General features: G+C 46.0%; 96 protein-coding genes, 1 tRNA gene and 1 CRISPR repeat array (1 of these 98 running past the window's edge). Of the genes, 37 read left to right on the forward strand and 60 right to left on the reverse strand.

The annotated features are described in order from the left end of the window. Positions 1-11: 11 nt before the first annotated feature. The 5 genes from GOL65_RS05790 to yieE all read right to left on the reverse strand — a co-directional run bounded on the left by GOL65_RS05790 (position 12) and on the right by yieE (position 5,567). A complete protein-coding gene (locus GOL65_RS05790) occupies positions 12-1,160 on the reverse strand; it encodes an ABC transporter substrate-binding protein (RefSeq protein ID WP_140919265.1) in 1,149 nt (382 codons plus the stop codon). 237 nt (positions 1,161-1,397) lie between these two features. Next, entirely contained in the window at positions 1,398-2,273 is an 876-nt protein-coding gene (locus tag GOL65_RS05795) for a tetratricopeptide repeat protein (RefSeq protein ID WP_140919266.1), read from the reverse strand. Between the two features lie 5 nt (positions 2,274-2,278). Continuing rightward, positions 2,279-2,647: a hypothetical protein gene (locus tag GOL65_RS05800; protein ID WP_130590870.1), complete on the reverse strand. Its 369-nt coding sequence runs from the start codon at positions 2,645-2,647 to the stop codon at positions 2,279-2,281. Between the two features lie 363 nt (positions 2,648-3,010). Next, a complete protein-coding gene (locus GOL65_RS05805; protein ID WP_140919267.1) occupies positions 3,011-4,510 on the reverse strand; it encodes an amino acid permease in 1,500 nt (499 codons plus the stop codon). A 154-nt stretch (positions 4,511-4,664) separates the two neighbouring features. After that, the gene (gene yieE / locus GOL65_RS05810; protein WP_140919268.1) at positions 4,665-5,567 is read right to left on the reverse strand and encodes a DNA-binding transcriptional regulator YeiE; all 903 of its coding nucleotides are present in this window, start codon (positions 5,565-5,567) and stop codon (positions 4,665-4,667) included. A 112-nt stretch (positions 5,568-5,679) separates the two neighbouring features. Here yieE and GOL65_RS05815 point away from each other — a divergent pair, with 112 nt between their 5' ends. Together GOL65_RS05815 and nfo are read left to right on the forward strand one after the other, a co-directional pair. Then, a complete protein-coding gene (locus GOL65_RS05815) occupies positions 5,680-6,762 on the forward strand; it encodes a YeiH family protein (protein WP_140919269.1) in 1,083 nt (360 codons plus the stop codon). 96 nt (positions 6,763-6,858) lie between these two features. Further along, positions 6,859-7,716, forward strand: a complete 858-nt coding sequence (gene nfo, locus GOL65_RS05820) for a deoxyribonuclease IV (protein WP_140919270.1) — start codon at positions 6,859-6,861, stop codon at positions 7,714-7,716. Between the two features lie 280 nt (positions 7,717-7,996). On the opposite strand, the gene fruK is transcribed toward nfo, so the two are convergent. Beyond that, complete coding sequence (fruK, locus tag GOL65_RS05825) at positions 7,997-8,935, reverse strand: 1-phosphofructokinase (RefSeq protein ID WP_140919271.1); 939 nt, start codon at positions 8,933-8,935, stop codon at positions 7,997-7,999. A gap of 184 nt (positions 8,936-9,119) precedes the next feature. Then, on the reverse strand, positions 9,120-9,374 hold the full coding sequence (locus GOL65_RS05830) for a YkgJ family cysteine cluster protein (protein ID WP_140919272.1): 255 nt from the start codon (positions 9,372-9,374) through the stop codon (positions 9,120-9,122). Between the two features lie 218 nt (positions 9,375-9,592). Here GOL65_RS05830 and mtr point away from each other — a divergent pair, with 218 nt between their 5' ends. Together mtr and yeiP are read left to right on the forward strand one after the other, a co-directional pair. Then, a complete protein-coding gene (gene mtr, locus GOL65_RS05835; RefSeq protein WP_140919273.1) occupies positions 9,593-10,831 on the forward strand; it encodes a tryptophan permease in 1,239 nt (412 codons plus the stop codon). Between the two features lie 152 nt (positions 10,832-10,983). Further along, the gene (gene yeiP, locus GOL65_RS05840) at positions 10,984-11,556 is read left to right on the forward strand and encodes an elongation factor P-like protein YeiP (RefSeq protein ID WP_140919274.1); all 573 of its coding nucleotides are present in this window, start codon (positions 10,984-10,986) and stop codon (positions 11,554-11,556) included. Positions 11,557-11,644: 88 nt separating this feature from the next. Here the strand turns inward: yeiP and GOL65_RS05845 are convergent, their stop codons facing one another. Beyond that, entirely contained in the window at positions 11,645-11,968 is a 324-nt protein-coding gene (locus tag GOL65_RS05845) for a type 1 fimbrial protein (protein ID WP_140919275.1), read from the reverse strand. A 301-nt stretch (positions 11,969-12,269) separates the two neighbouring features. Here GOL65_RS05845 and GOL65_RS05850 point away from each other — a divergent pair, with 301 nt between their 5' ends. The 7 genes from GOL65_RS05850 to yejF all read left to right on the forward strand — a co-directional run bounded on the left by GOL65_RS05850 (position 12,270) and on the right by yejF (position 20,721). Further along, positions 12,270-13,241: a CobW family GTP-binding protein gene (locus GOL65_RS05850; protein ID WP_140919276.1), complete on the forward strand. Its 972-nt coding sequence runs from the start codon at positions 12,270-12,272 to the stop codon at positions 13,239-13,241. A gap of 91 nt (positions 13,242-13,332) precedes the next feature. Further along, positions 13,333-14,040 (forward strand): phosphatase PAP2 family protein, encoded by a 708-nt coding sequence (locus GOL65_RS05855; protein WP_140919277.1) that lies wholly within the window; start codon positions 13,333-13,335, stop codon positions 14,038-14,040. Between the two features lie 291 nt (positions 14,041-14,331). Next, complete coding sequence (gene mepS, locus GOL65_RS05860; RefSeq protein ID WP_130590882.1) at positions 14,332-14,907, forward strand: bifunctional murein DD-endopeptidase/murein LD-carboxypeptidase; 576 nt, start codon at positions 14,332-14,334, stop codon at positions 14,905-14,907. 279 nt (positions 14,908-15,186) lie between these two features. Further along, a complete protein-coding gene (locus tag GOL65_RS05865; RefSeq protein ID WP_407657494.1) occupies positions 15,187-17,004 on the forward strand; it encodes an extracellular solute-binding protein in 1,818 nt (605 codons plus the stop codon). 9 nt (positions 17,005-17,013) lie between these two features. Next, positions 17,014-18,108 (forward strand): microcin C ABC transporter permease YejB, encoded by a 1,095-nt coding sequence (locus GOL65_RS05870; RefSeq protein WP_179038188.1) that lies wholly within the window; start codon positions 17,014-17,016, stop codon positions 18,106-18,108. After that, positions 18,105-19,130 (forward strand): ABC transporter permease, encoded by a 1,026-nt coding sequence (locus tag GOL65_RS05875; RefSeq protein WP_140919279.1) that lies wholly within the window; start codon positions 18,105-18,107, stop codon positions 19,128-19,130. Before GOL65_RS05870 ends, GOL65_RS05875 begins: the two co-directional genes overlap by 4 nt. A 1-nt stretch (position 19,131) precedes the next feature. Continuing rightward, positions 19,132-20,721 carry a microcin C ABC transporter ATP-binding protein YejF gene (gene yejF / locus GOL65_RS05880; RefSeq protein ID WP_140919280.1) on the forward strand — a complete coding sequence of 530 codons (1,590 nt, stop codon included), beginning with the start codon at positions 19,132-19,134 and terminating at the stop codon, positions 20,719-20,721. 62 nt (positions 20,722-20,783) lie between these two features. Here the strand turns inward: yejF and GOL65_RS05885 are convergent, their stop codons facing one another. The 3 genes from GOL65_RS05885 to rsuA form a co-directional block, all read right to left on the reverse strand. Beyond that, positions 20,784-21,140 carry a YejG family protein gene (locus tag GOL65_RS05885; RefSeq protein WP_140919281.1) on the reverse strand — a complete coding sequence of 119 codons (357 nt, stop codon included), beginning with the start codon at positions 21,138-21,140 and terminating at the stop codon, positions 20,784-20,786. 360 nt (positions 21,141-21,500) lie between these two features. Beyond that, positions 21,501-22,688, reverse strand: a complete 1,188-nt coding sequence (locus tag GOL65_RS05890; protein WP_140919440.1) for a Bcr/CflA family multidrug efflux MFS transporter — start codon at positions 22,686-22,688, stop codon at positions 21,501-21,503. A 134-nt stretch (positions 22,689-22,822) separates the two neighbouring features. Then, complete coding sequence (gene rsuA / locus GOL65_RS05895; protein ID WP_140919282.1) at positions 22,823-23,527, reverse strand: 16S rRNA pseudouridine(516) synthase RsuA; 705 nt, start codon at positions 23,525-23,527, stop codon at positions 22,823-22,825. Positions 23,528-23,651: 124 nt separating this feature from the next. Here rsuA and GOL65_RS05900 point away from each other — a divergent pair, with 124 nt between their 5' ends. The 3 genes from GOL65_RS05900 to rplY all read left to right on the forward strand — a co-directional run bounded on the left by GOL65_RS05900 (position 23,652) and on the right by rplY (position 26,055). Further along, positions 23,652-23,891 carry a YecH family metal-binding protein gene (locus GOL65_RS05900; RefSeq protein ID WP_140919283.1) on the forward strand — a complete coding sequence of 80 codons (240 nt, stop codon included), beginning with the start codon at positions 23,652-23,654 and terminating at the stop codon, positions 23,889-23,891. Then, on the forward strand, positions 23,891-25,645 hold the full coding sequence (locus GOL65_RS05905) for a DEAD/DEAH box helicase (RefSeq protein ID WP_140919284.1): 1,755 nt from the start codon (positions 23,891-23,893) through the stop codon (positions 25,643-25,645). The genes GOL65_RS05900 and GOL65_RS05905 overlap by 1 nt, the downstream gene beginning before the upstream one ends. Before the next feature lie 125 nt (positions 25,646-25,770). Continuing rightward, a complete protein-coding gene (gene rplY, locus GOL65_RS05910) occupies positions 25,771-26,055 on the forward strand; it encodes a 50S ribosomal protein L25 (RefSeq protein WP_140919285.1) in 285 nt (94 codons plus the stop codon). Positions 26,056-26,144: 89 nt separating this feature from the next. Here the strand turns inward: rplY and yejK are convergent, their stop codons facing one another. After that, a complete protein-coding gene (yejK, locus tag GOL65_RS05915) occupies positions 26,145-27,155 on the reverse strand; it encodes a nucleoid-associated protein YejK (protein WP_140919286.1) in 1,011 nt (336 codons plus the stop codon). A 299-nt stretch (positions 27,156-27,454) separates the two neighbouring features. Here yejK and GOL65_RS05920 point away from each other — a divergent pair, with 299 nt between their 5' ends. The 3 genes from GOL65_RS05920 to GOL65_RS05930 all read left to right on the forward strand — a co-directional run bounded on the left by GOL65_RS05920 (position 27,455) and on the right by GOL65_RS05930 (position 29,633). Beyond that, on the forward strand, positions 27,455-27,682 hold the full coding sequence (locus GOL65_RS05920; RefSeq protein ID WP_130590892.1) for a YejL family protein: 228 nt from the start codon (positions 27,455-27,457) through the stop codon (positions 27,680-27,682). A gap of 21 nt (positions 27,683-27,703) precedes the next feature. Next, on the forward strand, positions 27,704-29,485 hold the full coding sequence (gene yejM, locus GOL65_RS05925) for an LPS biosynthesis-modulating metalloenzyme YejM (protein WP_140919287.1): 1,782 nt from the start codon (positions 27,704-27,706) through the stop codon (positions 29,483-29,485). Positions 29,486-29,556: 71 nt separating this feature from the next. Then, positions 29,557-29,633: transfer RNA gene (locus GOL65_RS05930), tRNA-Pro, on the forward strand. A 99-nt stretch (positions 29,634-29,732) separates the two neighbouring features. Here the strand turns inward: GOL65_RS05930 and GOL65_RS05935 are convergent. Next, positions 29,733-30,122 (reverse strand): hypothetical protein, encoded by a 390-nt coding sequence (locus GOL65_RS05935; RefSeq protein ID WP_140919288.1) that lies wholly within the window; start codon positions 30,120-30,122, stop codon positions 29,733-29,735. Between the two features lie 308 nt (positions 30,123-30,430). On the opposite strand from GOL65_RS05935, the gene GOL65_RS05940 reads away from it, so the two are divergent. Beyond that, positions 30,431-30,652: a hypothetical protein gene (locus GOL65_RS05940; protein ID WP_140919289.1), complete on the forward strand. Its 222-nt coding sequence runs from the start codon at positions 30,431-30,433 to the stop codon at positions 30,650-30,652. Between the two features lie 103 nt (positions 30,653-30,755). Here GOL65_RS05940 and GOL65_RS05945 read toward each other — a convergent pair whose 3' ends face one another. Further along, positions 30,756-31,007 (reverse strand): DUF2513 domain-containing protein, encoded by a 252-nt coding sequence (locus GOL65_RS05945; RefSeq protein WP_179038189.1) that lies wholly within the window; start codon positions 31,005-31,007, stop codon positions 30,756-30,758. 195 nt (positions 31,008-31,202) lie between these two features. Between GOL65_RS05945 and GOL65_RS05950 the strand changes: the two genes are divergently transcribed. Continuing rightward, positions 31,203-31,427: a DUF465 domain-containing protein gene (locus GOL65_RS05950; RefSeq protein WP_140919291.1), complete on the forward strand. Its 225-nt coding sequence runs from the start codon at positions 31,203-31,205 to the stop codon at positions 31,425-31,427. 58 nt (positions 31,428-31,485) lie between these two features. Here GOL65_RS05950 and GOL65_RS05955 read toward each other — a convergent pair whose 3' ends face one another. Next, positions 31,486-31,923, reverse strand: coding sequence for a hypothetical protein (locus GOL65_RS05955; RefSeq protein WP_140919292.1), 438 nt, complete (start codon positions 31,921-31,923; stop codon positions 31,486-31,488). Between the two features lie 209 nt (positions 31,924-32,132). Here GOL65_RS05955 and GOL65_RS05960 point away from each other — a divergent pair, with 209 nt between their 5' ends. Further along, positions 32,133-32,375 (forward strand): DinI-like family protein, encoded by a 243-nt coding sequence (locus tag GOL65_RS05960; protein ID WP_140919293.1) that lies wholly within the window; start codon positions 32,133-32,135, stop codon positions 32,373-32,375. A 69-nt stretch (positions 32,376-32,444) separates the two neighbouring features. Here the strand turns inward: GOL65_RS05960 and gyrA are convergent, their stop codons facing one another. Next, positions 32,445-35,108: a DNA topoisomerase (ATP-hydrolyzing) subunit A gene (gyrA, locus tag GOL65_RS05965; protein ID WP_140919294.1), complete on the reverse strand. Its 2,664-nt coding sequence runs from the start codon at positions 35,106-35,108 to the stop codon at positions 32,445-32,447. Positions 35,109-35,413: 305 nt separating this feature from the next. Here gyrA and ubiG point away from each other — a divergent pair, with 305 nt between their 5' ends. From ubiG to nrdB, 3 genes are all read left to right on the forward strand, one after another. Beyond that, the gene (gene ubiG, locus GOL65_RS05970) at positions 35,414-36,130 is read left to right on the forward strand and encodes a bifunctional 2-polyprenyl-6-hydroxyphenol methylase/3-demethylubiquinol 3-O-methyltransferase UbiG (protein ID WP_140919295.1); all 717 of its coding nucleotides are present in this window, start codon (positions 35,414-35,416) and stop codon (positions 36,128-36,130) included. Positions 36,131-36,486: 356 nt separating this feature from the next. Next, a complete protein-coding gene (nrdA, locus tag GOL65_RS05975; RefSeq protein WP_140919296.1) occupies positions 36,487-38,775 on the forward strand; it encodes a class 1a ribonucleoside-diphosphate reductase subunit alpha in 2,289 nt (762 codons plus the stop codon). A 42-nt stretch (positions 38,776-38,817) separates the two neighbouring features. Next, complete coding sequence (nrdB, locus tag GOL65_RS05980; protein WP_140919297.1) at positions 38,818-39,954, forward strand: class Ia ribonucleoside-diphosphate reductase subunit beta; 1,137 nt, start codon at positions 38,818-38,820, stop codon at positions 39,952-39,954. A 284-nt stretch (positions 39,955-40,238) separates the two neighbouring features. Beyond that, a CRISPR array of direct repeats spans positions 40,239-40,754; the repeat unit is 28 nt; unit sequence GAAACACCCCCACTGGCGTGGGGAAGAC. Between the two features lie 46 nt (positions 40,755-40,800). Here the strand turns inward: nrdB and cas2e are convergent. The 10 genes from cas2e to cuyB form a co-directional block, all read right to left on the reverse strand. Continuing rightward, positions 40,801-41,040 carry a type I-E CRISPR-associated endoribonuclease Cas2e gene (cas2e, locus tag GOL65_RS05985; protein WP_235893736.1) on the reverse strand — a complete coding sequence of 80 codons (240 nt, stop codon included), beginning with the start codon at positions 41,038-41,040 and terminating at the stop codon, positions 40,801-40,803. 25 nt (positions 41,041-41,065) lie between these two features. Beyond that, positions 41,066-41,941: a type I-E CRISPR-associated endonuclease Cas1e gene (gene cas1e / locus GOL65_RS05990; RefSeq protein WP_140919299.1), complete on the reverse strand. Its 876-nt coding sequence runs from the start codon at positions 41,939-41,941 to the stop codon at positions 41,066-41,068. Positions 41,942-41,945: 4 nt separating this feature from the next. Next, the gene (gene cas5e, locus GOL65_RS05995) at positions 41,946-42,659 is read right to left on the reverse strand and encodes a type I-E CRISPR-associated protein Cas5/CasD (protein ID WP_140919300.1); all 714 of its coding nucleotides are present in this window, start codon (positions 42,657-42,659) and stop codon (positions 41,946-41,948) included. 8 nt (positions 42,660-42,667) lie between these two features. Then, positions 42,668-43,744, reverse strand: coding sequence for a type I-E CRISPR-associated protein Cas7/Cse4/CasC (gene cas7e / locus GOL65_RS06000; RefSeq protein WP_140919301.1), 1,077 nt, complete (start codon positions 43,742-43,744; stop codon positions 42,668-42,670). A gap of 13 nt (positions 43,745-43,757) precedes the next feature. Continuing rightward, the gene (cas6e, locus tag GOL65_RS06005) at positions 43,758-44,408 is read right to left on the reverse strand and encodes a type I-E CRISPR-associated protein Cas6/Cse3/CasE (protein WP_140919302.1); all 651 of its coding nucleotides are present in this window, start codon (positions 44,406-44,408) and stop codon (positions 43,758-43,760) included. After that, on the reverse strand, positions 44,405-44,950 hold the full coding sequence (gene casB, locus GOL65_RS06010) for a type I-E CRISPR-associated protein Cse2/CasB (RefSeq protein WP_140919303.1): 546 nt from the start codon (positions 44,948-44,950) through the stop codon (positions 44,405-44,407). The genes cas6e and casB overlap by 4 nt, the downstream gene beginning before the upstream one ends. After that, positions 44,947-46,437, reverse strand: a complete 1,491-nt coding sequence (casA, locus tag GOL65_RS06015; protein ID WP_140919304.1) for a type I-E CRISPR-associated protein Cse1/CasA — start codon at positions 46,435-46,437, stop codon at positions 44,947-44,949. Before casA ends, casB begins: the two co-directional genes overlap by 4 nt. 7 nt (positions 46,438-46,444) lie before the next feature. Beyond that, a complete protein-coding gene (gene cas3, locus GOL65_RS06020; protein ID WP_140919305.1) occupies positions 46,445-49,033 on the reverse strand; it encodes a CRISPR-associated helicase Cas3' in 2,589 nt (862 codons plus the stop codon). Positions 49,034-49,211: 178 nt separating this feature from the next. Further along, entirely contained in the window at positions 49,212-50,513 is a 1,302-nt protein-coding gene (locus GOL65_RS06025; protein ID WP_140919306.1) for an anaerobic C4-dicarboxylate transporter, read from the reverse strand. 114 nt (positions 50,514-50,627) lie between these two features. Beyond that, entirely contained in the window at positions 50,628-51,344 is a 717-nt protein-coding gene (gene cuyB / locus GOL65_RS06030; protein WP_140919307.1) for a cysteate racemase, read from the reverse strand. An 834-nt stretch (positions 51,345-52,178) separates the two neighbouring features. Here cuyB and hypT point away from each other — a divergent pair. Continuing rightward, positions 52,179-53,087 carry a hypochlorite stress DNA-binding transcriptional regulator HypT gene (gene hypT / locus GOL65_RS06035; protein WP_140919308.1) on the forward strand — a complete coding sequence of 303 codons (909 nt, stop codon included), beginning with the start codon at positions 52,179-52,181 and terminating at the stop codon, positions 53,085-53,087. Between the two features lie 40 nt (positions 53,088-53,127). Here hypT and GOL65_RS06040 read toward each other — a convergent pair whose 3' ends face one another. Further along, positions 53,128-54,327 (reverse strand): nicotinamide mononucleotide deamidase-related protein YfaY, encoded by a 1,200-nt coding sequence (locus tag GOL65_RS06040; protein ID WP_140919309.1) that lies wholly within the window; start codon positions 54,325-54,327, stop codon positions 53,128-53,130. A gap of 341 nt (positions 54,328-54,668) precedes the next feature. Here GOL65_RS06040 and tyrP point away from each other — a divergent pair, with 341 nt between their 5' ends. After that, entirely contained in the window at positions 54,669-55,874 is a 1,206-nt protein-coding gene (gene tyrP / locus GOL65_RS06045) for a tyrosine transporter TyrP (RefSeq protein WP_140919310.1), read from the forward strand. Between the two features lie 109 nt (positions 55,875-55,983). Here tyrP and GOL65_RS06050 read toward each other — a convergent pair whose 3' ends face one another. Continuing rightward, on the reverse strand, positions 55,984-56,310 hold the full coding sequence (locus GOL65_RS06050; RefSeq protein WP_140919311.1) for a hypothetical protein: 327 nt from the start codon (positions 56,308-56,310) through the stop codon (positions 55,984-55,986). A 704-nt stretch (positions 56,311-57,014) separates the two neighbouring features. Here GOL65_RS06050 and GOL65_RS06055 point away from each other — a divergent pair. The 5 genes from GOL65_RS06055 to pabB all read left to right on the forward strand — a co-directional run bounded on the left by GOL65_RS06055 (position 57,015) and on the right by pabB (position 68,346). Then, complete coding sequence (locus GOL65_RS06055; RefSeq protein ID WP_179038190.1) at positions 57,015-58,454, forward strand: catalase; 1,440 nt, start codon at positions 57,015-57,017, stop codon at positions 58,452-58,454. A gap of 508 nt (positions 58,455-58,962) precedes the next feature. Further along, complete coding sequence (locus GOL65_RS06060; RefSeq protein ID WP_179038191.1) at positions 58,963-63,270, forward strand: beta strand repeat-containing protein; 4,308 nt, start codon at positions 58,963-58,965, stop codon at positions 63,268-63,270. Continuing rightward, positions 63,270-65,891 carry an autotransporter outer membrane beta-barrel domain-containing protein gene (locus GOL65_RS06065; protein WP_140919314.1) on the forward strand — a complete coding sequence of 874 codons (2,622 nt, stop codon included), beginning with the start codon at positions 63,270-63,272 and terminating at the stop codon, positions 65,889-65,891. Before GOL65_RS06060 ends, GOL65_RS06065 begins: the two co-directional genes overlap by 1 nt. A 144-nt stretch (positions 65,892-66,035) precedes the next feature. Next, on the forward strand, positions 66,036-66,617 hold the full coding sequence (locus GOL65_RS06070; protein ID WP_140919315.1) for an anthranilate synthase component II: 582 nt from the start codon (positions 66,036-66,038) through the stop codon (positions 66,615-66,617). Position 66,618: 1 nt separating this feature from the next. Next, positions 66,619-68,346 carry an aminodeoxychorismate synthase component I gene (gene pabB / locus GOL65_RS06075; RefSeq protein WP_140919316.1) on the forward strand — a complete coding sequence of 576 codons (1,728 nt, stop codon included), beginning with the start codon at positions 66,619-66,621 and terminating at the stop codon, positions 68,344-68,346. A 124-nt stretch (positions 68,347-68,470) separates the two neighbouring features. On the opposite strand, the gene GOL65_RS06080 is transcribed toward pabB, so the two are convergent. From GOL65_RS06080 to metC, 29 genes are all read right to left on the reverse strand, one after another. Beyond that, a complete protein-coding gene (locus GOL65_RS06080) occupies positions 68,471-69,394 on the reverse strand; it encodes a phage exclusion protein Lit family protein (RefSeq protein ID WP_140919317.1) in 924 nt (307 codons plus the stop codon). 83 nt (positions 69,395-69,477) lie between these two features. Further along, a complete protein-coding gene (menE, locus tag GOL65_RS06085) occupies positions 69,478-70,899 on the reverse strand; it encodes an o-succinylbenzoate--CoA ligase (protein ID WP_140919318.1) in 1,422 nt (473 codons plus the stop codon). Next, the gene (gene menC / locus GOL65_RS06090; RefSeq protein WP_140919319.1) at positions 70,887-71,858 is read right to left on the reverse strand and encodes an o-succinylbenzoate synthase; all 972 of its coding nucleotides are present in this window, start codon (positions 71,856-71,858) and stop codon (positions 70,887-70,889) included. The genes menE and menC overlap by 13 nt, the downstream gene beginning before the upstream one ends. Further along, positions 71,858-72,715, reverse strand: a complete 858-nt coding sequence (gene menB / locus GOL65_RS06095) for a 1,4-dihydroxy-2-naphthoyl-CoA synthase (protein WP_140919320.1) — start codon at positions 72,713-72,715, stop codon at positions 71,858-71,860. The genes menC and menB overlap by 1 nt, the downstream gene beginning before the upstream one ends. A gap of 2 nt (positions 72,716-72,717) precedes the next feature. Then, positions 72,718-73,500 carry a 2-succinyl-6-hydroxy-2,4-cyclohexadiene-1-carboxylate synthase gene (gene menH / locus GOL65_RS06100; protein ID WP_140919321.1) on the reverse strand — a complete coding sequence of 261 codons (783 nt, stop codon included), beginning with the start codon at positions 73,498-73,500 and terminating at the stop codon, positions 72,718-72,720. Continuing rightward, entirely contained in the window at positions 73,500-75,173 is a 1,674-nt protein-coding gene (gene menD / locus GOL65_RS06105; protein ID WP_140919322.1) for a 2-succinyl-5-enolpyruvyl-6-hydroxy-3-cyclohexene-1-carboxylic-acid synthase, read from the reverse strand. Before menD ends, menH begins: the two co-directional genes overlap by 1 nt. A 281-nt stretch (positions 75,174-75,454) precedes the next feature. Beyond that, complete coding sequence (locus GOL65_RS06110) at positions 75,455-75,985, reverse strand: DUF4303 domain-containing protein (protein WP_140919323.1); 531 nt, start codon at positions 75,983-75,985, stop codon at positions 75,455-75,457. A gap of 38 nt (positions 75,986-76,023) precedes the next feature. Next, on the reverse strand, positions 76,024-76,629 hold the full coding sequence (locus GOL65_RS06115) for a YebB family permuted papain-like enzyme (RefSeq protein ID WP_140919324.1): 606 nt from the start codon (positions 76,627-76,629) through the stop codon (positions 76,024-76,026). Positions 76,630-76,752: 123 nt separating this feature from the next. Beyond that, entirely contained in the window at positions 76,753-78,399 is a 1,647-nt protein-coding gene (locus GOL65_RS06120; RefSeq protein WP_140919325.1) for a Na/Pi cotransporter family protein, read from the reverse strand. 126 nt (positions 78,400-78,525) lie between these two features. After that, positions 78,526-79,509, reverse strand: coding sequence for a nucleoside hydrolase (locus GOL65_RS06125; protein ID WP_140919326.1), 984 nt, complete (start codon positions 79,507-79,509; stop codon positions 78,526-78,528). Positions 79,510-79,511: 2 nt separating this feature from the next. Continuing rightward, positions 79,512-80,564, reverse strand: a complete 1,053-nt coding sequence (locus GOL65_RS06130) for a LacI family DNA-binding transcriptional regulator (RefSeq protein WP_407657464.1) — start codon at positions 80,562-80,564, stop codon at positions 79,512-79,514. A gap of 133 nt (positions 80,565-80,697) precedes the next feature. Further along, complete coding sequence (locus tag GOL65_RS06135; protein WP_179038192.1) at positions 80,698-82,104, reverse strand: MFS transporter; 1,407 nt, start codon at positions 82,102-82,104, stop codon at positions 80,698-80,700. Positions 82,105-82,342: 238 nt separating this feature from the next. Continuing rightward, a complete protein-coding gene (locus GOL65_RS06140) occupies positions 82,343-82,810 on the reverse strand; it encodes a methyltransferase family protein (protein WP_140919327.1) in 468 nt (155 codons plus the stop codon). 10 nt (positions 82,811-82,820) lie between these two features. After that, entirely contained in the window at positions 82,821-84,134 is a 1,314-nt protein-coding gene (gene menF, locus GOL65_RS06145; protein WP_140919328.1) for an isochorismate synthase MenF, read from the reverse strand. Positions 84,135-84,825: 691 nt separating this feature from the next. After that, positions 84,826-86,283 carry an NADH-quinone oxidoreductase subunit NuoN gene (gene nuoN / locus GOL65_RS06150; RefSeq protein ID WP_140919329.1) on the reverse strand — a complete coding sequence of 486 codons (1,458 nt, stop codon included), beginning with the start codon at positions 86,281-86,283 and terminating at the stop codon, positions 84,826-84,828. 6 nt (positions 86,284-86,289) lie between these two features. Next, on the reverse strand, positions 86,290-87,822 hold the full coding sequence (nuoM, locus tag GOL65_RS06155) for an NADH-quinone oxidoreductase subunit M (RefSeq protein ID WP_179038193.1): 1,533 nt from the start codon (positions 87,820-87,822) through the stop codon (positions 86,290-86,292). Between the two features lie 74 nt (positions 87,823-87,896). Continuing rightward, entirely contained in the window at positions 87,897-89,744 is a 1,848-nt protein-coding gene (nuoL, locus tag GOL65_RS06160) for an NADH-quinone oxidoreductase subunit L (protein ID WP_179038194.1), read from the reverse strand. Next, a complete protein-coding gene (nuoK, locus tag GOL65_RS06165; RefSeq protein WP_108901855.1) occupies positions 89,741-90,043 on the reverse strand; it encodes an NADH-quinone oxidoreductase subunit NuoK in 303 nt (100 codons plus the stop codon). The genes nuoL and nuoK overlap by 4 nt, the downstream gene beginning before the upstream one ends. Beyond that, positions 90,040-90,570: an NADH-quinone oxidoreductase subunit J gene (gene nuoJ, locus GOL65_RS06170; RefSeq protein WP_130590929.1), complete on the reverse strand. Its 531-nt coding sequence runs from the start codon at positions 90,568-90,570 to the stop codon at positions 90,040-90,042. The genes nuoK and nuoJ overlap by 4 nt, the downstream gene beginning before the upstream one ends. Before the next feature lie 11 nt (positions 90,571-90,581). Continuing rightward, positions 90,582-91,124 carry an NADH-quinone oxidoreductase subunit NuoI gene (gene nuoI, locus GOL65_RS06175; RefSeq protein ID WP_108901853.1) on the reverse strand — a complete coding sequence of 181 codons (543 nt, stop codon included), beginning with the start codon at positions 91,122-91,124 and terminating at the stop codon, positions 90,582-90,584. Between the two features lie 13 nt (positions 91,125-91,137). Continuing rightward, positions 91,138-92,115, reverse strand: a complete 978-nt coding sequence (gene nuoH, locus GOL65_RS06180; protein ID WP_108901852.1) for an NADH-quinone oxidoreductase subunit NuoH — start codon at positions 92,113-92,115, stop codon at positions 91,138-91,140. After that, positions 92,112-94,853, reverse strand: a complete 2,742-nt coding sequence (gene nuoG / locus GOL65_RS06185) for an NADH-quinone oxidoreductase subunit NuoG (RefSeq protein WP_140919332.1) — start codon at positions 94,851-94,853, stop codon at positions 92,112-92,114. The genes nuoH and nuoG overlap by 4 nt, the downstream gene beginning before the upstream one ends. Before the next feature lie 93 nt (positions 94,854-94,946). Beyond that, positions 94,947-96,314, reverse strand: coding sequence for an NADH-quinone oxidoreductase subunit NuoF (gene nuoF, locus GOL65_RS06190; RefSeq protein WP_140919333.1), 1,368 nt, complete (start codon positions 96,312-96,314; stop codon positions 94,947-94,949). Continuing rightward, positions 96,311-96,796 carry an NADH-quinone oxidoreductase subunit NuoE gene (gene nuoE / locus GOL65_RS06195; RefSeq protein ID WP_140919334.1) on the reverse strand — a complete coding sequence of 162 codons (486 nt, stop codon included), beginning with the start codon at positions 96,794-96,796 and terminating at the stop codon, positions 96,311-96,313. The genes nuoF and nuoE overlap by 4 nt, the downstream gene beginning before the upstream one ends. A 2-nt stretch (positions 96,797-96,798) precedes the next feature. Next, on the reverse strand, positions 96,799-98,595 hold the full coding sequence (gene nuoC, locus GOL65_RS06200; RefSeq protein ID WP_140919335.1) for an NADH-quinone oxidoreductase subunit C/D: 1,797 nt from the start codon (positions 98,593-98,595) through the stop codon (positions 96,799-96,801). An 80-nt stretch (positions 98,596-98,675) separates the two neighbouring features. Next, the gene (locus GOL65_RS06205; protein ID WP_108901848.1) at positions 98,676-99,350 is read right to left on the reverse strand and encodes a NuoB/complex I 20 kDa subunit family protein; all 675 of its coding nucleotides are present in this window, start codon (positions 99,348-99,350) and stop codon (positions 98,676-98,678) included. 15 nt (positions 99,351-99,365) lie between these two features. Next, entirely contained in the window at positions 99,366-99,797 is a 432-nt protein-coding gene (locus tag GOL65_RS06210) for an NADH-quinone oxidoreductase subunit A (protein WP_108901847.1), read from the reverse strand. A gap of 534 nt (positions 99,798-100,331) precedes the next feature. Further along, positions 100,332-101,699 (reverse strand): C4-dicarboxylate transporter DcuC, encoded by a 1,368-nt coding sequence (gene dcuC, locus GOL65_RS06215; protein ID WP_140919336.1) that lies wholly within the window; start codon positions 101,697-101,699, stop codon positions 100,332-100,334. A 77-nt stretch (positions 101,700-101,776) separates the two neighbouring features. Beyond that, positions 101,777-102,949 (reverse strand): cystathionine beta-lyase, encoded by a 1,173-nt coding sequence (metC, locus tag GOL65_RS06220; RefSeq protein ID WP_140919337.1) that lies wholly within the window; start codon positions 102,947-102,949, stop codon positions 101,777-101,779. A 602-nt stretch (positions 102,950-103,551) separates the two neighbouring features. Here metC and purB point away from each other — a divergent pair. Both purB and GOL65_RS06230 read left to right on the forward strand, forming a co-directional pair. After that, complete coding sequence (gene purB, locus GOL65_RS06225) at positions 103,552-104,916, forward strand: adenylosuccinate lyase (protein WP_140919338.1); 1,365 nt, start codon at positions 103,552-103,554, stop codon at positions 104,914-104,916. A 130-nt stretch (positions 104,917-105,046) separates the two neighbouring features. Next, positions 105,047-106,429: an MmgE/PrpD family protein gene (locus tag GOL65_RS06230; protein ID WP_140919339.1), complete on the forward strand. Its 1,383-nt coding sequence runs from the start codon at positions 105,047-105,049 to the stop codon at positions 106,427-106,429. Between the two features lie 449 nt (positions 106,430-106,878). Here the strand turns inward: GOL65_RS06230 and GOL65_RS06235 are convergent, their stop codons facing one another. Next, complete coding sequence (locus GOL65_RS06235; RefSeq protein ID WP_140919340.1) at positions 106,879-107,769, reverse strand: LysR family transcriptional regulator; 891 nt, start codon at positions 107,767-107,769, stop codon at positions 106,879-106,881. Between the two features lie 679 nt (positions 107,770-108,448). On the opposite strand from GOL65_RS06235, the gene brnQ reads away from it, so the two are divergent. Beyond that, complete coding sequence (gene brnQ / locus GOL65_RS06240; protein ID WP_140919341.1) at positions 108,449-109,816, forward strand: branched-chain amino acid transport system II carrier protein; 1,368 nt, start codon at positions 108,449-108,451, stop codon at positions 109,814-109,816. A 634-nt stretch (positions 109,817-110,450) separates the two neighbouring features. Further along, on the forward strand, positions 110,451-111,944 hold the full coding sequence (locus tag GOL65_RS06245) for a pyridoxal phosphate-dependent aminotransferase (RefSeq protein ID WP_228398654.1): 1,494 nt from the start codon (positions 110,451-110,453) through the stop codon (positions 111,942-111,944). An 80-nt stretch (positions 111,945-112,024) separates the two neighbouring features. Here GOL65_RS06245 and GOL65_RS06250 read toward each other — a convergent pair whose 3' ends face one another. Continuing rightward, positions 112,025-112,747 (reverse strand): sugar isomerase domain-containing protein, encoded by a 723-nt coding sequence (locus GOL65_RS06250; protein ID WP_140919342.1) that lies wholly within the window; start codon positions 112,745-112,747, stop codon positions 112,025-112,027. A gap of 117 nt (positions 112,748-112,864) precedes the next feature. Between GOL65_RS06250 and GOL65_RS06255 the strand changes: the two genes are divergently transcribed. The 3 genes from GOL65_RS06255 to GOL65_RS06265 all read left to right on the forward strand — a co-directional run bounded on the left by GOL65_RS06255 (position 112,865) and on the right by GOL65_RS06265 (position 114,891). Continuing rightward, on the forward strand, positions 112,865-113,707 hold the full coding sequence (locus tag GOL65_RS06255) for an AraC family transcriptional regulator (protein ID WP_140919343.1): 843 nt from the start codon (positions 112,865-112,867) through the stop codon (positions 113,705-113,707). Positions 113,708-113,795: 88 nt separating this feature from the next. Then, positions 113,796-114,401 carry a 5'-deoxynucleotidase gene (yfbR, locus tag GOL65_RS06260; RefSeq protein ID WP_140919344.1) on the forward strand — a complete coding sequence of 202 codons (606 nt, stop codon included), beginning with the start codon at positions 113,796-113,798 and terminating at the stop codon, positions 114,399-114,401. A 169-nt stretch (positions 114,402-114,570) separates the two neighbouring features. Further along, positions 114,571-114,891 (forward strand): YceK/YidQ family lipoprotein, encoded by a 321-nt coding sequence (locus tag GOL65_RS06265; RefSeq protein ID WP_179038195.1) that lies wholly within the window; start codon positions 114,571-114,573, stop codon positions 114,889-114,891. A 12-nt stretch (positions 114,892-114,903) separates the two neighbouring features. Here the strand turns inward: GOL65_RS06265 and GOL65_RS06270 are convergent, their stop codons facing one another. Continuing rightward, positions 114,904-115,343: the 3' end of an ABC transporter permease gene (locus GOL65_RS06270; RefSeq protein ID WP_140919346.1), read on the reverse strand. Its footprint extends 769 nt past the window's final position; 440 of the gene's 1,209 nt are visible here — the last part of the coding sequence; its start codon lies beyond the right edge, outside the window — the gene reads right to left on this strand; it ends in the stop codon at positions 114,904-114,906.

A 115,343-nucleotide genomic window follows, 5' to 3' on the forward strand; every position in this document is an offset into this window, starting at 1 on the left:
TGCTTTATAGATTATTTATTATTTTCACCTACAGCACCTACCCAGTAGGTACCTGTTGGCTCAATTGCCAGGAAGTCTTTATACAATGTCTTCATGGTCTCATTAGTATTAATATCTTTAAATTTCTCAGGATAGAACCACTTACCGAACTCCTGAATAGCCAATACATTATATGGTGAGTTATAGAAACTGTGCCAGATAGCGTAGGTTCTACCTTCTTTTACTGCAGGTAAGGTGTCAATACCCTTACGTTTTAATGCACTGTCCAGACTTGCGCGCGCTACATCATAGGAAACATCAGCACCCAGTTTAACTCCCGGTCCCTTGGCGTCAGCACCACGAGCACCGCTGGCAATATAAACATCCGGATTAGTCGCAATGATTTTTTCCAGATTAACGGTACCTAACGCACCCGGTAATAAATTTTTAGCGATATTAGCGCCACCGGCTAAATCAATAAAGTCGCCCATATTACCGTTTCCTGCCGTACCACAACAATCTTCTGCGGTAGCCGCTTTCAACTCAATAAAGACTTTTGGCTTTTGGTCTTCAGGAATATCTTTGGTGACATTGGTAATTTTCGCCACGTTATCCTGATAGAACTTAATATAGCGTTCCGCCTGCTCTTCCCGTTGCAATGCTTTGCCCAAAATACGCATGCTTGGCACCGTGTTTTTCAGCGGCGCAGTACGGAAATCAATGAATACAACGGGTACACCGGCTTTTTCCAACTGAGTAACCAGCTCACTACTGCGACCCGGACCATGACCAGATAAACCAAAGATAGCGACATCAGGCTTAAGTGTCAGAACCTTCTCCGGGCTGATACTTTCAGCGGTGGTGTTACCAATTAAAGGGATTTTATCAATCTCAGGGAATTTTGCTTTATAAGCAGCATAAGTATGAGGATCAAGCTTGCGGAAATCACCCTGCCAGCCAGCGATACGATCCAGTGGCTTATCACCTTCTAATAGTGCAACAGCATAAATTAAGCGGCCTTCACCCAGTAAAATACGATCGACCTTCTTGGGGAGCTCAACCTTACGGTCTGCTATATCGGTAATAGTTTCAGCCCATGCACCCGCACTCAATAACAGCGAACTTCCTAGTAATAAGGACACGCTAAAGCGTTTTGCCAGAGAATGATTAAGTTGCTTCATAGATGATGCCTCTTCCCTACAGATTCAAAGATGCAAACAATAATGCAAAAGAGAATGATTATCAATAATAAAAGCCATGGGGATGCCAAAAGGGAGAGATAAGTCATACATGATAGAGGCTTGGAGAATAATCTGGAGAAATTTATCGAAAGGTATCAAACTGAAATAACAAAGCCGGAAAACTTATATTATCAATTAGATGACAATACAGATTTTCCGGCCTTATCTGAAACGATCTTAGTATTCAGTAAAAACTAAATTTTTTCTTGTTGGTGAATACATTGAAATGTACTGCTGAGCCAGGCTCTTGGAAGAAGCCAGCTTACCGGCTTTACTCAGAGTTGGAGTCAGTTTTTCCATTACCATCTTCGCGGTACCGGCAATATCACTGTCACCATATTTAGCTACCGTCGCATACCAGGCGTACGCTTGCTGATCGTCTTTTGCAACGCCCTGACCTAAGTAATAAGAACCAGCCAGATTAAATTGAGCCTCAGTAACACCCTGATTAGCTGCTTTGGTATACCAGTAAACAGCTTGTTCCGGATCTTGTGGAACACCTTCACCGTGGGTATAAGCGGCACCCAGGTTATTCTGAGAGTTAGCAATACCTTGTTTGGCAGCCAGACTATCCCAATAAATGGATTGTTCGAGGTTAAACTCTACACCCTTACCATTTAAATAGGCGGAAGCGACTTCTCCCTGAGCACGAGCATTACCCTGCTCAGCTGCCTTTTTATACCAAATAAAGGCTTCATCGTAGTTAGGCATCATATCTATGCCATTTGCATACATATCCGCCAGTTGAAGCTGAGAATCAACATTACCACTGATTGCTGAAGACTTAATCCAACCCAGACCCTGTGCTTTTTCACCTGATGCGATAAGAATGTCACCCATCCGACGTTGAGCCATCTGATCGCCTGCATTTCCCTGCTTTTGAATCTGAGAAAGATATTGCTGCAGACCACCTAACATATTCTGTTGCGAAGGATCAATTGGCTGGCCGAATGCAGAAGATGCATCATCGTTTTGTTTTTTGTCGACGCAACCGGACACCATTAGTGTTAAAACGCTTAGAATCAATGCACAGTGATAACGTTTAATTAACATAGCTATTATTTCCTGTCTGCTTGCTCTAACAATAATGAGTAGATTTGGCCATCAATATGCTGACAGGTTCTGGCAAGTTTCGCCTGGTAAACGCTATCCATGACATTTACTGTATCTGGTCCTAATGTTGAACGCATAGCAAGATACTTGGTTGCCGTTTCCATGTTCGAGTCCATCATCATCTTGCTTTGATTATAGCTGTTAAAATCAAGCTTCTTTAATGTCTCCAAACGAACAAGGCATCCCTGAAAACGCTGGTTATACGACTGTTCGTTACTATTAGCCTGTTGGGTGTTCTTTTTTTCGAACTTCGCACAACCGTTGATGCTAATAAGGACCAGCCCTACTGCGGCCAACATCAATGTTCTTTTCATCAATCTGTTACCTTAAAAAATTGATTGCAGTTTTATAAATTATAGATGTATCGCATGATACAAACCAAGGTCGATCGCATATAACGCAAGCAATAAAAAATGAGTATCGCTAAACAACTTCAGATCGTTCTGGTTACATTAAATATACAAAACGAAAAGCAGCACAACCTCGCCAAAGCGAAACCTATCCAATCTTAGCACAGTTTAATATAACACCGTGAAAAGAGATATGAATATAGTATTCATCAAATAAGTTGATCACACTTTTGGAATTTTATTCCCAAAAGTAATAATACAACCTAATGACTATCTCTACTAAAAAGCGGCGTATAATACGCCGCTCTTAAATACAATGGTTAATATTTACTCTTCCCGAATTTCTGTTTTGGGAAAATCCATCTCTTTATAGCGGACAAATTTCGTTCTTTTAATTATTTTATATCCAAACCAAATTGCCAAAAACAGCGGAATACCTATATAGGTAGCGGCAACACCCGCCCAGTCAATATTGTCTTCCAGGAAAGCTTGGTAATTCTGCCCTAAAGTTATAATCAAACACAATACAAAAGCAAAAATTGGTCCTAATGGGAAGAAACCTGAGCGATATGGCAATGCATCCAATGAATGTCCTTGCGCAATATAACCGCGACGGAAGCGATAATGACTGATAGCAATACCTAACCAGGCAATAAAACCTGTCATTCCCGAAGTATTCAACAGCCATAAATAAACCTGCTGATTACCAAACATTGAGGTCAGGAAACAAAGTCCTGCCACAACCGTGGTGGCTATTAATGCATTACGCGGTACGCCACCAGAGGACAACTTAGCAAAAATCCTTGGTGCTTTACCTTCCGCAGCCAAAGCATACAGCATGCGAGTAGAAGCATACATACCCGAGTTACCAGCAGAAAGCACAGAAGTCAGAATAACCGCATTCATTACTGCCGCAGCAGATAACAGTCCTGCATGTTGGAATACCAGTGTAAACGGACTCACGCTAATATCCGTTTCATCATTGCGCAACAGGCTTGGGTCAGTATAAGGAATTAATACGCTGACAATCAGAATCGCGAAAATATAAAATAACAGAATACGCCAAAATACCTGACGCACAGCACGTGGAATATTACGCGCTGGATCGGCAGATTCACCCGCGGCAATACCAATCAGTTCGGTTCCCTGGAAAGAGAAGCCAACGATCATTGCCACACCAATCATCGCCGAGAAGCCACCAGCAAACGGTGCATCACCAATAGTCCAGTTATGCCAGCCTGAAGTTGGTCCACCTTTCATGATGCCAAAAATCATCAGCAAACCAAGACCAATAAAGATAACTACTGTCACCACTTTAATCAGAGCAAACCAGAACTCTGCTTCACCAAATCCTTTCACTGAAATGTAATTCAGTAAGAACATCAAGCTCAGAAACAGTGCACTCCAGATCCAACTTGGTAGCCCAAATGGCGTCTCAGGGAACCAATATTGCATCACTAATTGAGCAGCAACCAGGTCAACTGCAACAGTTACCGCCCAGTTATACCAATAGTTCCAACCCAGAGCGAAGCCAAAACCCGGCTCAACATATTTAGCACCATAAGTAGAGAATGAACCAGAAACCGGCATATAAGAGGCCAGTTCACCGAGACTGGTCATTAAGAAATAAACCATCAGGCCAATCAGCGCATAGGAAAGTAGTGCACCACCAGGACCTGCCTGAGCAATAGTCGCACCGGATGCCACAAACAAACCGGTACCGATCGAACCACCGACAGCAATCATTGTTAAATGACGCGCTTTCAGTACCCGACGCAATCCCGGCACGCTTTTTTCCTTTGAATCTTTTGTATCGACCAGAGCCATTCTTAACCTATTTATTTACTTGTCTGTTACTAAAAAGAGCGCGATTGTAGCAAAGGATAGATCGCGGGATAACATCAAACCTCTCAATATAAGATTCGTTCATAATTCTGAAGATCTTATTAGCAAAACCCTATAATGTACTTTTGATGTTTTTTTAATCAGATTGTTGAATCTCTGCCAGTATATGCGGCGCAACCCGGCAATAAGATAAGAAACGTAATAAGCTGGCAGAAATATGTTTCTGCCGGTGATAAATCAGATATAACCTGCGTTCAAGAGGAGCAAAAGGAATTTTCAATTCCACCAGAGTGCCGCTCTCCAACTGTTCTGCCACTACTCTACGTGACAGGCAACTGATGCCAATACCATGGCGAACCGCATGTTTAATCGCTTCAGAATTACCCAATTCCAAAATAGGTCGGGCCCCTGGTAAGTGTGACATCAGGTTATGTTCCAGCACATCCCGCGTACCTGAACCAGCCTCACGCAGTATCCACGGCGCTTTAATCAGGTCATCTACCGTCACGTTTTTTTGGGTTAATTCATGTCCTGCCGCGGCAAATACCACCAGCTCATCACTCATCCATGGGCGAGATATCAGTTCAGGGCTATGACACTGCCCTTCTATTAATCCCAAATCCGCACGAAAATCAGAGACCAGTTGAATAACTTCCCGACTATTCGCAACAATTAACTCCAGCGGTGTGGACTGAAAATCCTGACGATAAGTAGCAATCATCTCTGGCAGCATATAGTTGCCAATGGTGGTACTGGCTGCAATTCGCAGCGCGCCATCCTGCTGTTGAAAAAGCCGCTCAACCTCCATCGCTCTTTCCAGTAAAGAGAGCGCTTTAGGATAGAGCAATCGACCATTTTCATTTACCACCAGTCGCTTACCTACACGATCAAATAACGCGGCATCCAGCTGTTTTTCTAAATCAGCCAGCGCAGCACTCACCGCAGACTGTGACAATGCTAAAACGGAGGAAGCTTGTGTAGTTGAGCCACTTTTTACCACTTCGACAAATATCTCAAGCTGACGCAATGTGATGTGCATTGCTACTCCTTACCACTTATTTCGATTAGTTATAAATATATAATCAATTTCTCTTTTATAGCCAATTACTTTATTTTTGTAAGCCTATTCACTACCAGTCGGGTCGTCATATATGCAACAGAGTCATTTAGCTACGGTAAAACCATCATTGTTTAAATCAGCAACCCCATTGTTGCCAGGTTTATTACTGACCGGTGCCATCACTTTACTCTCTATATATGCAGCAAACCAACCCGCAGTAGCCCAATTGGGACTGAGTGCTTTAACGCTAGCTATTGTAATTGGTATGGTATTAGGTAACCTGGTCTATCCGGCAATCTCTTCTGTTTGTGACGCCGGTGTGCATCTGGCAAAACAAAAATTATTGCGACTGGGTATCATTTTATATGGCTTTCGTCTGACCTTTCAGCAAATCGCTGATGTCGGCACCAGTGGTATTATTATTGATGCCCTCACACTAATTTCCACTTTCTTTCTGGCCTGTTGGGCGGGGAAACATCTTTTTGGTCTGGACAAACAAACCACCCTGCTAATTGGTGCTGGTAGTAGTATTTGTGGTGCCGCAGCTATTATGGCGGCAGACCCTGTTGTTAAATCAGAATCCAGTAAAGTCGCTGTTGCAGTAGCTACAGTAGTGATCTTTGGCACGATCGCTATGTTTCTTTACCCATGGCTGTACCAGTTAGAAATGAAATTTCACCTGTTGGGATTTTCTGATAACGACTTTGGTATCTATATTGGTTCTACGGTTCATGAAGTGGCTCAGGTTGTGGCTGCCGGCCGTGCTATATCTGACGATGCGGGCAACAGCGCAGTCATTGTCAAAATGATCCGCGTTATGATGCTGGCTCCTTTCTTATTATTACTCTCTGGCTATCTTAATCGCAGTGAGAAAAACGACTCATCACAGGGTTCACAAAAAAGCGCTATTGTCATTCCCTGGTTTGCCGTGTTGTTTATTGTGGTTGCCGGATTTAACTCTCTGGATTTGCTTCCTCATGTCGCAGTAAAAACGCTCATCGATCTGGATACTATTTTGCTTTCGATGGCAATGGCAGCACTGGGGCTTACCACTCACATCAGCGCTATTCGTCAGGCAGGAATCAAACCGTTATTACTTGCCACGCTGCTATTTGTCTGGCTGATTGCGGGGGGAGCTCTGATTAATCTTGCTGTTCACCAGTTTGGTCTTTAGTAGATTGTCCGTTTACTATTAACGTTAATTATTTGTTAATAGATGTTGCCACCCAAAGTGTGAGATAATGTTGGCTGGCAATACAGGAGAATATATATGAAGTTTGTTGGCGCACATGTTAGTGCATCTGGTGGATTAGATCAGGCAGTTATCCGGGCCCATGAGCTTGAAGCAACAGCTTTCGCGCTGTTTACCAAAAACCAGCGCCAGTGGCGAGCAGCTCCACTAACCGAAGAGGTGATATCTGATTTTCGCCGTGCCTGCGAACAGTATCATTACAGCTCAGCTCAAATTTTACCTCATGACAGTTATCTGATTAACCTCGGTCACCCGGTAGAAGAAGCCTTGCAGAAATCCCGGGATGCTTTCATTGACGAAATGGAACGCTGCCAACAATTAGGGCTAACACTGCTGAACTTTCACCCCGGCAGCCACCTGATGCAAATCGACGAAGATGAGTGCCTTAAACGCATTGCTGAATCTATTAATATCGCGTTAGACAGAACCCAAAACGTTGTTGCCGTGATAGAAAACACCGCAGGTCAGGGAAGTAACTTAGGCTTTAAGTTTGAACATCTGGCCGCCATTATTAATGATGTTGAAGATAAAACTCGGGTTGGTGTCTGTATTGATACGTGCCATGCCTTTGCGGCAGGTTACGACCTGCGTACTGAAGAAGATTGTGAGAAGACCTTTACTCGCTTCAGCGATATCGTTGGATTTAATTATCTACGCGGTATGCACTTAAATGATGCTAAAAGCGAGTTCGGTAGCCGGGTTGACCGCCATAACAGCCTGGGTGAAGGTAATATTGGCAAAACCGTTTTCAGCTATATTATGCGCGACGAACGTTTTGACAATATTCCACTGATTCTGGAAACCATCAATCCGGATATCTGGAAAGATGAAATAGCCTGGTTAAAGAGCCAGCAGAAAGTAGCTGAGGCTGTTTGAACTAAGTACTCATCAAATTAGTAACAAAGTCTACCCGTTTAGCTTTAGATCTTAAAATAGCTCACTGGAGGGAGAGACCGCCGTTGGGGTCGTAGCAGCTTTAGCTGCCAGAGCGCCCCTAGGCGGGCTAGGCCCGACACACTCTGTAGCTGAGTACAAATGGTCTTCCGGTCGAGCACAAAGTCAATATAAGCTTCTCTGATTTTACGACCGGAATATGCATAAATGCCGATTCACCAAATTTGCCAACAGTTCGATATAACTTATTTAATCGGTATCATCAATTAAACGGTTTCAACTCAACCTGCGACATCATCGATGCCAGTTGCATTCTATCTTTAATACCTACATTACTCTGGCTCACCGCCAGCACTGCGACCGCCGTCGCTAACCGCAAAGTATGTTCGCTGGATTCACGCATCAACAGGCCATAAATCAAACCACCAACCATGGAATCGCCTGCACCTACTGTGCTCACCACCTCACAAACTGGTGGTTTTGCCAGCCAGGCACCAGAAGCATTAACCCACAATGCCCCTTCCACACCCAAAGATATCACCACGTGAGCGATACCATCTTCACGCAATGCATGGGCTGCTTCTACCACATCTTCTAATGTTGGCAGTGGACGCCCCATCCAGATTTCCAGCTCACGGCGGTTAGGTTTAACTAACCACGGAGATGCTTTCAGTCCGGCAGCAAAAGCCTCCCGACTACTGTCAAAAATAATACATGGGCAGACGCTGCGTAATTGGCGCATCCAGTCACTAAATGATTCAGGATCGACACCTGCGGGTAAACTACCGCTCACCGCAACCATATCGAATTGTCCCAGCCATGATAGGGAATCAGCCATAAAACGCTGCCAGTCATTCTGGCAAACTTCAAAACCAGAAAAATTGAAATCAGTGACTTCATTGCTGGCTTCGGTCAGTTTAACGTTAATACGAGTACGGCCCGGAACCACCTGAAAGCGGTTAGCAATACCGAGCTCACTGAACAGTTGCTGAAAACCATCCTGATTCTCTTTGCCAAGAAATCCACCAACGGTGACATCAATACCCAGATCTTTCAGTACTTTTGCTACGTTAATGCCTTTACCGGCTGCATGTAACCCTGCCGTCCTGACCCGGTTAACTTCACCCAAAACGATATCTGGGCAATAGCCAACTAAGTCATAAGCCGGGTTCAAGGTTATGGTTGCTACGCGTCTGTTCATCTATTTCTTCTTTTTTTGCTTCTGTTACGCTTTTCAACACCGTCAGAAAAGCAAAAAACGCAGATGCGTTTCCCTGTTTCCGGCTGGTGGATCGTTTCAGGTGATTCTAGCGCTATTTTTGCTCAATTGCTCTATTATTCCCCGAATATTTGAGACTCTTGATGCAAAATGCTTCAGATAACAACTAGGGAGAGGTGAGAATTTCCAACTGTTGTAAATAACGTAGCGCCTCATTTCGATTAGAAAAACACATATCTTCACGGGGCTTTAGTTGTGCGCATACTTTGGGGCGATCGGGGTGGTGAAAAATTTTGCAGAGAAAAGATTCATCAAGATGAATACAGGGAACATCCGCCGGTTTGCCGTCTGGCATGCCGGGAATAGGACTGGATATTGATAATCCGATACAGCATGCTCCGCAACCCTTGCGACATTCCATCTTAACGATCCGCGATCAACGATTCTGGTGCCTGACCATAGCAGTACGCTGTAACGATAACCAGCTATTTACCACGGCATCGACAAAAATAGTTCTTTTCCCAATAACTGCCCTTCACCTGCACCTCTGACTTATGAAGAAATAGTTGTTTACAAAAGCATACAAGTACGTATCATTCGACTAGTACGGAAATATAACCCAATCAGGAAAGCATATACATGTCCCAAACAACGCCAATTAAACGCCCTTCTGTATTCGGTGGCGCGATGATTATTGCCGGAACCGCTGTCGGTGCCGGTATGTTCTCTATACCTATCGTCACTTCTGGCGTTTGGTTCAGTGGTTCAACCCTGATGCTGGTTTATACCTGGTTTTGTATGTTTATGTCCGGACTGATGCTACTGGAAGCTAACCTCAACTATCCGGTTGGTTCCAGTTTTCATACTATGGTAAAAGGCCTGTTAGGTAATATCTGGAATAGCATTAATGGCCTGTCAGTTGCATTTGTTCTTTATATTCTGACCTATGCCTACATCTCTGCCGGTGGTTCCATAATCAGCCATACATTAACTTCTGTATTTAGCATCAACCAGACCATGGCCGGATTACTGTTTGCTATTCTGGTAGCCTTTATTGTTTGGTTATCCACCAAAGCCGTTGACCGCATCAATACTATTTTGATTGGTGGCATGGTGATCACCTTCGTTTTCTCTGTCAGTGATATGTTTGCTCAGGTTCAACCAGAAATTCTGTTTAACCGCAATGAGAGTAATGCCGAATATCTGCCTTATGCATTAGCTGCATTCCCTTATTTGCTGGCATCATTTGGTTATCATGGCAACATTCCAGGGCTGGCCAAATACTACCATCAGGATGCAAAATCCGTAGTGCGCAGCCTGTTGATTGGTACTCTTATTGCATTGGTTATCTATCTGTTATGGCAGTACGTTATTCAGGGCAATATCCCTCGCGCAGGCTTTAAACAGGTCATTGCTGAAGGCGGAAACATTGGTAACCTGTTAGCCCAGCTTGATAATGGTGTTGTTACCCCATTAGTGAAACAGCTATTAAATGCCTTCTCTTATATGGCACTAGCCAGCTCATTCCTTGGTGTTTCCCTTGGCTTGCTGGATTACATTGCTGACTTCTTTAAATTTGAAGATACTCCAGTCGGTCGCACTAAATCCGCTCTGGTGACATTTGTACCACCAACGGTAGCTGCTCTGTTATTCCCTGATGGCTTCCTGTACGCCATCGGTTTTGCCGGCCTGGCGGCCACCATTTGGGCGGTTATCGTACCGGCTATGTTGGCACACGCCAGCCGCAAAAAATTCCCTCAGGCGACTTACCATGCCCCTGGTGGCAGTTTCATGATTTATTTCGTTATTTTGTTTGGCCTGATAAACATTGTGGCTCACGTAGCCTCAACCCTAAACCTGCTTCCGGTTTACAAATAACCTCCTGCTGGCATCAGAAACAACAGTGCCGTTTCTGATGCCTTTTCTTCCCTCACGATTTTTTTTCTCTTACGATGAATTCTGCTTGCCTGTTTTACCCGTCACGAGTAATTTGTCGCCAGTCATTTAATCAGTGAGAACAGGTCATTTTTATGCCAAAAGCTAATGAGATAAAACGCGGTATGGCTGTTAACCACAACGGTAAAATGTTGCTGGTACGTGATATTGAAGTACAGAGTCCAAGTGCACGTGGTGCCAGTACCCTGTATAAAATGCGCTTTTCCGATATTGTTACCGGATTGAAAGTTGAAGAGCGTTTTAAAGGCGATGATATTATTGAAGAAATCAACCTGAGCCGTCGTCAGGTTACCTTTTCTTATATTGATGGTGACGAATATGTCTTTATGGATAATGAAGACTATACGCCTTATATCTTCAAGCAAGAGCAGATTGAAGAAGAGCTTCTGTTTATCCCGGAAGGTGGTATGCCTGGCATTCAGGTATTAACCGTTGAAGGACGTGTAATTGCCCTGGAATTACCACAAACCGTTGATATGGAAATTATTGAAACGGCTCCGGGTATCAAAGGTGCATCAGCCAGTGCGCGTAACAAACCTGCCACCATGAGTACCGGATTAGTGATTCAGGTACCAGAATATCTGGACTCTGGAGAAAAAATTCGCATCCATATTCCTGAGCGTCGTTATATGGGCCGGGCAGACTAACAGAGCAACAATAACGCCATCACCTTTCAGTGATGGCGTTATTCAATTCAAATCCATAAGATAAATCTTGAGTAACTGGCTAATATTATTAGTTATACTCAATTTCCGTTACGGCTAATCCTTTCGGCTTATCAATCCAGCGAAAACTCATTTTATTGTTACCATTAGCCGGCATCAACATAGCACTTTGCCCGATATTGCCAATTGGTAAATGACTTTTCACTATCCGATTATCGCGATTGCAGCTTTGAACAACCTCAGTTCGGTTGTTAGAAAGCTGGCATCCTTCTTCTACTATTGCACCTGTAAAAATAATGCGACCACCGTCACTTGCAGATGCCATTGATAACGACGCTGTCCATGCAATCAATAACCAACCTGCTTTTGCTAAAAACCAGTGTTGATATTTCATACACAATATCTCCAGTCTCATGTTTATTTATCATGAACCTTTAGCCGTTATCTCCCCACCGTATATTATTCATATCCATTCGATACCAAAGAGCCCTGCTTATATCGACGATTAGCGATGTGTTATGCTTTACAACGCCCGAACGGATAACAAGCAATTGAACATTTACGCTAATGCAAATGTTCTCCTATAACATATAGCTCCATTTGCTAATCCCTGCCTGCAATGTGTTAATAATCTCTCGATTATTTCATACACATTACTTATCATTCTTATCTATTCAATTTAGGGTATTTTCTCTGTGACAAACGTTAACCTGATTACTGGCTTTCTCGGCAGCGGCAAAACCACCACCATTCAACATTTACTCCGGCAAAAACCGGAAAATGAAAACTGGGCCATTCTGGTTAATGAATTTGGTGAAATTGGCATTGATGGAGCACTACTTGCTAATCGGGGTGCCACGCTAAAAGAGATCCCCGGCGGCTGTATGTGTTGTGTTAATGGATTGCCAATGCAGGTGGGTCTGAACATGTTATTAAAGCAGACTAAACCAGACCGTCTGCTGATCGAACCTACCGGACTGGGACATCCTAAACAAATTCTGAACCTGTTAACCTCTGAGGTTTATCAGCCTTTTCTGACGCTTCAAGCCACTTTCTGTCTGCTTGATGCCCGTCAGCTATCTGAGCCCCGCTACACAGAAAACGATAACTTTCGCGATCAGCTAGCCGCCGCCGATATTATTCTGGCGAGTAAATCTGATACCTATAGCCAGCAAGATCGTGATGCATTAACCCAATGGCATCATCAGGACTCGCTGAATCGCCCTCTGTATTTGATTGAGCAGGGAAAAATTGACAGTGCATTATTAAACACAGAACGCACTAATCAGCAATCTTTACCTGACAGTCCGCATCATCATAGTCACTCAAAACCTAACGGTTTGGCAGCATTAAATTTACCGGAAAATCAAGGGTGGCGACGGGCGCTAAATCAGGGACAAGGCTATACCAGTTGTGGTTGGATATTTGATGGGGAAACCTGTTTTTCAACTACAGAGTTGCTTGATTGGGTACGTCTCTCTCCTGTTGAGCGAGTTAAAGGCGTTATGCGTATCCCGGAAGGGACACTTATTTTTAACCGTCAGGGCTTCGATTTTAAAATTGAAACTCAACCTGTTGCGCCACTGGATAGTCGGGTAGAGCTAATCCATACCAGTGAGGCTCCATGGAATGAACTGCAAAGCTCATTACTAAAAGCACGAATTTAACATGTTGTAACAGACCATTTTTAGCACCAGATAGATTCTATGCTATTTGTTTAACAAAATTTTTAGTTGGTTAACTTTTGAAGGTATTTTGATGGGTTTGCGTAATCTCCCTACAATTTTGCTGTTAAATGTATTTGGAATAGGTTTATTTCTTTCCTGGTATCTACCAGAAAACCACGGTTTCTGGTTTTCAATTGATTCTTCTATTTTTCACTATTTTAACCAGCATCTGGCGACCGATAGCGGTTTCTTAAAACTGGTTGCTATCACCAATAATCGAGCCTTCGATAGTGTCTCGCTTCTGGCGATGGGGCTACTTTTCCTTTATTTCTTTGTGAAACAAGATATTGCTGGTAAACGTTGGATGATCATCATGGGTATCGTGATGCTCTTAACCGCCGTATTACTCAACCAGTCCGGTCGTTTATTACCGGTAGAACGTCCCAGCCCAACGTTAACCTTCACGGATATCAATCGGGTAAGTGAATTGTCTGGCATCCCAACGAAAGACTCCTCCAGAGATAGCTTCCCGGGAGACCACGGTTTGATGCTAATGATATTTGCCGCATTTATGTTGCGCTACTTTACCCGTTGGGCATTTTGCATCGCGGTTGGCTATGTAGTCATCTTCTCTTTACCCAGAATTATGGTTGGCGCTCATTGGTTTACCGATATTTATGTCGGAGCGTTAAGTATGGCTTGTGTTGGTTTAAGCTGGTGGTTATTAACCCCGGCCTGTGATGCAACAATCAATTTCATCAATCGATCGATCCCCGGTAAAGGCAAACCGGGAAATTAACACTATACTTAGGCCGGTAGCCATTTTGGTTGCCGGTTTAGCGGATCGTTAAGGATCGAAAAATGTGCTCTGGCACACTTTCCTGATAGAAAAAACTCGCAATCAACTAGCTAATCAAGTAGTCTTCCCAACGTTTGCGCGTGCTCATTGCGTACTATTGGCAATGTCAGGAGCCTGTTTTTGCTCTTTCTGCCAGTCAAAATTAGTATCTGACGCTTTATGCGGCAGATCATGTGAATAACTTTTTTATAACGACGGTGTCGTTAAGGACTATACGGGAATTCTACAAAAATGGTCAAATCTCAACCGATTCTGAGATACGTTCTACGATTGGCGCCTGCCGTAGCCGCAATCGTAATGTTATCTGGCTGTGGCACACTCTCCTCAACGGCTGAAGCATCTAATTCAAAGCATGCTCAGGCACAAAATGAGAGACAAGGACTGTCACTACAATCTACTCAGGATGAATTCGAATCCATGGTTAAGAACGTTGACATTAAGTCAAAGATTCTTAATCAATACGCAGGCTGGAAAGGTGTCCGTTACCGCATGGGCGGTACTAATAAAAGCGGCGTCGACTGTTCCAGTTTTGTTCAGATCACGTTTCGTGAGCAGTTTGGTTTAGCGCTTCCGCGTTCAACTTCAATGCAACAAAATGTAGGTCAGCAAATTAAGCGCGAAAAACTGCGCCCTGGCGATATCGTACTATTCCGTTCCGGCTCTACTGGCCGTCACGTTGGAATATATATTGGTAACGATAACTTTGTACACGCGTCCACCAGCAGTGGTGTGATGATTTCCAGCCTGAACGATAGATACTGGAATACGCGTTACCATCAGGCTCGCCGTATTCTGAGCAAAGGTTAATCCGCTATCAAAAACCTGAGCTGAATAAATATTCAGCTCAGGTTTTTGTCTATCTATTGTTCTACCCCTTTTTATTCTCTCTTTTGTGCCCCTCCCTTTTATCGCACACCTCAATAACATGCTATATACTAAAAGATAATTTGTATCATCTACTGTGAAACCGTCTGACTCACAAGCTAAATACTTCAGCGGCACAACTCATGGTCTCAATGTTGAGCAGAAATCTTTATGAATATGTTGCAGTCAAATCAATGGAAGAACCTCACTACCTCATCTCTTCTGTTAGTTTTAAGTATTGCATCACTATTCGCCTCCCCTGAAAGTTACGCTGAAGATAAACCAGCGGTTATCAAACAGGGAACCACTCTTTCTCTTATCGGTTCTCCTAAATACCCGGATAATTTCCAACATTTCGACTATACCAATCCTCAAGCCCCTAAAGGGGGGCAGCTTACTGTCGCGGCTATCGGTACTTATGATAATTTCAACCGCTATGCCCTGCGCGGTAATCCCCTGGATGGCAGTGAACGACTCAGTGATACGCTGTTTGCTTCTTCAGAAGATGAGATCAACAGTCTTTATCCACTTATTGCCACATCTGCCCGCTACGTTGATAACTATCAGTGGATGGAAGTTCAGATTAACCCACAGGCTCGTTTTCAGGATGGAACGCCAATTACCGCAGAAGACGTGGTATACACCTTTGAAAAATTTATGACCGAAGGCGTTCCTCAGTTTCGTAGCGTGTATAAAGGGGTCAAAATTACCGCTCTGTCGCCATTAGTTGTACGTTTTGATTTACCAAAACCAGATCGGGAACAGATGTTTGGCTTAGTGGGTGGTCTGCCGGTATTTCCCAAAAAATTCTGGCAGCAACACAATCTGGGTGAACCATTAAACATACCGCCCCTTAGTGGTGGTCCTTATATGATTGATAGCCATAAACTGGGCCAATATATTGTCTATAAACGGGTAAAAGATTATTGGGCTGCCGATTTGCCGGTTAATAAAGGCCGCTACAATTTCGACACTATCCGTTATGACTATTATCTGGACGATAATGTTGCTTTAGAGGCGTTTAAAGCTGGAGCTTACGATTTTCGCGCAGAATCCTCCCCCAAAAAATGGGCGACTCAATATCAGGGCAAGAATTTTGATCTGGGCTATATCGTAAAAAAAGATTGGGAAAATCAGGCTGCACAAGATACTCGCTGGATTTCTTTTAATATCCAGCGACCGATTTTCTCTAACCCAAAAGTGCGAGAAGCCATTACGCTGGCTTTTGATTTCCAGTGGATGAATAAGGCTCTGTTTTATAGCGCCTATCAACAACCGCGCAGCTACTTTCAAAATACGATTTATGCCGCTACCGGGCTTCCCGATAAAGATGAACTGGCATGGTTAATGCCGCTGAAAGATAAAATTCCTGCTGAAGTGTTTACCGAGCCTTATCAGCCGCCGGTCACCGACGGCTCTGGTTATAGTCGGAAAAACCTGCTTAAGGCCACTCAACTATTAAAAGAAGCGGGATGGGAAATTAAAGATAATGTGCTGGTCAACAGCCAGACCGGCCAACCATTTACGTTTGAACTATTACTGCTGAGCGGCAGTGACGCTATGTATGTTCTACCCTTCCAGCAAAATCTGGCTAAACTAGGCATTAAGATGGAAGCGCGCTATGTCGATAGTTCACAGTTTGTCAGCCGCTTACGTTCTCGTGACTTTGATATGATTCCACAGCGTTATTCCGCTATGGAATACCCTTCTCCGGTCACATTGATGATCCTTTGGAACTCGGCCTATATTGACTCGACTTATAACAGACCGGGAATTAGCGATCCCGCCGTGGATGAACTAACCCAACTTATTGCGACCTATCAGGGGCAGGAAAAGCCGTTACTGTCCTTGGGTCGGGCATTAGACAGAGTATTGACCTGGCATCATCTGATGATACCAATGTGGTATACCAATCACGATCGATTCGCCTACTGGGATAAGTATTCTATGCCTGAAATCAGGCCTAAAAGCTCGTTGGGTATTGATACCTGGTGGTATGACGTGAATAAAGCCGCCCATTTACCCGAACAGCGTCGCTAAGGAGCCTGAATGACCCGATATATACTCCGCAGGCTACTACTGCTAATTCCAACCCTGTGGGCCATCATTACCCTTAACTTTTTTATTGTGCAGATTGCTCCTGGTGGACCGGTGGATCAAGCTATTGCCACCATTGAGCTGGGGCATCAAAGCGGTTTTGGCGGCGGCTCCGGTCCTAATCTCACGGGTAGTGCGAAAATGGGGCAAGTACCGGTTGGCGATCGTCAGTATCAGGGTTCCAGAGGATTGGACCCGGAAGTCATTGAAGCAATAAAAAAGCGCTTTGGTTTTGATAAACCACTGCACCAGCGCTATTTCGAAATGTTATGGAACTATATCCGCTTTGACTTTGGCGACAGCCTGTTTCGCGGTGCCTCGGTGATGGAGTTAATCAAACAATCGATGCCTGTCTCTATTACCCTTGGGTTGTGGAGCATGTTAATTACTTATCTCATATCTATTCCTCTGGGCATCAAAAAGGCGGTACGTAACGGCTCGGCTTTTGATATCTGGAGCAGTAGCCTGATTATTATCGGTTATGCCATTCCCTCGTTTCTGTTCGCCGTTTTACTGATTATTGTCTTTGCCGGAGGCGGTTATCTTGACTGGTTCCCTCTGCGCGGTCTGGTTTCTAACAACTTTGATAGCCTGCCCTGGTACAGCAAAATTACCGACTATCTATGGCACATCGTACTGCCGGTTCTGGCTACAGTGATTGGGGGATTCACGACTCTGACCATGTTGACTAAAAACTCCTTTATGGATGAAATCCATAAGCAGTATGTCATCACCGCCAGAGCTAAGGGTTTGGAAGAGAAACGCATCCTGTATGGTCATGTGTTTAGAAACGCTATGCTGTTGGTTATTGCCAGTTTTCCAGCGACCTTCATTGGCATGTTCTTTACCGGCTCTTTGCTAATTGAGGTTATTTTCTCTCTCAATGGCTTGGGGTTACTGGGTTATGACGCAACGTTACAGCGAGACTATCCGGTAATGTTTGGAACCCTGTATATCTTCACGCTGATTGGATTAGTGTTAAGCATCATCAGCGATATCACCTATACATTGGTAGACCCAAGAATTGACTTTGAGGCACGCGGATGAGCAGATTAAGCCCTATCAATCAGGCCCGCTGGCTTAAGTTTAAACGTAATCGCCGCGGTTATTGGTCATTATGGATCTTTGCCATTCTGTTTATTATCAGTATGGCCGCTGAGTTGATTGCCAATGACAAACCGCTGTTAGTTAGCTACAAAGGTGAGCTGTACACACCATTTTTGGTTAACTATAGTGAAACCACCTTTGGTGGGGAATTTAGCACCAAGGCAGATTACCGCGATCCTTATCTGGTTAGCCAGATTGATAACAATGGTTGGGCAATCTGGCCGCCAATTCGCTTTAGCTATGACACCATTAATTTCCAGAGCCCTTCTCCTTTTCCAGCTCCGCCATCGACCTCTAATCTGCTGGGAACCGACGATCGCGGGCAAGATGTATTAGCTAATGTTCTGTATGGTTTTCGTATCTCAATTCTGTTTGGCCTGTCGCTGACGTTGATCTCCAGCCTGATAGGAATTGCCGTTGGCGCCACTCAAGGCTACTACGGAGGTAAGATTGATTTAGTCGGCCAGCGACTGATTGAAGTTTGGTCTGGTATGCCAACTCTGTTCCTGATTATTCTAATGTCCAGTGTGATTCAACCCAATTTCTGGTGGCTATTGGCTATTACTGTGCTGTTTGGCTGGATGGGGTTGGTCGGTATTGTACGAGCCGAGTTTCTCCGTACCCGTAACTTTGATTATGTCAGAGCCGCCAGAGCCATGGGGGTAAAAGACCGAATTATTATGGGCCGCCATATTCTGCCTAACGCCATGGTAGCTACCCTGACTTACTTACCGTTCACACTATGTGCATCGATTACCCTGTTAACCTCTCTGGATTTTCTGGGTTTTGGCCTGCCAATGGGATCTCCTTCACTAGGAGGATTATTGTTGCAGGGTAAAAATAACCTTCAGGCTCCATGGTTAGGTATCAGCGGTTTTATCGTTCTGGCACTGCTGCTTTCTCTGCTGATCTTTATCGGTGAAGCCATCCGTGATGCATTCGACCCCGCTAAGGCCTATTAATATGACCACTACGCCAATACTGGATATTCAAAACCTGAGCATCGCCTTCCGGCAAAACGGACAGGAAAATCGGGTTGTCGATCAGATTTCCTTGCAGGTAGCTGCTGGTGAAACCATGGCGCTGGTGGGTGAGTCCGGCTCAGGAAAAAGCGTCACGGCACTGTCAGTTTTACGCCTGCTACCTACCCCTCCGGTGGTCTACCCTACGGGTAATATTTTGTTTAATGGCGAGTCATTACTGCACGCGGATGATAAAACGTTACGTCATCATCGGGGCAACAGTATTTCGATGATTTTTCAGGAACCCATGGTTTCTCTTAATCCGTTACATACTGTTGAAAAGCAGCTGTCTGAAGTTTTACTGATTCATCGCGGCATGGGAAAGCTGGCTGCCAGAAATGAAATTATTGAAGTACTTGAACGCGTCAGACTGAGAGATGCTAAAAAACGACTCAATGCTTATCCTCATCAGCTATCCGGTGGAGAACGCCAGCGAGTAATGATCGCCATGGCGATCCTGACTAAGCCCAAGCTATTAATTGCCGATGAGCCAACTACCGCACTGGATGTCACAGTTCAGGCACAGATACTGCTATTGCTGAAAGAGCTCAAGCAAGAGATGAACATGAGTTTACTGTTTATCACGCATGACCTGAATATCGTACGCAAACTGGCAGATAACGTGGCGGTTATGTGTCAGGGAAAACTGGTTGAGCAAAACTCTCGTGCCATGCTATTTAGCCAACCCCAGCATGCCTATACTCAAAAGTTACTGGATTCTGAACCTAAGGGGCGACCGTTACCAGCAAAGGAAAACAATCATAATTTGCTGGAGATAAAAAATCTGACTATCGGTTTCCCTCGTACTGCCGGTCTGTTCAGGCCTAAGATCGAAAATACTGTGGTCAACGGTATCAGTTTTAATATTCGTAAAGGTGAAAGCCTGGGGCTGGTTGGTGAGTCCGGCTCAGGAAAAAGCACCACCGGCCTGGCACTACTGCGACTGTTAAAATCTCAGGGGGAGATCTGGTTTGATGGGCAGCCACTGCATAAGTTAAATATGCGCCAAATGCTACCTTACCGCAGTCGAATACAGATTGTATTTCAGGACCCCTTCTCTGCCCTAAACCCTCGCCTGAGTATCAGTCAAATCATTGCTGAAGGTCTGGAAGTGCATCACCACTTCACACCTCAAGAGCGGGAAGAAAAAGTTATCGCCACCATGCAGGAAGTGGGCCTGGATCCGGCAACACGCCATCGCTACCCAACCGAGTTCTCCGGTGGGCAGCGGCAGCGAATTTCGATTGCCAGAGCGCTAATTTTGCAACCTGAATTGCTGATCCTTGATGAACCAACCTCATCACTGGATCGTTCAGTACAGGCGCAAATTCTGGAACTGCTGAAAAAGCTACAGCAGCAGCATCAGCTAACCTACCTGTTTATCAGCCATGACTTACAGGTAATTCGATCCCTTTGTCATCAAATTATTGTGATGCGTCAGGGGGAAATTGTTGAGCAGGGAGAGTGTGAAACCGTATTTGATTCACCACAACATCCCTACACACAAAATCTGCTGGAAGATTCTCACTAACAGCAGATATGTCGCCTTCAGTTAACTAAAGACCGACAGAGAAACGGACAGGAAGATGGTAATTAAAAAGAAGGATTGACCGGAATAAAGTCAGCGATGGCAATACCTATATTTTTCAAACGACATAGTGCAATTGGCTCATCCTGAGAATTTATAAACAGACAAGGCTCCCCTTCATTTTCAATGATGCTGTTTTCAATACCAATTCCATTCAGGTATTGACTAATTTTCTGCATCACTTCCCACGCCTGATGATCCGGATAGCTTAAGAGTTTCAAACCAATCAGGTTATCATCATTATCTGACATATCAGATAACTCAGGTAATAATGTGGGCTCCACCCTGCTTCCTATCTCTCCGGCATACCAATGGTAAAACTGAGGTAAACGCTGAAGAACAGATAGCTTCATAATATTCACTCGACGTGACCGTAAACAATATACAATTTTTTCACAAATTCCTCACATGGTAAAGAGCATTAACCTTTATTCTGTGGTTTTTGTATAAATAATTATAGCTTATTTGATAAACCTCAATATCGTTTCAGCTTTACATCAAGAAAAGCAACTACAAACACTCTTTGAGAAAAATTATCACCTAATATCACAATATATCTATGTTTTATTAAGCATAAGCATGGTGTCTATTTTTCTAAAAATAATTTTCAACAAAAATAAATACAGAGCGAATAATACGCGGGAGTCATTAAAGGTCTTGTATTGGTTATGCCGCCAGTATGGCGGCATATACTTGGAGGTAAAATTTAAACTTTAGTTAAATTAATGTGTACTTTTAGCCAGAGAACGCCAATAGAAAAATACCGAGCCAATAACACAACATGCCATTGAGATAACCATTGGCCAGGCTGATTGTGATGTGACTAACGCCAGTATTCCACCCACTGCCGCACCTACACCAAATCTTAACGTTCCCGCCAGTGAAGCAGCCGTACCGGCCATATGAGGGAAATCTTCCAAAATAATCGCCATCGCATTAGAAGAGATCATCGAGATGCAACCCATATATCCTGCCACACCAACCACCATGGCCCAGAACCCCAGCCCGGTCAGTTGGGCAAACACCAACCACATGCCCATAACAAATTGAACCGTCAGGCCCAACCGCATCATTTTCGCTGCACCTAATCGTCTGACATTACGGCTATTGATGGTGGTCATAATAAACAGACAAAAGATATTCAGGGCAAAATAGTAGCCAAAGTTCTGTGGTGATACTCCGTTTAAATCAATATAAACAAAAGGTCCGGCGCTTAAAAAGGAGAACATACCGGCAAATGAAAATGCACTGGCCAACATGTAACTGATAACCCGACGATGACGAAATAGCGATGCAAAATTACGCAACGTGGTCATAAAATTAAATTTCTGTCGATTCTGTTTATGCAGAGTTTCGGGAATACAGAATTTCACCATAACTACGGCAACTAGCGCGACGGCACTCAGAACCCAGAAAATAGCATGCCAGCTCATCCACACCAGTAAAAAACCACCGATAATAGGAGCCATCAGAGGAGCAATCGTCATCACCAATGTCACAAAAGACATCATGCGTGAAAACTCATCTTTGCTGAACATATCCCGCATTAATGCACTGATCACTACGCTGGCAGATGCCGCAGCCAAACCGTGCAGACAACGCAGCAAAATTAGTTGTTCAACACTTTGTGATAAAGCACAGCCTGCCGCCGCGACAGAAAATACCAACACACCACCGATGATGACAGGTTTGCGCCCAAGGCTATCTGCCATTGGGCCGTAAAATAACTGGCCGATGGCAAAACCAATAATGTAAGCGCTTAAGGTGAGTTGAACCATACCATCACCAACGCCAAAATCTGCCGCAATACCCGGCATCGCCGGTAGATACATATCGATAGACAGCGGCATCAGCATAGACAACAGGCCGAGAATAAATATTAACCAGCGTTTAGAAACGCCCGGCGGCATGGTTGTTGATGATTGAGGGTCTGGCTGTGATACAGAATTAGACACGCAGAATAATCTCCCGCTATTAACGTATTAGTTCATATTGCGATCTTCTGACTGGCCATTGCCAGTCAGAACCATAATGCAAATCCGTTTTATCGGGCAGAACCGACGCTATCGACTTCTTGTTGAGTCAGCGCCCGGTATTCTCCCGGCTCTAAATCCGAATCTAAAAAGATATTGCCGATACGTTCACGATGTAGCGCCACAACGTGATTACCTACGGCAGCAAACATTCTTTTAACCTGATGATAGCGCCCTTCTGAAATGGTCAAACGAACGGTGGTCTCATCAACTGGCTCTAACAGCGCAGGCTTGGTCAGGTTCTTTTCACCGTGAAGCTGGACTCCGGCAGTAAACAGTTCTGCGGTATTATCCGCCAATGGAAGTTCCAGAGTAACCAGATAGGTTTTTTCACAGTGATGACGCGGAGAAGTAATTCGGTGTGACCACTGACCATCATCCGTCAGCAATACCAACCCAGTGGTATCCATATCCAGCCGTCCTGCTGCATGCAGCTTATCCGCTACCGGCTCATCAATAAAATAGAGAATGGTCGGATTTACAGGATCGTCGGTGGAACACACGTATCCTTCAGGCTTATTCAGCATGAAATAACGGGGTCCGGTAAGTTGTACCAGAGGATTCCCGTCATAGGCCACTTCATCTTCCGGCAGAATTTTATAAGAACCGCTCTTAACGATTTCATCATTGATGGTTACCAGACCGGCTCTTAATTCCCGCCCAACTAAATTGCGGCTAATCCCTAACTGCTGTGACAAAAACTTATCCAAACGCATGCAATAGATACCTGATGTTGAAATAGCGGTGCAGTATACCAAACCTGAGTATAAACACTCGCCCTCAATAGCCGCTAAAGGCATAATATGCTCAGTTTATGGTTAATATCTTAAGAGAGAAAAAATGTCTTCTGTTCATGGCCACCAGGTTTTAGAGATGATGATTGCATCCGAACAACCCTATTCCACAACCAGTCTTATTGAAGCCATCAATCAACGCTTTGGTAGCGATGCCCGTTTTCATACCTGTTCGAAGCAAGATTTAACCGCCGCTGAACTGGTTGAGTTTTTAGCATCCAAAGGTAAATTTATTCCCGTTGATGACGGCTTTACCACCCACGTTGATAAAATTTGTCATCACTAATGGCATTTACACTGCGGCCATACCAGCAGGAAGCCGTTGACGCTACCCTAAACTATTTCCGCACCCATCAGGAACCCGCCGTTATCGTTTTGCCTACCGGAGCGGGCAAAAGCCTGGTGATCGCCGAGTTGGCAAGACTGGCTCGGGGAAAAGTGCTGGTATTAGCGCATGTAAAAGAGCTTGTTGCCCAAAACCACGCCAAATATTGCGCTTATGGATTAGATGCAGACATTTTTTCTGCCGGACTAAACAAAAAGCAGAGTTCCGCCAAAGTCGTTTTTGGCAGTATTCAGTCTGTTGCCAGAAATTTAGCTGCATTTAACGACACATTCTCTTTATTGATTATAGATGAATGTCACCGTATTAGTGATGACAGCGACAGTCAGTATCAACAGATTATCGGGCACTTACGCCAGCAAAATCCCAAACTTTGTCTGTTAGGACTTACTGCTACTCCCTATCGTTTAGGTCAGGGATGGATCTACCAATACCATTATCACGGCATGATTCGCGGTGATGAAAACTGTCTGTTTCGCGACTGTATTTATGAACTGCCGCTACGTTACATGATTAAACATCACTTTCTGGTACCGCCAGAAAGACTGGATATGCCCATCGTCCAATACGACTTCAGCCGTCTGGAAGCTGGCAGTAATGGTCTGTTTCGCGAAGTAGACCTTAATCGGGAGCTAAAACAGCAGCAGCGAATTACACCGCATATCGTCAGCCAAATTATGGAGTACGCCCAAAACCGTAAAGGAGTGATGATATTTGCAGCTACCGTTGAGCATGCCAAAGAGATATATGGCCTGCTTCCTGCCGGTCGTGCCGCCTTTATTAATGCAGATACGCCGGGAGATGAACGGGACCGTTTGATCGATGAATTTAAACAACAAAAGCTGCATTATTTGGTAAACGTCGCAGTACTGACTACCGGTTTTGATGCACCACATGTGGATCTGATTGCTATTCTACGCCCAACGGAATCAATCAGCCTGTATCAACAAATTATTGGTCGTGGGTTACGTCTCTCACCGGGAAAAGAGGATTGCCTGATTTTAGACTATGCCGGTAACCCTTATGACCTGTTTACACCGGAAGTAGGCAGCAGTCGGCCACAAAGTGACAGCCAACCGGTACAGGTATTCTGCCCGGGCTGTGGCTTTGCCAATACATTTTGGGGAAAGTGCACGCCATCAGGAGAAATTATCGAGCATTTTGGCCGCCGCTGTCAGGGCATTCTGGAGGATGATGAAGGCCATCGGGAGCAGTGTGACTATCGATTCCGTTTTAAAACCTGTCCTCACTGCGGTGCAGAAAACGATATCGCCGCAAGACGCTGCCACCAGTGTCAGGCAATCCTGGTGGATCCTGACGATATGTTAAAAGATGCCTTGCGTCTGAAAAATGCCAGAGTACTTCGTTGTAGTGGAATGCAGCTTAAACGAGGACTGGATGATAAAGGTGAATGGCTCAGTATCACCTATTACGATGAAGATGGTGCTGATGTGACAGAACGCTTTCGACTCAAAACGCCAGCCCAGCGAACCGCCTTTCAGCAATTGTTTATTCGCCCTCATCAGCGAGCTCCGGGGGTTCCTTTTCTCTGGAATAATGCCAGTGATGTGATTCGCCAGCAGGAGTACCTGCGTCATCCTGACTTTGTTATCGCTTATTTGCGGGGTGAGTTTTGGCGAGTACGCGAAAAGATGTTTGACTATCAGGGCCGCTATCGTCGGGCCAATGAACTGTAAAAAGAACGGTTTTATTTGCTGTCACCGGTGAATTCCGTTAGAATCCCGTCCGCTTTATAAGCAGATCACTCACCTCGTTGCTGGGTCGCCTGTAACGGGAGTTAATTTCTTTAAGAGAAAATAAAATGTTTACTATTAATGCTGAAGTACGTACCGAGCAGGGAAAGAGTGCGAGCCGCCGCCTGCGTCATGCTAATAAGTTCCCTGCTATCGTTTATGGTGGAACTGAGAAGCCAGTTGCTATCTCTTTAGATCAAGATATTCTGATGAATATGCAAGCCAAACCAGGCTTCTATGAAGAAGTTCTGACTCTGGTTATCGACGGCAAATCAGCTAAAGTTAAAATTCAAGCTGCTCAACGTCACCCGTTCAAACCAAAATTCGCTCATATCGACTTCGTTCGCGCTTAATTGCCAACTGTCATGAGTGCTGCTGATAATCAGCAGTGAATGTAAAAAACGCCGCTATGCGGCGTTTTTTTATGGTTCTGAATCAGCGCTTAATTATCTCCGCCGCTTAAACGACGTTGAAGCTGATCTCGCAGGTTTGGCGGTAGCCCTTTTATGGTTAACGTATCCGTTGCCGGATCCCAGAATACCCGTTCGCCTAATAGTAGCGCATCAAAACCCAGTGTAATTCCCCCACCGCTGCCAGAGAATTTAGTCAGTTGGCGTAGCGTGCTGCGATCGGCAGGAAAGTGCTCTTCCAGTTCATAGCCATTATCATTGGTAAACTGACGGAAATCTTTCTCACCAACAGTGGGTAACTCTTTTGCCAGTTCATCAATGGCAATTTCCTCGCCGGATTGCAGTTGTCCATTACAATAGGTGTATACCTGCTGACGATATGACTGACGTTCATTTTTATTCAGTTGACCTTCAGCACAATAATCATCAACCGCCTGAAGCAACCCACGGTTTTGCGCCTTAGCATCCAGACCTTCGCTGGCTGCCAGAAAATCCATGAAAAAGTCGGATACTTTTCTGCCAACGCGCCCTCTCAGGAAGGTCAAATAACGCACTGACTCAGGATTAGTTTCCCATTCAGTTAAATCAATACGGGCAACAATATCAGCTCTATCAATATCCAGATAATGCGTGGTCGAAATATCCAGTTGTTCATTAACCAACATACTGCTACAGCTGGTAAGTACCGCCACCAGTAAATATTCAACAGCCAAATAACGATACTGACAGAAAACCACAATACCGCCCTCAGCAAACGGGTATTTGGCTAATTCGTTACGTAACATTTCAGTACTATTGCGAGTAAAATCAAGAAAACTCGCCTCTCCTTTGCGGCAACCTTTAAGTGCATCGGCAAACTGACTCTCACCGTTGAATAGGCCAAAAGCTTTACTCTTTCCGCTATATACCCGATGCAATTCCGCCACCATCTCTTCAGTGGCCTGATTATTGGTTAATGGAGAATCACGCAATACGACATCAAGCGTCTGTTCATCACGCTTAATCAACTGATGTAAAACGATCTGGTCAAGATCCAGACTCATAACGACTCCTCTGTACGACTGAATATCCACTGTACTAAATTGCCCAGTGATAATGGGAATATAATAACAGGCCCCTCTTTCCGGTACTACCAATGGCTGAATACTTCGCATCCTCACGCGTTATAGACTATATAAGTTGTAGGGTTGTTGTTTCACCATTTGAAGCGGTATTATTCGCACTTCCCCGCAAAATCGCGGAAGAGAAACAAGATTTTCTGTATAAACTACAGAAAATAATCAATCGATACGGTAAGATAGACGCCATTAAATCACCTGATAAATACACTAAGCACAAATTTATGCCACAAGCTTCCCGTTACAGTGATGAGCTGGTAGAAAAGTTATTAAGCGAATTGGTTCATGTTCTGGAAAAGAATCAGACACCTACCGACCTTTCTTTGATGGTTTTAGGTAACATGGTAACCAACCTGATTAATACCAGCGTTGCCCCTGCGGCCCGGCCTGCTATCGTCCGATCTTTTATTGAGGCTTTACAGGCTTCGATCAGAGATGATAAAGCCCATTAATTTGTTTACCCAAAAGTGAATATGGTGACAAACCGTCAGCAATATAAAGAGAAAGTCTCCCAGATGGTTAGCTGGGGGCACTGGTTCGCTCTCTTTAATATTATTCTCAGCCTGGTACTGAGCAGCCGCTATTTGTTCATTACCGACTGGCCTGGCACCTTGCTGGGGCGTGTTTATGCCTTGATAAGCTGGATGGGGCATTTTGGCTTTATCACCTTTGCCGTCTACCTTTTGATCCTGTTTCCGCTGACGTTTATTATTATGTCGCAGCGGCTGATGAGGGTACTTTCGGCCATTCTGGCGACTGCCGGACTCACACTATTAATTATCGATACCGAAGTCTTCTTCCGTTTTCGTTTGCACCTGAATCCTACGGTTTGGGGCTTGCTGATCAATCCGGATGAAACCGAACTGGTGCGTGACTGGCAGCTGCTGTTTATCTGTGTTCCTGTCATCTTTTTAATTGAATTGCTGTTCGGTACCTGGAGCTGGCAAAAGCTACGCAGCCTGAACCGGCAGAAATTTGGCAAACCTTTAGCAGCTCTGTTTATCACCGCCTTTATCTTTACCCATATGGCTTATATTTGGGCAGATGCTAACTTCTATCGACCGATTACCATGCAACGGGCAAACTTACCATTGTCCTACCCTATGACTGCCCGCCGTTTTCTGGAAAAACATGGATTACTGGATGCTCAGGCTTATCAGGATAGATTAACGCAGCAAGGCAACCCGGAAGCCGTTGAAGTTGAATACCCATTAGCCAAATTGAGCTATAACCAGAGCGCAGCCAATTACAATCTGTTAGTGATTGTGGTTGATGGTATCCGTAATCAAAATCTGACGGATGACATGCCAAAGCTGTCGGCATTAGCGGATAAGAATGTTCAATTCACGCGCCATTACAGCTCCGGTAATATGCAGGATACCGGGCTATTTGGCTTGTTCTACGGTATCTCACCTACCTATATTGACAGTATTCTGGCGGGGAAAAAGTCTTCAGCCCTGATTACTGCATTAAGTCAGCAAAACTATCAATTTGGTCTGTTCTCTGCATCTGGTTTCAGAAGCCCACTTTATCGTCAGGCGCTGTTGTCTGACTTCACCTTGCCGCCAACGGTTGCCCAAAGCAATAGTACAACTACCGGGCAATGGCAAGAATGGGTGAATATGTCAAACGGAAGTAGTCCGTGGTTTTCCTATATTCAATACAGCAACAATAGCATTGTGAATGCTAACGCCAATAAAGCACCTGCGGACTTCATTAGCAAATATCGCAATTCAGTAAATGATATAGACCAGCAAATTGATAATGTGATGCAAACTCTTTCTGATAAAGGTTTGCTGGAAAAAACCGTGGTCGTCATTACAGCCGCTCATGGCGTTGAGTTTAATGATACTAAGCCAAACGTTCAGGGTTTTGGTCAGAACTATAGTCGCTATCAGTTACAAGTTCCGTTGGTTATCCACTGGCCAGGAACTCCGGCACAAAAAATTGATAAAATGACCGGCCATACCGACATCATGGCAACCCTGATGCAACGACTGCTGCATGTTAAAAATGCCACCAGTACCTACACTCAGGGTGAAGACCTGTTTACCGCCCAGCGCCACTACCCTTGGGTAACAGCCGGTGATGCTAAACAACTGGTCGTCATTACACCAGATGAAACTATCCTGATCGGTGCTAATGGCCGTTATAAAGCCTATGATGCCAACTTCCAGCAGGTCGATAAGGAAAAACCAAGCCTGTCTTTACTGCTGCAAGTATTAACCGACGTTAAGCGTTTTATGGCTAACTGATTAAAACTAAAGCAAACGTAATGCTCAGGTCTTGCATTAGACTCAAGAAACGGTAGTATTATCATCTGTTTCGGCACGTAGCGCAGCCTGGTAGCGCACCGTCATGGGGTGTCGGGGGTCGGAGGTTCAAATCCTCTCGTGCCGACCAAATTCCTCTAATAAAAAACCAACCTGCTATGGTTGGTTTTTTATTGCCCCTATATTTTCGATAAAAAATATTATTATCAGTCCACACCTTCGAATAATATCAATTCACCTGATTACTTTTAACAAAAGCAAAAATGTAAAATACAATGGGATTTATAATTATTGATACGATTAAAAATTGAACGCTCATTTTAATCATTTCAGAGATCCCATCAAAATAGAGCAACCCGGTTTTTTCCGCTATAAACAAAATGGGAGACAGGCATAAAGCATGTGTCAGGCCAGTGGACAGAGCAAAAATTACGCTTTCCTTTTTTATTGGCTTTCGTGCCTTCTCTTTTGCAAACCATAAAGCCGCAATCAAACTGGCAATTGCAGTCGAAACTAAGCCAATAAAAGTAGTCGTAAGCTCAAAACGACTGCCAAATACATAGCCCGATGTAATCATTGCGATAAGTGAAATAGTATAAATACTGATGTATTTTGTCATCAACCTTCCCTGTTAAAATTTATTTTAAAACGCATAGTGACTGGCTTTGATTATATGAACTAACTTAACCACAGTAAATAACATCACTTTCAGTGCTATTTTTAGCAACGCTTACCTGAACTCAATATTTGTACAAAAAATCATCCATAACACACAAAATATCCCTACATTTATGCAGGTAATTTTCTCTCACAATTAATAAAAGCCATTTCGCTATTCCTTAAAATAATCACAACTACAATTTAACTCATGTATCCAATGCGTCGCTTTATTCATTCTTCACGGATGATGCTCAAAGAGGATGACCTATGGATATTATTGAGTATGAGGGGATCACTATCACCGTCTATGATGGCGATATCACAACTTTGCCACCAGATGGATTGGTAATTTATGGCGAGTTTGGGCGGCATATGCTGGGTATTGTCGAAAAGGGCAAGCTTAAAACGCTTAATGCTATACCCTATCAGAGTATCAATGCATTACTGATTGATTTGAAGAAATTAAATGAGGGAGGTCCGCATCATTGATGTTTGTTATTGTCTGTTATATCTGGAGGGAAGCAGAGAAAGCAGCAATACATATAGTCTGATGCAACCTTCCCGGCTTAAATGCAGAATCTAAATACAAACATCAGGTCAAGGTGCTTTCCCGTAACAGATCCAAATAGTCATATCCATCAAAAGTAATACGCGAAATTGACCACTTATCATCCCCATTCTGGGCAGCAATAACATAATGCTTATCGCATAACAGCTGAATATGAGCGGCGACCAATGACGGATCGCGGGTTGAAAAATCTTTATTAGTAATAAATGGAGCGCCCTGCGGTTGCTGTTCAACTTTCGATAAAATGACTTTCAATAGCTCAAGATCTCTTTTCATCGCACGCCTCATGTATCTGTCGGGGATTATTACTATTTTAGCAGTCAGTAAAAAAAGCACCTGCCTGTCTTCAGGCAACCTGAAAAATTTTTAATTAGTCACAGCCATCCGCTCACTATGTGACCGTCCTCTGATTTACACGCTATTTGAACTCGTATAATTAAATTTCGGTTAGGCTAACAATAGGGATGTACTATGTTTCCAGAGTACCGTGATTTAATCACTCAGCTTAAAACAACCCACCCTCGTTTCCATTCATTGTTTGATAAACATAACGACCTCGACCACGAAATCCTGCGTTTACAAGCCCAGAGTGGAAATAGTCTTAACGACAAAATAGCCACCTTAAAGAAGGAAAAACTACGCCTTAAAGATGAGCTATACCGCATTTTACGAGAGGAGTCTGAGGCTAGAGCCTGATAGTTATACTATCGTTCAAATGCAAAAAACCCGCCGAAGAGCGGGTTATTTTTTGATTTTATTGAGGATGAATAACGGATGATTTTGACTTATACCAACCAAAACAAACGCAATAGCAAATTCCGGCGGTTAGGCTGACAGAAAAAATCAACAGGCCATTCATTTCATCTGGTGTTGATTGAGCAATCATCGGAGCAACAAGACCAATAAATGCGCCGGATAATACACTGCACAAAAATGCCCAATGAAACGACCAGCCTTCCCTTAACATATACCCTGTTTGAATTGCCAACAGCCCAAAAGGTATCAGACCAAATAGAAAAGCCACAAACAGCGGAACAACGATCATGACGAATCCCAGAAAGCCCATCAGCGCTTCACCAATATCGGGAAACTCGTAAGTGATACAACCAATAAAAACACAGAGTATTGGGGCGGCGAAAATATGAAAAAGTGCAATAAACAGCCATGGAACTACTCTTTTATTCAATTCCATTTTTTATATTCCTGATATTTGGTACCCAATGCATCATAACAAGATTTCTCTTCTTCTGGATAACTGACTGTTATCAGGGCTTTTCTAATACTTCGATTACCTTTTTCTGTTATCTAACCCAATTCCACAAAAATTTCCGTTGCATTGCAAAATCGCCTCAATATACTATATATATATACAGTATTATATGGATGCTACTGAGGTTCAAAATGCAAGTTGAAATTTCTATTCGCAAAGAAGATCCGTTACCGGGTGGAGCAGAAGCCGCATTAAAAGAAGAGCTGGAAAAACGTCTGCTGTGCCATTTTGCCGATGTTCGCGTCAGAGTTCGGCGTGGTAGCGCTAACGATGTGACCGTATTGGGCGGTATGAAAACCGATAAAGAGCTGGTTACTGAAATACTACAACAAACCTGGGAAAGTGCAGAAGACTGGTTTGAAGCCTATCAGTAAATAGAAAGCCCCCAAATCTTTATCAGAAATTGGGGGCTTTTTATCGGTCAAAGAGGCTAACCCTAAGGGTTATTCTTCATCAGACTCCGGTGTTGTGTCTGCATCATCCGTATCCGATGGCTGATTTTGCATCTCTTCGGTGTTTTCATCACCGCAAATGCTTTCATCATCATCTTCTTCCGGCTCAACAACACGCTGCAAGCCAACAACATTCTCGTCTTCTGCGGTACGAATCAGAGTAACACCATGAGTATTACGACCCACTACGCTGACTTCTGATACGCGAGTACGAACCAGCGTACCGGCATCGGTGATCATCATAATCTGATCGCACTGATCAACCTGAACCGCACCAACGACACGACCATTACGTTCACTCACCTTAATGGAGATTACGCCCTGAGTCGCACGAGATTTGGTAGGATAATCAGACAATCCGGTACGTTTACCGTAACCGTTTTGCGTTACGGTCAGGATTTCACCCTCACCACGTGGAACAATCAGCGAAACAACGCGATCGTCATCACTTAGTTTGATACCACGTACACCAGCAGCGGTACGACCCATTGGGCGCACACCTTTAATGGTGCCATCTTCCAGTTTCTCTTCTTCCAGGAAGCGAACAACCTTCCCTTCTGCTGAGAACAGCATGATCTCATTAGTGCCGTCAGTTAAATCAACACCAATCAGCTCATCACCCTCATTCAGATTGACGGCAATAATACCGGCACTGCGTGGGCGGCTAAATTCGGTCAGCTGAGTTTTCTTCACGGTACCGTTGGCGGTAGCCATAAAGACATTCAGACCGGCTTCATATTCGCGTACTGGTAGAATAGCCGTAATACGTTCATCCTGTTCCAGCGGCAGAATATTAATGATAGGACGACCACGAGCACCACGGCTGGCTTCTGGCAATTGATAAACTTTCAACCAATACAGGCGACCACGACTGGAGAAGCACAGAATAGTGTCATGGGTGTTAGCCACCAACAGACGTTCAATAAAGTCTTCTTCTTTAATACGTGCTGCTGACTTACCTTTACCACCACGACGCTGAGCTTCATAGTCAGATAACGGCTGATACTTCACATATCCCTGATGGGATAAGGTAACAACCACATCTTCCTGAGTAATCAGGTCTTCAATATTGATATCGGCGGTATTAGCAGTAATTTCAGTACGGCGAGGATCGTTATACTGATCGCGAATCGCTTCAAGCTCTTCACGGATAACTTCCATCAAACGTTCCGGGCTTTCAAGAATAAACAGCAGCGCAGCAATTTGTGTCAGCAGCTCTTTATACTCATCCAGCAGTTTTTCATGCTCAAGGCCAGTCAGGCGGTGTAAACGTAACTCAAGGATCGCCTGAGCCTGCTGTTCGGTCAGATAATATTTACCATCGCGAATGCCATACTCTGGCTCCAGCCACTCAGGACGAGCTGCATCGTTACCAGCGCGCTCAAGCATTGAGGCTACGTTGCCCAGTTCCCATGGGCGAGCTAACAAGCCCATTTTCGCATCGGCTGGTGTTGCCGCCGCACGGATCAGCTCAATAATTGGATCGATGTTAGCTAATGCGATAGCCAGACCTTCCAAAATATGAGCACGTTCACGCGCTTTACGCAGTTCAAAAATAGTCCGGCGGGTAACGACTTCACGGCGGTGACGAACAAACGCCTCCAGCATCTCTTTCAGGCCCAACAACTTTGGTTGTCCCTGATGGAGTGCCACCATGTTGATGCCAAACGTAACCTGAAGTTGAGTTTGGGAATACAGGTTATTCAACACCACTTCCGCTACTGCGTCGCGCTTAACTTCAATCACAACACGCATACCATCTTTATCAGATTCGTCGCGTAGTGCGCTGATACCCTCAACTTTCTTATCTTTTACCAGCTCAGCAATTTTTTCAATTAACCGGGCTTTGTTCACTTGATAAGGAATTTCGTGAACAAGAATGGTTTCGCGACCGCTTTTTTCATCAACTTCGATTTCTGCACGAGCGCGAATATAAATTTTACCACGGCCGGTTCTGTAGGCTTCTTCGATGCCGCGACGACCATTGATGATGGCTGCCGTCGGGAAGTCAGGACCAGGGATGTGTTCCATCAGCCCTTCAAGACTGATATTTTCATCCTCAATAAAGGCCAGACAACCATTGATTACTTCCACCAGGTTATGAGGTGGTATGTTGGTTGCCATACCAACGGCGATACCAGAAGAACCGTTAACCAGCAGGTTAGGAATTCTGGTTGGTAATACCGTGGGGATTTGTTCTGTTCCGTCGTAGTTAGGCCCAAAGTCAACGGTCTCTTTATCCAGATCCGCCAACAGGTCGTGAGCCATTTTAGACATACGAATTTCGGTATAACGCATCGCCGCCGCTGAGTCACCGTCAATAGAACCGAAGTTCCCCTGACCATCAACCAGCATATAGCGCAATGAGAACGGCTGGGCCATACGAACAATGGTATCGTAGACCGCGCTATCTCCATGTGGGTGGTATTTACCGATTACGTCGCCAACTACACGCGCCGATTTTTTATATGGTTTGTTCCAGTCATTACCAAGCACGTTCATAGCGAACAATACGCGGCGGTGTACTGGCTTCAGGCCGTCTCGAACATCAGGTAATGCGCGTCCAACAATTACAGACATCGCATAATCAAGATATGAGTTTTTAAGCTCATCTTCGATGTTGACCGGCATAATTTCTCTGGCAAGGTCGCTCATGGAGCCGCTATCCCTCTATTATTATCAGCCCGGAAAAGGTGCAAAATTATATCATATCTCGCGGCTTGTTTCTAATTTTCACCACGTTATCTTGCCCGAAAAGTATAGACGGTGGCGTTTAATTTATTTCTGCTGCTCCCTCAGCCGCCCCAGCCATGTGTTGTACCAGAAAAGGCCGCTTAATCGTTCAGGCAAAATAGATCCTGCAAAGTGATGAAAAGCGTCAACAGCCGACTCAACCTAACCCATTCCCGATAAACTCATGTATAATTGCCAGCCCTGTAGCGAATTGTCGGATAACTCCTATGCACTCATCAGAAAACGTTGACCAGAAAGAGATTGCTAAATTTGAAGCGGTAGCTTCACGCTGGTGGGATCTTGAAGGTGAATTTAAGCCCCTTCACCAAATTAACCCATTGCGTCTGGACTACATTCAACAACGCGCGGATGGAATCTTTGGTAAAAGAATTCTCGATGTTGGCTGCGGCGGCGGTATTCTCTCTGAAAGTATGGCTAAAGAAGGTGCTAACGTTACTGGTTTAGATATGGGTTCGGAACCGCTGTTAGTGGCCCGCCTGCACGCAATAGAAAGCGGTGTTCCTGTCGAGTATGTTCAGGAAACTGTTGAGGCTCATGCCCTGGAAAATCAGGGACATTACGACATTGTGACCTGTATGGAGATGCTGGAGCATGTGCCCGACCCCGCCTCGGTTATTCGTGCTTGTGCAAAGCTGGTTAAGCCGGGTGGTCATGTGTTTTTCTCAACCATTAATCGCAATACTAAAGCCTGGTTAATGCTGGTTGTAGGCGCTGAATATGTGATGAATATGGTGCCAAAAGGAACCCATGATGCCAATAAGTTCATTCGCCCTTCAGAGTTGATTAGCTGGGTTGACAGCACCACTCTTCGCGATCGTCATATTACCGGACTTCACTATAACCCACTATTACAAACCTTTAAGTTGGGTGGTAGCGTCGATGTAAACTATATGTTGCACTGCACCAATGATTCCGGGGTATAACCATTAATATAACAGGGTTATTAAACAACATATTTTCTGCATAATTCATTTTTATTTCTTGACTGCTTAAGAAAACGACGGTTTGAAAAATTTTTACATCAAACCGTTAAAAATTTATTTACCATCTAATATCATAATAACCTAAGACCAGACGGGAGCTTAGCGCGCTTATCCCAGAAGTTATCCACACAAATCCCCTGTTTTGTTCACTTGCAAAAATCCTCACAGACCACTATCTTGTAGCTCATGCACTTAATTCCCACTATATGTTGTGTTTTTATCGTGCAATTACACCTTAAACCTTTTACCCATGCTGGTGTAAGCCATAAATTCTCACGGAAAGGTAGTATTACGCTATGAATCAAAGTCTATTAGTCACTAAACGCGATGGTCGCAAGGAACGAATTAATCTCGATAAAATTCATCGGGTCATTGATTGGGCTGCAGAAGGTCTGCACAACGTCTCCGTTTCTCAGGTTGAGCTTCGTTCACACATTCAGTTTTACGATGGTATCCGAACCTCTGACATCCATGAGACGATTATCCGTGCTGCTGCGGACTTAATTTCGCGTGATTCTCCGGACTATCAATATTTAGCAGCCCGCCTGGCTATCTTCCATTTGCGTAAGAAAGCCTACGGTCAGTTTGAACCACCTGCGCTTTATGCTCATGTTAAGAACATGGTTGAGCAAGGAAAATATGATAAGCATCTGATGGAAGATTACACTCAGGAAGAGTTTGAGCAGATGAATGACTTCATTGACCACTGGCGTGATATGAACTTCTCCTATGCGGCGGTTAAACAGCTGGAAGGTAAATATCTGGTACAAAACCGCGTTACCGGTGAAGTTTATGAAAGTGCTCAGTTCCTTTATATTTTAGTGGCTGCTTGCCTGTTCTCCCGCTATCCGCGTGAAACTCGCCTTGATTACGTTAAGCGTTTTTATGATGCGATTTCCACCTTTAAAATTTCACTACCTACGCCAATTATGGCAGGGGTTCGTACCCCTACCCGTCAATTCAGCTCCTGCGTATTGATTGAGTGCGGTGATAGTCTGGATTCCATTAACGCCACCGCCAGTGCCATTGTGAAATACGTTTCTCAACGCGCCGGTATCGGGATTAATGCGGGACGTATTCGCGCTCAGGGTAGCCCAATCCGTAATGGTGAAGCCTTCCATACGGGTTGTATTCCGTTCTACAAGCACTTCCAGACCGCAGTTAAATCCTGTTCTCAGGGTGGCGTGCGCGGTGGAGCAGCAACAGTATTTTATCCACTATGGCATTTAGAAGTGGAAAGCCTGCTGGTATTAAGAAACAACCGCGGCGTTGAAGAGAACCGTGTTCGTCATATGGACTATGGCGTTCAGTTAAACAAACTGATGTATCAACGTCTGGTGAAGAACGAAAGCATTACTCTGTTCAGCCCATCTGATGTACCAGGGCTGTATGATGCCTTCTTCGCCGATCAGGACGAATTTGAGCATCTGTATGTCAAATATGAAGCGGATTCGTCCATTCGTCAGCGTCAGGTTAAAGCCGTAGAACTGTTCTCTCTGATGATGCAGGAACGTGCTTCAACCGGTCGTATCTACATCCAAAACGTTGACCACTGTAATACCCATAGCCCGTTTGATCCGGCGGTGGCTCCTGTACGCCAGTCAAACCTGTGTCTGGAAATTGCGCTGCCAACCAAACCGCTGAACGACATTAACGATGAAAACGGTGAGATTGCCCTTTGTACGCTGTCTGCCTTTAACCTGGGTGTGATTGACAGTCTGGACGAGTTAGAAGAGCTGGCAACGCTGGCGGTACGCTCTCTGGATGCGCTGCTGGATTATCAGGATTATCCGATTCTGGCCGCTAAACTAGGCTCAATGGGTCGTCGTACTCTGGGTATTGGCGTAATTAACTATGCCTATTATCTGGCGAAGAATGGAGTTCGTTATTCCGACGGTAGCGCAAACGGCCTGACTCACAGAGCCTTTGAAGCTATTCAGTACTATTTGTTGAAAGCCTCTAATGAGCTGGCCCGTGAACAAGGCCCATGCCCGTGGTTTGATCAAACGCGTTATGCCCAGGGCATTCTGCCAATTGATAACTACAAGAAGGATCTGGACTCCCTGTGTAATGAGCCCCTGCGCTATGACTGGGAAGCATTACGCCAGAGCATCAAAACTCACGGCCTGCGTAACTCCACGTTATCAGCCCTGATGCCTTCTGAGACTTCATCGCAAATCTCCAATGCTACCAATGGCATTGAGCCACCGCGTGGCTACATCAGTATCAAAGCATCCAAAGACGGTATTTTACGTCAGGTGGTTCCTGACTATGAAAAACTGAACAATCGCTATGAGCTGCTATGGGACTTGCCAAACAACGATGGCTACTTACATCTGGTTGGTTTAATGCAGAAATTTATCGATCAGTCGATTTCTGCTAACACCAACTATGACCCAACCCGTTTCCCGGGTGGCAAAGTACCAATGAAGCAACTGCTGAAAGATCTACTGACAGCCTATAAATACGGCGTGAAAACCCTCTATTACCAAAACACCCGTGATGGTGCCGAGGATTCTCAGGAAGATTTATTACCAGCCAAGCAAGAAGATGATGGCTGCGAAAGCGGCGCATGTAAGATTTAATCATTTTCAGGGGGCAATTGCCCCCTATCACAGGGATATATTATGCCTCATACCTATACTACGTTCTCACAGACTAAGAACGATCAGCTAAAAGAACCCATGTTCTTTGGCCAACCGGTTAACGTTGCACGTTATGACCAGCAAAAACATGAGCTATTTGAAAAGCTGATCGAGAAGCAGCTCTCTTTCTTCTGGCGTCCTGAAGAAGTTGATGTTTCCCGCGATCGTATTGACTATCAGGTGCTGCCCGATCACGAAAAACATATTTTTATCAGTAATCTGAAATATCAAACTCTGCTGGATTCTATTCAGGGCCGCAGCCCTAACGTAGCCTTCCTGCCGCTGATTTCGATTCCTGAGCTGGAAACCTGGGTAGAAACCTGGTCTTTCTCTGAAACCATTCACTCACGCTCTTACACGCACATTATCCGTAATATCGTTAATGACCCGGCGATTGTGTTTGATGACATCGTTTCTAACGAAGAGATCCTGAAGCGCGCTAAAGATATTTCCGGCTATTACGATGATCTGATTACCATGAGTAATTACTATCATCTGCTGGGAGAAGGTACCCATCAGGTCAATGGTAAATCGGTCACTATTAATTTACGTGCATTGAAAAAGCAGCTTTATCTCTGTCTGATGAGCGTAAATGCCCTGGAAGCCATTCGTTTCTACGTTAGCTTTGCCTGCTCATTTGCCTTCGCTGAACGTGAACTAATGGAAGGTAACGCCAAAATTATCAAACTGATTGCCCGCGACGAAGCACTACATCTGACCGGCACTCAACATATGATCAATTTGATGCGTGCCGGTAATGACGATCCGGAAATGGTAGAGATTGCCAAAGAGTGCGAACAACAATGCTATGACCTGTTTGTTCTGGCAGCTCAACAGGAAAAAGAGTGGGCAGACTATCTGTTCCGTGATGGTTCTATGATTGGCCTGAACAAAGATATTCTTTGCCAGTATGTGGAGTATATTACCAACATCCGTATGCAGGCAGTTGGTTTGACGCTACCGTTTGAAACCCGCTCCAACCCAATTCCGTGGATTAACGCCTGGTTAGTTTCTGACAACGTTCAGGTAGCACCTCAGGAAGTTGAAGTGAGTTCTTATCTGGTTGGTCAGATTGACTCTGAAGTTAATGCTGACGATTTAAGTGATTTTGAGCTTTAAGTATTTTGTTATGTTTGCATGAGGCTGGATTATCACAAGCCAGCCTCATTATTTATCTCTCCTTTATCGAAAATTTAAAATAACATATTGATTTATAAAAATTAAATAAAAATATGATTTTTATTACCATTCGATTCCAGACATAACTCCTCTCATATATTTATCAGTGATACCATATGCAAGACATCTGTTACATATCAGGCTCATAGTTCGTTAATACTACAAAAACACCCCACTGGCATGAGGAAGACCACTTAAAACCCTGCCCATTATCCGTCTGCATGGAAACACCCTCACTGGCGTGGGGAAGACATTGCGTGTACTTGCGTCTTGCATTAGTAATAAGAAACACCCCCACTCGCGTGGGGAAGACTCTGTCGCGTAACAATTGTAAACCGTTTATTCTGAAACACCCCCACTGGCGTGGGGAAGACAACGCAACACACATATCTGCAAATTTAACAGAAGAAACACCCCCACTGGCGTGGGGAAGACATGTACGGGCAATATTTTCTTGTCCGTTTTTGGGAAACACCCCCACTGGCGTGGGGAAGACGTGGGAATCACTGTACAATCATGCTAACATCAAGAAACACCCCCACTGGCGTGGGGAAGACGCTTCACACCACAAACGAACCGGTAAATTTTTGGAAACACCCCCACTGGCGTGGGGAAGACCGCCGCCAGTGCCAACTTCGTGCCCGTCGCCCTGAAACACCCCCACTGGCGTGGGGAAGACCCGCTGAGGTCGAGGCTCCCACTGACCGTCAGAGAAACACCCCCACTGGCGTGGGGAAGACACCAATATATTGTAAAAGAACCACGTATGTCACCTCTATGTTGTGGTTAGAGTTGACTCAACGTTTCGAATACCAACTGCAAACCAGATATTTCTGTCTGTTGCTTTTTGGTGGCACCGATAATGCGAATGCTGTATCCCGGAGGTGTAGGTAGAGAGCGAAAGATAATAACGCCAGCATCTGGCGGACAGTACTCAACCAGATATTCGGTCACTTTAATCGCGACTGAATCCTTAAGACCAGAAACGAAAACATTTGGTTTGGGTTCAACAAACCAAAGTTTCATTCGTCCCCGAACTGCAGGAGGTAGATCATTCGCGATTACGACGAGCATCCTTTAATCCCATCAAAGTGGTTATGTCATTGGAAACTCTCGCCAACAGATCCATCTCAATAACTCGTTGACGAAACGAAGAAGAAACCTTTTGTTTGTTATAACTCCCCGCCATATCGCGAGTAAGACTAAATGCCAAATCAATACACAATGATTCTTTGTATAAATCTGCCATGTCATAAACAAACGGTAGTGGGCTTCCGGAATGAATAAACCCAATATGAGGAGAAAAGCCCATTGCGTGGATAGCAGAACAGAGAATACCGTACAAAGCTGAATTACAGGCAGTGAGCACCTGATTAGTCATATCGCTTAAGGTAAACTTACCGGGTGTAAAGTTACGGCCTTTCCAATTAATCCCGTATTCTTCCGCTTTTTGCTGATATAACGCACGAACCCGATACCCTTCCATGCCCATCATTTCTTTTAATGGTTTATCAGTTAAATCTGCATCAGAAAAACGCATTGCATACATCTTACGGGCAACATCAAGAGATAACTTATCGTTAGCGGCAAGTTGAATTTGCCGTTTCAAATTACGAGTATCAGCCGTCGGCAGAAACCCTGCTGCATAAAACAACAGGCTATCTTCTCCCACCCAACACACCGAACAATTGGCTGCCACAGTGGTTTTAATCGCATCGTGAGTTACTGAAGTTCCTGGCCCAAGCAACAGCGTATTCAGCGTAGCCACCGGTAACGGAACAACATTACCTTCTGAATCAACCCATTTCACGCTGCTATCATCAATTTCCAGTCGCCCACGTTCCAGATAGATAAAAGGGTACTTATCTTTCACTTGAGGTAATGAGTCTCGTGTTATTTTTACAAACAGCCGGGTTCCCTGAGCCACTGAGTTACTCCTGCCAATCCTGTAAAGTGACACGTCGATCCCGATACTGTTTCTGAGTACCAAAGCATAGGGGAACATCATTTAGCGTAATAACCTCTCCCTCATACTCACCTTGTAATACTCTAAAACTGAACAGACGTTGTTTTTCTGTGGCTAACGCTACCGCTTTTTCTCCTGCAACCTGCGCACTCTCAAACGTTCCCTGATAAATTATCTCTGTGGGTGCACAGCATTTGCGCCCCAAATAAAGATCCCAAACCGGAGCTATCAGATGCTGCACAATATTGGCACAATGACGTTCCGGTACCTGTAACAACACTGCAAAAACCATGTCCTGCACGTAATAGCGGTAAGTGAGTTTTGTTCCTCCTCCGACCGCTTTTTTACCTTCGCTGGTTTTCGGAATAAGTAACGATTGCCACGGATCGCTATCATCATAGCCACTCCCCACCATCTGAAAATCCATCAACAGGGGTTGGCGAACCGCACGATCTTCTTTACTATTTTTTCGTCCAAAAGCAACAATCTGCATATCGCCCTCAGACAATTCAGATAGCAATTCCCTCTGTTCACCACCCGCCCCGAGTGCACAGCAGATCAAACCCAGTACACCGGATTTGGTTGGAAAGGTTAAGGTATCACGTCGACCAAATTTAGAATCGTTACCCCATGCCTGGAGCGGTGCCTCCAACCAGAGCAACAAATAAGGTGCTGTCATAATTCACCTCATCCCAGTTCTGGTTGTAGAACTTGTGTTGTCATTTCTACTCGTTGATCGGTGAGTGTATTTGTCAGTTTATTGATAAGATCGTCAATGCTGAAATTATCATCCTCACCCCAGTCAAAACTGGTAATTTTGCCAAACAGTGAACCAGAAAGTTTTTCTTTTTTATCTAACCAACTTTTCATTGCAACAATACTTGGTTGCAGGTAGCTGCCATTTTCCGCTTTAACTGCTGATTCAAAAGGAACCTGTAAACGTTGCCCTTTACGAACGAATACGCGTGCAAAATCCCAAGGGCTGGCACCCGACATGGTGGTCTGACGGGCACTGGGTACAGCCAGAAATAGCGCCTGAGTAAAAGCCTTCACTGCAATTTGTAATTCTTTCGTACTGAGTGTCTGTGCCAGTTGCCCGATATCCAGACTGATATAACGATAATAGGTTGCGGCATTAAACTCTAAACTACCCATATGCGCAGAGCGTTGTGTTTGCTCAAGATCATCTAGTGCAGTAAAAAACTCCACTTCATTACTGACTTTATGGGTAGAAATGGCATGCGAAAATGAGGCAGCAGCCTCGACGTTTAACTCTGCCGTTTTTGCCACCATACGGCCAAATAGAGCAATATCCAACGCATCAAGTGCGGGTGTAATTGCTTTTTTAGCGACTTTAGCCAGTTCTTTCTCTTTAATCTTCTCTACATCAAAAGCCTGTTCTTTAGCATATTCAGCTAAACAGCGAGCTTCATCTGCGCTGATAAATAACAGTGTGTCATCACTCAGATAAGCTGCTATTTTCTCACTACAGGCTAACGCCATTTCTTCATTAGCACCCATCTTACGGCAGGCTTCTGCAATAAATTCCGCCACTTTTTTGGTGCGAGTACCCAGCTTAACGCCCAACTCTGACAATGCCAAACGCACCTGTCGTTTCCAACATTGTGAACTCACTCGCGCACGAGTAACCCCGCCCACTAAGGCCGTTTTGGGGGCACCAACGTCATCACGGTTCAGACAGGTCACCGGAAACGATTGTAAAATATGGTATTCAATACGAATGCTATTCAAACAGTTGCTCATGATCATTCCTTAATTATTCAAAAATAGCGTCTATATGTGGGGAGATTTGCAATAAGCCACAGCCAAAGGTGCGTCCACGTCCAATGCCACGAGAAAAGCTATGGCTAAACTTAACCAGGTCGGTCACCTGCAAAATACCCTGTAGATGAGCCTGCGCCAGCGTCACTGGGTTTTGCTGTTTATCACTAAAGTTCAGCACATTTATTTGGTTAACCTGCAAAGCATGAGGAATGACATGAAATCCCCAGCTAAGCGGTGCCCGTTCACTAAACCACTGCGCCACTGCTTCACGTCCACGTACCGCTATTAATTTATGGGATTTAGCATCGCGCCGCGTGGGGTTAACAATAACCTGAAATCGGTAATGAGAATGGTTTAGAAAACCCATTGGTAGCGGTTTAGTTTCTACAGCTCCATAACCTTCTGGCGTTTTCGTTGCAGGTGGGCGATCTGAAAGCAGCAAAATTTGGCGATGCAAGCTGTTACCCCCTTTATCGGCATAGACAATACCGCTGGCGGTACTGGCTTGCTTTTGCCGATCGGTTCGAATATCAGTAAACAGGCTATAAACCACCCTATGCAGGGAATAGGCATCAGTAACGCGCAGCCCACGAATTGCCTGACGATCAAGTTGCAACACGCTGGCAAAAAGAGAAGGATTCATTTCACCTCCGCTTGATCTAAAGCTATGCCACCGTAGAACTCCTGCGCCCACTGAGTCTTAATCTTCTGAGTATCCCAATGAAACTTCAATAATTGTTGTAATAAGCGGCTGTAATCCAGAGACTGACCCGCTTTGCTGCTAATCATAGTTAACAGAGGTCGTAAAATTCGACATAGTTCTTGAGTACTATCACAGGCCAGTACGCGACGCAGTTTCGCTTTTGCCTGATTACTTTCGTTGCCATCGTCATAACAGGCTGCGATTGCTCTTCCTAAGCTAAGCGAACCATTTTGACCAATCTGTGCTTTTGCAACGGCAGCAGCTACCGTGGTATAGGGCAACCGCTGGTTTTCCCATTCCAAATTAATATTAAATGCAGCTAAAAGCTCCCAGCACTGGTATTCAGTTGCGGGGTTATCCGCTCGCCGCAGGCGGGCAGCAAAGCCTTTATTATCATTACAACGTTGTAAAATGTAACTGATGAATTGGCTGGCTTGATCTTGCCGCACCGCTTTATCGGCAACTGAATCAGATACGATCATTGAACCTCCTGTTGAAGATATTTGTTCAGGCATGGGCGATGTTTTGCCCAAGCATCAATTTGTCGGGCGGTTTCGTTTGGGCAGTACTGGTTATAGGCTTGCTGAGCATAATCAATAAAACATCGACGCAGAGGTAAAGTTTGAGTAGGATCTCGACTGCCACAGGCAACCACTAAGGCAGAAAAATTGTGCTCACAGAGTTGCCAAAATAGACCTGTGGTTTGAGCCGCGAAATTACTTCCGTCCATATTTTGTGACTTAAAATAACCGCTACAAGCACCGTATAGTGATTTAGCCATGCTCTCTAAATTACTAACCTGTCGTTTTAATTCAGCAAACCAATCAGCTCCCATCTGGCTGCTGATTAGCCAAATTTCTGACTCCACCATATCATCACTACCAGAAACATATTGTTCACCTGCGTTACTACTAACCCGCATACCACCACTCCAAATAGCAAAAGTTGGCGTATGATGACGAGCACGAGGAACAGCCAATCTCAGTTGATAACATTCAGCGCCCCCTTTATCATGACCAATAAAACTCAGTAAAGACGTGAGCTGACGCCACGGGCGGCGATCGGTTTCTACCCATATCGCTTTGAACTCTTTACCACCAGTATTAACAGCAACAGTTGGATCCCACATCCCCTCTTTATAACCCAAATGGGATACTCCTTCGGAATAATGCAACCCAGCATCAGTCAACAGGCAAAAACGGGCGACAGGGATTAATCGCCCCATCAGGGTTTGCTTTAGCTTACCGGCTACGGCGCAATCCTCTCCCTCTGGCATTCGCTCCCACGGTGGCGTGCCTAATCCCCCTGAAAACATTGTCATACCAGCAACGTCCACTTGGGTTAACAGATTCAACCACAGGCTTTGTAATAAGTGTTCACCCAAACAGAAGCTATGCAATAACCCCATATGTGCAACTGACGGGCCAGGGCTACCGGTTTTAGGTTTACCTTTTTCGTTGCTTTTACCGTAATAACCTTCACTAAGTACTACGCTGTTATCCGTTTTCTTTCCACCCAAGGCAAAACTCATCAGAGTAACAATTAATAACGCTTTTTGAGCATCACTGAGCGATTTTTCCATCTGCCATTGGCTAAGCACGGTGGTATTACCTGTAGAGACTTCAGGTAATACTGCGCCATAGGGTTTAATTTCAGCCCAACAAATTGCCGGCATTTGCAGAAAAGGAAGATCGCCATATAGCCAAAATCGATCGTGCCACTGAGTTAAATAATTCAGACACCGTTCACTCATACCCTGCCAACCTATCTGCTGCCATGCATCGTCGTCATCTGGCGTAGCCGCTGCTTGCGCTATAGCTAACAGCAATTTCATTAAAGCAATTTTTTGTACTGGTGTTCCCCCTAATGCCCGATATTCTGGCTGGCTGAACAGCTGCCGAAGGCTGACATTACCTACATCTACCACCGGGATCCACGGTTCATCAACAAGGTTAAAATATTTTTCCATCAGGTAATTATCCCTTATGTTTTATAATGCGAAACCCTAAGTCGTCACGGTATTGCAAAACGCCGTCAGGATGTAACTGAGTCCCTTGCCAGCCAAAAAGATCGCCACAGTCATCCACCAGTGCAATTCGTAGTTTGGCTTTGTCATCATCACGATCTCCCACATATAGGCAGTGATCTAAACCAATGTGGATCAACCAACGACGCGGCAGTTTTTCTGGCACCGTATCTATCGGCACACGCACCATTTGTTCAGTGAGCTTGGCACTGATTTGTCGCCATGCCCTTTTTGATAGTTGATGGCTGTACTGTGGAATCAACACGGTTTCACCATTCATTAATGTCAGGCTGGTTGTTTGTTGTTGCGGCTGAGGGATAATTGCGCGTAGCAGTAATAGATCAATGGTTTCACGTTCGCTATAACGCGTTGCCACCTCTTCTGGCAAAGTGGAACCCGCCTGAGACAAAGTCAGATTAGCCAGTTGCCGTAACACTTTTCGGCCCTTACGTTGCCGGTCGCCTTCATCAAGCTGGTACAACCATTTATTCATTTCACTCTGTTCTTCTCGGATACAGTAGGTCGCTTCGATTAATGGACGAATGTCATCAGGCAACGTCACTTGTTGACGCTGATGCCAAACTTCTAAACTTCGGCATAATATATAGGGGGCATATACTGCCGAACTAGCACCAAACTGTTGCTGAGGCTGTTGAATCGCAACACTCAATTCAGGCGCAACAATCCATACTTCACAGCGAGCAGTAAAAGGGCGGGGGGTTGTGACATGACGCCATAGGCGCCCAAAACGCTGTAATAACATATCCGTCGGGCAAAAACGGGTTATCAAAAAATCGGCATCAATATCCAGCGATTGCTCCAACACCTGAGTGCCCACCAGAATTCTGCCCTGCTGCTGACGGGTCAGATGATCCTCTTTGCCAAACAATTTTACCCACTTCGCTTCGTTCATCTGACGGCCCTGAACATGATAGCGAGAGTGAAGCAAACCACAGGCAATACCCATCTCAGCCGCATTAGCCGCCAGATCCAAATAACGCTCTTGCGCATCAGCAACGGTATTTTCTATCCACAAGACTTGCTGCCCTTCCTCTGCCCGGCTTAGAGCCTCCTCAATTGCTTGAGAATCAGAAGAGAATTTAATCGCAATGGATTGTGGTTGGGGTGGCGATGCGGGGATTTCTGTTGCAATATTGGTAGTCGTCGGCACTGCCGTGATTAACGGATAGGCATCACTGTATAGCTCATGGTCAGGCAGTAGTTCAGATCTACGTGCTCGACTAAGGGTGGCGCTAAGAATAATGACGGTACAGTGCATATCTCGCAGTAGCTTGACCAACGCCTGCATAATGGTACCGGTGTAGATATCATAACTATGCACCTCGTCCAGAATGACTACTTTACCCGCCAGACCAAACGCCCGAACAAAACCATGTTTAACGTGCATCGCCGCCATCAGTGCCTGATCGAGTGTACCTACGGCAAACGGTGCCAGTAACCCGCGCTTTTTACATTCAAACCATGACCGCCCAAGATCGCCCTCTTCACCCAATATAGTTTGAGTTAACCATGCCTGTCCGTGTAGCAACAAAGCCTGACGCTGCGGACACGAATCGTCCAAAACGGTTTGTAAAAAGTGATTGAAACGATCGTAGATTTTATTCGAGGTCAGCTGTGTGGGCAGAGCAAAATAGATGCCTGAAGCCTGTCCGGTCTGCATCATCTGATAAGCAGCATACAACGCTGCTTCAGTTTTGCCTAGTCCCATAGGGGCTTCTAATACATAAACACCAGGACCAGAAATGGATTCAATAAATTGCTGTTGTATTTGACGCGCAGAGAAACCAAACACCTGTTGAAAACTGAGATCGTTCTTAAATTTAGATGTAATAAAACCAGCATCAGACAGTGTGATATCAATCAATGGCTCCCACGCTACTTCGGGATCGTCAAAATACTCACTGGAACCAATCCAGTCAGCCACAGAAGTTAACCCCGCAACTATTCTGGCCTGTGCTGGAGTTACTTTTTCTGGCCAATTACTCTGTAGATTAGTTTTTAGTGCGTTAAGCAAATGAACCCGTTCTTCTTGCCAGGGTTGCGCACCAAAAATTTCATCGCTAGCAGTGTATTGTGCAACTGTGGGACTGAATCCGTGATGTTGACCTGCAATTTCAGCTACCAGAGGTGCCAGATTTAAGGCTTTAAGCGTAACCTGGCTAACACCTGCATGACCTTTCCATTGCTCCTCATGCTGAGGATTGACGTACTGTAATGCCGGGTGAGAATTGGGCAAATAACTATCGGTGGCTCGAAATATTTTTTCTACGAACGTTGGCGACACTTTACCCACATCATGTGCGGCAGAAACCAGTTCACTACCTTCTGGAAACAAAACATCACGTAAAGCAACGGGATAATACGCCATTAGCTTCCTGGCAACATTTCCAACAATCAAACAATGAGTATATACATCACGACCAAGAATCGTTTTTCCATCAGGTGTTTTTCTGGTTTTAGCCGGACATCTGATATAAGGAATACTGATTATGGCATTGCTATTACGCGGGATCCTCATCAAATATCCTTTTAATTATCAAGACGTCAAATCTTGTAAAGGATATTCGGTTTGTGATGAAGTAAACTGTTAAATTCATCACACAATTAACAAAACAAAAACACGCTTTATTATAAAAAAAACACCGTTGTTAAACGGTGTTTTAAATTCAATTGGATACAACCAGAAGATTTATTGGTTATACCACCATCGGTGCCAGCATAAAGCCAAAGGCGACACCTGCAACAATACCACCCAGCCCCGGCAGCATAAATGGGTGGTTTAGTACATATTTGCCGACCCGGGTTGTACCGGTAGTATCAAACTCCATTGCTGCCAGTGAAGTTGGATATGTCGGTAATACGAATACCCCGGTAACCGCCACATAAGATGCAAGAATAGCCCAGGTGGGAACACCCAATGCCACCGCCAGTGGAATAATCAGTGGCGTGGTCGCCCCTTGAGAATAAAGCAATGCACAGGTACCAAAGAGTACTAATGCCAACAACATTGGATATTGAGCCAACACATCACCAGCAATCTCCTTGATTTGTACCATATGGGCATCCACGAAGGTGGTTCCCAACGTAACAATACCGAGAATAACCGCTACCGAGCTCATGCCTGCTCTAAAGGTCGGTGCCAAAACAATCGAAGTGGTTGAGGTTTTACAAAAGACTACCATCAGACAGGCAGCGCTCATCATACAGATGATAATAATGTCTCTTGTTCCCATCGGTTTACCGATATCGAACCCCGGACGCAGTTGTGGGAACGCCGCCAGAATAACAATAGCTATCGTTGCCAGCAGGAACAGACCAACGGACAGTTTTGCGCCCTTGGTATCTTCCCCTTTCTTCTCTTCGTATTTACGTACCAGCCCTTGCTGCAGGCGTTCCAGATAAACTTCATCGTCTTCCAGTTCACAGCCCTGACGAGAAGCAATAAAAGCCGCCACCATTGCTGCCACAAATGATGCGGGTAAACATACCGCCATTACCTGAATAAAAGTAATACCGTTACCTTCCATAATGGTCAGCATTGCCGCCATTGCCGCACTGATTGGTGAACCGGAAATCGCTATCTGAGAAGCCACCACAGAACCGGCTAACGTTCTGGAAGGACGAATACCGGACTCTTTCGCTACCTCGGCAATAACCGGTAAAGTTGAGAAAACAATAAATCCTGTCCCTGCCATAATGGTCATGGTCCAGGTAATTATTGGAGCGATAATATTGATATATTTAGGATTGCGTCGCATAAATGCCCCGGCAACCCGAACTAAATAATCCATACCGCCTGCGGCCTGCAGTGCAGAAGCGGCCACTACCACGGTCATAATAATCAGAATAACGTCAACCGGTGGTGAACCGATCGATAATCCAAAACCTAAGGTTAATATGGCTAATCCCAGGCCTCCACACAGCCCAATACCAATTCCACCCATGCGAATACCAAAAAATATCGCACCTAATACCACAATAATTTCTAACCAAACCATAACAGGCTCCAATAGACAATTACTTGCCATTGATAATTATAAATAATTCGATGTGTTATTATTTTGTCGACATTATTTACCAGGCCGACAATATGATTAATTAATCAGTTATTATTAAATTAATAAGTTATTTTTACCCACACGATTTTCGTACCATTTAATTCCGGCACGCACTAACGACCCTGTTGAATCAATATATTTATTTGGATTATTTCTTACTTCATCTGCGAGTATTACCGGCACTTCTGTACAACCAAGAACAATTATCTCAGCTCCTTGATTAAATAACTGTTCTGCTTGTTCTTTCATTAAATATTCGGCTAATTGATTATCTCCTGACTTTAAAGCATAAATACTTTCCATCACTTTAGTTTGGCTGTTTTCATCTGGCCTGATACATTCAAAACCCAGTTCTTCAATACTTTTTTGATATAACCCCATATACAAAGTCGCATTAGTTGCCAGCAACCCTACCTTTCTTTTACCTGAGGCAATAACTTCTTTCATGGTGGTTTCAACGATACTTAGCATATCCACATGACAAGCATCTTTTAACTCAGAAAACCAGTAATGTGCTGTATTACAAGGAATAACAATGCATTCAGCCCCTGCATCCTCCAGCTTTTTCAAATAATCCTGCATTACCGGAAGGGGTGATTTTCCATGGTGCATTAATGCTTCGGTTCGATCCGGAATATCAGGAATAGAAGAGATAATTAATGGAATATGCTCCTGATCGTTATGCGCTGCCGTATAAGTAACAAACTTATTAAATAAATCTACAGTGGCAGCAGGACCCATTCCACCTAATACACCAATTAAACCTTTCACAATGAACACCCCTTAATAACTTTAATTAATTACTACGAGTAATCATGACTAAATCAGTTATTACTCATAATATTTAACGTTATTAACTGTTATTTATCTTTTATGCTGATGACTAATATTTCATTAGCCTGGAATTTGATAAACAATATTTATCAGGTGTATTCAGATAAGAGAAATGCAAGTATGTATGGCATGATGCAAAATCTGCATCAAGAAGCATCACAATTTGGTTTTTTGCTATGGCGCACATTAGCGATTAATGCCAGTATAAGTACATAAAACCCCATAGCATCAGAAGCGATGCATATCATTACAATATCGAGCCTGATGTTAAAAACGAAGGGGCTATGCAAAATACAAATAACCATGGGTGATTTTAAGATTGATAACAAAGCCTGAGGAAGCAGTTTTATACCTTAAAATAGTCAATCGGAGGGAGGGGCTTCCGTGGGGGTCGACCTGGCGTAAGCCAACGACAAACAGGCTTTGCCTGTTTGAACAGCGCTAGCGCTGGCCCGAAGGGTGAAACACCATTAGGTGTTTCATAACTGCCCGTAGGAAGACCAGGCCCGACGCACTCTGTAGCTAAGTAGTGACGGTTTACCGACCGGGAACAATGTAAATTAGAGCACAGTATATTTACGGTTGGAATATTCTTTGGTACCAATGTATTCGTTTTTAAACAATTTAAAATAACCAGTAATCAATAACGGAATAATGAACTGACAACGATATCTTGAATAAAAAAACATATTACTGATAACAATAACTGAATTTAATTAACAAAGAAAACACATTAATTATTAAAAAATAAATTATGTAGCAGGCGATAAAATGAAAAATATAGAGACAAAATGGTTGTATGACTTTTTAACCCTCGAAGCCTGTCGTCATTTTTCTCATGCCGCTGAACAACGGAACATTTCACAACCGGCTTTTAGTCGTCGGATAAAAGCGCTGGAATCCGCTATTGGTGTCGAGTTGTTTGATCGCACCACAACACCACTTCAGCTAACGGAAGAGGGAAAGCTATTTCATTCCCAAACCCGCAGTCTGCTTCAACAGTTAGAATGCAACCTTAGTGAGCTTTCCGGTCATAACTTGTTAAGTATTCCCAATATTAAAATTGCCGCTGCTCATTCTCTGTCTCTGACGCTACTACCCAAGCTGGTTCATTCTCTGTCAGATTACGGCGGTGAGTTTGTTTATCATGTTGAAGCCATCGATGTGGTTCAGGTGGTTAATACTTTGCGTGAGGGAAAAAGTGACTTTATTATTTCGTTCTACGATGAAGACCTGATGCAATCCCCATTTTGCTGCCTGAAAGTATTTGAATCCGAATTATATCCAGTTTGCGCCGCCGATTCGCAAGGCAAACCGCTGTTTGATATCTACCAGCCAGAAGTGCCGTTGTTAAACTACACCAGCGCTTCTTATATGGGGCGATTAGTCAATCGACGTCTGGGAGAAGTGGGTGCCATCGCACCACGCACGCTGTTTATGTCGTCTATGAGTGAACTGCTAAAACACATGGCGTTGGACGGCCACGGCATTGCCTGGTTGCCTATCTACTCTGTAGTAGATGAATTGAAAGAGAAAAAACTGGTATGTCTGGATACGCCTGAACTCACCGTCCCCATTCAGGCTTACATATATCGAATGGATACCCGCCTGAACAAAACCGCAGAATTATTCTGGAGTATTTTGAAAAACAATATGCCTAAGAATTTGGATAACGGATAAATCCCCGCTGCTCACATTTAACAGCGGGATATTATCTAATTTAGTGTGCCAGCGTCTCCGCCTGTTCCAACCACTCATAACTGCCAAAAACATTACGTTGGTTAAACCAGCGCGACAGCATATCCAGTGCCAGCGTCACACTCACATCCTGCTGAACTTTAACACTATGGTTGCGGGGCATATAACGAACTCGTTGAGCGTAGCTGCCATTTGGAGTGACTAATGCCAGTGACAAACACTCATCGTGGCGAGCTCCGATAGCAATACTAATATCCGCCTGTTGCTGTGTTGCCATCTGTTTTGCTTTTTCCAGTAACTGTTCAAGACTCAGCGCCTCCGTTGAGGGCCGAACTTCAGACTGAAGCACTGGAGCCTGAACTGAAAACAAATTCCAACTCAGCAGTCCGGCACTGAATTGCTCGTTCAGTGCAACCTTTAAGCCACGTTCCGTCAGCTGACGAGAGATAATAGCCGGTAACCCTTCAGTTCCCTCATACAACACGTTTTCCTCAATACCTTGCTTAACAATCTGCCAGTTTCTTAACATTTCCTGACGCTGGCTTTCTGGTCCGGTCAACTTCAGCTCAATAATGGGCATAGAAGAACGATAGCCCATTACGCAACCTTCCGGCAGAGTCAGAACATCAAATTGTTGAGCCAGACTGCTCTCAGTGCGGCCAAAACTGGTTAAACGCAAACAGAGTGGTGATGGTGGCAAACTATAGCGCTGACGTAAACGCGGTAAGATCTGATCGTTAACCATGACTTTAAATTCTGACGGTACCCCGGGGGTGAAAAACATCAAACAATCATTAATCGTCAGCGCAAAACCACAGGCGGTTCCGACTGGATTATCAACCAGTTCTGCACTTTCAGGAATCATCGCCTGTTTACGGTTAGTATCGGACATCACCCTACCCCGGGCGGCAAAATAACTTTCCATATAGGCAATCCATTCCGGATGCTCAATCAAAGATTCACCGGCGGCGGTAGCCGCAGCCAGCGCACTCAAGTCATCACTGGTTGGCCCCAACCCTCCGTTAACTATCAGCACGTCAGCATACAAACTGCGCTCCAGTAAAACATCGACCAGACTATCGAGATTATCACCCACCGTTGTTCGCGTACTGAGCGGCAGCCCCTGTTGAAAGAAACAGTCAGCCAGCCAGGCGGCATTAGTATCCACGATCTGCCCATGAAGAACTTCGTCTCCCGTACTTAACATTTCTACCACTAACATCCGATGACTCCCGCTTATGGTTATTCTTTGTATTTTCTGCAAATAATATTGGCTATGTTACGCCTGATGAACCCGCTTATCAGCTAAAAATAGCATAGTGGGATTGTTGCGGCGAATACCATGATAAAATCAGCACTCTGGGTAAATTTAAACCAAAGCGATTGATTTATGTAAAGATAAAATTACACCTCGTATCAATAGTTTGACACCCACATTCATCTCACATACCCTACCTTCGTCTTCCGGTCATCGTCTGTTTTTGATGGCTGTGTAATAAGAAAGTGCCAGCCAATTGGCACTTATCTAACCGATTAACATAACTAAAAGAAATCGAGGTCCGTGTGAGGAATCGCACTCTGGGTAGTATATTTATCGTTGCCGGTACCACTATCGGCGCAGGAATGTTAGCCATGCCTCTGGCGGCGGCAGGCGTCGGTTTTGGCGTCACCTTTGCTATGTTGGTTATCTTATGGATGATGATGTGTTACACCGCGTTGCTGCTGGTAGAAGTTTATCAGCACAGCCATTTTGATGATGGTCTTGGCACGCTGGCTAAACGCTATCTCGGAGCCAAAGGTCATCTTCTTACCGGTTTCGCCATGTTGTTTTTGATGTATGCCTTAGTTGCTGCCTATATCAGTGGTGGTGGTGAACTGCTGTTTGTTAGCCTGAAAGATTCTATGGGACTGGATCTTCCTCCGGTTTCTGGCCCTCTACTGTTCGCTATTATTGGTGGTGGAGTTGTCTGTATTGGTACCCACTCTGTTGATTTAATTAACCGAATTCTGTTTAGCGCAAAAATTGTGTTTCTGGTGATCATGCTATCCCTGATGATTCCACACGTTCAGGCGGTTAACCTGACCACATTGCCGCTGGAACAAGGCCTTGCGATTTCGGCGATTCCGTTAATTTTCACCTCTTTTGGCTTCCACGGCAGTATCCCCAGCATTGTTAAATATATGAATGGTGATGTGGCTAAACTGCGCAAAATCTTTATTATCGGCAGCGCCATTCCGCTGATTGCCTATATTTTATGGCAGTTAGCAACGCTGGGCGCTATCAGCTCCAGTACCTTTGTGGGCATCATCGCCGCCGAATCCGGCTTAAATGGATTACTGCAAGCCGTTAAAGAAGTGGTAAACACCCCAAGCGTTGAGATATCGGTACGTCTGTTCTCTGCTCTGGCGCTGGCGACGTCCTTCCTGGGTGTTGCTCTTGGGCTGTTTGATTATCTGGCAGATCTGTTTAAACGTGCCAACAATACATCTGGTCGCCTGCAAACCGGGCTGATTACTTTCCTGCCGCCTCTGATGTTTGCCCTGTTCTATCAAAAAGGCTTCATTATGGCGCTGGGTTATGCGGCTATTGCTCTCTCTATTCTGGCGCTGTTGTTACCGGCTATGTTGGTTATGCAATCCCGTAAACAGAATCAAGGCGGCTACCGTGTTCCCGGCGGTTCGTTAGGTCTGTTTCTTGCTCTGGCTTTTGGCTTTGCTATTATTCTGATTCAGTTTGGTATTGTGTTTGGCTGGTTACCGCAAACGTAATATCAGCACTGATTAATTTATTGAAAATGGGTTATCGGTTAATACTGATGGCCCATTTTTATATCTTATGATAACTAAACAGTAGATAGGCTAACCGGCCTGTAGGCAGCTAATCCTGTAATCGCATATCCAACAGTGGGTTCAGGATATTTATAATTTCAACCGTCCCCACAATATGGGGCCCCTCCTGAAAAGTAATTATCTTGCCTGGCCACAGGCAGTGAGGATAGCTGGAAGGCGACATAAAAGTGATAGTCCCGAGAATCTCTGTATCAGGCATAGCAAGCGCTGGCTCGATATATTCATGTTTTCCGCAGGTCAGATAGTCATCCTTGATTAAATGATCTGGTCGATAGCCACTATAGGCTGGTACTTTCCTTGTTCCATTAAATCTGAAAATTACTTCAGCATCCGGTCCATGATCCTGTAAGCCCACAATAAAGCCTCCTCAATAACATCAATTTACCTGACACCGGTTTTCTTACCCGCTAAAACCGGTGTAAACAGGATAACAATGCCATTCTATTGCTTATTGGTAAAATCAGAATTTTTATTTTTAAACACACATAGGAAATAAAACAACAAACAGTGATTACTGCTTCATTTTATCTATTATTTGGGACACTCATCTCAAAGAGACCGGTAAAAATAACATCAGGAAAATATTTGAAATGAAAACATTTGCTCTGACAGCTTTAATTAACATAATTTTGATTTTAAACAAATAAATACCTAACCACCCTCTTACCAAATCAATACAGCAATGGTTTAATCATAGCGGCTTGGCTCCCTGATGATGCCAATCGTTGCCAGGAACTTACAGAAGATAATTTTTAGTTTTCGGCATCTATAAAAACAAACGTTCACAACACATTAAACCATCCATTTTAAACGCCATTGGCGAGAAATTGCCCGTACAGCAAGGCCAGCTGCACATTTGTCGATATCTTTATGACACCAGCTAAGTTCACTACTTTTATATATTGGCTACACTGATAACCATAATAGGTAGTATCAATTAGCTATATTGGGCTCATAACCTTACTAATAGTACTAGTAACAGTGATAGAACCAAGAAGTGGTGTTTTTAGCTCTGTGTCAGTATGACGATAATTTTTTGATGTTTAACAGGAGAAAGTGATGAGCGATAAGAAACTAACCACGGCATCTGGCGTGCCGGTAGTTGATAATAATAATGTAATGACCGCAGGACCAAGAGGACCGATGCTGTTACAGGATATCTGGTTCCTTGAAAAACTAGCTCACTTTGACCGCGAAGTCATTCCTGAGCGTCGTATGCATGCTAAAGGTTCCGGTGCTTACGGTACTTTTACCGTGACACATGACATTACCAAATATACCCGGGCAAAAATCTTCTCTGAGATTGGTAAAAAAACCGATCTGTTTGTACGTTTCTCTACCGTAGCGGGTGAACGCGGCGCGGCAGATGCGGAACGTGATATCCGTGGCTTTGCTATCAAATTCTATACTGAAGAAGGCAACTGGGATTTGGTGGGTAACGACACCCCTGTCTTCTACCTGCGTGACCCGTTAAAATTCCCGGACTTAAACCACGTAGTAAAACGCGATCCACATACCAACCTGCGTAACCCAACCTACAAGTGGGACTTCTTCTCTCAACTACCTGAATCTCTGCACCAGTTAACCATTGACTTCAGTGACCGTGGGTTACCGAAGTCTTACCGCAATATGCATGGTTTTGGTAGTCATACCTTCAGCTTTATTAGTGATGATAACCAACGTTATTGGGTTAAATTCCATTTCCGCTGCCAGCAAGGTATCGAAAACCTGATGGATGAAGAAGCCGAAGCACTGGTTGGTAAAGATCGTGAAAGCTCACAACGTGATCTTTATGACAATATTGCTGCTGGTAATTTCCCTCGCTGGAAACTGTTTGTGCAGATCATTCCGGAAAATGAAATTTCCAAACTGCCTTACAACCCATTTGATTTAACCAAAGTTTGGTTACATAAAGATGCACCGCTGATTGAAGTGGGCGTAATGGAACTGAACCGTAACCCGGATAACTACTTTGCTGAAGTTGAGCAAGTAGCGATGAACCCAGCTAACGTAGTACCTGGCGTAAGCTTCTCTCCGGATAAAATGTTACAGGGCCGTCTGTTCTCCTATGGTGATGCTCATCGCTACCGTTTAGGTATTAACCATCATCAAATCCCGGTTAACGCCCCTCGCGGCCCGTTCCATAACTACCATCGTGATGGGGCTATGCGTATCGATGGCAACAGCGGTAACGGCGCGACTTACGAGCCAAACAGCTTTGGTGTATTTAAAGAGCAACCAAACTTTAGCGAACCACCACTAACGTTAGAAGGTGCAGCTGACCACTGGAACCATCGTGAAGACGACGATTACTTCAGCCAACCACGCGCCCTGTTTAACCTGCTAAGCAAAGAAGAACATCAACGTATGTTCAAGCGTATTGCAGGAGAGCTCTGTGAAGTTCCGGAAAACATTCGTCAGCGTCAAATCGACCTGTTTACCAAAGTTCACCCTGACTATGGTAATGGTGTAATTGAAGCGTTGAAGAAAATGAAATAACTTCCCCAGACGCTAAAATCTGCAAACTTATATCTGTAGATTTTTACCTGAAGATCAGAGTCCCACCAAATGGTGGGGCTTTTTTTATCAACCAGCCAACTCCAACCCTATGCAAGTTACCTAAAGGAATAATTACTTATATAAAAAGAGGAATGAGTAAGCATTATTAATTAATATATAAATTTTAAATAAGATTAATCTCAATTTATCAATAAACAAATAAGCATCAATTTAAATTAATAAATAATTACCCGTATAAAATAAACCCCTCACTGTTTAACTTTCAATTCAATATTGAGAAAGCTATTATCCCAAATTAGTAGAAAGTTTACAAAACAGGCAAGATGCAACCAAGTCATAGCTACCAGGCGTAATCAGCATCCAACCAGAAGTAATTTTTTATTTAATTTGTTAATTAACAAAGCCATTAACATTAAAAATATATCTATAAAAAACACTTATTGATAACCATATTGAATAATTATTTTTTTTAGGATGGAACCTAATTATGTCTAATTTTCATTTAAAGAAAACATTAGCTATAGCTATCGCCAGTAGTTTATTTTCTTTCGAAACTATTGCTGAAAACCCTGCATCCGATACATCTTCAAACAGCGCTTATCTGAGTGCTCAGAACGTTGCGGCGACAGAGTCCTCTCAAAATCAACTATATGGCGCTACTCCCGGACTACTGGGCATTAATATCGATCTGGGTTTTATCAATCTGGGTGAAGTCAGCCTACTGGATGCCTACTCCACTAACTACAACAATGTCTCCAGCCCGGCACTCAGCATTTTTAATCACGCCTCCAGCGCCATCAGTTTACTGGGGAGCGCCAGTGCCAGTAATTATGGTAATGCCAGCCTTAACGGGCCACTCAGTAGTGGTGCAAACGCCATGGCCCTTACTGGTAGTGCTACTGCCCTAAACAATGGTGACGTCTCTACCGGTATTCTGAATATTTTTGGTCACGGTGCCAGTGCTATTAGCATTATGGGCAGCGCTACCGCTGAGAACCAGGGCACAGCCCATCTGAATAGCCTGCTGAGCAGCGGTGCCAGTGCAATTTCTATTCTTGGTGATGCCTCTGCTAAAAACAACGGTGAAGTGACCACCAATATTTTGGACGTGTTTGGCCACGGAGCCAGCGCAATCAGTATCATGGGCAGCGCTACCGCTGAGAACCAAGGCACAGCCCATCTGAATAGCTTGCTGAGCAGCGGTGCCAGTGCGATCTCTATTCTTGGTGATGCCTCAGCTAAAAATAGCGGTGAAGTCTCCACCAATATTCTGGACGTGTTTGGTCACGGTGCCAGCGCCATCAGCGTTATGGGCGGCGCTACCGCAGAAAACACCGGTAGTGCTCAACTTAACGGCCCCCTGAGTAGCGGAGCCAGTGCGATATCCATCCTTGGTAATGCTTCTGCTAAAAACAGCGGTGATGTCTCCACTAATCTTCTGAATATTTTAGGTCACGGTGCCAGCGCTATCAGCATTATGGGCAGCGCTACCGCAGAAAATACCGGTAATGCTCAACTTAACGGCCCCCTGAGTAGCGGAGCCAGTGCGATATCCATCCTTGGTAATGCTTCTGCTAAAAACAGCGGTGATGTCTCCACTAATCTTCTGAATATTTTAGGTCACGGTGCCAGCGCTATCAGCATTATGGGCAGCGCTACCGCAGAAAATACCGGTAGTGCTCAACTTAACGGCCCGCTGAGTAGCGGAGCCAGTGCGATTAGCGTCATTGGCGATGCAACGGCTAAAAACAGCAGTAAAGTGTCAACCAACATACTGGGTATTTTAGGTCACGGTGCCAGCGCCATCAGTATTATGGGTAATGCTAAAGCCACCAACGAACAAGGTGCTGAAGTTAATCTTAACGGTCCGTTAGGACATGGTGTCAGCGCTATCAGCATTGCCGGCAGCGCTACAACAGAAAACCACGGTAACGTCAGCACCGGCGTACTGGATATTCTGGGGCATGGCGCCAGTTCTTTCAGTCTGCTGGGCAATGCTTCTGCTATTAACGGTGAAACCGGTAAAATCTCAGTTAACGGGCCTTTAGGCCATGGCCTTAGTGCAGTCAGTATTGTTGGATCTGCATCCGCTGAAAATGCCGGGGAAATATCCACCGGTATGCTTGATATCTTCGGTCACGGCGCCAGCGCTTTTAGCCTGTTAAGCAGCGCAACAGCGAATAACAGTGAAACCGGTAAAATCTCAGTTAATGGCCCCTTTGGCCATGGTCTGAGTGCAGTAAGTGTTCTTGGTTCTGCGTCAGTAGAGAATGCCGGAGAGATTTCAACCGGCGTGCTCGATGTTTTCGGTCACGGTGCCAGCGCAGTTAGTGTGCTCTCCAGTGCTCAGGCTATTAACACCAGCAGCGGAACCATATCCACCAATGGTCTTTTTGGCTCAGGACTAAGTGCCGTTAGCCTGATTAATACTGCAACGACAATTAATCAGGGCAATATCACTACCAGCGGTCTGGGTGCGATGGGAGCGCAATCAATATCACTGTTCTCTACTGCGCAATCTTCTAATGAGGAAAATGCCAGTATTACCACTCAGGGTGCGCTGGCCCAAGGCCTGCTCGCTTTCAGCCTGACCTCTCAAGCTACGGTCAATAATGCCGGTTCAATTGAAACTAACGGCTGGCAGGCCCATGGTGCTAATGCCACCAGCATATTCAATACAGCCGTGGGCATTAACACCACAACTGGCGAAATAAAAACCGCTGGTGATACTGCACATGGAATCAATGCATTCAGTTTTACTTCACTGGCTAACGCAACCAATCAGGGAAAAATAACCACTCAGGGTGATAATGCCAATGGTCTGAATGCAGTCAGTGAATATGGAAAATCTATTGCGGTCAATGAAGCTAACGCGACTATCAACACCACAGGGACTAATGCTCACGGAGCATATGCTCAAAGCAAACACGAAGAAGCGGTAGCCATGAATACCGGCACCATATCTACCACCGGTGATGGCGGTAACGGTGCCAGCGCTATTAGTGAAGATGCTCAAGCCGGAGCGCTCAATGACACCACGGGTATTATTAACACTCAGGGAAATAACGCCCACGGCCTGCTGGCCCAAAGCTATCAGGCGCTGGCAGTTGTCAGCAATCTAAATCAGATAGTCACTTCCGGTCACGGTTCTAACGGCGCAACCGCCCGTAGCACTCACGGAGAAGCGCAGGCAGGGAACCTCGGTTCAATCACCACTGCGGGCAACAACGCCGACGGACTGAATGCCCAAAGCCAACATAACAAAGCTGTTGCTATCAACAAAGGAAGTATCCTTACCGGTAGTGAGATTGCCGGCGGCGTTATCATGGCAAAATCCGGAGAAAATGCTCACGGTGTCAGTGCCTATAGTCAGGATGACACTGCGGTAGTACAAAATGATAATAATGCGGACGTCAAAACCTACGGTAAAGGCAGTTATGGTTTGCACGCATACAGCGTCAATTCCGAGGCATTAGCCGTTAATGATGGCACGGTAGAAACTCATGGTGATAACGCCTATGGCGTTAGTGCATTGAGTAACAAAAGCAGCGCCGATGCGCTCAATAGAAACGCCATCCTGACCGTCGGTAATGGTAGTAACGGATTAAATGCAGAAAGTACCCAAGGCGTTGCTCAGGCAGTCAATCAGGGAAATGTAGAAACCCGAGGCAATAACGCCTATGGCGTCAATGCCATAACCCAAAACAGTCAGGCGTACGCTTATAACGAAGCTACGGGGAACATCATTACTCGTGGTAATAATAGCCACGGTCTGGCGGCGAGCAGTAATCTTGATGCACTGGCGCAAAACGATAACAGTATCGAAACTGAGGGTGATTACAGCTATGGTATTCATGCCTTCAGTAAAAATAGCCATGCTCAGGCTATCAATAACCAAAGTGTAATTACTCAGGGTACCGGTGCTCGCGGTGTCAGTGCCGAAAGCGAGAGTGGCTACTCACTGGCCTATAACCAACTAAACGTAGAAACCTTTGGTGTTGATGGTTATGGTTTAAGTGCGGTAAACCAGCGCAATAGCGCAGAAGCAATCAACAATGGTCAGGTCACTACCCACGGAGATAGTGCCATTGGCGTGCATGCCTCTAATATCAAAGGCACTGCTTTGGCGAAAAACCAAAATACCGTCACCACTTACGGTAATGATGCTCACGGCCTGTCAGCCTTCAGTCAGTTGGCTCAGGCCCTGTCCCTCAATCTGGATATGCAGGTTATTACTACTGAAGGAAACAATGCCTACGGTATGCGAGCTGAAACCGAAAGCGGTAGCGCATTAGCACTCAACATGGGCAATGTAACTACTCACGGACAGTCCGCCAATGGGAATGGGCTTGGTGCCATCAGTAAGAGCGGGAAAAGTGAAGCGCAAAACCAAAGCAACGTCACTACTTATGGTAATAACAGTTACGGTATTTCTGCTCAAACTGACACTGGTTCTGCACTGGCGACTAACTTTGCTACCGACACAACATACGGCGATAACGGCTACGGTATCTTTGCTCAATCCAATAGTGGCACTGCACTGGCCACTAATCTCGCTACTGTCACCACTCACGGACAATCTGCCTATGGCGTCGCAGTCCTTAGTCAAAGCGGAATCAGCGATGCAGTAAATCAAAGTAGTGTCGCCACATACGGCAATCAGAGTTACGGAATTTTCGGCCAAACCGATACCGGCAGTCTGTCCGCGATCAACAACAGTCAGGTGATGGCGCTCATGGTATTGCATCCCTGTCAAACGCAGGCACCAGTCGGCTTGATAATAATGCAATCGTAGTGACCAACGGTATCTCCGCTCACGGTATGCATGCTGAAACCAACACGGGCGATATCAAAATGCTGAATCAAAGCACTATTGATACACTGGGTGACGACAGCCGTGGTATCAGCGCTCAGTTAAAACCTGTTCAGGGACAGGTGGCTAAGGGTCTGCTGATGGATAACCTGGGCCAGATTAACGCTCAGAGCCACGGTATGTACGTTGAAAGCAGCGGTCCTGTGGGCAGTTTTTTGGTACGTAATGCCGGAACTATCAATGCCAGAGACGGCAGCGGAATACAGGCTACTGCCGCAGCAGGTAACGTAACAGTGCAGGCAACCAATCAAATTAACGCTGGCCAAAGCTCCGCAGAGGGTACCCATCACGGTATCTATGCCGCAACCGGCGCGAATGGCAAAGCCAGCGTAACCTACGATTCAGGAACCATCACCCTTTCACCGGTATCTACTGGTATTACGCCAACAGGTGTGGGTATCTGGGTTGATGACTTAGCCACCGGTAACACCAATACTGCTGCCGAAATCAATTTCAACAACGGCTTTATTAACGCAGAACAAGGCGCTGGCGGTATCGGCATGTCGTTATCCGGCACCGGTAATATTAACATTGGAAAAACTGCTTTAGTTCACGGTGGAGATGCATTTGGTATCGGCTTAGGTAGTACCATTTCCAGCGAAAAAACTCGCCTGATGGTAAATAACTATGGTGTGGTTGACGCTATCAGCGATCGGGTTATTTACTCAACCGCCAATGCCGGACAGGTTACCGTTAATAACTATAACCAACTCACCGGCTCGGCTCAGTTTGGCTCTGCTGATAACACCATCAACAACTATAATCGTTTCCTGCTGCGTAACTATTCTGACAGCAACCGGGATGGATTACGTGATAACTGGGGCATTGCCTCTGTCGATATGGGCAACGGCGGCAATAATACCTTTATCAATAAAGGCACTTTAGTTCTGGCAAACTCCGCCAACTATGCCATCAATCCGGTTAGCGCTAACGAAATCTATGTTCCGGTGGATCTCACTTCAAGCTACGCCAATACCGCTACCCTCACTCAAGGGCAAATGCTGGGAGTTACGCTATTTGACCACTCAGGGGTTATTGACCTGACGGATGGAACTACCAATGCCGGTAATTCGCTGGTCATTACCGGAGGACACACGCCAGGTAAAAACGGTGGTGGCACATTTGTTTCTAACGGTGGCCGGGTGGTTGCCAATATGAAGGCCGATGACAAAGGGAAAACACTGTTTTCTGACGTGATGGTGGTGGACTCAGCTCGTTTGGGAACAGGTGGACCAACAACCGTTGAAATCAATCATCTGGGCGAAAACACCGCTATCGCACCAAAGAGTCAAGTTTTGGTGGTTGAAAGTCTGAGTAAATCCGACGCAGGCGCGTTCCAGCTATCCACCGGCCGTCAGTTGTTCGGTGTATCTGACTATGAACTGGAATACAACACAGCAAATAACAACTGGTATCTGAATACCGATTACCGTTCTGAAATCGCCCTGGCCTCAACCGTCTTTCCTGTGGCCAACGATTATGCCTATACCATGTTAGGCTCACTGGATACCCGTAGGGGGCCACAACACGCTCGCAATACGCCGCCTCAGGCACAGATCGTACAAAGCGGTGGCGATGCCTGCAAAAAAGAGGGACTGACGGCAAAAGAAGAAGTTGAATTACTGATTTCCGGCATGTGTACGCCAAAAGTGGTTCAGGCACAGGCCAGATCCGATAACTCTGCTTATATTCCTGAAGCCTGGGGACGCATTATCGGTAAGAAAACTGAGCATGGCTCTGGTGATATTGAGAAAAATGGTGCCGGATACGACTCTTATCTGTCCGGAATACAGTTGGGACACGACATTTACCGTCGCGAAGGGGCTGATTCATCGATGGATCGCACCGGCGTCTACTTCGGCTATGGCGATACCGAAACCGATATCAATAACGATCGTGGGCAGGGTGCTGGTTCAACGGTCACTAAAGCTTACAGCCTCGGGCTATACTGGACCCATCAGGGGCAACAAAACTGGTATACGGATACCGTATTACAAACCACCTACTATGATGTGGATGCAACCTCTAAGCACAGCGAAACCTTCTCCACTAACGGTGTCGGTGTTTTAGGCTCAGTAGAGGGAGGATATGCCTTTAATTTCAATAACGGATTAACCGTCGAACCACAGGCACAGCTTGCTTACCAACACATCTCGTTTGACGATGCCAAAGATAATCACGGTAGTTTCAGCTTCAAACAAAATGATTCGCTGCGTGCCCGTACCGGTCTGCTTGTCGACCGTGACTGGTCATTAGCTAAGGATAGCGATAGCAAGCCTCACTATCTGAGAACCTGGGCAAAAACTGACATATGGCATGAGTTTATGGGTGATGCCACTACCTATGCCGTTGACAAAACCGGCAAGCATTCTACTCAGTTGAAGCAACCATCCAATGGAACCTGGGCAGAAGTCAGTGTTGGTGCTAACTACCAATATAATGAAAGTATGGGATATTCCGCTGCCGGTAGTTACAGTAAGTCACTTGACGATCGGGATAATAAATCCTGGGGTGGACAGCTAGGGGTTAACGTCAAATGGTAAGATGCCATAAGCGCTATACCAGAGTCTGACTATCTAAACCCGCTGGCGCAATCTGGCGGGTTTCTTTTTCAGGCTTCCCATTCCCTCTCTATCGGTTAGAATAACCCACTTCGCCCTTCTGCCATCTGCGGTAACACCTGACTTATGATTCTGCTCATCGATAACTACGACTCTTTTAGCTATAACCTGTACGATTATCTTTGTCAGTCTTATTCTGAAGTGAAGATCGTTAAGAACGACCAGCTACAGCTCGATGAGATAGCCGCTTTAGCCCCTTCTGCTATTATTCTTTCTCCCGGACCGGGAATACCAGAAAATGCAGGTATTACGCTAGAGGTAATTCGCAGTTTTGCCGGTACCATTCCTTTGTTGGGTGTTTGTCTTGGTCATCAGGCAATTGCTCAGGCATTTGGTGCGCGTATTGTTAAGTGTCCGGTGCCAGTCCATGGCAAAACCGAATTAATCACCCACGATGGCCGCACTTTGTTTGATCATCTTCCCAGTCCGTTGCAGGTTACCCGCTACCATTCGCTGATGGTCGAGCCCTCTTCTCTGCCAGCAGAACTGGAAATATCAGCGATAACCCATGACGGCATTATTATGGGATTGCGCCATAAGCAATGGCCGATTGAAGGGGTACAGTTTCATCCTGAAGCCATTTTGACGGAAGGTGGTTTGAAGCTGTTACAGCAATTTATCACCACTTACACCAGTGAAGGAGCCTGATATGAAATTACGCTTTGATTTTAATCATCAGGTTCAGCTGTTTGAACATCCGCTAAAAATTATTACCACCTCTCAACTCAGCGAAGTGACAGAAAAACTGGCAGAGGTTGAACAAGCGGTAGAAAGTGGTTTGTATGCTGCCGGGTATCTGTCCTATGAGGCTGCTGCTGCGTTTCAAGCCTATTACCAGACACCTCCGCAGGGCGATATGCCGCTATTGTGGTTTGGCCTGTATCAGCAACCACTTACTGACGATCCTTGCGATACCTCCGATGACAGATTTAATAATATTCTGGCGGAGTGGCAACCTTCCACTTCCACGGAAGCATACCGCCAGGCCATTTTACGTATCAAATCAGAAATTGAAGCGGGTAATACTTACCAAACCAATTACACCATTCGGCTGGAAGCTAAAGTAACAGCCAGCGATGAGCAGGCATACTCTCAACTTTATCAACAGCTACTTCGTGCCCAGCAAGCTGATTATGCCGCCTGTCTGGATATCGGCCGTTTCAAAATTCTATCTGCTTCACCGGAACTGTTCTTTCACTGGCATCAGGGAACGTTAACCGCTAAACCCATGAAGGGAACCGCTAAAAGAGGGCTGGATGCTCAGGACGATCTGATGCGTCAGGAACAGCTAAGAACCTCAGAAAAAGACCGGGCAGAAAACGTAATGATTGTTGATTTACTGCGTAATGACATCAGTCAGGTGGCGATTGCCGGTAGCGTAAAGGTACCGGCACTGTTTGATGTTGAACAATACCCTACTGTCTGGCAAATGACCTCAACCATTAGTGCTCAAACTCGTCCTGAAACCAGCCTTAGCGATATTTTCCGTGCACTATTTCCCTGCGGCTCAATTACCGGTGCGCCCAAGGCCAGCACCATGAAGTTGATTGCTCAACTTGAGCCACAAGCCCGGGAAGTTTACTGCGGCGCTATCGGTTATATCACGCCGCACAAAGAGGCACTGTTTAGTGTTCCAATCCGTACAGTAATTATTGATACAGAAAAAAATCTAGCCCGTTACGGCGTGGGTGGTGGTATCACCTGGGATTCCACCGCAGAAAATGAGTATCAGGAAGTGATTAACAAGGCTCAGGTTCTACATGGTGTTACTCTGCCAAAACAGCTACTGGAAAGCCTGTTGTTAAAGGATGGGGAATATCATCTACTGGCGCTGCATCTTAAACGCTTATCCGCTTCTGCCCGTTATTTTAACTTTTTGTTTGATGCCGATAAGCTAACAGAACAATTACAACAGTTAGTCACTGCCCACCAACAGGGGCAATATAAGGTTCGCCTGTTGCTGGCACAAAACGGTGAGGCAACGTTAAGCTGCGACCCAATTACACCATTGACTAATCCGCTGATTGCCCGCTGGGCACCCTCGGCGGTACACAGTGATAATAATCTGCTTTACCATAAAACCACCCTGCGCGATCACTACCCTGCGGCTACGTTGGACAGCGAGTTTTTGCTGTATAACCAACAGGACGAAATCACCGAATTTGTAAATGGTAATGTGGTTTTATTGATTGATGGACAGTGGCTAACCCCGGCAATCTCATGCGGTTTATTACCGGGAACCGAACGGCAGGCATTATTGCAGGCGGGAACTATCAGGGAAGCAATTCTCACCAAAGCCCAGATAAAACAGGCACAGAAAATTGGGTTTATTAATAGCGTTCGCGGATGGCGGGAAGTAGTTTGGCAGGATGATTGAAAATTGAGTTGAGTGTAGTTGGGTTGTTGCTAGATTTTATAGTTATCTAAGAGTGATACCTGAGTAAACATGCTTTGTTCAAAGGAAGTAGAATAGCAGTTAATCTATACAATCGCTCAATTTGTCAGATGCCCTTTTCAAGCACATTAATTACAGATATTGCTAACTGTTTATAACTAGTCACAGTCTGCGCTGGGAAATCAATTTCTTTATATTTTATTAAGGCAATCGCTAGCGAGGCAAAATATAGCCAATAATCATCATTCTCCTCTAAATCTATTCCTCCCAAGGTTACTAACCAGCGTTTGTGGATGGGAGGATGAGTTATCGTTCCGCCTAAATTATGCTTAGGTGTAACAACAGCCAGAAATACATTTCCGAGAGCTATTCCCACCGATCTTTTCATTCGAACTTTATCTGATGGAAAACCACTCATAATCGAGTAGTCATCAATTTTTGACAACATCATGTGAGAAGCAAAAGAATCGCATGCCATTTCTTCCTCATGCGGGTCTTGCGGAGCATTGCCTACAGCTTGAAAAATTACGTGCTTTAATTCATGTAGAAATATATACGCACTCGCCATCAGAATAAGATCAAACATTGCAGCCTGTTCAGTATCCTTAGGTTTTCCTTCTTCCGGTTTAGGAATTATAGCTGGCCAAACAAAATCATTTTCACTTTCAACATTATTTAGCTGTTCTATAGATTTAATTATTCTGGAAAAACATTCATATTTGCCTTTCAGATCTGGTAGGGCAATAATTTCTTCAAAATCGAATTTCAGGCTATGACGCCAGGCTAGTTCGATTACGGCTGAATAACAGTGAAGGGAGTATAGACTTGCAAAGCCAAAAAGCCACATTTGCTCTAAAGATCTTTGGGTAAACTGAATTGCGCCGTATGCTCCAGCATCAAGATTAAAACCACTTCTATCTCCAACCCTTCGGAATTGAGCCGAATGCTCTTCAACTAAACAGAGGACTTCGCTTAACCTTTCCGGAACGACTCCTTCAAACAGTTTTTCTAATGCTTGATTCTCGTTCATTAACCCACCTTGGCATATAGCGGTTATCAGAATATCAGCTCAACCATAAATCAGTACAAATGGCCTCTAACTAAGCTTCCAATCTATTTAGATACATCATTACTCAAAGACTTAACCCATTCCCTCACCGCCAGCCGGGAGATCTTAATTCCCCCCAACTTTAACTCAACAGGCAAAACGTAATATTCATCCGGAATCTGAAAACGGGTTATCTTACCTTCCAGCCATATAGATAATTGAGATAAATCCAGCCCCGGCAATGCATCTATCACCGCCACAGGGCGCTGACCGAATTCCATATCATCAACCGGTACCACAAACACCTGTTCAATCAGAGGATGGGTTACCAGTACCCGCTCGATATCTTCTGGTTGTATGCCTTCTCCGCCGCTGAAAAACAGGTTATCCATACGTCCACAAATATACAGCTCACCGTTTCGCATCTCGCCACGATCGCGGGTATGGAACCAGCCCTGACTATCGCTTAACGGTCGGATTTCACCCTGTTGCCAATAGCCCAGCGCCTGACCGCAACCCCGCAGCCAGATTTCATTATCCACCAGTTGTAATTCTCTACCGGGTAATGGCACACCAACACCAGCAGTTGCATCAGCAGGTTTCGCGCAGGTAGTAGAAGCCATTTCCGTCATGCCATACCCACACCAACAACTGATTCCAGCCTGTTGTGCACGTTCGGTTAACTCAACGGGAATAGACGCGCCTCCCAGCAACACCTGCTTAAGCACTAACTTATCGGCATTTTGCTCCAGTAAACGCCAGAGCTGAGTGGGCACCAGTGAAGCATGAGTACAGCCCGCCAGCGCCCGATCTAAAGGATGCATATTGCGTTGCACCAGCGTGGCACCTTTTTGCAACCAGCGCCATATCACGCCCTGCCCGGAAACATGAAACAGCGGCAAAGAGAGCAACCAACTGTCACCCGCTTCAAACTGCATTCGCTGTAACAATCCGGCTGCATTGGCTAAATGAGCCTCTGGTGTATGTACCGCCGCCTTGGGTAATCCACTGGAACCCGAGGTTAAGGTCATGGTCAATGCTTGAACTGATGGCCAGTCAGCCATCAGCTGAGTCCTGGAATTGCTGGTTGAGAGTTGTTCAATACTGAATGAAGGTAACGGTTTAACACTATCCGGCCACGCCAGAGGATGAGTACTCCAACCCCAGTCAATATTCAGAATGGGTAATAACTGAGCTTGTAATGCCTCGGGTAATTGAGGATTGAGGGGTAATACTCTGGCACCCAGCTGTAATATCGCCAGATACCCTAGCAACAGTTCGGGACTATTTTTGCCGCTCAGCGCTACACCTTGTCCGGAACGAACACCATGGTGGTAGAACAAACGACAAAGAGCATTAACCTCATCAGCTAAATGCTGCCAGCTGATGGGTTGTTGCTCTCTGATAATTGCCGTGGCGTTTGGCTGTTCATTTGCCCACTGCTGCCACGGCCAATGACTAAAAACAGTTGAAGTTAACGACGCCATACCACTTCCAGCGCATCAACATCCAGCACGGGGAGTTCACTGTCAGGCCATGGACGCACCAGTTGCGATTGCATCAGTGACAACGTGTCTAACCCCGGAATGGTATCCGGCGTCAGCCATGCTGCCATTCTTGCCAACTGAGTCAGACCAAGGCTGGTTTCTATCAATGAGCTGATAACCGCAATTAAACCCGCTTTGTGTGCCTGTTCAATCAACATATGACAACGTTGAATGCTACCCACCAGCGTGGGTTTAATCACAATCGCCGCAACCCCTGGCTCTGCTTCGACCACAAAGTCTGCTTCACGCACGCTCTCGTCCCATGCAATGGCAATACCCGTTTCGCGAGAAAAATCGCGGGATTCATCACGAGTCTTGCAGGGTTCTTCCAGAAACTGAATGCGATCCCGAAACTGAGGCTGAACATATTTAGCAAAGCCATCGGCTTTAGCGCGAGTCCAGCTGCGATTGGCATCCAGACGCAGTTTCAAATCAGGAATGGCTTCCAGCAGCAGATTAACAATCATGCCGTCACGAACAGCTTCGTACAGGCCGACTTTAACTTTTGCCACTTTCTCACCCGGCATCGCACCCAGCACGGCAAACAGCTCATCCGGATCGCCATTACATAGCGGAGCTTTACGGTAATCCGCTTTTTGCGGCAGAAAGCCTGACAGCTCCCCCATCGCACAGCTCAAACCAAAAGCGACGGAAGGCAGCGCGCTTTCAAACGCCTGCTCACCGTTAACCCAGCTGTGCAACCAGCCCAGTGTGGCGGCTTCTGCCTCTTCCAGCGTCTCTTCAGAAAATTCTGGCAGTGGGGAGATCTCTCCCCAACCCTGTTTACCATTCTCCGTCAGACAAACCAGTAAACCATCGCGAGTTTTTAGCCGTTGATTACGCAGAATTACCCCTGCCTCCATCGGCAGGCTAAAACGGTAGAGTTCGACCTTACGCATTATGGATTACGCTTAAATTTGCTGAAGTCCGGCTGGCGCTTCTCATTAAATGCATTACGCCCTTCCTGACCTTCGTCAGTCATGTAGAACAACATAGTGGCGTTACCCGCCAGCTCTTGCAGGCCAGCCTGACCATCACAGTCAGCGTTCAGAGCCGCTTTCAGGCAACGCAGTGCCATTGGGCTGTTTCTCAGCATTTCACGACACCAGCGAACCGTCTCTTTTTCTAAGTCTGCAACAGGAACCACGGTGTTAACCAATCCCATATCCAGCGCTTCCTGAGCATTGTACTGACGGCACAGGAACCAAATTTCACGGGCTTTTTTCTGGCCAACGATGCGTGCCATATAGGAAGCGCCCCAGCCACCGTCAAAAGAACCAACTTTAGGACCGGTTTGACCAAAAATTGCGTTTTCTGCAGCGATAGTCAGATCGCACATCATATGCAGCACATGACCACCACCGATAGAATAACCGGCTACCGCAGCAATAATTGGTTTAGGACAGGTGCGGATTTGACGTTGGAAATCCAGCACGTTCAGGTGGTGAGTGCCGCTGTCATCTTTATAACCGCCGTAATCGCCGCGTACTTTCTGGTCACCACCGGAACAGAACGCTTTATCACCTTCACCGGTCAGAATAATGGTACCAATATGATCGTCGTAGCGGGCATCCGCTAATGCCTGAATCATCTCTTTCACGGTCAGAGGACGGAATGCATTACGCACTTCAGGACGGTTTATAGTAATTTTTGCAATACCGTCGGCTGATTTATGGTAACGAATATCCTGAAATCCTTCAGAGCAATCCTGCCATTCGATAGGTGCGTAGAGTTCCTGTTCACTTGGATAAAGCATAATTAACATTCCTTCAAAAATGTAAGCAACTGTGCGGCAAAACCTTTAGGGTTCGCCGAATGTGCATTATGACCTGCTGCGGCTACAATACGCAGCGGAAAGTGATTTTCAAGCGCAATTTGCTGAAACTTTGCGTCCTGTTCACCACAGAGATAACAAAAAGGTATATTTCGCTGTTTTAAGCGCGTCTTTAACAACTCGCCCAATTGGGGCTGGCAGCCCAACGAGGTAGATTCCAGCATCTGCGCTATGTTACTACCGTCATTATGACTACGACGTAAAATCATCCGTTGACGGCTTTCATCATTCAGGTTGGCAAAAACCGGCTGTTGATACCACTGAGTCAACACCTCTGGCAATGGCTGATGGCGAAACCGTTCAGCCCAACGGTTATCATGTTGCAAACGAGCCTGCCGTTCTGATTCAGAACCGAGTCCGGGGTTTCCCCCTTCGATCACCAGTCCAACTAATCCCTCACTGTCGCTAAAGCAAGTATGATACATCGCACTGCGACCACCCAAAGAATAACCGATAAGGATATAGCGGTTAATATTACAGGCTAGCAGGGTTTCCGTTAGTTGCTGGCTTAACGACTCAAAACCATTAACGCTGATATCTTGCGACTTGCCGTGACCCGGTAAATCAATAGTAAAGCAAGGCCAGTGGTTAAGGTGGGGTAAGACCGCATCCCAATCCTGTCCATCGCCCAATAGCCCATGGAGAAACACCAGCCAGGGTTGATTATCATTGGCTTCAGTTGACGGATAACGGGTTACCGCCAGCATTAAAAGCTCACCACATCGTTAACTAACTGACGCAGAGTTTCTGCACCATCATGAGGAGGTACCTGCAACTCCAGCAGTAAAACGCCACTTTGTTGCCAGTGAGCTTCTACAGTCTGTTTGACTGACTGCCAGTTTTTAGGGCTGGCATAGGATAAGCCAAACATGGCTGCTGCATGCTCAAAATTTATACCGTGCGGCATGCGATAGAAACGCTCTCTTTCTGCTTCCGGCGTAGGCAACAGCGAGAAAATTGAACCGCCATCGTTGTTTACCACCACCAAGACTACCGGAGCGGTGCACTGCTTCATCAGCGCCAGAGAGTTTAAATCATACAGTGCAGAGATATCGCCCAGTACCGCCAGCATTGGCTTGTCTGCCGCACGTTGAACCCCTGCCGCAGTAGAAAATAAACCATCAATTCCACTGGCTCCACGGTTACTGTATACCGGATAACCTGCAGGTAGCTGCGCTAATGCATCAATCAGCCGCACAATCAGGCTATTACCCGCCCAAAATAAGCCATCTGGTGGTAACAGCTCAGTTAAATGACAGGCCAGCTGTGCTTCACCAAACTGATGTTCCAGATAGTCAGTAACATGAGTGCGTGTTCGCATCGCTAATGTATTAAGTTCACCAGCCCATGGCTGATAAGTTTCTGCCGGATGTAATGTCAACCACTCGCTAATATCTGCCACCAAACGGCGACCACGATGGTTAGCAGGATCTAAACGTCCGCTAATGTTATCAATCAGCCAATACTCTTTTGGGCAACAGCTGGCTTGCCATTGCAGCATACGCTTACCCGTCAGGCTGGCACCAAACTGCACCACAACCTCGGCTTGCGCCAGTATTGCCTGAGCTTTGGGATTATTGAGCCACAGATCCACACAGGGCAATGGTTGTCCAGTGCTGGAGAGCACATCTGCTAATAGTGGCCAGCCTAACTGTTTAGCCCAGGCCGCTACCTGCTGCCCCTGCTCCGCACCCATGCGTGCTGCAACCACCACACCACGGCGCTGCCGCCACTGAGGCCAGTCTGGCTGCGGTGTCACCATGCGTTGGTTATCGCTGATTAACCAGGGTTTATCGCTTTGCCACCAGTCGCCCAACGTTTCGGACCAGTCAGCATAGGCAGAAGTGTCACCACCATACAGCGGTTCTGCAAACGGGCAGTTAATATGTAATGCCCCCTGCTTTTGTTCACTTAATGCCTGATCGAGCGTTGAAGCCAACCATGTGGCTGAGATATCCGGTGTCGGTCGGGGTAATGATAATGATTGACCAGGATGATCGGCAAAAATGCCCTGCTGACGAATGGCCTGATTGGCACCACAATCAATCAATTCTGGTGGACGATCGGCAGTCAGTAAAACCAGTTGTTCTCCCGTCAGGCTGGCTTCAATCAAAGCGGGATATAAATTTGCCACCGCCGTGCCGGAAGTCACAATCACCGCAACCGGCTGACCGGTAAATTTAGCGATACCAAGCGCCAGATGGCCAAGGCCGCGCTCATCAAAATGGGTATGACAGGTTATTTTGGCGTTGGCCGCCGCTTCCAGCGTAAGAGAGGTAGATCGGGAACCCGGTGCAATACACACATGTTGAACCCCGTGGCGGGTTAATGTTTCTAATAGCACTGCCGCCCAACGGCGGTTAAACACACTTATCGACATGGAGAGTTCACCGAAGATCAGTTTAATCTATTGATTTAACTGAAAAATAGAATCCATAATGGTCACATATATTACACTAAGCATGCAGTGGCGACAATGAAATGCCCGAATGGCGCGGGTTTGTCAGCAAACGTATTGATTTTTAAGTTAATCCCAACCTTGTGGCAACCTTTCAACCGTCTGGCCTGTAGCATGATTGTTATGAATTATGGCAATAGGGGAAATTCAGAAACATTAAGATACATTTAGTTTCAGGTGATTACAGATGACTGAAATTATCGCTAATTTAAACGAAATGCTGGCCTGTCACCAAAAGCCGTTAACCGCTGTTCGCTACTCTCCGGGTCTTCATCATGATCGTAGACCAGCACTTTGAAATCCAGCAGTTTGGGAATAGCTGCATATTCCGGAGTTTGCAAAAACTCATTCATGACTTGCGCTAACAAATTGATCCAGTACTGATACTTTTCCTGTTTATCATCGGTATCAAAATAGCTGTAGTCTTCGTCTTTGACGCAATTCATACTGCTAAAACACTGATACTTCCAGTCTCCGGTATTATATTTAAGGCTTAAAATACCTTCATCAGTCTGGTAATAATCTTTACGCGCTCCCGTCTGATAATAATGCAGGATCTCATTCAGATAGCCCTGAGTCGTCAGACATAAATTCAGTTCAACACCTTCCCAAATGTTACAGTCAAAGGCAAACGCGGAAAACACCTCTCCGGGATGAGCATCGATAAATTGGCTAACTTCACGTCTGACAAATAACATCACCTCATCAAATGAGGCTTGGTTGTATTTATCCAAAGCGGATATCTCCGGTCCATAGAGTACGAATTAATAATTTAATGGTAATACCAGTCAGGCTCGCTTTCATTTGCATCGGGATGACTGTTAAATACCGGAACCAGAGTTGGATAAAACCACAAACTGGCTGGTGTTACGGTTTTACGATCCCAGGGTATCGCCCCTAAAAACCAAAAGTGCCAGAATTGTAGCTTCGCATCAGGATTACTACTGAGCAGTGCGTCAAAGGTTTCAATTTTTCCTATGGAAATAGACAATCCATCACGATAAAGATCAAACACAAATTTGGAACAGAACTGGCGGGAAGACTCATACTTAAAACCGGTGTGATACAGCACTTTTAAACGCTCAGGCACTTTCTCGACCAGCGACTGCTTTTGCTGTTCGGTTAATCCCCCTTCCAGACGGCGAACACCGTAACGTCCGTCTACCGAGCGGGAAACAAATTTAGTCAGCGTAGTCGTTTGGGACAGAGGGACTTTACTCTCTGCCACAATGTAATCCTTACCATCGTGGCCAATAATAATCCCTACGTGATTGCTCCAGCAGGCCGATGCGGCAGAAACCTGACGAAACAGCAAATTGCCAATACAGGTAAATACCACATCGCCTACTTCATAGGCCGTCAGATAATTAACGTTCATAGCGATTCCTTTAACTTACGGGACGTTGATTAAACAGAAATTTCCCACAAATTATCCAGTTAGCACTATTGAATCAATGGCCTCGACAAACCTTTACCATCACTGACAAATCTGACAGTTCTGTCAGTTAGTTACCCCAACTTCACCGTCTGAATGACTCTCTTCATCCTGCACTTCCAATACGTAATAGGCCACCGCACAAAACAGCGAATTAAGCCTTCTCATATCAGCCAGTAGGCCCATATGCAGTGAACTGGTTTCCATACTTTGCAGATTTTTATGATGCAGGCGTTCGACGTGCCCCAACGAATAGCGTTGATTCAGCAAACGGAAACGGTGCTTGGCGCGGCGCAGGCGGCGGGCATTATCAATATCGCCAGACAAAAATACTGACATGGCTAAGTCCAGATTTTTAACCAAACGTAAATACAGCGTATTAAGCTCTTCCATTCCTTTTAAGGAAAAAGATTTACGTACTCCCAGTGATTTAGAGGACACCTCGGAAGTCATACGGTCAATAATCTCTCCCGCCTGTTCCAGATTTACCGCCGTGTCGATAATCTCCGCCCAACGTCGGGAATCTACTGCACTTAAACTTTCTGGCGGCAATCTTGCCAGATACAGCTTAATCGCACCGTACAACATATCGGTTTCATCTTTCAGATGGGCCACTTCGCGGCGGTGCTGCTGATTTCCCTGTAACACTTCATTAAAGCCCACCAGCATCTGCTCTACCACATCCCCCAAACGCAGAGTTTCTCGTACCGCATTAGCCAGCGCCAGTGACGGCGTATCCAATGCCGCACTGTCCAGATAGCGAGGGGTTAGTTGAGCAGCTATCGCGGGATCTTCCGCTATCATACGAGTGGTCAGGCGAGCCATTGGATTAACCAACGGCAGCATCAAAATACAGCGCAGCAGGTTGTACAACATGTGGAAGTAGATCACCACTTCCGCAGCAGGCAGTGAGTACTGACGTAACCATTGGGTCAGTACTGCAATCCACGGCACCACCAGTACACAGCCAATAATCTTAAACAACAGACTACCCAATACCAGACGGCGTGACGTAGCGCCCTGTCCACGGCTGCTAAGCAAAGCCAGGAAGCCGCTGCCTAAATTGGAACCAATAACGATACACAGAGCAATATTAAGCGGTACCAGCCCGGTGGCGGCCAGAGTCGCAGTTAGCAGAACTGCCGCCAGGCTGGAATAGCTCACCATGGCAAACAGAGCGCCAATTAATAACGCCAAAACGGCATCACCAGCCAGAGAGGAGAAGACCTCTCGTACCGCGCTGGCCTGAGTAATAGGTTCAGCTGAAATAACGATCAGTTGCAAAGCCAGCAAGATCAACCCCAGCCCGATACCGGCCCTGCCCACTTGCCCAACCCGAGTTTTCTTCTGGCTTAAAAAGGTAATCACACCAAACAGAATCAATAGCGGCGATAGCCAGGAGAGATCGAAAGTCAGTACTCGCGCCATCAGCGCCGTACCTACATCTGCTCCTAACAGAATCACCAGTGCAGGCGCTAAACCAATAAGCCCCTGAGAAACAAAAGAGATCACCAGTAATGCGGTGGCGTTGCTGCTTTGCACCAGAGCAGTTACGCCTACCCCGGCAATAAATGCCCGCCATTTTTTCTGAATGCTGGCGCTAAGTATCCGACGTAAATCAGAACCAAATACCCGCATTACACCAGTACGAACAATATGAGTTCCCCAAACCAGCAGGGCCACAGAGGAGAGCAAATGAAGCAAGGTCAGCATAGCAATATCCTGTTATTCAATTTCAGAAGAACGCTCCTGTTTATTGAATCTAATAAACCACCTGTTTAATATTTAAAAATAGCAATAGAAGGCGCAGATGACGACGCCCTCAGGCTTATAGTTGAACTAACGATAATGATTCAGATTATGATGAATAATCGACAACAGCTTCTGATTATCAACTGATTGTAGCACGGTAACCGGTTTACCTTGTGCCGGTGCTATTCCCACATCTAAGCGAAGATTATGCGGATCCCGCTGCCAGGTAGTGCCGCGTGTTAATACACCTTCCAGCGCCACATCAACATAACGAGAAGTATAGGTCGCCACACTGCGATCCAACAACCAGGCGACCACCAAAACATCATGGATCCAGCAACCGGGCAGTCCACGAGTTTGAATGGAGTAATCCATCCATGGCCGTATGGTTTCCACCAGAAAATGGCACAGTGGCGTATCTATTTCCGCTATTTTATCTAAATCCTGATGCAGCATTTGCGTTTGCACTGTAGCATCCATAGGAACCAGAGTAATATTTGCACCACTGGTCAGTACTACATGGGCTGCTTCCGGGTCGACACCAAAGTTAGTGTCTTTAATATAGCCATCAACGTTAAATACGCCGCCCATAATCACAATTTCAGCCACATGGTTAACCAAATCCGGATAGAGCTGGATCGCATGAGCAATATTGGTTAATGGTCCGATAGCCACTAAGGTAATTTCACCGGGATTACTGCAAATCAGTTTTCCGATTTCATGTGCCGCTAGCGGGGCTTCATAATCCGCCATACGCAACCTGGGCACCTGCTGCCATAGATCGGTCAGACCGCTGCGTTCGGCACCATGATCCAGCTTATCCCGCCATGGTCCTGCTGGTTCAACCAATGCCTGTGAAGCACCCCGGCGAACCGGAATATTCAACCCCAGACGCTCTACCAGTGCTCGTGCCACCGAAAAACCCACCATACTGGGGGTATTGCCGGAAACCGTGGTAATCAACTCCAGTGAGATATCCGGGGCTGCAATGGCCAAAGCCAGTGCCAGACCATCATCAACATTGGCACCGACTACGCCATTTCCCGGATCGCAATCAATTATTAAGCGCATAATTATCTTTTCAGTTTAGTCGAGTGAGTTGCTCGTTGTGGCAAACACCCGCAGGATTCGCCTATCTGTAGCTCAAAGGCAAATTCTTGTACGTTAGGGGAATCATTCCAATTCTTCAGCATTTCAATAGCCGCTTTGGCCATTTTGCTCACTGGTTGACGAACGGTGGTTAAAGAAGGCACATTAAATTGCGATTCAACGGTACCGTTAAAACACACCATTGCCAGCTCATCAGGTACAGAAATCGATCTCTCAGACAGCGCCCGTAAGCACCCCAGCGCCTGTAATTCATTGGTGGCGAATAGCGCTCTGGGAAGTTTGCCCTGTAGCATTTGTTCTGCCGCCTGATAGCCGCCCTCGCGGGTATAATCGGTGGAGAAAATCCACTGCTCGTTGACCGCTAAACCGTTCTGTTGCAGCGCGTCCCGCCAGCCATTAATACGATCCTGGGTATTCAGCATCTCCCTTGGCCCGCAGATAATGGCAATATCGTGATAACCATGTTCAATCAGATGCGAAGTTGCCTGAAAAGCCGCGGCTTTTTCATCGACACGAATAGCACTCACCTTAAGTGCCGGATCAACCCGATCTAACATCACAAACGGCGTACCGCTGGCCTGAATCAACTCAATGTAAGGATGACGGTCAACGCTGGTATACAACAATCCATCCACCTGACGGTGCAACAGATTATTAATCAGTTCCAATTCGCGCTGGCGGTCATCTCCTGCATCGCCTAACAGCAATACCTGACCGTGGGTGAACGCCTCCTTTTGGAGAGCATGAGCCATTGAAGAAATAAATGGGTTAGAAATATTTGGCACTACTAAGCCATAGGTGCGGGTAGTTCCCGATGCTAAGGCTCTGGCAATACCATTTGGCCGGTATCCTGTTTTCTTAATCGCCGCTAACACGCGCTCACGAGTCGCTTCTGCAACCGGACGCGGTCCGTTATTGATTACATAACTAACCACGGCAACCGATGTCCCCGCTTCACGTGCCACATCGGAACGCGTTACGCGGCGAGAATGTTGATTCAACACTGCGTTACTCACTTAATCTGCCTGGCAGATAAAAATAACTATGGTTATCAGACTTTTATACAGGATACCGAACCTGTTCGCGGAAAAATACCCAACTCAGACAATAACATATCATTTTGTTGGGAATTAATCGGCACACATCAGGCTATATTGCATCTTCTGGCAGATTAAGGTCGCGTCCCCGCGTTTCCGGCGCAAAGAAGGTTGCAACCAGACCAATACCCGCCATAAACACAAAATAGACTGCAATCGGCCACCAGTGACCGGTATACGACAACATGGCTGAAGCCACAAGCGGAGCTGTTCCGCCCGACATAATAGAACCCAGCTCTTTCGCCACCGCCATTTTGGTATAACGGTTAGTGACACCAAACAGCTCAACGCCCCATGCTGCCTGCACTCCAAAGATACCCAGTGATGCCAGACCCATTCCAACGATGATGGTAATCATCACAATAATCGGTTCACGAGTTTCCAGCAGCATAAAGGCCGGAAATGCATACAGCACCAACAGAATACAGAACCAGCGATAGGTTATGCGACGACCAAACCGATCGGATAACCACCCGGCCAGTGGAATAATCAGAAAACCCAGCAATGAAGCAATAAATACCGCCATGGTGGGCACTGACTTATCAACCATCAGAACTTTTGCCACATAGCCAATAATAAAGCCCTGAGCCAGATAAGAAGGTCCATTTTCACCAATGCGTAAACCTACCATGATCCAGAAAGCTTTGGTGCGTTTCCAGAAGCTACGAGTGTCTTTCTGATCGACCTGCTGATGCCCTTTCTCCATAGCTAAACGACGTTGCTCTTCCAGAACCTTCTTTTGTCGTTCAAATACCGGTGTTTCACGCATATGGCGACGGATAAATAACGCCACCGCAGCAATCAAAATACTGGACAGGAACGGTATACGCCATCCCCACTCCAGTAAGCTCTGCTTATCCATCTGCAATACAATCAACCATACCAGAGATGCCAGTAAAGTACCGCTGTTAGAGCCCAGCGCAATGATTGATGATACCAGTCCACGTTTTTCAGCAGGGGCATATTCTCCTAACATTACCGCACCGCCGGAAAGCTCTGCTCCAGCCCCCAGGCCTTGCATAAAACGCAGGAAAGCTAAACAGCCAGGTGCCCATAAACCAATGGTAGCGTAGCTGGGTATCAAACCTATTAAGGTGGTTGAAGCCCCCATCAAGGTGATAGTAATCACCATCACTAACTTACGTCCTTTACGATCCCCCAACCAGCCAAACAACAACGCACCAATTGGACGGGCAATAAAGCCAACCGAATAGGTAGCAAAGCTGGAAATTAGCGCAACAACCGGAGTGGCATTAGGAAAAAAGACATCACCAAAAATGATACCTGCCGCCAGTCCGTACAGTGCAAAATCGGCGTATTCCATAGTGGTACCTAACCAGCATGAAAATGTCGCCCGCCAGAAATCTTTACGCCCTTCCTGTGTTGTCAACCTCTCGTCCGCCGCAGTCATCTCTGACGAGGCCTGAGAGATTGGCTCAGAGCTATTTATTATTGTCATTCGTTATCCCCTGTGTGATACAGATTAACAGCCGATATCCGGCGTGCTGCTTGCCTATATAATCCAACGCTCTGACTGGCCTGATTATTTATAGACCTCATCATATCGTTATGCTGCAAAGTTTATCTACCCGCGTAGATAGATCAAATCTACTCGCGTAGATTTTGAGGTCGTTCACAAAACGCGTTGTTTTTACCTGATTAATGTGACAAAAGAATGAATGTCTAAAAAAGAGGATTTACAACCAACGCCGTACTCGTTGGCAGTAACGCTGATAATTCTCACCAAAAACCTCAGTCAGCGCCCTTTCTTCCGGAATAATTTGAAACCGGGTGATAAACGCAATGAACAGCACAACCCCGGTCAGCCCCAGCAAATTTCCCAACCATAAACAGATACTCAGCAGCAATAAAGCCAATGCCAGATACATCGGATTACGGGAAAAAGCATACAGACCGCTATCAACCAGAGTAGTCGCTGAGTTTACCTTGATAGGATTAACCGTGGTCTTTTCACGGTAGAACATTGCCAGACTGGATAATCCAATGATGCCGGATGCCAGAAAACAGACGCCAGACACCACTAGCATCAGAGTAGATTCTGTTCTGAATGCCGGGAACCACCAGTTAATCAAACCAATAACCAGCAGAGAAATAACAAAAATAATTGGTGGTGGAAAACGCAACTCCAGTGCGGCACATTTCATGGCTTACCCTTTATTCTTCCAGCAGCGTTCTTAATCCTGCCGCTTTGTTCTCTATTTCCAGCCACTCCTGTTCGGGATCGGAACCCGCTACAATACCGGCTCCGGCATACAAATGGATATTACTGCCCTCCACCAAAGCAGAACGCAGAGAAACAGCGAACTCGGTTTGATTTAAAGAGATATACCCGGCAGAACCGGCGTACCAGTCACGCGTAAAAGGTTCATGTTGCAAAATAAACTGACGGGCTGGTTCGCGCGGAAGCCCCGCTACTGCCGCCGTTGGCTGTAATCGTTGCAGGCTGTCTGCATCGTTGGCCGCTGCCAGCTCCGCATGAATACTACGGCGCAGATGTTGCACTTTACGTAAGCGAACAATCTCCGCAGGCAGAACGTCAATGGCCAGAATACCGCCGTGCAACCGCTGGCAAATATCATCAACCACCAGCAGGTTTTCATGTTGGTTCTTTTTATCCTGCATTAACCAGTCGCCCAGCTGTTTCGCCTGTTGGTTATCCGATGAACTGGCTACCGTACCCGCCAGCGCTTCGGTAGTCAGATGTTGACCAACCCGTAAAAACAGACATTCAGGGGACGATCCTAAAAACGCCGTTTTATCATCCATTCGCATCATAAAGTGGAAGCAATGATGATTTACTTTCTCGCTGGCATTGAGAAACGCTGCCGGATTCAGAGGTTCATTTAGCGATAGCGTCGACTTACGGGCTAATACTACTTTTTCAAACTGACCTTGCTGAATAGCCTCCAGTGCCTGATTTAACAGATCGCACCATCCCTGCTTTTCTGGCTGATGCTGTACGCTGTTAACCTTTACATTAAGTACCGGTAGCGGCCTGGAGGTGGTTAACTGCTCAATGCTTTTCTGTGCAATAGCCACATCGTCAGCCAGCGAGGTTTCGCTGTAAAGATTCACCACCAGCTTACCGCCATCCATATCCCGTAATAGCTCAATACGAGGCAGAAATAAGGCACTTTTCGGCGTGTTAAATGATGGAGTTTCTACCTGATCAAAGGTATTCAATCCCCAGATACGCATATCCGCGACGTTATTAGTCACCAAAAACTGACGGGCAGAATCCGCATCATTAAATCGAATCACTTCCCCACATACTGCCGCTTCTTCTAAATCATCACGCTGACGCCAGTAAAACTGTGGGAAAATTGGCTGGGCTGCAAGCCAACTAAGTAACGAGGTACGTTGCTGAAGCGTGAGGGAAACGGTAATACGCTCCCGACCTGGTTCCGGGCGAGCAACTTCTTGCAGGCGCTCATGCAGCTGCTTCACCAGTTCAGATATTTGCTTCACTACAACCTCTCGGAGATAAAACTTAAAACAACGGATTATACGGTGGATTGAATCGAAAATCAGATAAAAATAGATTTCTGCACAAAGGTCTTTTTTAAAAGCGAACTACCAAACAAAATTGAATTTTGGGGATATTCCGGCCGTAATGACTGTGCGCTTATATTTTCATAGTGCCCGGCCGGAAGACCATCGGTACTTTAGCTCCGAGTGCGTCGGGCCTAGCCGGGTTAGGGGCGCTCCGGCAGCTAAAGCTGCTACGACCCCAACACCCGTCTCTCCCGACGGTCAGCTTTTATTATTAGTTTGAAATATCAGCCCAAAGGCCGATATTTGTTTACTGGCAAACATAATCTCTACATGCAAAATGACTTAAAACTAACTATTACATTGTCAAACATCGGGAGAGATTGCCGTTGGGGTCGACTTGGCGTAAGCCAACGACAAACAGGCAAAGCCTGTTTGAACAGTGCTAGCGCTGGCCCGAAGGGCAAAACACCGAAGGTGTTTTGTAACGGCCCCTAGGGAATCTAGGCCCGATGCACACCAATGCCAAGTACAGATGGTTTCCCGGCCGGGCACAACGCCAATATACTCTCACAGCCTTTACGGTCGGAATATCCACTGAAACTGATACCTCTAAATTAAAAATACCGGCAAACATCGCCGGTATTTTCATCAAAACAACAAACTATTACATCATTGGAAATGCATACCGCGCCAGCTTAATCAGCGGCTCCGGATACAGACCAAAGAACAGCACTGCCAGCGCCGACAGCAGAACGACCACACCACCAGCGGTTAACGCCCAGTTGCTTGGTGTATCACGCTGACGTTCTTGCGGAGCTTCCAGATACAGGCTGACCATGGTACGCAGATAGTAGTAAAGACCAATCGCACTACCGACCACTACCGTTACGGTTAACCACCATAAATCTGCACTCACACCGATAGCGATAACATAGAACTTACCAATAAAGCCTAAAGTCATCGGCACACCAGCCAGAGACAGCATCATCACGGTTAACACCGCAGACAGAATTGGCTTATGCCAGAACAGACCGCGATAAGCATACAGAGATTCAGCATCCGGACCGGTATACGGGCTGGACATCAGACTGACCACACCAAAAGCACCCAAGCTAGCAAACAGATAACCTGCCAGATAGACGTTAATGGTTTCAATCGATAGTTGATGACCCTGAACCGCAATCAGCGCTACCAGCAGGTAACCTAAGTGAGCGATAGATGAATAACCCAGCATCCGCTTAATGTTGCTTTGAGTCAGTGCCAGAATGTTACCGAATAGAATGGAACAGAAGGCAATGATCGCTAACACAGTACGAACTGATTCACCGTCAGCTACTGGTGCATACATGAACATCCGCACCAGCGCACCGAAGATAGCAATCTTACTGGCAGTTGCCAGAAAGGTTGATACCGGAGCCGGAGCACCCTGATAAACGTCCGGCGTCCACAGTTGGAACGGCACCAGAGATAGCTTAAAGCCGAAGCCAACCAGCATCATGCCAAGGCCAACAATCAACAGCGGTTGATGCAGCACCTTATCACTCATGCTGTGACCCAGATCGGCGAAAGACAAGCCACCGGTTCCCGCATACAGCAGCGCCATACCAAACAGCAAGAATGAAGAAGCCGCCGCAGACAACACCATATATTTAATTGACGCTTCCAGTGAGCGACGCTGGCGATAAGCATAACCCACCAGACCAAACAGCGGCAATGAAAGCAGTTCAATACCAATAAACAGCGATGCCAGATGGTTAGCACCCGCTAATACCACCCCACCCAATGCAGCAATCAACACCAGCAAATAAAATTCTTCTTTATTATCCGGGTAGCCACTCAGCCATGGGTAAGCAAAGGTACAGGTTGCCAGGCTAGCCAGCAGCACCAGTGCGGTGAAAAAGATTGAGAATCCATCGATTCGTAGCAGCGGGGTCACATCCGTAGCCGGTTGCTGTGCAACAATAAACAGCGAAAGCAGCGCAACGTTAAGGCCAATAACCGTAATTGTTGCATTAAGGAAGTGATCGCGTCGCCACGCAATGGACAGCATCACAACCACCACGGTCAATCCAACGATTAACAGCGGTAATAGAGAAAGCATATGTTGTGCAGTTAGTGTCATGGCGATTTACTTTCCTATAGACATGTCTGGAGATACGGAAGCCGCAGCGTTATACCATTGAGAAATGGTGCTCACCGCAGAGTGTGACGTATCCAGAACCGGCTGAGGGTAAACGCCTAACAGTACCAGCAACACCACCAGTAACAGCACCATGGACAGCTCACGCATGTTCATGCCTGCAATTGGTTTATCAGATTTTGGTGCACCGTAATAAGCACGTTGCATCATAACCAGTGAGTAAACTGATGCGAATACCAAACCAAAAGTTGCCACCACAGTAATAACCGGAACTACCGGATAGCTTCCAAACAGAATCATAAATTCACCAACGAAGTTACCGGTTCCTGGCATACCTAAGGTCGCTACGGCAAAGAACAGCGACAGCGCTGGTAAATAACGAATACGCTTCCACAAACCGCCCATTTCACGCATATCGCGAGTATGCAGACGCTCATACAGTTGACCACTGATGATAAACAGACCGGCAGCTGACAGGCCGTGAGCAATCATCTGCACCACCGCACCCTGATAAGCCAGCACGCTACCGCTATAAATAGCGATCATCACAAAGCCCATGTGGGAAATACTGGTGTAAGCGATTAAACGTTTAATATCGGTCTGAACAAACGCCATCCAGGCACCGTAGAAGATCCCTAACACACCCAGCCACATGGCAATTGGTGCAAACGCGTGAGACGCTTCCGGGAAGAACGGCAGACTGAAGCGCAGTAAACCATAAGCCGCGGTCTTCAACAGCAGACCGGCAAGGTCAACAGAACCTGCGGTTGGTGCCTGACTGTGAGCATCCGGCAACCAGCCGTGCAGTGGCACTACCGGCATTTTCATCGCAAAGGCGATAAAGAAGCCCAGCATCAGCAGGAACTGTACTTCGTAGGACATTGGCGTATTCAGCAAGTCTTCATAGTTGAAGGTCATCACGCCGGTGGCTTTGAAGTGAACAAATACCAGACCAACAATGGCAATCAACATGAACAGGCTGCTGGCCTGCGCATAGATAAAGAATTTAGTTGCTGCGCTAATGCGGGTTTTACCGTCAGATCCTTTATGCCCCCAAAGAGCAATCAGGAAGTACATCGGAACCAGCATAATCTCCCAGAAGAAGAAGAACAGGAACATATCGACTGCCAGGAACACCCCCATTACCCCACCGAGAATCCACAGCAGGTTTAAATGGAAGAAACCCTGAGAGCGCTGACCTTCTGTCCATGAACAGAGGATAGCCAGCAGCCCAAGAAAAGCAGTCAATACCACCATCAGCAGTGACAGACCATCTAATGCCAGATGGATCTGAATGCCAAGGCTTGGGATCCAGTCTACGCGGAATGGCTCAGCCAACCACATATTCTGCGGAGAAGTGACAGTAAAGCCGCTCTCCATCCACAGATACAGGGAGAGAACCAGCGTTAACCCCATCGATATCAGCGCAACATAACGAGGCACTTGTTTACCTAAGCGCTCGCTCGGCCAGCAAAGGAAGCCGCCGATAAAGGGTAAAAGTATTAGCCAAGGTAGTAGCATGGCGTTTTATGTCCTTTATTTGAATAAGCTTTATTTGAAAAACTACAAAATTTTTCTTTTGTTAAGTTATTCAGTTAAACCCACAATAACAGAGCCAATACGACCACTGCACCCAAAGCCATTGACGCGGCGTACCAGCGCAACAGACCATTTTCACTGACTACCATCGTACGGTTACATAAGCGAACAAACATCGCCGTCAGATTCATCAGAGAGTTCAGTGGATCACGCTGTAACAGCTTCGCCACTGCCAGATAAGGTTTAACAAACACCTTGTCATACAGCCAGTCGAAGCCCCACGCGTTATACCACCAGGTAGAGAGCAGTTTGCCCGGTCCGCTTTGTGCAATGCTGGTAACCATTTGACGTTTGCCAAGGTACAGCACCGCCGCCAGTAAGATACCAACAATCGCCACACCACCGGAGATCATCTCTAACATCAGTTTGCCTTCTTCTGGCCATTCACGAACCGGTAACACACCGTTCAGCGGCAGCGCCAGGAAAGCACCCACAGCGGTTGATAACACCAACAGCACCACCAGCGGTAAAGTATGGGAAATCCCACCCACTGAATGCGCTTCGGTTTTTTCTTCGCCGTGGAACACAATAAAGATCATGCGGAAGGTATATAGCGAGGTCAGGAATGCCCCAACTAAGCCTGCCAGCATTAAGTTAAAGTGGCCTGATGCATAGGCTTCAAACAGGATCTTATCCTTACTAAAGAAGCCGGAAGTGACCATTGGTAAGGCAGACAGCGCCGCACCACCCACCAGGAAGCAAACATATACCAGAGGGATCTTCTTACGTAATCCGCCCATTTTGAAAATGTTTTGCTCGTGATGGCAAGCCAGAATCACCGAGCCGGATGACAGGAATAACAGCGCTTTAAAGAAAGCGTGCATCATCAGGTGGAAGATTGCTGCGTCCCATGCCTGTACGCCAAGCGCCAGGAACATGTAACCCAGTTGACTCATGGTTGAGTAAGCCAGAACACGTTTGATATCGGTTTGAACCAGTGCTGCAAAACCTGCCAGCAACAAAGTCACACCACCGATAACGCCAACCAGATTCAATACTTCTGGCGTTAACAGGAACAGACCGTTAGTACGGGCAATCAGATAGACACCCGCGGTAACCATGGTCGCGGCGTGGATCAGAGCAGAAACCGGTGTTGGACCAGCCATCGCATCGGCCAGCCAGGTTTGTAACGGTAACTGTGCTGATTTACCTACTGCACCACCAACTAACATCAGGGTTGCCCAGTTCAGCGCCGTTGAGCCAGCAGCAAATTTCTGCGGTGCTAATTCCAGCATCTCGCGGATGTTCAGCGTGCCCAGTTCGTGGAACAGGATAAACAGACCAATGGCCAGGAACACGTCACCCACACGGGTCACGATAAAGGCTTTCATGGCTGCTGCACCATTGTTCGGATTGGTGTAGTAGAAACCGATTAACAGATAACTACATAGCCCCACCCCTTCCCAGCCGAGATACATCAGCAGTAAGTTGTCGGCCAGTACCAAAACCACCATGCTGGCGATAAACAGGTTAGTGTAAGCAAAGAAACGAGAATAACCCTCTTCACCGCGCATATACCAGGAAGCATACAGGTGAATAAAGAAGCCAACGCCCACCACCACTGACAACATGGTGACCGACAGGCTATCCAGCGTTAAGGTTACGCTGATATCGAAGTTATCCACTTTCATCCAGGTCCAGAGAACCTGTTGCGATACTTCTGCTGAATTTCCCTGAGAGACAAAGCTATAAACTATCCACGCCGTAACCAGAGCTGCCAGACCGATAGAACCCACACCCACCGTAGCAGAAGTGTTCTCAGACCAGCGACCGCGGGAGAATGCCAGCAGCAAAAAGCCCAGCAGCGGTAGCAAAATTGTTAGATATAGTAGGTTCTGGTTCATCCGCGCATCTCACTGACAGAGTCGACATTCAGGGTTTGACGACGACGATGAAGCTGTAATAACAGCGCAAGACCGATACTGGCCTCTGCCGCTGCCAGGCTAATCACCAGAATGTACATTACTTGTCCATCCGGCTGTTGCCAAAAGCTACCCGCCACTACAAACGCCAACGCTACGGCGTTGATCATGATTTCCAGGCTGATCAGCATGAATAACAAGTTACGACGGATCAGCAGCCCGGCCAGACCCAGCGCGAACAGAATCGCCGCCAGTATCAGACCATGTTCCAATGGGATCATGCTTGTTCCTCCGTTTTGTTAATCGACGCTTCAGCACTCTTGTTCTCACGACCTAAGTGGTAAGCAACAACAAGACCTGCTAACAGCAGCATAGAAGCCAGTTCAACGGCAAGAACGTAAGGACCGAACAGGCTTACACCCACTCGTTTTGCGTCTACCATATCCCCATAAATAGGTTGACCCGCTGCGCTATAGATACCAATGCACAGGATCACTAACAGCACCAGACACAGTGCCGCAGGGCCAAGCCATACGCCAGGTTTCAGCCACTCACGTTCCTGATGGGTTACTGAATCACCAAGATTCAGCATCATCACTACGAACACGAACAGCACCATAATGGCCCCGGCGTAAACGATAATTTCAAGCGCACCGGCAAAGTAGGCTCCCAGCGAGAAGAACACGCAGGAAATAGCCAGCAGCGAGACGATTAAAAACAGTAACGCATGCACCGGATTGGTATGTGTAATCACCCTTAGCGTTGCCAGAACGGCAATGGCCGCTGAAATATAAAATGCAACTTCCACGTTCCGCTCCTTTAGGGTAAAAGACTTTTCAGGTCAATTGGTTTAGATTCGTTTTCCGCTTCGCCTTTACCCTTGCCGTCAATCGCCATACCGGACATCCGGTAGAAGCTATACTCAGGGTATTTACCCGGACCAGAAATCAGCAGATCTTCTTTTTCATACACCAGATCCTGACGTTTAAAGTCAGCCATTTCAAAGTCTGGCGTCAGCTGAATTGCCGTGGTCGGGCAAGCCTCTTCACACATGCCGCAGAAAATGCAGCGTGAGAAGTTAATACGGAAAAATTCCGGATACCAACGGCCATCCTGCATCTCGGCTTTTTGCAGCGAGATACAGCCAACCGGACAGGCAACCGCACACAGGTTACAGGCTACGCAACGCTCTTCCCCGTCTGGATCGCGAGTCAGAACAATACGACCACGGTAACGAGGCGGTACATAAATAGGTACATCCGGGTACATTCTCGTGTCACGCTTATGAAACGCGTGCAGGAAAATCATCCACAGACTGCGCAGTTGGGTACCGAAGCCAACCACTAACTCTTTTAATGTCATGGTTATCTCTCCCTTATTGCGCTTTAATCAGAATGATGGCCGCTGTAACCAACAGGTTCAACAGCGTTAACGGCAGGCAAACGCGCCAGCCAAAAGACATCACCTGGTCATAACGTGGACGAGGCAATGATGCCCGTACCAGAATAAACATCATCATGAAGAAGCCGGTTTTCAGAGCAAACCACAGAATAGGTGGTAAGAACGGCCCCTGCCAGCCACCGAAGAACAGCGTCACGATTAAGGCAGAAATAGTGACGATACCGACATATTCACCGACGAAGAACAAACCAAACTTCATACCGGAATATTCAATGTGGTAACCATCAGCCAGTTCCTGTTCCGCTTCCGGCTGGTCAAATGGATGGCGGTGACATACTGCTATGCCCGCTATCACAAAGGTGACAAAGCCAAAAAACTGAGGAATAACAAACCAGACATCAGCCTGAGCTTCTACGATATCGCGCATGTTAAACGAACCGGTCACCGCAACAATACCCATTAGCGACAAGCCCAGGAACACTTCATAGCTCAGGGTTTGCGCCGAGGCGCGCATGGCACCTAACAGAGCGTATTTGTTGTTACTTGACCAACCGGCGAACAGCACCGCATATACCGCCAGACCAGCCAGCATAAAGAAGAACAGGATGCCGATATTCAGGTCAGATACACCCCAGGTCGGGGTAACTGGTACGATCGCGAAAGCCAGTAGCATTGAGCTGAAGGCGATAATCGGTGCCAGAGTAAAGATCATCTTGTCAGAGAAGTTGGGAACCCAGTCCTCTTTGAAGAACATCTTGATCATGTCCGCCACGATTTGCAGTGAACCAAACGGCCCTACCCGGTTTGGTCCGTAACGATCCTGAAACAGAGATAACAGGCGGCGTTCACCGAAACTCATCAGCGCGCCACAGGTTACCACTACCAACAGGATCACCACTGCTTTACCGATAGCAATCAGAGTATCTGTCACTTCCGGAGTCAGCCAACTCATACCGTTGTCTCCTTCAGGTTGTCAATGCGCTTGCCAACCAGAGCAGGAGAAATGCCCGGTAAGCCCAGAGGCAGACCAATAAAGCCCGCTTCCAGCGTATCGCTGATTCTGACCGGCAGCTTCAGGTCAGAACCTTCACAGCTGAAAGCCACTACAGAACCGGTATTGACGCTCAGTTTGGCTGCGTCTTGTGGATTAAGCATCACGTAAGCCTCAGGCATACGCTGCTGAATCACATCAGAACGTTGTGACATTTCATCACTACCAAACAGATGGTAATAAGGTGCTACCAGCCAGCTGTTTTCGCCGCCAGTCGGTACATTAACTACCGCATCAAAATAAGCCAGTTCGCCGCTTTCCGCTTTCTCAATCAGACGCACACCCGGATCGCCAGAACGCAGTTTTCCACCCACTTCAGACTGGAACTTGTTCCATGCCTGCGGTGAGTTCCAACCCGGAGCCCAGGCAAACGGAATTTGCTGACGATCGGCTTCAGGTGCGCTATAGCCTTCCATTGAATAAGCAAAGGCAGTGTCATTGTCCTGAGGTTGACGTTTTTCATGCACGCTAACATCAGCCATCATCGCGGTACGACCACTGTAACGGTGAGGTTCACGGGCAATTTTCAGACCTTTAATACGGAATGAAGCATCCGGCGCAGCGTTAACGATACCGGCCAAAAGTGGGAACTCTTGTGCCACAGCGCTAACCACGTGATCCAACAGCGTCCAGTCAAGACGACGGCTGTTATATACGCTGTCCAGCGAATGCAGCCAGCGCCAGCTTTCCAGAATATAGCTCTTATGAGCGCGATCTTTATCGTAGAACGAAGGTTCGTAAACCTGGAAGAAGCGCTGAGCGCGGCCTTCCTGATTGACCAGCGTACCGTCACTTTCAGCAAAGCTTGCCGCAGAAAGAATCAGCGTTGCTTTATCCATCACTTCAGTACGTTGGTGATCAACGACGATAAGATTTTCAACTTTAGCCAGTGCCGCATCAATACGCGCTCTGGAAGCATGACGGTATAAGTCATTCTCCATTACGATTAAGGTATCGGCTTCACCGTTTTCGATTTGAGTCAGCGCATCATCGATGGAGCTGCCACCAATCATCGCCACACCCATGCTGTTAGATTCTGCAGCAACGAAGGTGATACCTGTTTCCAGACCCTGCTTTTTCAGCGCCAGTGCGATATTGGTTGCAGCCTGAATAATCTCTTCGCTGCCAGCACCGCTGCCGGTAACAATTAATGGTTTTCTGGCACCGGATAAAGCCTGAACGATGATATCTACTTTGCCTTTTAGCGATGCAGGTAAATCTGCTACCGCTGGCGCAGAACTATCAATACCCTGAGCAATGGCAAAACCTAAACGCGCCTGCTCAGCAACAGAAGCGCTGTAATTCCAGGCGGCAACATCATCAAGGCGAGTACTATCAATGTTGGTCACAAACAGCGGATATTTCGCATGTTGACCAATATTTTGTACCGCAGCGATCTGCCAGTCGGCAACGCGCTGGGCGGCTGCCATTTCGCGAGCTTTGCCTTTTACTGCCTGACGCAGTGCCAGAGCAATACGCGCACTAGTTTGAGTGACATCTTCACCCAGTACCAGCACCGCATCATAGCCTTCCATCTCGCGCAGTGAAGGGGTGTATAAACCACTTTCACGTAGCACTTTCTGCATCAGTTGAACGCGGGCTAATTCGCCAGCTTCCATACCGTTGGAGTAGTTCTCAGCACCAACCAGTTGACGTAACGCATAGTTACTTTCCAGACTGGCGCGTGGTGAACCAATACCAATGGTTTTCTTAGACTGACGCAATACATCTGCTGCACCTTCCATCGCCTGTTCCGGATTTAGGTGAATCCAGTCCTGACCGCGTAACTGCTGCGGACTGCGTGGACGATCTTTCAGGTTAACGTAACCGTAGCCAAAACGGCCGCGGTCACATAAGAAATAGTGGTTTACCGTACCGTTGTAACGGTTCTCAATGCGGCGCAATTCACCATAGCGTTCGCCCGGGCTGGTATTACAGCCGACGCTACACTGTTGGCAAATGCTTGGGGCAAACTGCATATCCCATTTACGGTTATAGCGCTCGGAGTGAGTCTTATCGGTAAATACACCGGTAGGACAGACTTCCACCAGGTTGCCTGAGAATTCGCTTTCCAGGGTACCGTCTTCCGGACGCCCAAAGTACACGTTGTCATGAGAACCATATACGCCAAAGTCTTCACCACCCGCATAATCTTTGTAATAGCGAACGCAGCGATAACAAGCGATACAGCGGTTCATTTCATGATTAATGAAAGGCCCCAGCTCCTGATTGTTATGGGTACGCTTATTAAAGCGATATTTGCGGAAGCTATGACCGGTCATTACGGTCATATCTTGTAAATGACAGTTTCCGCCCTCCTCACAGACCGGACAGTCGTGAGGGTGGTTTACCATTAAGAACTCCACGACGGCTTCGCGGAATTTTTTGGCTTCTTCATCTTCAATAGCAATATAGCTACCGTCAGATGCCGGTGTCATACATGACATAACCAAACGCCCGCGTTTATCATCAGGCCCCTGGAACTGCTTTACCGCACATTGGCGGCAAGCGCCGACGCTACCAAGCGCCGGATGCCAGCAAAAGTAAGGAATATCGAGGCCCAGTGAGAGACATGCCTGCAGCAGGTTCTCAGCACCATCAACTTCGTATTCTTCGCCGTCTACATGAATCGTTGCCATAGTCAGCATGCTTCCTGTAGCCCGCAACAGCGGGCATATAACTTAAAAAATTCGTTCCCGGATCGTCGTCGTTTCTTTATATATAAATGACGTTTACCAACGCTGCTTCAGCAGGTTTGGCTGGATCCCGGCGATTGGATTCAGGTTATTAAAGGTTTTCACTTTAATACCCGCTTCAAACTCTTCACGGAAATACTTAATCGCACTCTGTAATGGCTCAACTGCCCCCGGCGCCAGTGCGCAGAAGGTGTGGCCCGGCGACAGGAAACGACACAGCTGCTCAAGGGTTTCAACATCCCCCGGCTGGCCTTCGCCTTTTTCCAGTGCGGTCAGAATTTTCACGCTCCACGGCAAACCGTCACGGCATGGAGTACACCAACCGCAGGATTCGCGCGCGAAGAACTCTTCGAGATTGCGGGTCAATCCAACCATACTAATTTTGTCATCAACGGCCATCGCCAACGCGGTACCTAAACGGCTACCGGCTTTTGCAATATTGGCAAAGTCCATTGGTAAATCGAGGTGTGCTTCGGTCAGGAAATCGGTCCCTGCTCCGCCCGGTTGCCAGGCTTTCAGCTTCAGACCATCCTGCATACCGCTAGCATAATCTTCCAGCAGTTCACGTGCTGTAATACCGAAAGGCAATTCCCACAGGCCCGGATTTTTCACCCGACCAGAGAAGCCCATCAGTTTAGTACCTGCATCCTGACTCTTACCGGCAGACAAACCGCGATACCATTCAGGACCATGCTGAACAATAGACGGAACGTTACACAGGGTTTCTACGTTATTTACGCAGGTTGGTTTACCCCATGCGCCAGAAGTGGCAGGAAATGGTGGTTTAGAGCGAGGGTTAGCACGACGGCCTTCCAGTGAGTTAATCAATGCGGTTTCTTCACCGCAGATATAACGCCCTGCACCGGTATGAACAAACAGCTCGAAATCAAATCCGCTGCCTAAAATATTCTTGCCCAGGAAGCCGGCTTTTTTCGCCTCTTCAATGGCACGACGCAGATGATCGGCTGCTTCAATATATTCGCCACGCAGGAAGATATAACCGCGATAGGCTTTCAGAGCGAAACCGCCAATCAGCATACCTTCAACCAGCAGATGAGGCAGTTGCTCCATCAGCAGGCGGTCTTTATATGTGCCTGGCTCCATTTCATCCGCATTACACAGGATGTAACGGACATTCATGCTTTCGTCTTTCGGCATCAGGCTCCACTTAAGACCAGTGGAGAAGCCAGCACCGCCGCGACCGCTTAAGCCTGAGTCTTTGACAGTAGAAACCACATCGTCCGGCGCCATTCCCTTCAGGGCTTTTTCTGCACCGACATAACCGCTTTTACTGCGATATTCATCAAACCATACCGGCTGCTGGTCAGCTCGCAGACGCCAGGTCAGAGGATGTTGCTCTTCCGTCAGGATACGTTGAGTACCTAATAATGTTGGCCCGCTCATTGATATTGCTCCAGTAGTTTCTCAATATCTTCCGGTTTCAGATGCTCATGAGTATCCTCATCGATCATCATACTTGGCCCTTTGTCACAGTTACCTAAACAGCAGGTTGGCAACAGGGTGAAACGTCCATCAAAGGTAGTTTGGCCCGGCTTGATATCCAGCTTTCTCTCAAGCGCTGCCTGAATTCCCTGATAGCCGTTGATGTAACACACTACGCTGTCGCAGTAGCGAATCACATGACGGCCAACCGGGCGACGATAAATCTGGCTGTAGAAAGTGGCCACACCTTCTACGTCACTGGCAGGAATGCCTAATACATCAGCAATTGCGCCAATAGCACCATCAGGAACCCAGCCGCGTTTCTTTTGCACCAGTTTCAGTGCTTCAATCGATGCCGCGCGCGGATCTTCGTAATGATGTTTCTCGTGCTCAATCGCTTCGAGCTCTTCCGCACTCAGCGTGAAAATTTCTTTATCGGTCATAACTAGCGATCCACGTCTGACATAACAAAATCAATACTACCCAGATAGACAATTAAGTCTGATACCAGGCAGCCACGAATGACGGACGGGATCTGCTGCAGATGCGCATAGCTCGGCGTACGAACCCGGGTACGGTAGCTCATGGTGCCGCCGTCGCTGGTCAGATAGTAGCTATTGATCCCTTTGGTGGCTTCCACCATGCTGAACGATTCGTTAGCCGGCATTACCGGACCCCATGACACTTGCAGGAAGTGAGTAATCAGGGTTTCGATATGCTGCAATGAACGCTCTTTTGGCGGAGGCGTAGTCAGTGGATGGTCTGCTTTAAACGGCCCTTCAGGCATGTTATTCAGACACTGTTCCAGAATCCGCAAGCTCTGGCGTAGCTCTTCCACTTTCAGCATCACACGGTCATAGCAGTCGCCGTTATAGCTGATTGGTACTTCGAACTCGAAGTTTTCGTAGCCAGAGTAAGGACGAGCTTTACGCACATCAAAATCGATGCCCGTTGCTCGCAGCCCGGCACCGGTAACACCCCAGGCCAGCGCTTCTTCTGCACTGTACTGAGCCACACCCACGGTACGGCCTTTCAGAATGGTGTTTTGCAAAGCGGCTTTAACATAAGAATCAAGACGCTTCGGCATCCAGTCGAGGAATTCTTTTAGCAGCTTCTCCCAGCCTTTTGGCAGGTCATGAGCTACACCGCCAATGCGGAACCATGCCGGGTGCATACGGAAACCGGTAATGGCTTCAACGATGTCATAAATACGGGCGCGGTCACTAAAGGCGAAGAACACTGGTGTCATAGCACCAACGTCCTGAATATAGGTAGAGATATACAGCAGGTGACTGTTAATACGGAACAGTTCAGACAGCATCACCCGGATGGTTTTCACTTTGTCCGGAACTTCGATACCTGCCAGCTTCTCAACTGCCAGCACATATGGCATTTCGTTGATACAGCCACCAAGATATTCAATACGGTCAGTGAACGGAATGTAGCTATGCCATGACTGGCGTTCGCCCATTTTTTCTGCACCGCGGTGGTGGTAACCGATATCCGGTACGCAATCGACGATCTCTTCACCGTCCAATTGCATAATGATACGGAATGCTCCGTGAGAAGATGGATGGTTAGGACCCAGGTTGAGGAACATAAAGTCCTCGTTTTTGGTTCCACGCTTCATACCCCACTCTTCAGGTTTGAAGGTTAGTGATTCCATCTCCAGATCTTCTTTTGCCTTGGTTAAGACAAAAGGATCGAATTCTGTAGCACGCGCCGGATAATCTTTACGTAGCGGATGCCCTTCCCAGGTGTCCGGCATCATGATACGACGCAGGTTTGGGTGACCATCAATGGTGATACCAAACATTTCCCAGGTTTCACGCTCATACCAATTGGCGTTAGGGAAAATGCCGGTCACGGTCGGCACATGCAGATCGTTTTCCACCAGAGCGACTTTCAGCATAATGTCTTTATTACGCTCAACAGAAATCAGGTGGTAGAAAACGGAAAAATCCGCAGCCGGTAAACCGTTGCGGTGGGTACGTAAACGTTCGTCCATGCCATGTAAATCAAATAGCATGACATAGGGTTTTGGTTGCTTACGTAAGAAGGTCATTACCTCCAGAAGCTGCTCACGTTTAACCCACACCACTGGCACGCCAGTACGGGTAGGTTGAACGGTAAAGGCGTCTGGCCCAAAACGGTTGTGCAGTTCACCTATTACCGGATCATCAAGATGATCCCGTGTTTGCCAGGCGGGTTGGTCGCTCGCCTGCGTCATCGGTTCTGTCATAGTTGTTTTCGCCGCTCATTACTCAAATAAAATTCTGTTGCTAAAACACCCGCATTAACGGGCAGGTGCTTTGGCTAAAGTTAAATTTCGTCAGGGGTGCGCAGATTCGTGACGGCAATGCGCTCGGCGCGCTTGCGTTCTTTTTCTGACTGCATCTCTTTGCGATACACGCCCTGCTCGCCAACCACCCAGGAGAGTGGACGACGTTCCTGACCGATAGAATCACGTAATAACAGAAGTGCCTGCATATAGGCTTCCGGACGCGGCGGACAACCGGGAATATACACATCAACCGGTATAAATTTATCAACGCCTTGTACTACGGAATAGATGTCGTACATGCCGCCAGAGTTGGCACAGGCACCCATCGAGATAACCCATTTAGGTTCCAGCATCTGATCGTACAAACGCTGAATAACCGGCGCCATTTTGACAAAACAGGTACCGGCAACCACCATAAAGTCGGCCTGACGCGGAGAAGCACGCAGTACTTCCGCACCAAAGCGAGAAACGTCATGAACCGCGGTAAACGAGGTCACCATTTCAACGTAGCAACAGGACAGTCCGAAGTTAAAAGGCCAGAGCGAATTTTTACGCCCCCAGTTAACTACATCGTTCAGGGCAGTATCGAGCTTGCCCATAAAGATGCCTTTTTGAGCATCCTGTTCCAGGGGGTCGGTGACAATTTCCTGCTTTTGTAGAGGATAACGATCGTTTTCACCGTCGAGATCTACGCGAGTGAGCGTATATTTCATCTTCAAGCCTCGCTGTTACTGCAAGTTACTGGGAATTTTTGCACTGTTCTTAAGCTGCCGTTTGGAACGCTGCGGCGTCCAGTCCAATGCACCGATGCGCACCAGATAAAACAATCCGGCCAAAAGAACAAAAATGAAAATGGCTGCTTCGATGAATCCTATCCAGCCGCTTTCACGAACAGAAACAGACCAGGCAAACAGATAAAGGGCTTCAACATCGAAGATAACGAAGAACATGGCAACCAGATAGAATTTAGCAGAGAGGCGCAAACGTGCGGACCCTACGGCATCGATACCTGATTCATATGGCGTATTTTTGGTTCTTGCTCTGGCACGGCCACCAAGAAAATAGGCGGCGGTGAGCATAAAGGCACACAGGCCCAATGCAATAACAATAAATACGGCAAAAGCCCAGTTATGGGCGAAAACTTCAGTGCTTGTAGGCATATGCTCTTACTACTCTTAGAAAAAATAGTATTTACCGGCTTGTTCTCAGGAGAGCCAATCCGATGACTACGACAATTAAAAGGAAAAATAAAACGCCTGCACCCTGGTTGGGCTTCATTGTCTTACGCAATGATTAACGTGGAGTTTTACTCTTTTTTACAACAATTCGTCAACATCAACCAAACATTTACTAATACAAATCACAAAACAGAGATAAAACTGCTCGATCTAACTAAATCGAGTCAGCATAAAAATAACTGAACTCAATCAAGCGGCTATTCTGACAGAAATAGATATTTTTACCACCGTTGTAACAGAAGTTTTTCTTTGACGCTCCGCACATCATGAAACATTTCTGGCACATACTGGAAATATTAGCGTTGCATCTTTTTGCCACACAGCCTTTGGTAAGCATAGCTTCCAGCCAGATATTCGTATAGCCAATGAAGCGATTAAGAAATACTTTTTCCTGAAAATGAAAAAGGCGACTGACAAGTCGCCTTTAACACAAGTTTGTAACACCGGTTGAAATAATTACCCCAGGTAAATAAAGGTCATTACCAGGTTAACAATGGCCGCCACTGCCATAGGAATTGCCGTACGTTTTACCACCTGGAATGGTGACACGTTGGCGATACCTGCGATAGCGACAATAGCTGCAGTAATCGGTGAAACCGTTCGTCCAAAGCTGGTCATAATCTGCATTGGCAGAATCAGCGTTACTACATCCACTTTCAGGAAAGCGGCAATTTTTGGTGTTAACGCTGCAAAGGAGAAGAATGCCGCATTACCAGAACCCATTAAGAACGCCGCCAGAGCCAGAATAAAGCTCATAACGATGATCATTGCCCCTACCCCGAATCCTGCATTTTGTGCCGCCGTAATCAGCGTATCGACTGCTCCGACTTTCAGTAAACCGTTGGCAAACACTTCACCACACACAATCAGTGAAACCACTAATACAAACTGTTTACCCATTCCCTCGAAGAACAGCATAAAACTGTCCATCACTGCTTTAGCACTCTTCAATCTGAAATATTCAAACACTAAGGCCACAATGGTACTGATAATCATCGCCGTGGTGACATCCATCTTGATACTGGAATGGAATATTGGGCTGAAACCGATAATCAGCACTAAAGGTACCACCGGCAATAATGCATAAATAAGTGGCGGACGACTGTGATCGTTATGATCGATGTTATCCAGCGTTTCCTGATTGAATACGTAGCCTTCACGCTTATCCCACCAGCGTTGTGCAATAAAGTGGGTAACGGCTACCGCCAGAATAATCGGAATAGTTACTGGCAATTGGTGATGAACAAAGTAGACCGCCGGATCGAGACCGGCAGTTTTCGCCGCCATGATAACGTTACCCGACCCCGGACCGTGGTCGATAAACTGACAGGTACCAATTACTGCCAAGGCAGACAACGGGCTAACGCCGGTACGAATCAGGATAGGATACATGGTCACCATTAACAGCATCCCCAGCCCTGCATGGCTTGGAATAAAGATAACCAGAACCTGAGTAACCAGGAAAGAAACCACTAACAGTATATAAGGAGAACGAACCGCTTTTAACGGACGCTCAAACACTGCAAACAGCGCTTTACTGGCACCTACGTGATCCATATAGCGAGAGAAACCGGCAATCGCCATCAGGGTCAGACCCAATCCTGCAAGCCTTGAACTTAATAAATCGCTAAAGACTTTAAAGATGTCAAAAAACTCAAAGTTGGTGGTGGTTTTTTCAGGTAATAAAGGCCCAATATCAAAAGCGACCGTTAACCCCATTAACAATAAGCCACCCAGCAGCAGAACTGGTTGGGGCTTGTACCCCTTCGCCAGCATATAGATCACCAGCACCGTCACCAATAAGGCAAGAATAACGCCAAGCATAATTTTTCCTCATTAAATTGGCCTGAATAGTCGGGTTCCGGCAGGCGAAGACTCCACGACTCGCCCACCGGATAACATCAGACTTTCAGCGTCCGAATTCCCTGTTCTAAATCCGCCAGCAAATCGCTCACCTCTTCCAGACCGATATGGAAGCGAATGAATTGCCCGTGTTGGCTCCAGTCCGTTGCACTGCGGGCACCTTTAACGTTGGCAGGCAGTACCAGACTTTCGTAGCCACCCCATGAAGCACCAATGCCAAACAGTTCCAATGCATCAATAAAAGCTTCGGCCTGAGCTAAAGTGTATTGAGGGTGTAATTCAATGGTTAACAGGCCGTTTGTTCCTTTGCAGTCACGCTGATAGAGATCGTGGCGCGGATGGTCTTCTAACCCGGGGAAGTAGACTTTTTTCACTTCCGGACGCTGTTGTAGCCACTTGGCTACCGTCATGGCGTTTTGACCATGAACGGCCAGACGCGTAGACAGTGTCCGCATACCACGCAGAACCAAAGAAGCATCATCCGGGCTGCTTACCTGACCCAGCGCTTCCGGTAGCTCACCAATCTGTTTCCATGCCTGTTCATTGGCGACGACAATGCCCATCATCACATCGGAGTGACCACACAGATATTTGGTTGCGGCAATAACCGAAACGTCAGCACCCAGTTCTAACGGGTTATATAACCAGCCGGAACCCCAGGTGTTATCTACCGCTACCGGTATATTGCGCTCATGAGCAATGCGGCAGATTTCAGGCAGATCCAATATTTCGTACAGCAGAGAACCCGGTGATTCTGCGAATACCAGTTGAGTTTCCGGACGCAATTTGGCTTCAAAATCACTGCCATCAGCCTTAAAGAAGTCGTAACTAATATTGTTTGGTTTTAAAAAGTGGCTACAGATTTTACGTACTGGCTCATATACAGAGTCAGCAAACAGTACGTGACCTCCCGCCCGGGCGTAGCCCATGATAGTGACGGCGATAGCAGCCAACCCGGTTGGGAATAGCTGGGCACGATAACCACCTTCCAGTTCGGTAATTAATTGTTCTAATGCGAAGGCCGTTTCAGTACCCCGGGCACCGTAGCTCAGTAAACGCTCGGTTTCTCTGCGTTTACGGGCATCACGCCAGGTAGTGATTGAATCAAAAAGAATAGTGCTGGCCCGCATTACTGGCGGATTAACCGGACCAATGTCCCGAGCGGGCCCTCTGCCACCATGAATAAGACGAGTTTTGCGTGTTTGAGTCATTATTATTTACTCCTTAGAAAGAATATTTCCGGATATATTTCCTTATTTCTCATTACAAATAAGAAATAGCGAATTAATGAACAACATAATTAAATGGGCTATAAATTCATTCGACATATAAAAGAAAAATTATCTTAGCTCAATTATTATTCAAATATATCCTTGCTACCTGAATTGAAACTACCACCGAAAAATTAACTAAAAAAACCAAATAAATTGAAATATTGATCGCGATCTCACTTTAATACATTAATTATTTTAAACAGTGTTGAAGTTAAATTTATATGAAAATTTAATTAAATAAAAACAATAAGATATTAAATAAAGCCATCATAAATAAATCACCTTACAGTTATGAATAAGCCATCAGAAATGGCTTCTTACGACACATTAAAATTATTTAACAATGGATTAATATTACTAATGGAATATTAATCCAAAATACCTTGTTTATCTTTTATCGTTATTGGAAACTTAAAACCAAGCCATAATTTGAATTTACAAACCCATTACAGAATATTTAAAAAAATAATAACACCCTAATGAGTGTTATCTATTCCTTCGCATTATTAAAAAACCTATTTAAATTAGGAGATAAAATCATGTCTACCAGTGTTTTCGATTCCGTTTTACTGAAGAATCTATGGTCTACCGAAGAAATGCGTCAGGTTTTTTCTGACAATGTACGTATGCAGATGTGGCTGGATTATGAAGCAGCCCTGGCGATTGAGCAGGCTAAAATGAGTATCATTCCTCAGGAAGCCGCCGATGAAATCGTTGCCTGTGCCAAACTTGAACGTCTGGATATGGACTTCATTCTTGAGCAGGTTCGCTTGACTAAGCATCCGCTGGTACCAACTATTCGCGGCCTTGAACATGCCTGTGCCAACGGCTTTGGCGAATATGTTCACTTTGGGCCTACTACTCAGGACGTAATGGATACCGGTATGGTATTGCAGTTCAAAATGGCGCATAAAATCTTCCTGCGCGACCTGAAAGAGATTGGCCGCTCTTTATTAAAACTGTCAGAAGAACACCGCAACACGCCAATGGCTGGCAGAACATTAGCCCTTCAGGCAATACCTATTACTTTCGGTCATAAAACCGCTATCTGGCTGGCAGAAATGATGCGCCATCACGAGCGTCTGGTACAGCTGGAACCACGTCTGTTTGTGGGTAGTGTTGTGGGTGCCGTTGGTACCAAAGCCTCATTTGGTGAAGGTGCCGATGAACTGGAGCAGCGAGTACTGACTCGCCTGGGTTTAGGTACACCAGAAATCTCCTGGCAACCGGCTCGAGATCGCTTCTGTGAGTACGGCATGGTACTGGGCATGATCGGCGCCACATTAGGTAAAATTGCCAATGAAATCCTGCTGTTGGCCCATAACGAATTTGATGAAGTGGCAGAGCCTTTTGCCAAAGGCCAGGTAGGTTCTTCCACCATGCCCCATAAACGTAATCCTGCCATTACGGAAAACGCTTCCTGCGTCAGTAACACCCTGAAAGGTAACGTCTCGATTCTGCTAGATCTGATGAAACATCAGCATGAACGTGATGGTGCCATCTGGAAAATGGAGTGGAAGTTATTGCCGGAAATCTGCCTGATGCTGTCCGTCATTATGGATAACATGAAGTTCACCCTGTCCGGTCTGCAAGTGAAGAAAGAGAAGATGCGTAGCAATCTGGATATTCTCGGTGGATTTATGCTGGCAGAGCGTGTGATGTTTGAGCTGTCAGAAAAACTGGGTAAGCAAACAGCCCATGAACTGGTATATGAAGCCTCAATGCACGGTTTAGAAGATGGTGGCACCTTTAGTCAGGCGCTGTCAGACGATCCGCGGATTAAAGCGGCGTTAACTAAAGAAGAGCTGGATGCCGTTCTGGACCCAACTACCTATGTTGGTAATGCACCACAGCAAGTTGACCGCGTAGTAGCTGAAGTCAAAGCCAGCGGCTGGCTGAAATAACCACGTTATGAGTGACAGCGGAAATCGTTAACCCCCCTGTCACTCATTCAAGCTGGCAGAGCCAATCTCAGTAAGCGGCCTTAGTGAGATAAGCCCTGAGAATCACTCGCAAGAATCTGGAAACACAATCATGACCCACAGTGAATATTTAAGTCAGTTTATTACTCAACAAAATTTTCAATCGATTTCCCCGCAGGTTATTGAGCGGGCCAAACTGCATTTATTGGATACCTTTGGCGTTGCACTGGCTGGCTCTGTGCAAGCTAATGGCATTAACAGCCGTACCAGTCTGGTTGAAATGCCCCACACTCAGGGAGAATGCCGGATATGGGGAAGTCCATTCACCCTTTCTCCCGCCTATGCGGCAATGGCAAACGGTATTGCCTCTCACGTTTTAGATTTTGATGATACCCATACCGACTCGATTGTTCACGGTAGTGCAGTACTGGCGCCATTAGTGATGGCACTGGCAGAAGACCTGAAACTCGATAGTCGTGCCATGCTGGCTGCTTATGTTGTTGGCTGGGAGGTGGCAGCCCGGGTGGGCATTGCGTCTAAAGGTTCCTTCCATCAGCGCGGTTTTCACTCTACGGCTATTGCCGGCGTATTTGGAGCAGTAAGCAGCGCAGCACATTTGTTAAAACTGAGCCCGGAGGCCTGTGCTCATGCTATTGGCTTAACCGGCAGTCAGGCTTCCGGCGTGGCGGAATACCTGACCAACAGCTCTTCCGCAAAATGTTTTCATGCCGGTTGGTCGGCTCATTCCGGTCTGATTTCTGCCTATATGGCAAAAGGCGGTATGACTGGTCCATTAACTATTTTTGAAGGCCGTTACGGACTGTATGTCACCCACGGTATAAAAGAGAATGCCAAACCGGCAGAGGTATATTCTGAATTAGGCGAACGTTGGGAAATGATGCATGTCTCAATCAAACCTTATCCTTGCTGCCACTTTGCCCACGCCACCGTGGATTGTGCCCGCATGCTGCGTCAGGAAGGTATCACACCGGATAATATTGAAAATATTCACTGCGTGGTTGACCCCATCGCTGCTGCATTGATTTGCGAACCGCTGGAAAACAAATTTGCTCCACAAACCCCCTACGCCGCGAAATTCAGCCTGCCTTATCTGGTGGCCAGCGGCATTTATGATGACGGTCTGAATCTTTCATCATTTCAGCCACAGCAGCTAACCCGCCCGGAAGTTTTGGCGATGGCAAACAAGGTATCCTACCGCTATTGCCAACCAGGAGAAATCCCCTTCCCTACTTACTTCCCGGGTTACATTGATGTGACGCTGAAAGACGGTACCAAAGTCAGCAAACGTCTGGATATTAACTATGGCAACCCGGACAACCCCATGCAGCGTAGCGACGTAGAGCGCAAGTTCCGCGATAACGTAGCTGGCATTTTGACTCAGGAAGCCACAGAGAAAATCATTAAACTGGTCAGCGATCTGGAAAACCAGTCCGTCACCGAACTGGCAAAACTCCTCACTGACACAGTGAAGTAATACTAATAATAAAAACGTTATTTCCTTGTATACCCCTTGCCCCTATCTCACTCTAACCGTGACAGGGGCCTTTTTTTATTCTTCTGTCCATGAGTAATAAAATATTTCTCTTCTTTTAACTTTGTCCTTTTCACTGCCCTAGATCTGGTCTTTTAACAAAGAGCACTGGAATTCAGCCGACAACTGAAAGAGGGTAGCACGCCAAACATGGATGTTTGGCGAGGCATGGCTTCGTCTGGAACGAATCCATGCCGGTGCGTAAACCCGAATGAAGGCGGAGGGAAGTCGCCGTCAGGCGACCTGGATTCGGGTGCGAAGGCGCGGGAGTGCAGAGGGCGCTCGCCCCAGCGCCCTTTGCTCGGCCACCTGCACGATAGCCAATCCAAACACAGCACTATTGGTGGACGAAACTAACGCAAAACTATATGTGAACGAAACTGGCTCATATCTTAGCCAGTCATCTCCTCCGAATGATAATCATCCCCCTTCAACGACTCAAACAACACCTTCGCCGCCTTCTGCGGACTATTACTCCGCATATACAAATTATATTTAATATCCGGTAACCGCGGTAAACCATCCGCCTCACCAAGGATCCTTAAATCATCACCCAATAACTCAATGGAGCGGGCCATAATTCCCAACCCCGCCCTGACTGCCGCTCTGGCACCCGAGAGCGTGGTGGCCACATAGGCAATTCGCCAGGCAATACCCGCCTGCTCCAGATGATTAATCGCCATATTACGATAAGTACTGGGTTCATCCAGAACCACTAACGGCAACGGTTCATCAATATTCAGTTCATAATTGGTGGCGCAGTACCATAAAGAAGGAGAGACTCGCAGTACCAGACTGGGGTAATCAACGCTTTCTACCGTGGAGATAGCCATATCCACCACGTCATTTTTCAGCATATCCATCAGGAATGGACTACGTTTAACCACAATCTCAATCACCAGCCGTGGATAAGCTTTAGAGAAACGGGAGAGCAGCTCAGGCAAAATAGTATTTGCCGTATCATCCGGTGAACCGATACGCAAAACGCCATCCACATCGTCATACATTAAAGAAAGACATGCTTCATCATTCAGGCGCAATATACGCCGGGCATAACCCAGCATTTTTACACCATGTTCGGTTAGCGATTTATTCCGTCCACTACGACCAAATAACTCCTTACCAACCAACTGCTCCAGACGTTGCATCTGCTGACTAACAGCAGATTGTGTGCGGTGTACCGACTCTGCTGCGGCGGCAAAACTATTACCTTCAGCCACGGCAACAAAGGTTCGTAACAGATCAAGTTCAAGATTAGGAATCGGACGTTTCAGATGTACCATAGTGTAACTCTTTCATTTCTCCACAGAACTACGGGGTGTACTCTGTAAGGTGATAATCGCTATTGACGCCAGTAACAATCAGGGTTGAGTTACCTTATCCTACTCCTGTGCCAAGCGCAAAGTCGATAAAGCCGCTGGTTTAACTAAAAAAATACGCTTTTGGTAAAAAAGATAAAATGTCCCAACAAATTATTCTGATTGAATCATACTCCACATATTTATTACCTCGAATTGATTAAATTAATGCATCATTTGATTGGTTTTTAATCAGTTAATCCTTGCTAAATCACTAAATTTCATCTTTAACACGCAACCTGACTGCCCTTACAACCACAATTAAGCAGAATAATTGGATTAAACACCTATTAGCCAACAATAAACTAGCGATTAAAACCAAATATTTGGTTTCAGCACCAAATATTTGCATATTTTATGCTACTACTATTGCGTAAAGGCCGCCAATCATAGACTATCCCCTTGAATGGTAATTCGCTGGATAACAGGCTCAGTTTTAGTGAATAAATTGGGTTTATTCATTAAAACTGAATTTAAATGCAAGCTAAGCGTTTTTAACCACACATTAATCTATTTTTTAACCAGACTTGGCTTTTTAAAAGTCATTAATTTTATAAAAATTATCAATAAGTTACTGGTTGTTATTTAAGACAAGGAATGACACATGAATCAACGTTTGAGCCGCGCCGATACCATTGGCTTAGGCTTAATGACCTTCGCTTTCTTTTTAGGTGCAGGCAACATTATCTTCCCTCCACTGGAAGGCCAACTGGCTGGCAGCAATGTACTGTATGCCATGTTTGGTTTTCTGTTAACGGCGGTAGGTCTGCCTCTGGTATCGATTATTGCCGTAGCTCGTGTTGGCGGTGGTTTGCCTTCGATGACCACCGACCTGCCAAAAGGCACCGGTACTTTTGCTGCAGTCTTGCTGTTTATCATTATCGGTCCTGCTTTTGCTACGCCTCGTACCGGTCTGGTAGCTTACGAGATGGCAATCAAGCCGCTGGTTGGCACGCTGGAAGATAATCAACTAACGTTGTCTGCAGATATTATCCTCGACAAAACTCAGGCTATCATTACCAGTCTGTTTTTCGTGGCAACGTTGTTCTTCTCCTGGAGCCGCGGCAAGCTGATTGATAACATCGGTAAAATATTAACCCCAGCTCTGTTCCTGTTGCTTATCTGTCTGGCTATTGGTGTCATCGTTGCGCCACAGGGTGCTCTTTCTGCTCCTGCCGCCAGCTATCAGGATAACGCGTTTACCAAAGGTTTTATCGGTGGTTACAACACCATGGATACCTTCGCCGCGCTAATGTTTGGTATGTTGCTGGTAGATATACTGCGCAGTAAAGGTGTTACTGAACCAAAATCTACCTATAAGTATCTGGTGATTGCCGGTCTGATCGCTGCCGCTGGTTTAGCCTTTGTGTATATCTCTCTGTTCTGGTTGGGCGCAACTTCTTCAACCGTAGCTCCGGGTGCAGAAAATGGTGGTGTAGTTCTGGCTGCTTATGTACAAGCACTGTTTGGTCAACCAGGTCAGTGGATTCTTTCCGGCGTGGTGTTATTAGCCTGTCTGACCACAGCGGTTGGTCTGGTAAGTGCCTGTGCTGATTACTTCTCAACTCTGACTCCACTGCGCTATCGTCAATGGGTTATTGTGCTATGTATCATCTGTGCGCTGGTTGCCAACGTGGGCCTGAGTCAGTTAATTGCACTGTCTGTACCGGTATTATTGGCGCTGTATCCACTGACTATCGCACTGGTTGCCCTGACGTTTATTCGCCCATGGTTACCAAACCCTAAATATGCCTTCCGTACCGTAATGTTTGTTGCACTGATTTTCAGCCTGTTGGACGGTATGCGCGGCATTGCTGGTTTACAGAACGTGGGTTGGATTAAATCTTTGCTGGACTCACAAACTGAGTATATGCCACTGGCAGCTCAGGGCATGGCATGGGTACTGCCAACAGCAATAGTGATGCTGCTGGTATTCCTGATTCCCGGCAATAAGAAAACAGTCGCCTACTGATTACAGTTGTATATGAACACCAAAAGGCAGCGGGAACGCTGCTTTTTTTATTTCTGATAAATCAAACATATCAGCATCAATGGATATTCCGACCGTAAAATCTGAAGTGCTTATATCGGCTTATTGCTCGACCGGAAGACCATCCGTACTTGACTTCAGTGCGTGTCGGGCCTGGTCTCCCTACGGGCACTTCGTTGGCTTACGCCAAGTCGACCCCCACGGGAGCCCCTCCCGACAATTAGCTATTTAGAACACAAAACCGTATAAACCAGATTTTGTCATCAATCTTAAGTAGCAGAAACATTACTTTTTTAGTATCGAATGCCGGGCTTTGGCCCGGCACACACTAATGCTAAACATTCCCTCTGGCCGGGCACATTGGTTATATAAACAATTAGCTTTTACGGCCGGAATATTCACCGTAACCGATGATAAATATTCATTCGGTATTAACACCACACAAAAAAATGTATATACACCCACCATAAACACCCCCAAAAAACACCTACAAATAGTTTTTTTAATGAAATTCATCAACCAAGTCTTGATATAAAGTATATCCAAGAGTAGGATTTGCCATATACAAAAACTTACACAACAATATACAACCTATAAAGCATTAAGGCGGTGTGGCATGACAGGGTCAAATGAATGGATCGATCTGACATCCTTCAAAAGCGGTAACTCTCAGGCGTTACGTTTAAAAAAAGAACTTTTGGATGCTGCTCCCGCCTTTGCATCAGGTGCGACCATGCGTCTGTTATCAGACAATACCGGTATTATCGTGGCTTCAGATGAAAACCAGACTGAGCCAAAAGGCGATGATGCTATGGTTAATGCCATGCTGGATGCAGCAGAGCAAAGCTTAACTGCACCTAAAATCATTAAGCCATCTACAGAACCCAGTTCAAACAAAGTTGTTGAGAAATCCAGAAAGCTGGAAAACGTTTGTTACGACATTCGCGGTCCGGTGCTGAAAGAAGCCAAACGTCTGGAAGAAGAAGGCAACAAAGTTCTTAAGCTGAACATCGGTAACCCGGCCCCCTTTGGTTTTGAAGCCCCGGATGAAATTCTGGTGGACGTCATCCGTAACCTGCCAACCGCACAGGGTTACTGCGATTCCAAAGGTCTGTACTCTGCTCGTAAAGCCATTATGCAGCACTATCAGGCTCAAGGAATTCGGGATATCACCGTAGAAGATATCTATATTGGTAACGGCGTATCTGAACTGATTGTGCAGGCAATGCAGGCATTGCTGAATATGGGCGATGAAATGCTGATCCCTGCTCCAGACTATCCGCTCTGGACTGCGGCAGTATCTCTGTCCGGTGGTAATGCCGTGCACTATATGTGTGATGAAGAATCAGACTGGTTCCCGGACTTAAACGATATTCGTAAAAAGATTACTCCACGCACCCGCGGTATTGTAATCATTAACCCAAATAACCCGACCGGTGCGGTTTACAGCAAAGAGCTGCTGCTGGAAATTGTGCAGATCGCCCGTGAACATAATCTGATAATTTTCGCTGACGAAATCTACGACAAGATTCTTTATGATGATGCACAACATCACTCTATCGCAGCCCTGGCTCCGGACCTTCTAACCATCACCTTTAACGGCCTGTCTAAAACCTATCGCGTTGCCGGTTTCCGTCAGGGCTGGATGGTATTAAGCGGCCCTAAAGAACACGCTAAAGGTTATATTGAAGGTTTAGAAATGTTGGCCTCAATGCGCCTGTGCGCTAACGTGCCGATGCAACATGCTATTCAAACCGCTATTGGCGGCTACCAAAGCATTAATGAGTTTATTCAACCGGGTGGGCGTTTGTATGAACAGCGCGATCGCGCCTGGGAACTGATCAATCAAATTCCGGGCGTCTCCTGCGTGAAGCCAAAAGGTGCGCTGTATATGTTCCCGAAAATTGATGCTAAAAAATTCAATATTAAGAACGACCAGCAAATGGTACTCGACCTGCTGCTACAGCAGAAAGTCCTGCTGGTTCAGGGCTCTGGCTTTAACTGGCCTTATCCGGACCATGTGCGTATCGTGACCCTGCCACGAGTAGATGAGCTGGAAATGGCTATCGGTAAGTTTGCCAAGTTCCTGGAAACCTATAAGCAACAGTAATTATGTTCTGATGGCGGTGTCCCACACCGCCATTCATATTTACCCTCTTAATTTTCCGCACAGATTGAGTTACTTTCGTTTCAAAAACGAGGAATACGGGATTCAAAGCGCTCAAACAACGCATTATTATTGGTCTTTCTTTCTGTATTTTGGCTCTGAAAAAGCGGCACAGGAATATTACGTTCCTGACACAAACGTACGCTTTCACAAACCAGCGAATTGATAAGAATAATACCCGTTAGCGTCGATAAAGGCCCGGTGACATAATCGCCAAACTTCATTTGTGCATCACCGTCAGGAGCACCATTATCCAGAACAATATCAGCAAGCTGATAAAGCTTTTTTCCACTATGGTGAAGTGACACATTAGCCTTTGATTGCGCCAGTGAAGTGATGGCAACAGTAAAAATGCCTTCTTCTTTGGCTTTCATCGCCATTTCAACAACTGCGGCATTCCTGCCGGAATTTGAGACAATAAAGATCATATCACCACGACCTGGCGGCGTACTTTGCCAGATAATGTCCGCCAACCCCGATAACTGCTCCATCCTGCTCGAACGTCTTGCTCCACCACCGTTTAAGATGGTTTCATCAAGCATCGCACACACATTGGCTAATCCTCCTGCACGCCCGAACAACTCCATTGGGATCATGTGGGAATGACCGGTTCCAAAAGCATAGATAATGCCATCATCCCGAATGGTTTTTACCATCTGTTCAGCCACTCGCTCAATTTGATCTTTCTGGTTCAGTAAAACGTCGTTGATATGAGGAAGACTGGTCTGAAAGTAATCAGTAATCATTTTATGTGCTCCGCGTCAGGAATAGTTGTATTCATTCTCCAGAAAAATATAATGTTAAAATTCACTATTAGCTCAAAATAGTGAACCAATAGCTTAATTTTGCAGGTGAGGTAACCCGTGCTCAAGCGTGAAATATTCCGGTATGAAACAACATCCTCATGGTTTTCAACACACCTGAAAGGATATGAAATACCGTTTAAGTGGCATCATCATCAGGAATATGAGCTAACTCTGACGCTAAACAGCGAAGGAAAACGCTATATTGGCAATCATACTTCCAACTTTAGTTCTCCCGACCTTGTATTTATCGCACCCAATCAGCCTCACTCATGGAAAAGTCTTCGGATGGATTCTGTCTGTGAGATTTTTGTCATTTTGATTCCGCAAACCTGGATTAACCGACAATTACTGAGTGGCATGGAAGAATACCGTGTAGTGAATCAATTATTTTTACGCGCATCACCTGCTATTAAATTTTCTAAACGGTGCGCAAAACAGAGTGAGTCTTTATTCAGAAAGATAGTGGCCAGTAACTCACCGCTGACGCGCCTGAGTCTGCTTATATTGCTGTTTGAACTTTTAACCGGGGATAAAGGCGTTGAGTATATTTCTGACAGGCATCCACTCTTGCCCTATCAAAATCAGCGGGTAGAGAAAATATTAAATTATCTTGATAATAACTTCACAACCGTAGTAACACTAAAGCATGTGGCCGATCATGCACATTGCAGCGTTAGCGCGGTAAAACGGGATTTAGCAACTTTTGCCGGATTATCATTTAGTGACTATATATCGCAACTGCGAATAAATAAGGCCAGTTTTCTGTTAAGAACCAGTTCACTTTCTTTATCAGCTATTGCATCGCAGTGTGGTTTTCAAAGCATTAACTACTTCCATCGGCAATTCAAAAAGATAGTTAATGACACCCCGGTAAAGTATCGAAAGAATAATTCAATTTGATGTTATTAAAACTAACTCCAGCTTGCACTCAACACGATAACTCCCCACAATCTAGCCTTGTTTTTGTATCAACAGAGGTAGAACCATCATGAGCCAGACCCAAAGCCACTTTTTTGCCTATTTATCGCGCCTGAAATTAATCAGCCGCTGGCCCCTGATGCGTAATGTCCGCACTGAAAACGTTTCTGAACATAGCCTTCAAGTCGCGTTTGTCGCCCATGCTTTGGCGGTAATCAAAAATCGAAAATTCAATGGCAATGTGAACCCCGATCGAATTGCGCTGTTAGCCATGTATCATGACGCCAGCGAAGTACTGACCGGCGATATGCCAACACCAATCAAGTACTACAATCCGCAAATCGCCCATGAATATAAGAAAATAGAGAAAGTGGCGCAGCTTAAGCTGATTGAAATGCTACCCGAAGAATTACAACAAGACTTCCGCTCTGTTCTGGATGATAACTACTACAGTGAAGATGAAAAACTGGTGGTCAAACAGGCCGATGCGCTCTGCGCCTATCTGAAAAGTCTGGAAGAGTTATCCGCAGGAAATAATGAATTCACTCTGGCAAAACAACGTCTGGAAAAAACATTAAAGCTCCGCCACAGCCCGGAAATGGAGTATTTCATTAACGTATTTGTGCCGAGTTTTAGTTTGTCGTTGGATGAGATTAGTAGTGATAGCCAGTTGTAACGAATCAGTTAGCTTTAAAATATTGTCAAATCTGAATCAAGCACTTTAATCAATCGACAGCTTGCTATTTTCAGACAACGATATAATACAAGAAATAGAAATTTCTATTATGGCACCGCGGTTAACACTAATTTTTATTATCTTAATGAGCTTTCAGCTATCCGGTTGTATGAGCACGGTAGTTCGGGCCACTAAGGGGCCCAGTGCCCCCTTCTATCCTGGAACCAGTGTTAATGCCGAGTGGTTATTTACCAGTGATGAACAACAATGCGCTACTCAATCCAATCAACAGCTCTGCATAGATTTACTACATAATTTTAGTCGTCCTGTCGCCCTGCTCGACCTTCCCTTTTCACTGGTACTGGATACTTTGCTGCTACCCATTGACGGTGTTCTTTATCTAACTCAAGAACCCCCGATCGTTGAAAATGGTCTGAATTGCCAAAATATTGAACAATCGAACGGGGAAATTATCAAAACCTGCCGTTAAGTCTGGACTCCTTTATACCGTCTTCAATGCCTGTGCCGGTGAATGCCGATAGATCAATATCGCTGGCAGCAGTAAGACCACACCAATAATACCCCATATTGCCGCAATCAACAGGCCATCTTCCGGTTGAATACTTACCGGTAGCTTCATGCCATACAGCGAGGATATACGTTGGGATATCCATAACGTTGCCAGATAGCCCACAATAACCCCCAGCATAATTCCGATACTCATCATTAACATCAATCCACACCAAATTAATGCCACAATGCCACGTTGCGGTGCACCGAAGGCACGTAATGCACCAAATTGCCGTTGGCGTTGTTCAAGATGCACGACGATTACCATCAAAATGGCAATGACTACTAAAACCTGAGTTCCAATTGCCATTAGGGAGAGAACCTGACGAGCATCCCCTAGCGTACCGTACAAACGTGTTAATACTTCTCCGG

The organism is Limnobaculum xujianqingii (genome assembly GCF_013394855.1).
GTDB classification, from domain to species: Bacteria; Pseudomonadota; Gammaproteobacteria; order Enterobacterales; family Enterobacteriaceae; genus Limnobaculum; species Limnobaculum xujianqingii.

What these genes read in the sequence shown, in the direction of transcription:
- GOL65_RS05790 (WP_140919265.1), bottom strand. Translation starts at nt 1,160, where the DNA reads ATGAAGCAACTTAATCATTCTCTGGCAAAACGCTTTAGCGTGTCCTTA.
- GOL65_RS05795 (WP_140919266.1), bottom strand. Translation starts at nt 2,273, where the DNA reads ATGTTAATTAAACGTTATCACTGTGCATTGATTCTAAGCGTTTTAACA.
- GOL65_RS05800 (WP_130590870.1), bottom strand. Translation starts at nt 2,647, where the DNA reads ATGAAAAGAACATTGATGTTGGCCGCAGTAGGGCTGGTCCTTATTAGC.
- GOL65_RS05805 (WP_140919267.1), bottom strand. Translation starts at nt 4,510, where the DNA reads ATGGCTCTGGTCGATACAAAAGATTCAAAGGAAAAAAGCGTGCCGGGA.
- yieE (WP_140919268.1), bottom strand. Translation starts at nt 5,567, where the DNA reads ATGCACATCACATTGCGTCAGCTTGAGATATTTGTCGAAGTGGTAAAA.
- GOL65_RS05815 (WP_140919269.1), top strand. Translation starts at nt 5,680, where the DNA reads ATGCAACAGAGTCATTTAGCTACGGTAAAACCATCATTGTTTAAATCA.
- nfo (WP_140919270.1), top strand. Translation starts at nt 6,859, where the DNA reads ATGAAGTTTGTTGGCGCACATGTTAGTGCATCTGGTGGATTAGATCAG.
- fruK (WP_140919271.1), bottom strand. Translation starts at nt 8,935, where the DNA reads ATGAACAGACGCGTAGCAACCATAACCTTGAACCCGGCTTATGACTTA.
- GOL65_RS05830 (WP_140919272.1), bottom strand. Translation starts at nt 9,374, where the DNA reads ATGGAATGTCGCAAGGGTTGCGGAGCATGCTGTATCGGATTATCAATA.
- mtr (WP_140919273.1), top strand. Translation starts at nt 9,593, where the DNA reads ATGTCCCAAACAACGCCAATTAAACGCCCTTCTGTATTCGGTGGCGCG.
- yeiP (WP_140919274.1), top strand. Translation starts at nt 10,984, where the DNA reads ATGCCAAAAGCTAATGAGATAAAACGCGGTATGGCTGTTAACCACAAC.
- GOL65_RS05845 (WP_140919275.1), bottom strand. Translation starts at nt 11,968, where the DNA reads ATGAAATATCAACACTGGTTTTTAGCAAAAGCAGGTTGGTTATTGATT.
- GOL65_RS05855 (WP_140919277.1), top strand. Translation starts at nt 13,333, where the DNA reads ATGGGTTTGCGTAATCTCCCTACAATTTTGCTGTTAAATGTATTTGGA.
- mepS (WP_130590882.1), top strand. Translation starts at nt 14,332, where the DNA reads ATGGTCAAATCTCAACCGATTCTGAGATACGTTCTACGATTGGCGCCT.
- GOL65_RS05870 (WP_179038188.1), top strand. Translation starts at nt 17,014, where the DNA reads ATGACCCGATATATACTCCGCAGGCTACTACTGCTAATTCCAACCCTG.
- GOL65_RS05875 (WP_140919279.1), top strand. Translation starts at nt 18,105, where the DNA reads ATGAGCAGATTAAGCCCTATCAATCAGGCCCGCTGGCTTAAGTTTAAA.
- yejF (WP_140919280.1), top strand. Translation starts at nt 19,132, where the DNA reads ATGACCACTACGCCAATACTGGATATTCAAAACCTGAGCATCGCCTTC.
- GOL65_RS05890 (WP_140919440.1), bottom strand. Translation starts at nt 22,688, where the DNA reads ATGCCGCCGGGCGTTTCTAAACGCTGGTTAATATTTATTCTCGGCCTG.
- rsuA (WP_140919282.1), bottom strand. Translation starts at nt 23,527, where the DNA reads ATGCGTTTGGATAAGTTTTTGTCACAGCAGTTAGGGATTAGCCGCAAT.
- GOL65_RS05900 (WP_140919283.1), top strand. Translation starts at nt 23,652, where the DNA reads ATGTCTTCTGTTCATGGCCACCAGGTTTTAGAGATGATGATTGCATCC.
- GOL65_RS05905 (WP_140919284.1), top strand. Translation starts at nt 23,891, where the DNA reads ATGGCATTTACACTGCGGCCATACCAGCAGGAAGCCGTTGACGCTACC.
- rplY (WP_140919285.1), top strand. Translation starts at nt 25,771, where the DNA reads ATGTTTACTATTAATGCTGAAGTACGTACCGAGCAGGGAAAGAGTGCG.
- yejK (WP_140919286.1), bottom strand. Translation starts at nt 27,155, where the DNA reads ATGAGTCTGGATCTTGACCAGATCGTTTTACATCAGTTGATTAAGCGT.
- GOL65_RS05920 (WP_130590892.1), top strand. Translation starts at nt 27,455, where the DNA reads ATGCCACAAGCTTCCCGTTACAGTGATGAGCTGGTAGAAAAGTTATTA.
- yejM (WP_140919287.1), top strand. Translation starts at nt 27,704, where the DNA reads ATGGTGACAAACCGTCAGCAATATAAAGAGAAAGTCTCCCAGATGGTT.
- GOL65_RS05935 (WP_140919288.1), bottom strand. Translation starts at nt 30,122, where the DNA reads ATGACAAAATACATCAGTATTTATACTATTTCACTTATCGCAATGATT.
- GOL65_RS05940 (WP_140919289.1), top strand. Translation starts at nt 30,431, where the DNA reads ATGGATATTATTGAGTATGAGGGGATCACTATCACCGTCTATGATGGC.
- GOL65_RS05945 (WP_179038189.1), bottom strand. Translation starts at nt 31,007, where the DNA reads ATGAAAAGAGATCTTGAGCTATTGAAAGTCATTTTATCGAAAGTTGAA.
- GOL65_RS05950 (WP_140919291.1), top strand. Translation starts at nt 31,203, where the DNA reads ATGTTTCCAGAGTACCGTGATTTAATCACTCAGCTTAAAACAACCCAC.
- GOL65_RS05955 (WP_140919292.1), bottom strand. Translation starts at nt 31,923, where the DNA reads ATGGAATTGAATAAAAGAGTAGTTCCATGGCTGTTTATTGCACTTTTT.
- GOL65_RS05960 (WP_140919293.1), top strand. Translation starts at nt 32,133, where the DNA reads ATGCAAGTTGAAATTTCTATTCGCAAAGAAGATCCGTTACCGGGTGGA.
- gyrA (WP_140919294.1), bottom strand. Translation starts at nt 35,108, where the DNA reads ATGAGCGACCTTGCCAGAGAAATTATGCCGGTCAACATCGAAGATGAG.
- ubiG (WP_140919295.1), top strand. Translation starts at nt 35,414, where the DNA reads ATGCACTCATCAGAAAACGTTGACCAGAAAGAGATTGCTAAATTTGAA.
- nrdA (WP_140919296.1), top strand. Translation starts at nt 36,487, where the DNA reads ATGAATCAAAGTCTATTAGTCACTAAACGCGATGGTCGCAAGGAACGA.
- nrdB (WP_140919297.1), top strand. Translation starts at nt 38,818, where the DNA reads ATGCCTCATACCTATACTACGTTCTCACAGACTAAGAACGATCAGCTA.
- cas2e (WP_235893736.1), bottom strand. Translation starts at nt 41,040, where the DNA reads ATGAAACTTTGGTTTGTTGAACCCAAACCAAATGTTTTCGTTTCTGGT.
- cas5e (WP_140919300.1), bottom strand. Translation starts at nt 42,659, where the DNA reads ATGACAGCACCTTATTTGTTGCTCTGGTTGGAGGCACCGCTCCAGGCA.
- cas7e (WP_140919301.1), bottom strand. Translation starts at nt 43,744, where the DNA reads ATGAGCAACTGTTTGAATAGCATTCGTATTGAATACCATATTTTACAA.
- cas6e (WP_140919302.1), bottom strand. Translation starts at nt 44,408, where the DNA reads ATGAATCCTTCTCTTTTTGCCAGCGTGTTGCAACTTGATCGTCAGGCA.
- casB (WP_140919303.1), bottom strand. Translation starts at nt 44,950, where the DNA reads ATGATCGTATCTGATTCAGTTGCCGATAAAGCGGTGCGGCAAGATCAA.
- casA (WP_140919304.1), bottom strand. Translation starts at nt 46,437, where the DNA reads ATGGAAAAATATTTTAACCTTGTTGATGAACCGTGGATCCCGGTGGTA.
- cas3 (WP_140919305.1), bottom strand. Translation starts at nt 49,033, where the DNA reads ATGAGGATCCCGCGTAATAGCAATGCCATAATCAGTATTCCTTATATC.
- GOL65_RS06025 (WP_140919306.1), bottom strand. Translation starts at nt 50,513, where the DNA reads ATGGTTTGGTTAGAAATTATTGTGGTATTAGGTGCGATATTTTTTGGT.
- hypT (WP_140919308.1), top strand. Translation starts at nt 52,179, where the DNA reads ATGAAAAATATAGAGACAAAATGGTTGTATGACTTTTTAACCCTCGAA.
- GOL65_RS06040 (WP_140919309.1), bottom strand. Translation starts at nt 54,327, where the DNA reads ATGTTAGTGGTAGAAATGTTAAGTACGGGAGACGAAGTTCTTCATGGG.
- GOL65_RS06055 (WP_179038190.1), top strand. Translation starts at nt 57,015, where the DNA reads ATGAGCGATAAGAAACTAACCACGGCATCTGGCGTGCCGGTAGTTGAT.
- GOL65_RS06060 (WP_179038191.1), top strand. Translation starts at nt 58,963, where the DNA reads ATGTCTAATTTTCATTTAAAGAAAACATTAGCTATAGCTATCGCCAGT.
- GOL65_RS06070 (WP_140919315.1), top strand. Translation starts at nt 66,036, where the DNA reads ATGATTCTGCTCATCGATAACTACGACTCTTTTAGCTATAACCTGTAC.
- pabB (WP_140919316.1), top strand. Translation starts at nt 66,619, where the DNA reads ATGAAATTACGCTTTGATTTTAATCATCAGGTTCAGCTGTTTGAACAT.
- GOL65_RS06080 (WP_140919317.1), bottom strand. Translation starts at nt 69,394, where the DNA reads ATGAACGAGAATCAAGCATTAGAAAAACTGTTTGAAGGAGTCGTTCCG.
- menE (WP_140919318.1), bottom strand. Translation starts at nt 70,899, where the DNA reads ATGGCGTCGTTAACTTCAACTGTTTTTAGTCATTGGCCGTGGCAGCAG.
- menC (WP_140919319.1), bottom strand. Translation starts at nt 71,858, where the DNA reads ATGCGTAAGGTCGAACTCTACCGTTTTAGCCTGCCGATGGAGGCAGGG.
- menB (WP_140919320.1), bottom strand. Translation starts at nt 72,715, where the DNA reads ATGCTTTATCCAAGTGAACAGGAACTCTACGCACCTATCGAATGGCAG.
- menH (WP_140919321.1), bottom strand. Translation starts at nt 73,500, where the DNA reads ATGCTGGCGGTAACCCGTTATCCGTCAACTGAAGCCAATGATAATCAA.
- menD (WP_140919322.1), bottom strand. Translation starts at nt 75,173, where the DNA reads ATGTCGATAAGTGTGTTTAACCGCCGTTGGGCGGCAGTGCTATTAGAA.
- GOL65_RS06115 (WP_140919324.1), bottom strand. Translation starts at nt 76,629, where the DNA reads ATGAACGTTAATTATCTGACGGCCTATGAAGTAGGCGATGTGGTATTT.
- GOL65_RS06120 (WP_140919325.1), bottom strand. Translation starts at nt 78,399, where the DNA reads ATGCTGACCTTGCTTCATTTGCTCTCCTCTGTGGCCCTGCTGGTTTGG.
- GOL65_RS06125 (WP_140919326.1), bottom strand. Translation starts at nt 79,509, where the DNA reads ATGCGCTTAATAATTGATTGCGATCCGGGAAATGGCGTAGTCGGTGCC.
- GOL65_RS06135 (WP_179038192.1), bottom strand. Translation starts at nt 82,104, where the DNA reads ATGACAATAATAAATAGCTCTGAGCCAATCTCTCAGGCCTCGTCAGAG.
- GOL65_RS06140 (WP_140919327.1), bottom strand. Translation starts at nt 82,810, where the DNA reads ATGAAATGTGCCGCACTGGAGTTGCGTTTTCCACCACCAATTATTTTT.
- nuoN (WP_140919329.1), bottom strand. Translation starts at nt 86,283, where the DNA reads ATGACACTAACTGCACAACATATGCTTTCTCTATTACCGCTGTTAATC.
- nuoM (WP_179038193.1), bottom strand. Translation starts at nt 87,822, where the DNA reads ATGCTACTACCTTGGCTAATACTTTTACCCTTTATCGGCGGCTTCCTT.
- nuoL (WP_179038194.1), bottom strand. Translation starts at nt 89,744, where the DNA reads ATGAACCAGAACCTACTATATCTAACAATTTTGCTACCGCTGCTGGGC.
- nuoK (WP_108901855.1), bottom strand. Translation starts at nt 90,043, where the DNA reads ATGATCCCATTGGAACATGGTCTGATACTGGCGGCGATTCTGTTCGCG.
- nuoI (WP_108901853.1), bottom strand. Translation starts at nt 91,124, where the DNA reads ATGACATTAAAAGAGTTAGTGGTTGGCTTCGGTACCCAACTGCGCAGT.
- nuoH (WP_108901852.1), bottom strand. Translation starts at nt 92,115, where the DNA reads ATGAGTTGGCTGACTCCGGAAGTGACAGATACTCTGATTGCTATCGGT.
- nuoG (WP_140919332.1), bottom strand. Translation starts at nt 94,853, where the DNA reads ATGGCAACGATTCATGTAGACGGCGAAGAATACGAAGTTGATGGTGCT.
- nuoF (WP_140919333.1), bottom strand. Translation starts at nt 96,314, where the DNA reads ATGAGCGGGCCAACATTATTAGGTACTCAACGTATCCTGACGGAAGAG.
- nuoE (WP_140919334.1), bottom strand. Translation starts at nt 96,796, where the DNA reads ATGACCGATAAAGAAATTTTCACGCTGAGTGCGGAAGAGCTCGAAGCG.
- nuoC (WP_140919335.1), bottom strand. Translation starts at nt 98,595, where the DNA reads ATGACAGAACCGATGACGCAGGCGAGCGACCAACCCGCCTGGCAAACA.
- GOL65_RS06205 (WP_108901848.1), bottom strand. Translation starts at nt 99,350, where the DNA reads ATGAAATATACGCTCACTCGCGTAGATCTCGACGGTGAAAACGATCGT.
- GOL65_RS06210 (WP_108901847.1), bottom strand. Translation starts at nt 99,797, where the DNA reads ATGCCTACAAGCACTGAAGTTTTCGCCCATAACTGGGCTTTTGCCGTA.
- dcuC (WP_140919336.1), bottom strand. Translation starts at nt 101,699, where the DNA reads ATGCTTGGCGTTATTCTTGCCTTATTGGTGACGGTGCTGGTGATCTAT.
- metC (WP_140919337.1), bottom strand. Translation starts at nt 102,949, where the DNA reads ATGACTCAAACACGCAAAACTCGTCTTATTCATGGTGGCAGAGGGCCC.
- purB (WP_140919338.1), top strand. Translation starts at nt 103,552, where the DNA reads ATGTCTACCAGTGTTTTCGATTCCGTTTTACTGAAGAATCTATGGTCT.
- GOL65_RS06230 (WP_140919339.1), top strand. Translation starts at nt 105,047, where the DNA reads ATGACCCACAGTGAATATTTAAGTCAGTTTATTACTCAACAAAATTTT.
- GOL65_RS06235 (WP_140919340.1), bottom strand. Translation starts at nt 107,769, where the DNA reads ATGGTACATCTGAAACGTCCGATTCCTAATCTTGAACTTGATCTGTTA.
- brnQ (WP_140919341.1), top strand. Translation starts at nt 108,449, where the DNA reads ATGAATCAACGTTTGAGCCGCGCCGATACCATTGGCTTAGGCTTAATG.
- GOL65_RS06245 (WP_228398654.1), top strand. Translation starts at nt 110,451, where the DNA reads ATGACAGGGTCAAATGAATGGATCGATCTGACATCCTTCAAAAGCGGT.
- GOL65_RS06250 (WP_140919342.1), bottom strand. Translation starts at nt 112,747, where the DNA reads ATGATTACTGATTACTTTCAGACCAGTCTTCCTCATATCAACGACGTT.
- yfbR (WP_140919344.1), top strand. Translation starts at nt 113,796, where the DNA reads ATGAGCCAGACCCAAAGCCACTTTTTTGCCTATTTATCGCGCCTGAAA.
- GOL65_RS06265 (WP_179038195.1), top strand. Translation starts at nt 114,571, where the DNA reads ATGAGCACGGTAGTTCGGGCCACTAAGGGGCCCAGTGCCCCCTTCTAT.